Source organism: Streptomyces sp. NPDC050988, from assembly GCF_044456225.1.
Taxonomy (GTDB): domain Bacteria; phylum Actinomycetota; class Actinomycetes; order Streptomycetales; family Streptomycetaceae; genus Streptomyces.
Map to the genome: position 1 here is coordinate 1 of NZ_JBITFQ010000039.1, position 99,820 is coordinate 99,820.

Annotated in this window: 101 protein-coding genes, 1 tRNA gene and 4 pseudogenes; 49 read left to right on the top strand and 57 right to left on the bottom strand. The window is 69.0% G+C overall.

Going from position 1 to position 99,820, the window contains the following annotated elements; translation table 11 throughout:
* Positions 1-114: 114 nt before the first annotated feature.
* Positions 115-1,629 carry a glycosyltransferase family 87 protein gene (locus tag ACIBEI_RS43965; protein ID WP_398896632.1) on the top strand — a complete coding sequence of 505 codons (1,515 nt, stop codon included), beginning with the start codon at positions 115-117 and terminating at the stop codon, positions 1,627-1,629.
* A 93-nt stretch (positions 1,630-1,722) separates the two neighbouring features.
* Here the strand turns inward: ACIBEI_RS43965 and ACIBEI_RS43970 are convergent, their stop codons facing one another.
* The 3 genes from ACIBEI_RS43970 to ACIBEI_RS43980 all read right to left on the bottom strand — a co-directional run bounded on the left by ACIBEI_RS43970 (position 1,723) and on the right by ACIBEI_RS43980 (position 4,477).
* A complete protein-coding gene (locus ACIBEI_RS43970; RefSeq protein ID WP_398896633.1) occupies positions 1,723-2,754 on the bottom strand; it encodes an alanine racemase in 1,032 nt (343 codons plus the stop codon).
* A 65-nt stretch (positions 2,755-2,819) separates the two neighbouring features.
* Positions 2,820-3,941: a peptidoglycan bridge formation glycyltransferase FemX gene (femX, locus tag ACIBEI_RS43975; RefSeq protein WP_398896635.1), complete on the bottom strand. Its 1,122-nt coding sequence runs from the start codon at positions 3,939-3,941 to the stop codon at positions 2,820-2,822.
* A 215-nt stretch (positions 3,942-4,156) separates the two neighbouring features.
* Entirely contained in the window at positions 4,157-4,477 is a 321-nt protein-coding gene (locus ACIBEI_RS43980; protein ID WP_307523065.1) for a hypothetical protein, read from the bottom strand.
* A 276-nt stretch (positions 4,478-4,753) separates the two neighbouring features.
* Between ACIBEI_RS43980 and rpsF the strand changes: the two genes are divergently transcribed.
* The 4 genes from rpsF to rplI all read left to right on the top strand — a co-directional run bounded on the left by rpsF (position 4,754) and on the right by rplI (position 6,495).
* Positions 4,754-5,044 (top strand): 30S ribosomal protein S6, encoded by a 291-nt coding sequence (gene rpsF, locus ACIBEI_RS43985; RefSeq protein ID WP_055610618.1) that lies wholly within the window; start codon positions 4,754-4,756, stop codon positions 5,042-5,044.
* Positions 5,045-5,124: 80 nt separating this feature from the next.
* Positions 5,125-5,736 carry a single-stranded DNA-binding protein gene (locus ACIBEI_RS43990; RefSeq protein WP_398896636.1) on the top strand — a complete coding sequence of 204 codons (612 nt, stop codon included), beginning with the start codon at positions 5,125-5,127 and terminating at the stop codon, positions 5,734-5,736.
* Positions 5,737-5,793: 57 nt separating this feature from the next.
* Positions 5,794-6,030, top strand: a complete 237-nt coding sequence (gene rpsR / locus ACIBEI_RS43995) for a 30S ribosomal protein S18 (protein ID WP_003949403.1) — start codon at positions 5,794-5,796, stop codon at positions 6,028-6,030.
* Positions 6,031-6,048: 18 nt separating this feature from the next.
* Positions 6,049-6,495, top strand: coding sequence for a 50S ribosomal protein L9 (gene rplI, locus ACIBEI_RS44000; protein ID WP_055610620.1), 447 nt, complete (start codon positions 6,049-6,051; stop codon positions 6,493-6,495).
* Positions 6,496-6,716: 221 nt separating this feature from the next.
* On the opposite strand, the gene ACIBEI_RS44005 is transcribed toward rplI, so the two are convergent.
* Positions 6,717-8,054, bottom strand: a complete 1,338-nt coding sequence (locus ACIBEI_RS44005) for an MATE family efflux transporter (RefSeq protein WP_398896638.1) — start codon at positions 8,052-8,054, stop codon at positions 6,717-6,719.
* Positions 8,055-8,513: 459 nt separating this feature from the next.
* Between ACIBEI_RS44005 and dnaB the strand changes: the two genes are divergently transcribed.
* Positions 8,514-9,989 (top strand): replicative DNA helicase, encoded by a 1,476-nt coding sequence (dnaB, locus tag ACIBEI_RS44010; protein ID WP_269647072.1) that lies wholly within the window; start codon positions 8,514-8,516, stop codon positions 9,987-9,989.
* Positions 9,990-10,079: 90 nt separating this feature from the next.
* Here the strand turns inward: dnaB and ACIBEI_RS44015 are convergent.
* Together ACIBEI_RS44015 and ACIBEI_RS44020 are read right to left on the bottom strand one after the other, a co-directional pair.
* Positions 10,080-10,204 (bottom strand): annotated as a pseudogene (locus tag ACIBEI_RS44015) (dihydrofolate reductase); the annotation flags it as partial.
* Between the two features lie 140 nt (positions 10,205-10,344).
* On the bottom strand, positions 10,345-10,929 hold the full coding sequence (locus ACIBEI_RS44020) for a helix-turn-helix domain-containing protein (protein ID WP_398896640.1): 585 nt from the start codon (positions 10,927-10,929) through the stop codon (positions 10,345-10,347).
* 148 nt (positions 10,930-11,077) lie between these two features.
* Between ACIBEI_RS44020 and ACIBEI_RS44025 the strand changes: the two genes are divergently transcribed.
* Together ACIBEI_RS44025 and ACIBEI_RS44030 are read left to right on the top strand one after the other, a co-directional pair.
* A complete protein-coding gene (locus ACIBEI_RS44025; RefSeq protein ID WP_398896759.1) occupies positions 11,078-11,680 on the top strand; it encodes a class I SAM-dependent methyltransferase in 603 nt (200 codons plus the stop codon).
* Between the two features lie 143 nt (positions 11,681-11,823).
* Positions 11,824-13,209: a serine hydrolase domain-containing protein gene (locus tag ACIBEI_RS44030; protein ID WP_398896642.1), complete on the top strand. Its 1,386-nt coding sequence runs from the start codon at positions 11,824-11,826 to the stop codon at positions 13,207-13,209.
* 110 nt (positions 13,210-13,319) lie between these two features.
* Here the strand turns inward: ACIBEI_RS44030 and ACIBEI_RS44035 are convergent, their stop codons facing one another.
* Both ACIBEI_RS44035 and ACIBEI_RS44040 read right to left on the bottom strand, forming a co-directional pair.
* A complete protein-coding gene (locus tag ACIBEI_RS44035; RefSeq protein WP_398896644.1) occupies positions 13,320-13,772 on the bottom strand; it encodes a GNAT family N-acetyltransferase in 453 nt (150 codons plus the stop codon).
* 97 nt (positions 13,773-13,869) lie between these two features.
* On the bottom strand, positions 13,870-14,334 hold the full coding sequence (locus ACIBEI_RS44040; RefSeq protein WP_398896645.1) for a MarR family winged helix-turn-helix transcriptional regulator: 465 nt from the start codon (positions 14,332-14,334) through the stop codon (positions 13,870-13,872).
* A 139-nt stretch (positions 14,335-14,473) separates the two neighbouring features.
* Here ACIBEI_RS44040 and ACIBEI_RS44045 point away from each other — a divergent pair, with 139 nt between their 5' ends.
* Both ACIBEI_RS44045 and ACIBEI_RS44050 read left to right on the top strand, forming a co-directional pair.
* Complete coding sequence (locus ACIBEI_RS44045) at positions 14,474-15,703, top strand: MFS transporter (protein ID WP_398896647.1); 1,230 nt, start codon at positions 14,474-14,476, stop codon at positions 15,701-15,703.
* Positions 15,704-15,901: 198 nt separating this feature from the next.
* Entirely contained in the window at positions 15,902-16,426 is a 525-nt protein-coding gene (locus ACIBEI_RS44050; protein WP_398896648.1) for a hypothetical protein, read from the top strand.
* Positions 16,427-16,981: 555 nt separating this feature from the next.
* Here the strand turns inward: ACIBEI_RS44050 and ACIBEI_RS44055 are convergent.
* A pseudogene (locus tag ACIBEI_RS44055) lies at positions 16,982-17,179 on the bottom strand (4a-hydroxytetrahydrobiopterin dehydratase); the annotation flags it as partial.
* 265 nt (positions 17,180-17,444) lie between these two features.
* On the opposite strand from ACIBEI_RS44055, the gene ACIBEI_RS44060 reads away from it, so the two are divergent.
* Positions 17,445-18,479 (top strand): hypothetical protein, encoded by a 1,035-nt coding sequence (locus ACIBEI_RS44060; protein ID WP_398896649.1) that lies wholly within the window; start codon positions 17,445-17,447, stop codon positions 18,477-18,479.
* A gap of 406 nt (positions 18,480-18,885) precedes the next feature.
* Here the strand turns inward: ACIBEI_RS44060 and ACIBEI_RS44065 are convergent, their stop codons facing one another.
* Both ACIBEI_RS44065 and ACIBEI_RS44070 read right to left on the bottom strand, forming a co-directional pair.
* On the bottom strand, positions 18,886-19,386 hold the full coding sequence (locus ACIBEI_RS44065; RefSeq protein ID WP_398896651.1) for an NUDIX domain-containing protein: 501 nt from the start codon (positions 19,384-19,386) through the stop codon (positions 18,886-18,888).
* Positions 19,387-19,422: 36 nt separating this feature from the next.
* Positions 19,423-20,778, bottom strand: coding sequence for a tetratricopeptide repeat protein (locus ACIBEI_RS44070; protein ID WP_398896652.1), 1,356 nt, complete (start codon positions 20,776-20,778; stop codon positions 19,423-19,425).
* A 222-nt stretch (positions 20,779-21,000) separates the two neighbouring features.
* On the opposite strand from ACIBEI_RS44070, the gene ACIBEI_RS44075 reads away from it, so the two are divergent.
* The 4 genes from ACIBEI_RS44075 (at position 21,001) to ACIBEI_RS44090 (ending at position 24,038) form a co-directional block, all read left to right on the top strand.
* Positions 21,001-21,750 (top strand): hypothetical protein, encoded by a 750-nt coding sequence (locus ACIBEI_RS44075; RefSeq protein ID WP_398896654.1) that lies wholly within the window; start codon positions 21,001-21,003, stop codon positions 21,748-21,750.
* 74 nt (positions 21,751-21,824) lie between these two features.
* Positions 21,825-22,736, top strand: coding sequence for an aminoglycoside phosphotransferase family protein (locus ACIBEI_RS44080; protein ID WP_398896656.1), 912 nt, complete (start codon positions 21,825-21,827; stop codon positions 22,734-22,736).
* Positions 22,737-23,429, top strand: a complete 693-nt coding sequence (locus ACIBEI_RS44085) for a class I SAM-dependent methyltransferase (protein WP_398896657.1) — start codon at positions 22,737-22,739, stop codon at positions 23,427-23,429.
* A 30-nt stretch (positions 23,430-23,459) separates the two neighbouring features.
* A complete protein-coding gene (locus ACIBEI_RS44090; protein WP_398896659.1) occupies positions 23,460-24,038 on the top strand; it encodes an HAD domain-containing protein in 579 nt (192 codons plus the stop codon).
* 121 nt (positions 24,039-24,159) lie between these two features.
* Here the strand turns inward: ACIBEI_RS44090 and ACIBEI_RS44095 are convergent.
* Positions 24,160-24,235: transfer RNA gene (locus tag ACIBEI_RS44095), tRNA-Thr, on the bottom strand.
* Between the two features lie 204 nt (positions 24,236-24,439).
* On the opposite strand from ACIBEI_RS44095, the gene ACIBEI_RS44100 reads away from it, so the two are divergent.
* The 4 genes from ACIBEI_RS44100 to ACIBEI_RS44115 all read left to right on the top strand — a co-directional run bounded on the left by ACIBEI_RS44100 (position 24,440) and on the right by ACIBEI_RS44115 (position 28,937).
* Positions 24,440-25,810: an RNA-guided endonuclease InsQ/TnpB family protein gene (locus ACIBEI_RS44100; RefSeq protein ID WP_398896661.1), complete on the top strand. Its 1,371-nt coding sequence runs from the start codon at positions 24,440-24,442 to the stop codon at positions 25,808-25,810.
* A 391-nt stretch (positions 25,811-26,201) separates the two neighbouring features.
* Positions 26,202-27,338: an ABC transporter ATP-binding protein gene (locus ACIBEI_RS44105; RefSeq protein WP_398896663.1), complete on the top strand. Its 1,137-nt coding sequence runs from the start codon at positions 26,202-26,204 to the stop codon at positions 27,336-27,338.
* A gap of 252 nt (positions 27,339-27,590) precedes the next feature.
* Complete coding sequence (locus tag ACIBEI_RS44110) at positions 27,591-28,073, top strand: hypothetical protein (RefSeq protein ID WP_269652150.1); 483 nt, start codon at positions 27,591-27,593, stop codon at positions 28,071-28,073.
* A 132-nt stretch (positions 28,074-28,205) separates the two neighbouring features.
* Entirely contained in the window at positions 28,206-28,937 is a 732-nt protein-coding gene (locus ACIBEI_RS44115; protein WP_143639575.1) for a nucleotidyltransferase family protein, read from the top strand.
* A 157-nt stretch (positions 28,938-29,094) separates the two neighbouring features.
* Here ACIBEI_RS44115 and ACIBEI_RS44120 read toward each other — a convergent pair whose 3' ends face one another.
* From ACIBEI_RS44120 to ACIBEI_RS44145, 6 genes are all read right to left on the bottom strand, one after another.
* Positions 29,095-30,759 (bottom strand): DoxX family membrane protein, encoded by a 1,665-nt coding sequence (locus tag ACIBEI_RS44120; RefSeq protein WP_398896664.1) that lies wholly within the window; start codon positions 30,757-30,759, stop codon positions 29,095-29,097.
* A gap of 193 nt (positions 30,760-30,952) precedes the next feature.
* Entirely contained in the window at positions 30,953-31,909 is a 957-nt protein-coding gene (gene rlmB, locus ACIBEI_RS44125; protein WP_362086809.1) for a 23S rRNA (guanosine(2251)-2'-O)-methyltransferase RlmB, read from the bottom strand.
* Between the two features lie 122 nt (positions 31,910-32,031).
* Positions 32,032-33,429 (bottom strand): cysteine--tRNA ligase, encoded by a 1,398-nt coding sequence (cysS, locus tag ACIBEI_RS44130; protein ID WP_398896665.1) that lies wholly within the window; start codon positions 33,427-33,429, stop codon positions 32,032-32,034.
* 340 nt (positions 33,430-33,769) lie between these two features.
* Positions 33,770-34,309 (bottom strand): 2-C-methyl-D-erythritol 2,4-cyclodiphosphate synthase, encoded by a 540-nt coding sequence (ispF, locus tag ACIBEI_RS44135; RefSeq protein WP_398896666.1) that lies wholly within the window; start codon positions 34,307-34,309, stop codon positions 33,770-33,772.
* Positions 34,299-35,051, bottom strand: coding sequence for a 2-C-methyl-D-erythritol 4-phosphate cytidylyltransferase (ispD, locus tag ACIBEI_RS44140; RefSeq protein ID WP_398896668.1), 753 nt, complete (start codon positions 35,049-35,051; stop codon positions 34,299-34,301). The genes ispF and ispD overlap by 11 nt, the downstream gene beginning before the upstream one ends.
* A 344-nt stretch (positions 35,052-35,395) precedes the next feature.
* Positions 35,396-35,878: a CarD family transcriptional regulator gene (locus ACIBEI_RS44145; protein ID WP_003953493.1), complete on the bottom strand. Its 483-nt coding sequence runs from the start codon at positions 35,876-35,878 to the stop codon at positions 35,396-35,398.
* A 711-nt stretch (positions 35,879-36,589) separates the two neighbouring features.
* On the opposite strand from ACIBEI_RS44145, the gene ACIBEI_RS44150 reads away from it, so the two are divergent.
* On the top strand, positions 36,590-37,285 hold the full coding sequence (locus ACIBEI_RS44150; RefSeq protein WP_398896670.1) for a DUF461 domain-containing protein: 696 nt from the start codon (positions 36,590-36,592) through the stop codon (positions 37,283-37,285).
* A 268-nt stretch (positions 37,286-37,553) separates the two neighbouring features.
* On the opposite strand, the gene ACIBEI_RS44155 is transcribed toward ACIBEI_RS44150, so the two are convergent.
* Complete coding sequence (locus tag ACIBEI_RS44155; protein ID WP_033322296.1) at positions 37,554-38,234, bottom strand: response regulator transcription factor; 681 nt, start codon at positions 38,232-38,234, stop codon at positions 37,554-37,556.
* Positions 38,231-39,508: a sensor histidine kinase gene (locus ACIBEI_RS44160; RefSeq protein WP_398896672.1), complete on the bottom strand. Its 1,278-nt coding sequence runs from the start codon at positions 39,506-39,508 to the stop codon at positions 38,231-38,233. The genes ACIBEI_RS44155 and ACIBEI_RS44160 overlap by 4 nt, the downstream gene beginning before the upstream one ends.
* A 366-nt stretch (positions 39,509-39,874) precedes the next feature.
* On the opposite strand from ACIBEI_RS44160, the gene phoU reads away from it, so the two are divergent.
* The 8 genes from phoU to ACIBEI_RS44200 all read left to right on the top strand — a co-directional run bounded on the left by phoU (position 39,875) and on the right by ACIBEI_RS44200 (position 44,418).
* A complete protein-coding gene (phoU, locus tag ACIBEI_RS44165; RefSeq protein ID WP_361058373.1) occupies positions 39,875-40,552 on the top strand; it encodes a phosphate signaling complex protein PhoU in 678 nt (225 codons plus the stop codon).
* Positions 40,553-40,772: 220 nt separating this feature from the next.
* A complete protein-coding gene (locus ACIBEI_RS44170; RefSeq protein ID WP_165450230.1) occupies positions 40,773-40,925 on the top strand; it encodes a hypothetical protein in 153 nt (50 codons plus the stop codon).
* 148 nt (positions 40,926-41,073) lie between these two features.
* Positions 41,074-41,259, top strand: coding sequence for a hypothetical protein (locus ACIBEI_RS44175; RefSeq protein WP_398896674.1), 186 nt, complete (start codon positions 41,074-41,076; stop codon positions 41,257-41,259).
* Between the two features lie 247 nt (positions 41,260-41,506).
* Positions 41,507-42,061 (top strand): DUF6082 family protein, encoded by a 555-nt coding sequence (locus ACIBEI_RS44180; RefSeq protein WP_398896676.1) that lies wholly within the window; start codon positions 41,507-41,509, stop codon positions 42,059-42,061.
* A 163-nt stretch (positions 42,062-42,224) separates the two neighbouring features.
* On the top strand, positions 42,225-42,461 hold the full coding sequence (locus tag ACIBEI_RS44185; RefSeq protein ID WP_398896760.1) for a hypothetical protein: 237 nt from the start codon (positions 42,225-42,227) through the stop codon (positions 42,459-42,461).
* A gap of 170 nt (positions 42,462-42,631) precedes the next feature.
* A complete protein-coding gene (locus tag ACIBEI_RS44190) occupies positions 42,632-43,114 on the top strand; it encodes an SLATT domain-containing protein (RefSeq protein WP_398896678.1) in 483 nt (160 codons plus the stop codon).
* Between the two features lie 92 nt (positions 43,115-43,206).
* The gene (locus tag ACIBEI_RS44195) at positions 43,207-43,674 is read left to right on the top strand and encodes a hypothetical protein (RefSeq protein ID WP_398896680.1); all 468 of its coding nucleotides are present in this window, start codon (positions 43,207-43,209) and stop codon (positions 43,672-43,674) included.
* 294 nt (positions 43,675-43,968) lie between these two features.
* The gene (locus ACIBEI_RS44200; RefSeq protein WP_398896681.1) at positions 43,969-44,418 is read left to right on the top strand and encodes a hypothetical protein; all 450 of its coding nucleotides are present in this window, start codon (positions 43,969-43,971) and stop codon (positions 44,416-44,418) included.
* Between the two features lie 656 nt (positions 44,419-45,074).
* On the opposite strand, the gene ACIBEI_RS44205 is transcribed toward ACIBEI_RS44200, so the two are convergent.
* From ACIBEI_RS44205 to ACIBEI_RS44215, 3 genes are all read right to left on the bottom strand, one after another.
* Complete coding sequence (locus ACIBEI_RS44205) at positions 45,075-45,536, bottom strand: hypothetical protein (protein ID WP_398896683.1); 462 nt, start codon at positions 45,534-45,536, stop codon at positions 45,075-45,077.
* Positions 45,533-45,901 (bottom strand): hypothetical protein, encoded by a 369-nt coding sequence (locus ACIBEI_RS44210; RefSeq protein ID WP_398896685.1) that lies wholly within the window; start codon positions 45,899-45,901, stop codon positions 45,533-45,535. Before ACIBEI_RS44210 ends, ACIBEI_RS44205 begins: the two co-directional genes overlap by 4 nt.
* Before the next feature lie 179 nt (positions 45,902-46,080).
* On the bottom strand, positions 46,081-46,881 hold the full coding sequence (locus ACIBEI_RS44215) for a TIGR04255 family protein (RefSeq protein ID WP_398896687.1): 801 nt from the start codon (positions 46,879-46,881) through the stop codon (positions 46,081-46,083).
* A 196-nt stretch (positions 46,882-47,077) separates the two neighbouring features.
* Here ACIBEI_RS44215 and ACIBEI_RS44220 point away from each other — a divergent pair.
* Together ACIBEI_RS44220 and ACIBEI_RS44225 are read left to right on the top strand one after the other, a co-directional pair.
* Positions 47,078-47,614, top strand: a pseudogene (locus tag ACIBEI_RS44220) (hypothetical protein); the annotation flags it as partial.
* Between the two features lie 176 nt (positions 47,615-47,790).
* A pseudogene (locus tag ACIBEI_RS44225) lies at positions 47,791-48,550 on the top strand (tyrosine-type recombinase/integrase); the annotation flags it as partial.
* A gap of 52 nt (positions 48,551-48,602) precedes the next feature.
* Here the strand turns inward: ACIBEI_RS44225 and ACIBEI_RS44230 are convergent.
* Positions 48,603-49,364 carry a phosphoglyceromutase gene (locus ACIBEI_RS44230; RefSeq protein ID WP_398896688.1) on the bottom strand — a complete coding sequence of 254 codons (762 nt, stop codon included), beginning with the start codon at positions 49,362-49,364 and terminating at the stop codon, positions 48,603-48,605.
* Between the two features lie 174 nt (positions 49,365-49,538).
* Here ACIBEI_RS44230 and ACIBEI_RS44235 point away from each other — a divergent pair, with 174 nt between their 5' ends.
* Positions 49,539-50,798 (top strand): MDR family MFS transporter, encoded by a 1,260-nt coding sequence (locus tag ACIBEI_RS44235; RefSeq protein ID WP_398896690.1) that lies wholly within the window; start codon positions 49,539-49,541, stop codon positions 50,796-50,798.
* A 32-nt stretch (positions 50,799-50,830) separates the two neighbouring features.
* Here the strand turns inward: ACIBEI_RS44235 and ACIBEI_RS44240 are convergent, their stop codons facing one another.
* Complete coding sequence (locus ACIBEI_RS44240; RefSeq protein WP_398896691.1) at positions 50,831-51,331, bottom strand: DUF2000 family protein; 501 nt, start codon at positions 51,329-51,331, stop codon at positions 50,831-50,833.
* 49 nt (positions 51,332-51,380) lie between these two features.
* On the opposite strand from ACIBEI_RS44240, the gene ACIBEI_RS44245 reads away from it, so the two are divergent.
* On the top strand, positions 51,381-52,181 hold the full coding sequence (locus ACIBEI_RS44245) for an AraC family transcriptional regulator (RefSeq protein WP_398896693.1): 801 nt from the start codon (positions 51,381-51,383) through the stop codon (positions 52,179-52,181).
* On the opposite strand, the gene ACIBEI_RS44250 is transcribed toward ACIBEI_RS44245, so the two are convergent.
* The 3 genes from ACIBEI_RS44250 to mshA all read right to left on the bottom strand — a co-directional run bounded on the left by ACIBEI_RS44250 (position 52,168) and on the right by mshA (position 55,914).
* On the bottom strand, positions 52,168-53,925 hold the full coding sequence (locus tag ACIBEI_RS44250) for a glycosyl hydrolase family 28-related protein (protein ID WP_398896695.1): 1,758 nt from the start codon (positions 53,923-53,925) through the stop codon (positions 52,168-52,170). The genes ACIBEI_RS44245 and ACIBEI_RS44250 overlap by 14 nt on opposite strands.
* 158 nt (positions 53,926-54,083) lie before the next feature.
* A complete protein-coding gene (locus ACIBEI_RS44255; RefSeq protein ID WP_189836774.1) occupies positions 54,084-54,584 on the bottom strand; it encodes a YbjN domain-containing protein in 501 nt (166 codons plus the stop codon).
* Positions 54,577-55,914, bottom strand: a complete 1,338-nt coding sequence (gene mshA, locus ACIBEI_RS44260; RefSeq protein WP_398896696.1) for a D-inositol-3-phosphate glycosyltransferase — start codon at positions 55,912-55,914, stop codon at positions 54,577-54,579. Before mshA ends, ACIBEI_RS44255 begins: the two co-directional genes overlap by 8 nt.
* A gap of 560 nt (positions 55,915-56,474) precedes the next feature.
* Between mshA and ACIBEI_RS44265 the strand changes: the two genes are divergently transcribed.
* The 3 genes from ACIBEI_RS44265 to ACIBEI_RS44275 all read left to right on the top strand — a co-directional run bounded on the left by ACIBEI_RS44265 (position 56,475) and on the right by ACIBEI_RS44275 (position 60,670).
* A complete protein-coding gene (locus tag ACIBEI_RS44265) occupies positions 56,475-57,284 on the top strand; it encodes a class I SAM-dependent methyltransferase (RefSeq protein ID WP_398896697.1) in 810 nt (269 codons plus the stop codon).
* A gap of 235 nt (positions 57,285-57,519) precedes the next feature.
* The gene (locus ACIBEI_RS44270; RefSeq protein ID WP_398896698.1) at positions 57,520-58,611 is read left to right on the top strand and encodes an NlpC/P60 family protein; all 1,092 of its coding nucleotides are present in this window, start codon (positions 57,520-57,522) and stop codon (positions 58,609-58,611) included.
* Between the two features lie 607 nt (positions 58,612-59,218).
* Positions 59,219-60,670, top strand: coding sequence for a PP2C family protein-serine/threonine phosphatase (locus ACIBEI_RS44275; RefSeq protein WP_398896699.1), 1,452 nt, complete (start codon positions 59,219-59,221; stop codon positions 60,668-60,670).
* A 128-nt stretch (positions 60,671-60,798) separates the two neighbouring features.
* Here ACIBEI_RS44275 and ACIBEI_RS44280 read toward each other — a convergent pair whose 3' ends face one another.
* From ACIBEI_RS44280 to ACIBEI_RS44290, 3 genes are all read right to left on the bottom strand, one after another.
* The gene (locus tag ACIBEI_RS44280; RefSeq protein ID WP_361058399.1) at positions 60,799-61,137 is read right to left on the bottom strand and encodes a DUF2516 family protein; all 339 of its coding nucleotides are present in this window, start codon (positions 61,135-61,137) and stop codon (positions 60,799-60,801) included.
* A 141-nt stretch (positions 61,138-61,278) separates the two neighbouring features.
* Positions 61,279-61,869 (bottom strand): hypothetical protein, encoded by a 591-nt coding sequence (locus ACIBEI_RS44285; protein WP_398896700.1) that lies wholly within the window; start codon positions 61,867-61,869, stop codon positions 61,279-61,281.
* Between the two features lie 138 nt (positions 61,870-62,007).
* Entirely contained in the window at positions 62,008-62,634 is a 627-nt protein-coding gene (locus tag ACIBEI_RS44290; RefSeq protein ID WP_398896701.1) for a helix-turn-helix domain-containing protein, read from the bottom strand.
* A 107-nt stretch (positions 62,635-62,741) separates the two neighbouring features.
* Between ACIBEI_RS44290 and ACIBEI_RS44295 the strand changes: the two genes are divergently transcribed.
* Positions 62,742-63,245 (top strand): NUDIX domain-containing protein, encoded by a 504-nt coding sequence (locus ACIBEI_RS44295; protein WP_398896702.1) that lies wholly within the window; start codon positions 62,742-62,744, stop codon positions 63,243-63,245.
* Between the two features lie 449 nt (positions 63,246-63,694).
* On the opposite strand, the gene ACIBEI_RS44300 is transcribed toward ACIBEI_RS44295, so the two are convergent.
* Positions 63,695-64,315 carry a VanZ family protein gene (locus ACIBEI_RS44300; protein ID WP_398896703.1) on the bottom strand — a complete coding sequence of 207 codons (621 nt, stop codon included), beginning with the start codon at positions 64,313-64,315 and terminating at the stop codon, positions 63,695-63,697.
* A 36-nt stretch (positions 64,316-64,351) separates the two neighbouring features.
* Between ACIBEI_RS44300 and ACIBEI_RS44305 the strand changes: the two genes are divergently transcribed.
* Together ACIBEI_RS44305 and ACIBEI_RS44310 are read left to right on the top strand one after the other, a co-directional pair.
* On the top strand, positions 64,352-65,650 hold the full coding sequence (locus ACIBEI_RS44305) for a sensor histidine kinase (protein ID WP_398896704.1): 1,299 nt from the start codon (positions 64,352-64,354) through the stop codon (positions 65,648-65,650).
* Complete coding sequence (locus tag ACIBEI_RS44310; RefSeq protein WP_398896706.1) at positions 65,647-66,300, top strand: response regulator; 654 nt, start codon at positions 65,647-65,649, stop codon at positions 66,298-66,300. The genes ACIBEI_RS44305 and ACIBEI_RS44310 overlap by 4 nt, the downstream gene beginning before the upstream one ends.
* A gap of 118 nt (positions 66,301-66,418) precedes the next feature.
* Here the strand turns inward: ACIBEI_RS44310 and gap are convergent, their stop codons facing one another.
* The 3 genes from gap to ACIBEI_RS44325 form a co-directional block, all read right to left on the bottom strand.
* A complete protein-coding gene (gap, locus tag ACIBEI_RS44315) occupies positions 66,419-67,417 on the bottom strand; it encodes a type I glyceraldehyde-3-phosphate dehydrogenase (protein WP_398896708.1) in 999 nt (332 codons plus the stop codon).
* Positions 67,418-67,592: 175 nt separating this feature from the next.
* Positions 67,593-68,549: a GlxA family transcriptional regulator gene (locus ACIBEI_RS44320; protein WP_398896710.1), complete on the bottom strand. Its 957-nt coding sequence runs from the start codon at positions 68,547-68,549 to the stop codon at positions 67,593-67,595.
* A gap of 179 nt (positions 68,550-68,728) precedes the next feature.
* Complete coding sequence (locus tag ACIBEI_RS44325) at positions 68,729-69,292, bottom strand: isochorismatase family protein (protein WP_398896712.1); 564 nt, start codon at positions 69,290-69,292, stop codon at positions 68,729-68,731.
* Positions 69,293-69,615: 323 nt separating this feature from the next.
* Between ACIBEI_RS44325 and ACIBEI_RS44330 the strand changes: the two genes are divergently transcribed.
* The 3 genes from ACIBEI_RS44330 to ACIBEI_RS44340 all read left to right on the top strand — a co-directional run bounded on the left by ACIBEI_RS44330 (position 69,616) and on the right by ACIBEI_RS44340 (position 71,723).
* A complete protein-coding gene (locus tag ACIBEI_RS44330; protein ID WP_398896714.1) occupies positions 69,616-70,155 on the top strand; it encodes an ATP-binding protein in 540 nt (179 codons plus the stop codon).
* Positions 70,156-70,368: 213 nt separating this feature from the next.
* Positions 70,369-71,241, top strand: coding sequence for a GNAT family N-acetyltransferase (locus tag ACIBEI_RS44335; RefSeq protein ID WP_398896716.1), 873 nt, complete (start codon positions 70,369-70,371; stop codon positions 71,239-71,241).
* A 65-nt stretch (positions 71,242-71,306) separates the two neighbouring features.
* Positions 71,307-71,723: a VOC family protein gene (locus ACIBEI_RS44340; protein ID WP_398896717.1), complete on the top strand. Its 417-nt coding sequence runs from the start codon at positions 71,307-71,309 to the stop codon at positions 71,721-71,723.
* Positions 71,724-71,865: 142 nt separating this feature from the next.
* Here the strand turns inward: ACIBEI_RS44340 and ACIBEI_RS44345 are convergent, their stop codons facing one another.
* The gene (locus ACIBEI_RS44345) at positions 71,866-72,261 is read right to left on the bottom strand and encodes a hypothetical protein (RefSeq protein WP_398896719.1); all 396 of its coding nucleotides are present in this window, start codon (positions 72,259-72,261) and stop codon (positions 71,866-71,868) included.
* 643 nt (positions 72,262-72,904) lie between these two features.
* Here ACIBEI_RS44345 and ACIBEI_RS44350 point away from each other — a divergent pair.
* Complete coding sequence (locus ACIBEI_RS44350; protein WP_398896720.1) at positions 72,905-73,762, top strand: nitroreductase/quinone reductase family protein; 858 nt, start codon at positions 72,905-72,907, stop codon at positions 73,760-73,762.
* Positions 73,763-74,325: 563 nt separating this feature from the next.
* Here the strand turns inward: ACIBEI_RS44350 and ACIBEI_RS44355 are convergent.
* Together ACIBEI_RS44355 and ACIBEI_RS44360 are read right to left on the bottom strand one after the other, a co-directional pair.
* Positions 74,326-76,491 (bottom strand): HelD family protein, encoded by a 2,166-nt coding sequence (locus ACIBEI_RS44355; RefSeq protein ID WP_398896722.1) that lies wholly within the window; start codon positions 76,489-76,491, stop codon positions 74,326-74,328.
* Positions 76,492-76,575: 84 nt separating this feature from the next.
* A complete protein-coding gene (locus tag ACIBEI_RS44360; RefSeq protein WP_398896762.1) occupies positions 76,576-77,190 on the bottom strand; it encodes a TetR/AcrR family transcriptional regulator in 615 nt (204 codons plus the stop codon).
* Positions 77,191-77,493: 303 nt separating this feature from the next.
* On the opposite strand from ACIBEI_RS44360, the gene ACIBEI_RS44365 reads away from it, so the two are divergent.
* On the top strand, positions 77,494-78,465 hold the full coding sequence (locus ACIBEI_RS44365) for a zinc-binding dehydrogenase (RefSeq protein WP_398896724.1): 972 nt from the start codon (positions 77,494-77,496) through the stop codon (positions 78,463-78,465).
* A gap of 10 nt (positions 78,466-78,475) precedes the next feature.
* Here the strand turns inward: ACIBEI_RS44365 and ACIBEI_RS44370 are convergent, their stop codons facing one another.
* Together ACIBEI_RS44370 and ACIBEI_RS44375 are read right to left on the bottom strand one after the other, a co-directional pair.
* The gene (locus ACIBEI_RS44370) at positions 78,476-80,734 is read right to left on the bottom strand and encodes an aminoglycoside phosphotransferase family protein (RefSeq protein WP_398896726.1); all 2,259 of its coding nucleotides are present in this window, start codon (positions 80,732-80,734) and stop codon (positions 78,476-78,478) included.
* Positions 80,735-80,809: 75 nt separating this feature from the next.
* Positions 80,810-81,853, bottom strand: coding sequence for a phosphotransferase family protein (locus ACIBEI_RS44375; protein ID WP_398896727.1), 1,044 nt, complete (start codon positions 81,851-81,853; stop codon positions 80,810-80,812).
* 289 nt (positions 81,854-82,142) lie between these two features.
* Between ACIBEI_RS44375 and ACIBEI_RS44380 the strand changes: the two genes are divergently transcribed.
* Positions 82,143-82,916: an HAD family hydrolase gene (locus ACIBEI_RS44380; protein ID WP_398896729.1), complete on the top strand. Its 774-nt coding sequence runs from the start codon at positions 82,143-82,145 to the stop codon at positions 82,914-82,916.
* Here ACIBEI_RS44380 and ACIBEI_RS44385 read toward each other — a convergent pair.
* A complete protein-coding gene (locus ACIBEI_RS44385; RefSeq protein ID WP_398896730.1) occupies positions 82,877-83,752 on the bottom strand; it encodes a winged helix-turn-helix domain-containing protein in 876 nt (291 codons plus the stop codon). The genes ACIBEI_RS44380 and ACIBEI_RS44385 overlap by 40 nt on opposite strands.
* Before the next feature lie 162 nt (positions 83,753-83,914).
* Here ACIBEI_RS44385 and ACIBEI_RS44390 point away from each other — a divergent pair, with 162 nt between their 5' ends.
* Complete coding sequence (locus ACIBEI_RS44390) at positions 83,915-84,112, top strand: hypothetical protein (RefSeq protein ID WP_398896731.1); 198 nt, start codon at positions 83,915-83,917, stop codon at positions 84,110-84,112.
* On the opposite strand, the gene ACIBEI_RS44395 is transcribed toward ACIBEI_RS44390, so the two are convergent.
* Positions 84,109-84,891 carry an HAD family hydrolase gene (locus ACIBEI_RS44395; protein WP_398896733.1) on the bottom strand — a complete coding sequence of 261 codons (783 nt, stop codon included), beginning with the start codon at positions 84,889-84,891 and terminating at the stop codon, positions 84,109-84,111. The two genes, ACIBEI_RS44390 and ACIBEI_RS44395, sit on opposite strands and share 4 nt — an antisense overlap.
* Positions 84,840-85,718 carry a GntR family transcriptional regulator gene (locus tag ACIBEI_RS44400; RefSeq protein ID WP_398896735.1) on the bottom strand — a complete coding sequence of 293 codons (879 nt, stop codon included), beginning with the start codon at positions 85,716-85,718 and terminating at the stop codon, positions 84,840-84,842. Before ACIBEI_RS44400 ends, ACIBEI_RS44395 begins: the two co-directional genes overlap by 52 nt.
* Before the next feature lie 216 nt (positions 85,719-85,934).
* On the opposite strand from ACIBEI_RS44400, the gene ACIBEI_RS44405 reads away from it, so the two are divergent.
* Positions 85,935-86,123 carry a hypothetical protein gene (locus ACIBEI_RS44405; RefSeq protein WP_055618439.1) on the top strand — a complete coding sequence of 63 codons (189 nt, stop codon included), beginning with the start codon at positions 85,935-85,937 and terminating at the stop codon, positions 86,121-86,123.
* 115 nt (positions 86,124-86,238) lie between these two features.
* On the opposite strand, the gene ACIBEI_RS44410 is transcribed toward ACIBEI_RS44405, so the two are convergent.
* On the bottom strand, positions 86,239-87,147 hold the full coding sequence (locus tag ACIBEI_RS44410; protein ID WP_269649921.1) for a winged helix-turn-helix domain-containing protein: 909 nt from the start codon (positions 87,145-87,147) through the stop codon (positions 86,239-86,241).
* Positions 87,148-87,351: 204 nt separating this feature from the next.
* Between ACIBEI_RS44410 and ACIBEI_RS44415 the strand changes: the two genes are divergently transcribed.
* Positions 87,352-87,537, top strand: a complete 186-nt coding sequence (locus ACIBEI_RS44415; RefSeq protein WP_189836753.1) for a hypothetical protein — start codon at positions 87,352-87,354, stop codon at positions 87,535-87,537.
* Positions 87,538-87,794: 257 nt separating this feature from the next.
* On the opposite strand, the gene ACIBEI_RS44420 is transcribed toward ACIBEI_RS44415, so the two are convergent.
* Both ACIBEI_RS44420 and ACIBEI_RS44425 read right to left on the bottom strand, forming a co-directional pair.
* Positions 87,795-89,051: a GNAT family N-acetyltransferase gene (locus ACIBEI_RS44420; RefSeq protein ID WP_398896737.1), complete on the bottom strand. Its 1,257-nt coding sequence runs from the start codon at positions 89,049-89,051 to the stop codon at positions 87,795-87,797.
* A gap of 591 nt (positions 89,052-89,642) precedes the next feature.
* Positions 89,643-90,371 carry a hypothetical protein gene (locus ACIBEI_RS44425; RefSeq protein WP_398896739.1) on the bottom strand — a complete coding sequence of 243 codons (729 nt, stop codon included), beginning with the start codon at positions 90,369-90,371 and terminating at the stop codon, positions 89,643-89,645.
* Positions 90,372-90,554: 183 nt separating this feature from the next.
* On the opposite strand from ACIBEI_RS44425, the gene dtd reads away from it, so the two are divergent.
* Entirely contained in the window at positions 90,555-90,980 is a 426-nt protein-coding gene (dtd, locus tag ACIBEI_RS44430) for a D-aminoacyl-tRNA deacylase (RefSeq protein WP_398896741.1), read from the top strand.
* Between the two features lie 46 nt (positions 90,981-91,026).
* Here dtd and ACIBEI_RS44435 read toward each other — a convergent pair whose 3' ends face one another.
* The 6 genes from ACIBEI_RS44435 to ACIBEI_RS44460 all read right to left on the bottom strand — a co-directional run bounded on the left by ACIBEI_RS44435 (position 91,027) and on the right by ACIBEI_RS44460 (position 95,904).
* Positions 91,027-92,001: a YgfZ/GcvT domain-containing protein gene (locus tag ACIBEI_RS44435; protein ID WP_398896743.1), complete on the bottom strand. Its 975-nt coding sequence runs from the start codon at positions 91,999-92,001 to the stop codon at positions 91,027-91,029.
* 85 nt (positions 92,002-92,086) lie between these two features.
* On the bottom strand, positions 92,087-92,548 hold the full coding sequence (locus ACIBEI_RS44440) for a Fur family transcriptional regulator (RefSeq protein ID WP_398896745.1): 462 nt from the start codon (positions 92,546-92,548) through the stop codon (positions 92,087-92,089).
* A gap of 30 nt (positions 92,549-92,578) precedes the next feature.
* Positions 92,579-93,154: an FABP family protein gene (locus ACIBEI_RS44445; RefSeq protein WP_398896746.1), complete on the bottom strand. Its 576-nt coding sequence runs from the start codon at positions 93,152-93,154 to the stop codon at positions 92,579-92,581.
* 223 nt (positions 93,155-93,377) lie between these two features.
* A complete protein-coding gene (locus ACIBEI_RS44450; RefSeq protein ID WP_398896748.1) occupies positions 93,378-94,220 on the bottom strand; it encodes a hypothetical protein in 843 nt (280 codons plus the stop codon).
* Positions 94,217-95,095, bottom strand: coding sequence for a hypothetical protein (locus tag ACIBEI_RS44455; protein WP_398896750.1), 879 nt, complete (start codon positions 95,093-95,095; stop codon positions 94,217-94,219). Before ACIBEI_RS44455 ends, ACIBEI_RS44450 begins: the two co-directional genes overlap by 4 nt.
* A complete protein-coding gene (locus ACIBEI_RS44460; protein ID WP_398896751.1) occupies positions 95,092-95,904 on the bottom strand; it encodes a hypothetical protein in 813 nt (270 codons plus the stop codon). Before ACIBEI_RS44460 ends, ACIBEI_RS44455 begins: the two co-directional genes overlap by 4 nt.
* A 101-nt stretch (positions 95,905-96,005) precedes the next feature.
* Between ACIBEI_RS44460 and ACIBEI_RS44465 the strand changes: the two genes are divergently transcribed.
* Positions 96,006-96,368, top strand: coding sequence for a DsrE family protein (locus ACIBEI_RS44465; RefSeq protein ID WP_055617547.1), 363 nt, complete (start codon positions 96,006-96,008; stop codon positions 96,366-96,368).
* Between the two features lie 22 nt (positions 96,369-96,390).
* Here the strand turns inward: ACIBEI_RS44465 and ACIBEI_RS44470 are convergent, their stop codons facing one another.
* The 5 genes from ACIBEI_RS44470 to ACIBEI_RS44490 form a co-directional block, all read right to left on the bottom strand.
* Positions 96,391-96,651, bottom strand: a complete 261-nt coding sequence (locus ACIBEI_RS44470) for a DUF3099 domain-containing protein (RefSeq protein ID WP_398896754.1) — start codon at positions 96,649-96,651, stop codon at positions 96,391-96,393.
* A gap of 464 nt (positions 96,652-97,115) precedes the next feature.
* Positions 97,116-97,403 (bottom strand): DUF1416 domain-containing protein, encoded by a 288-nt coding sequence (locus ACIBEI_RS44475; protein ID WP_033324392.1) that lies wholly within the window; start codon positions 97,401-97,403, stop codon positions 97,116-97,118.
* 36 nt (positions 97,404-97,439) lie between these two features.
* Complete coding sequence (locus ACIBEI_RS44480; RefSeq protein WP_055617550.1) at positions 97,440-98,279, bottom strand: sulfurtransferase; 840 nt, start codon at positions 98,277-98,279, stop codon at positions 97,440-97,442.
* A gap of 156 nt (positions 98,280-98,435) precedes the next feature.
* Positions 98,436-98,543, bottom strand: coding sequence for a putative leader peptide (locus ACIBEI_RS44485; protein ID WP_362082748.1), 108 nt, complete (start codon positions 98,541-98,543; stop codon positions 98,436-98,438).
* A 291-nt stretch (positions 98,544-98,834) separates the two neighbouring features.
* A complete protein-coding gene (locus tag ACIBEI_RS44490) occupies positions 98,835-99,602 on the bottom strand; it encodes a DUF2993 domain-containing protein (protein WP_398896757.1) in 768 nt (255 codons plus the stop codon).
* Positions 99,603-99,820 lie beyond the last annotated feature (218 nt).

Genomic DNA, 99,820 nt, shown 5'->3' on the forward strand with positions numbered 1-99,820 from the left:
AGGGTTGAGATCAGCTCGGTGAACCGCCGGATGCGAGGCCCGCATGTCCGGTGGTGTGAGAGGAGGGCCGGGCGACCCGGCCCTCCTACTCGATTCCTAGGCGCGTACGGCAGGATGTGCGGCATGCCCAGTGCAGAAACGACGCGCGCGAGCGTGCACGAGCCAGATCTGGTGCGGCCGACCAAGGAGGACCCGGTCGCCGCGACCGGCAGTGAACTGTTCGGTGGTCCTCTCGGGCGGCGTGCGCTGCTCGGGACGTCCTGGTGGACTCCCGTGCGGGTCATCGCGCTCGTCGCGATCGGCATGTTCGCCCTCGGCATGGTGCAGAAGCTGCCCTGTTACGACGGCGCCTGGTTCTTCGGGGCCAGCTCGCAGTACACGCATGCCTGCTACTCGGACATCCCGCACCTCTACCAGGGGCGGGGCTTCGCCGACGGGCTGGTGCCGTACTTCGACAAGCTCGAAGGCGACATGGAGTACCTCGAATACCCGGTGCTGACCGGTGTGTTCATGGAGGTCGCCTCCTGGCTGACGCCGAGCGGCGGCAGCATCCAGGACCAGGAGCAGGTCTACTGGATGGTCAACGCCGGGATGCTGATGGCGTGCGCGGCCGTCATCGCCGTCTGCGTGACCCGTACCCACCGGCGGCGCCCCTGGGACGGCCTGCTGGTCGCTCTGGCGCCTGCTTTCGCGCTGACCGCCACCATCAACTGGGACCTGCTGGCCGTCGCTCTGACGGCCGCTGCGATGCTGATGTGGGCGCGGAGCCGTCCCCTTGCCTTCGGGGTCCTGCTGGGGCTAGCCACGGCCGCCAAGCTGTATCCCGCGCTGCTGCTCGGGCCGCTGCTCGTGCTGTGCTGGCGCGCGGGCAGGTGGCGGGAGTTCGGTACGGCGCTGCTCGGTGCCGTCGGCTCCTGGCTGGTCGTGAACCTTCCGGTCATGCTGCTCGCACCCGAGGGCTGGTCGAAGTTCTACACGTTCAGCCAGGAACGCGGCGTCGACTTCGGCTCCTTCTGGCTGATCCTGTCCCAGCGCATGGAGACCCCGCTCGACACCGACACGGTCAACACGTTCGCGACGGTGCTGATGCTGATCTCCTGTGTGGGTGTCGCGGCTCTCGCGCTGACCGCTCCGCGCCGGCCGCGCTTCGCCCAGCTGGCGTTCCTGATCGTCGCGGCCTTCATCCTCACCAACAAGGTCTACTCGCCGCAGTACGTGCTGTGGCTGGTGCCCCTCGCCGTGCTGGCCCGTCCGAAGTGGCGGGACTTCCTGATCTGGCAGGCGTGCGAGGTGGCGTACTTCCTCGGCATCTGGATGTACCTCGCGTACACGACCAGCGGAGACGCCCACAAGGGGCTGCCTCAAGAGGGGTACCAACTGGCCATCGCCGTACACCTGTTGGGGACGCTGTATCTGTGCGCGGTGATCGTGCGGGACATCTTCATGCCGGAGCGGGACGTGGTGCGCCGGTCCGGTGACGACGACCCGTCCGGCGGGGTGCTCGACGGCGCTCAGGACGCCTTCGTCCTCGGCGCCGCGGCCCACCCGCCGCGGCACGCGGCACACTTCGACGGGCCGTACGTGGAGTGGGGCACCGACGACGAACCGGCGAGGCGGCGTTCGCCCTGAGCGAACAGGGCTCGGGCGAGTCACGTAAAAGGCCGTACACGGGCTCCGTGTACGGCCTTTCGTCTGTGCGCGGGGCTTGGTGAGCCCCTGCTGTCAGCGTTCGACGATGCGGTCGAACTGCGTGGTGGTGTGCCGCAGATGGGCCACCAGCTCCTCGCCGACCTTCGGCTCCGGGGCGTCCGAGGGAACGAAGAGGATCGAGACCTGCATGTGCGGGGGCTCCGCGAACCAGCGCTGCTTGGCGCCCCAGACGAACGGTGAGAGGTTCCGGTTGACCGTGGCGAGGCCGGCCCTGGCGACGCCCTTGGCGCGCGGCATGACGCCGTGCAGGGCCTTCGGGGCCTCCAGACCCACTCCGTGCGACGTACCGCCCGCCACGACCACCAGCCAGCCGTCCGAGGCGACCTTCTGCTGGCGGTAGCCGAAACGGTCGCCCTTGGAGACGGGCGTGACGTCCAGCACGGCTCCGCGGTACTCGGTGGCCTCGTGGTCCCCCAGCCACAGCCGCGTGCCGATGCGGGCGCGGAAGCGGGTCTGCGGGAACTGCTGCTGCAGCCGGGCGAGTTCCTCCGCCTTGAGGTGGCTGACGAACATGGTGTGCAGCGGCAGCCGGGCCGCGCGCAGCCGGTCCATCCAGCCGATGACCTCCTCGACGGCGTCCGAGCCGTCGGTGCGGTCCAGCGGCAGGTGGATCGCGAAGCCCTCCAGGCGCACGTTCTCTATGGCGGCGTGGAGCTGGGACAGGTCCTGCTCGCTCACACCGTGCCGCTTCATGGAGGACATGACCTCGATGACGACACGGGCGCCCACGAGGCCGTAGACGCCGTCGACCGACGACACGGAGCGGATGACCCGGTCGGGCAGCGGTACGGGCTCCTCGCCCCGTCTGAACGGCGTCAGCACGAGCAGGTCGCCGCCGAACCAGTCCTTGATCCGTGCGGCCTCGTACGTCGTGCCCACGGCCAGGACGTCGGAGCCCATACGAGTGGCCTCGTCCGCGAGCCGCTCGTGGCCGAAGCCGTAGCCGTTGCCCTTGCAGACCGGGACGAGCCCCGGGAACTGCTCGGACACGTGCTTGTGGTGCGCCCGCCAGCGTGCGGTGTCGACGTAGAGCGTGAGCGCCATGGCCGGACCTGGAACCTTTCTCGTGGCAGCGGTGTATCAGAGGTATGAAGGCGAATTCTGGTACGTCAGCGGCGCGACATGTAGATGTCGAGCGCCTTGTGGAGCAGTTTGTTGAGCGGGAAGTCCCACTCACCGAGGTATTCGGCGGCCTGCCCACCGGTGCCCACCTTGAACTGGATGAGGCCGAAGAGGTGATCGGTCTCGTCCAGCGAGTCGGAGATGCCGCGCAGGTCGTAGACGGTGGCGCCGAGCGCGTAGGCGTCGCGCAGCATCCGCCACTGCATCGCGTTCGAGGGCCGGACCTCACGCCCGATGTTGTCGGAGGCCCCGTACGAGTACCAGACGTGCCCGCCGACGACCAGCATCGTCGCGGCGGACAGGTTCACACCCTCGTGCCGGGCGAAGTACAGCCGCATGCGGTTGGGGTCCTCGGTGTTGAGAGCCGTCCACATGCGCTGGAAGTACGAGAGCGGTCGGGGCCGGAAATGGTCGCGCAGGGCCGTGATCTCGTAGAGGCGCTGCCACTCCTCCAGGTCCTGATAGCCGCCCTGGACGACCTCGACGCCGGCCTTCTCGGCCTTCTTGATGTTGCGTCGCCAGAGCTGGTTGAAGCCCTTGTGGACGTCCTCCAGCGACCGGTTGGCCAACGGCACCTGGTAGACGTAGCGGGGCTGCACGTCGCCGAAGCCAGCCCCGCCGTCCTCACCCTGCTGCCAGCCCATGCGCCGCAGCTTGTCGGCGACCTCGAAGGCGCGCGGCTCGATGAAGTCCGCCTCGATGTCGCGCAGGCGCTTCACGTCCGGGTCCTGGATGCCCTTCTTGATCGAAGTGGCTTCCCAGCGCCGGATGATCACCGGCGGGCCCATCTTCACGGAGAAGGCGCCCTGCTGCTTGAGGTGCGCGAGCATCGGATCCAGCCAGTCGGTCAGATTCGGCGCGAACCAGTTGATGACCGGGCCCTCGGGCAGATAGGCGAGGTAGCGCTTGATCTTGGGCAGCTGGCGGTACAGGACGAGACCCGCTCCGACCATCTCGCCGGACCTGTTGTCGAACCATCCGAGGCTCTCGGAGCGCCACTCGGCCTTTACGTCTGCCCAGGCCGGGACCTGCATGTGGCTAGCCGCGGGCAGATTCTGGATGTACGCCAGATGCTGCTCTCGGCTGATGGTCCTCAGGGTCAGGCTCATTCGGGGCGCTCCTCGGGCTGGTGTGTCCCCATGGGTACAAGGGCTCCGGCTCTCGCGCCGAAGCCTACTGCGCCCTGCGAGCGCCTCGTCTGGCCGTATGGAACCTGTGCCCCGACCAATACGCGGCCGGGGCACCCGGAGGTGTTGTCCGGCCGTGGGGCCGGGGGTTGGGAGGACCGCGGGCCGGCGGCTCCCGAGGGACGGGGCGGCTGCGGTCAGCCGATGACGCCGCCGAAGAGGCCGCCGTGCGCCATGCCGAGGAAGAAGCCGACGGCGGAGGCACCGAGACCCAGGATCAGCCCGAAGCGCTCCCGGGTCGTCTCGGAGACGAACTGTCCGGCCGCCCCGGTCAGGATGCCCACCAGTCCCGTCCACGAGCTGAGCAGATGGAGGCTGTGGAACATCGCGGTGACGAAGGCCGTCACTCCGAGGACGAGCGTCACCGCGAGAAGGGTGTCCTGGAGCGGATGGGGCTTGTGGTCGGTGGCGAAGAGGGAACCGACGGTCTTGGAGTTGGGTCGCAATGCCTGTGCCATGTGGCACCTCCTGCGGAAGGCGGCGCATCGTAGCGCCATACACACCCGATGTGTACAGATTGACGGTCTCGGGCCCCGGATTTCAACCGCAAGCCGGTGTGCAGGTAGTCTGTACCGTCTGCACCGGTGTCTGCCCAGGCCATGACACGATCCCCCGCTCAGTTCGCTGATCGGTGGGCCCGATTGTCAGTGGTGGCCGATACCGTTGCGTACGCATCACAACCCTCCTGCCACGGAACGACCGTGGCCGTTGAGTCCAAAGGAGGTGGGTTCCACATGCGTCACTACGAAATGATGGTCATCCTCGACCCCGATCTCGAGGAGCGCGCTGTCGCCCCCCTGATCGAGAACTTCCTCTCCGTCGTCCGTGAGGGCAACGGAAAGGTCGAGAAGGTCGACACCTGGGGCCGTCGTCGTCTCTCGTACGAGATCAAGAAGAAGCCCGAGGGCATCTACTCGGTCATCGATCTGCAGGCCGAGCCTGCGGTCGTCAAGGAGCTCGACCGCCAGATGAACCTGAACGAGTCGGTCCTCCGGACCAAGGTCCTCCGTCCCGAGACCCACTGAGCTCTCCAGCTCAGCTGATCTCGGACAACGAGTAGCAGCACCAAAAGCAGCCAGCAGCAAACCCGCCGAGAGGTTCCCCCATGGCAGGCGAGACCGTCATCACGGTCGTCGGCAATCTTGTCGACGACCCCGAGCTGCGCTTCACCCCGTCCGGTGCGGCGGTCGCGAAGTTCCGTGTCGCGTCCACTCCCCGCACCTTCGACCGTCAGACCAACGAGTGGAAGGACGGCGAAAGCCTGTTCCTGACCTGCTCGGTCTGGCGTCAGGCGGCGGAGAACGTCGCCGAGTCGCTCCAGCGAGGCATGCGCGTCATCGTGCAGGGCCGGCTGAAGCAGCGGTCCTACGAGGACCGTGAGGGCGTCAAGCGCACGGTCTACGAGCTGGACGTCGAGGAAGTCGGCGCCAGCCTGAAGAACGCCACGGCCAAGGTCACCAAGACCACCGGTCGAGGCGGCCAGGGCGGTTACAGCGGCGGCGGTGGCGGCGGTCAGCAGGGCGGCGGCTGGGGCGGAGGCTCCGGTGGCGGTCAGCCGCAGGGCGGCGGCGCTCCCGCCGACGACCCCTGGGCGACCAGCGCTCCTGCGGGCGGCGGCCAGCAGGGCGGCGGCGGTGGCGGCGGCTGGGGCGGAAGCTCCGGCGGCGGCGCTGCCGGCGGCTCCGGCGGCGGCTACTCGGACGAGCCCCCCTTCTAGCCCACGGGCTGAGGGTGGGCCGTACCCACACTTCTTGATCACACAGGAGAAACATCCATGGCGAAGCCGCCTGTGCGCAAGCCTAAGAAGAAGGTCTGCGCATTCTGCAAGGACAAGGTCACGTACGTGGACTACAAGGACACGAACATGCTGCGGAAGTTCATTTCCGACCGCGGCAAGATCCGTGCCCGCCGCGTGACCGGCAACTGCACGCAGCACCAGCGTGACGTCGCCACGGCTGTGAAGAACAGCCGTGAGATGGCGCTGCTGCCCTACACCTCCACCGCGCGATAAGGGAAGGGTGACCGAATAATGAAGATCATCCTCACCCACGAGGTCTCCGGCCTCGGCGCCGCGGGCGACGTCGTCGACGTCAAGGACGGTTACGCTCGCAACTACCTGATCCCGCGGAACTTTGCGATCCGCTGGACCAAGGGTGGCGAGAAGGACGTCGAGCAGATCCGTCGTGCTCGCAAGATCCACGAGATCCAGACCATCGAGCAGGCCAACGAGATCAAGGCCCGCCTCGAAGGCGTGAAGGTCCGTCTGGCCGTCCGCTCCGGCGACGCCGGTCGTCTCTTCGGTTCTGTCACCCCGGCTGACGTCGCCTCGGCGATCAAGGCTTCCGGTGGCCCCGACGTCGACAAGCGCCGCATCGAGCTGGGCTCGCCGATCAAGACGCTGGGCGCTCACGAGACGTCCGTGCGTCTGCACCCCGAGGTTGCCGCCAAGGTCAACATCGAGGTCGTCGCCGCGTAAGCGGTGCACTAGCAGTACGTGTGAGGGCCGCACCCCAAGGGTGCGGCCCTCACTGTTTGTCTGGGCTTCCGGGAAGGGGGCGCCTCAGGCGTGACTCTCAGGCGACGGGTGTTTCACGTGAAACAACGCCAGTCCGTTGTCGGGGAACGGGGCGGAATGCTCGTTGTTTCACGTGAAACCGAGCGACCTCACGCACCTCCGCGACGCTGGAGCGGGTTTGCTCAGCGCGTGGCGCCTGTGACGATCCAGCGACCCGAGCGGGTGCGCAGCCACAGAGTCAGCATCCGCACGGTCATCATGAGGGTCATCGCTCCCCAGACCGCGGTGAGCCCGCCGCCGAATACGGGCACGAGCAGTGCCACTGGAGCGAAGACGGCCAGGGTGAGGATCATGGCCCATGCGAGATACGGGCCGTCCCCCGCTCCCATCAGTACGCCGTCCAGGACGAAGACGATCCCGCAGATCGGCTGAGAGAGCGCCACCATGAGCAGGGCGGGCAGTGCGGTGTCGTGGACGACCGAGTCGCTGGTGAAGAGCGGCAGGAACAGCGGGCGGCTGACGATCACCAGCCCGCCGAGTACAACGCCGACGGCGATGCCCCACTCCACCATGCGGCGGCAGGCTTCACGGGCTCCCCGGGCGTCTCCCGCGCCGAGATAGCGGCCGATGATGGCCTGACCCGCGATGGCGATGGCGTCGAGTGCGAAGGCGAGCAGGCTCCACAGCGACAGGATGATCTGGTGCGCGGCGACATCGGCGTCTCCGAGGCGGGCGGCAACGGCGGTGGCGATCATCAGGATCGCGCGCAGCGAGAGGGTGCGGACCAGCAGCGGTGCGCCGGCCTGGGCGCAGGCACGTATCCCGGCGGCGTCGGGGCGTAGCGATGCGCCGTGCTTCCGTGCTCCACGGACCACCACGAGGAGATACACGGCGGCCATGCCGTACTGGGCGATGACGGTTCCCCATGCAGAGCCGGCGATGCCGAGGTCCGCGCCGTAGACGAGGCCCGCGTTGAGGGCGCCGTTGGCGACGAAGCCCGCGATGGCGACGTAGAGGGGTGTCTTGGTGTCCTGTAGGCCGCGGAGGACACCGGTGGCGGCGAGGACGACGAGCATCGCGGGGATGCCGAGGGCCGAGATGCGCAAATAGGTGGTGGCGTAGGGAGCGGCGGTGTCCGAGGCGCCGAAGAGCTCTACCAGGGCGGGCGCGGTGGGCAGGACGACGGCGATGACGGCGGCGCCGAGCAGCAGGGCCAGCCAGATGCCGTCCATGCCCTGGCGTATCGCGGCCTGGAGATCGCCCGCCCCGACCCGTCGGGCGACGGCGGCCGTGGTCGCGTAGGCGAGGAAGACGAAGATGCTCACGGCTGTGACGAGGAGAGCCGAGGCGATGCCGAGACCGGCGAGTTGCGCGGTGCCGAGATGGCCGACGATCGCGGTGTCCACCATGAGGAAGAGAGGCTCGGCTATGAGTGCGCCGAAGGCCGGAACGGCCAGCGCGACGATCTCTCGGTCGTGCCGTCGCCGGGCGGCCTTGGGTGCCGCGGGAGCCTGTGTCATGAGCATCAATCTAATCTTCCACAGGTAAGAGATGCAAGTGAACAATGACCCTTACCTTCAATCTCGTGAGATGCGCTGCCCGGCGCCATTCGCGTCGATCTTGATCCCACCGGGAAAGTTTTTCTTCTGCACAGCCGGTGGATGGGATATTCGCAGGTCAGGTTAGGTGTGGAAATGATGCTGAGTGCTTGTTCACAGGCCTGTCCACCGGGTCGTGCACAGGTTTTGCCGGGTTCTCCACAGCATCGGGGCCGTCGTCCACATGGCCTGTGGATAACCAGATTGGCTGACGGTGCCCGCGGGCCTACCGTGGTGCGGCACCCACTCGCTTCTCCGTCCTCGGAAACCTCACAAAACCGACGCGTCAGAACCGGAGTTGGGCATCTCATTTGTCAGTGTCGTGCCGTAGGAATGAGGGGCACGGCGAGGTCCGCTCGGCGGACGGGAGGAGGTGGCCCGGTGAGTATTTCCGAGCCCTTGGACGATCCGTGGGCCGACAGCGGTCCCAGCGATCGTCTGCCCGCCTCCCGCCAGCGCCGCGACGGTGGCCGGGGCAGAGACGACCAGCACGACCGCGGTCCGGACAACGGAGCCTGGGACGGCGGAGGTTCGGCATTCGAGCGCGTGCCGCCGCAGGACCTGGACGCCGAACAGTCCGTTCTTGGCGGCATGCTGCTCTCGAAGGACGCCATCGCCGATGTCGTCGAGGTGCTCAAGGGCCACGACTTCTACCGGCCCGCGCACGAGACCATCTACGGCTCGATCCTCGACCTCTACGCGAAGGGCGAGCCGGCCGACCCGATCACGGTCGCTGCCGAACTCACCAAGCGCGGCGAGATCACCAAGGTCGGCGGCGCCTCGTATCTGCACACCCTGGTCCAGACGGTCCCGACGGCGGCGAACGCCGAGTACTACGCGGAGATCGTCCACGAGCGGGCCGTGCTGCGCCGCCTGGTCGAGGCCGGTACACGCATCACGCAGATGGGGTACGCGGCCGACGGCGACGTGGACGAGATCGTCAACAGCGCCCAGGCGGAGATCTACGCGGTCACCGAGCAGCGCACCACCGAGGACTATCTGCCACTCGGCGACATCATGGAGGGCGCGCTCGACGAGATCGAGGCGATCGGTTCGCGGTCGGGGGAGATGACCGGTGTGCCGACGGGCTTCACCGATCTCGACCAGCTCACCAACGGTCTCCACCCGGGCCAGATGATCATCATCGCCGCCCGTCCCGCCATGGGTAAGTCGACGCTGGCGCTGGACTTCGCACGGGCCTGCTCGATCAAGCACAACATGCCGAGTGTGATCTTCTCGCTCGAAATGGGCCGCAACGAGATCGCGATGCGCCTGCTGTCCGCCGAGGCGCGTGTGGCCCTGCACCACATGCGTTCCGGGACGATGACCGACGAGGACTGGACCCGGCTCGCGCGCCGGATGCCGGATGTCTCGGCCGCTCCCCTCTACATCGACGACTCTCCGAACCTGTCGATGATGGAGATCCGCGCCAAGTGCCGTCGCCTCAAGCAGCGGGCGGATCTGAAGCTCGTGGTCATCGACTATCTGCAGCTGATGCAGTCGGGCGGCAAACGGTCCGAGAGCCGACAGCAGGAGGTCTCCGACATGTCGCGAAACCTCAAGCTCCTTGCCAAGGAGCTTGAGCTGCCGGTGATCGCGCTGTCGCAGCTGAACCGTGGTCCCGAGCAGCGCACGGACAAGAAGCCCATGGTCTCCGACCTGCGTGAATCCGGATCGATCGAGCAGGACGCGGACATGGTGATCCTGCTGCACCGCGAGGACGCGTACGAGAAGGAGTCGCCGCGCGCCGGCGAGGCGGACATCATCGTGGGCAAGCACCGTAACGGCCCGACGGCCACGATCACGGTCGCCTTCCAGGGCCACTACTCGCGCTTCGTGGACATGGCGCAGACCTGATCGTCGTCTGTGGGTCTCAGATCTCGCGGCACAGCGGTCGCGTTCACGTTCGCGTGGACCCGGCAGGCGGTCGAGTCGTGTGACGGGTGCTCAGCGCCTCGTCTCGTACCTGGCCAGGATCACGCCGCAGGGAAGCGTCCGCGTCTCCACCAGGTTCAGGTTCACCCAGTTGTCCAGCGCGGTGAAGAACGGTGTCCGCCGCCCACCAGGACCGGCGCGGCGCGGGAAACTCATCGGCGCGCGATCTGAGCCCGCATGTGGTCCTCGTGCTCGGTGGCTCAGCCGCAGACTCATCATGTCTTCGGCGGCGAGAGACCCTACACGTCCGTCCGGACAGTGATGAGGGTGCGGCCGGTCAGTCGCGTCGGTAGCGGGCCCTGATGTGGAAGCGTTCGCCCTGGGGGCCGAGGATGCTCAGGAACTCCACCGGCCGTTCGTCGGCGTTGCCGAACCAGTGCGGGAGGTGGGTGTCGAATTCGGCGACCTCGCCCGTGGTGAGGACGAGGTCCTGGTCGGCGAGTACGAGGCGCAGTCGTCCGCTGAGGACGTACAGCCAGTGGTACCCCTCGTGTGAGCGGGAATCGGGTTCGCGGTCGGTCGGGCCCGCGGGGAGGATCTGCTTGAACGCCTGCAGCCCGCCGGGTTTGCGGGTCAGCGGGATGACGGTCATGCCGTTGCGGGTGAACGGCTGCGGGTACACCCGGGGGTCGAGGCCGGGCGGGGAGCCGACGAGTTCGTCGAGCGGCATCTGATAGGCCTTGGCCAGGGGCAGCAGCAGTTCCAGGCCTGGCTTGCGGTGCCCGGACTCCAACCGGGACAGGGTGCTGACCGGAATGCCGGTGGTCTCCGACAGGGCGGTCAGGGTGGCCCCGCTGCGGCGCCGCAATTCGCGCAGCCGTGGCCCGACCGCGGCCAGCACGGTGTCGAACTCGTCACTCATGCGTTCACTGTGCCCACGCCTTTGCAGTTCTCGCAAAGAACTTTGTCGGTTCGTCATGGGCGGGGACAGGGTGATGGCAGGGCCATGAGCGACCGGCGCCATGGCGGCCGACCCATGATGCGAGGCGCAGGCGATGGACGTACAGGCGATGGACGCGCAGTTCTGGGACGAGATGTACCGCAGCCGCGACCAGGTCTTCAGCGGTGACCCCAACGGGGTGCTCGTCACCGAAGCAACCGACCTGCCGCCGGGACGGGCGCTCGACGTCGGATGCGGTGAAGGTGCCGACGCCTTCTGGCTGGCCCGACACGGCTGGCAGGTCACCGCGGTCGACATCTCGGCGACCGCCCTGCAGCGCGCGGCGGCCGCCGCCGTGGACATCGAGGGCCGTGTGGCCTGGACACGGGCCGACCTCAACATCACGCCACCCCCGGCCGACGCGTTCGACCTGGTGTCCGTCCAGTACTTCCCGCTCTCAATCCAGCCGGATCACACCGCCCTGCGCGGCCTGCTGAACGCCGTCGCGCCCGGCGGCACCCTGCTCTTCGCCAGCCACGACCTCGCCGACCTGTCCCCATGCCCGGAGCAGGGCTTCGACCCCGGCGACTACTACCAGCCGGACGACATCGCCAAGCTCCTCGACCACGACTGGACGGTCCTGATCAACGAAACCCGCCCACGAACCGCTCCCGCACCCGTCGGCACCCACCACACCCACGACACCGTCCTGCGCGCGCAACGCTCGCTGTGAGCTGTGAGCTGTGAGCTGTGAGCTGTGAGCTGTGAGCCGTGAGCCGTGAGCCGTGGGCCGTGAGCCGTGGGCCGTGGGCCAGAGATCCCGCGGCGGGCTCAAATACGCTCGACGCGGGACGCCGGGGCAGGTGGACTTGAGCCATGACGACACCTGTGGAAGAACTGCTTCCCGCCACGCGCCGGGCCCTGCTGCACCGAATCGCCACCGCTCAGGCCGAAGGACGGACGCCGTCGCTGGTTGCGGCGGTCGTTCGGGGTGGAGAGACGGTGTGGCACGGTTCCCGCACCTCGGTGGACGGGCACGGGCCGGACGAGAACGTGCAGTACAGGATCGGTTCGATCACCAAGACGTTCACCGCTGTCCTGGTGCTGCGGCTGCGCGACGAAGGCGTCCTGGACCTGAGTGATCCGCTGGAGAAGCACCTTCCGGGCACCGGCGCGGGGGAGGCGACGATCGCCGAACTCCTCGCGCACACAAGCGGATTGGCAGCCGAATCGCCCGCCCCCTGGTGGGAGCGCACCCCCGGATCGCTGCGTCCCGAACTGGCCGACGTACTGGGCGAACAGCCGCAGCGGCATCCCGTCGGACGACGGTTCCACTACTCGAACCCCGGCTATACGTTGCTGGGCGCGCTGGTGGAGGAGCTGAGGGGCGTCCCGTGGGAGGAGGCACTACGGAACGAGGTGCTCGAACCGCTGGGACTGCGTCGCACTGCTGCGGAGGCTCAAGCACCACACGCGGGCGGCTGGGCCGTGCATCCCTGGGCGGACGTGATGCTGCCCGAGCCCGTCGAGGACCTGGGCCGGATGGCACCGGCGGGCCAACTCTGGTCGACCACAGGTGACTTGGCGCGCTTTGCAGCCTTCCTGATCAAGGGTGACGACCGGGTGCTGAGTGAGGCGGCCGTACGGGAGATGCGTACGCCCGCCGCGCCCGCCGAAGCCGAAGAGGTGGCAGGCGGGAGCGCGTACGGCCTCGGCATGCAGGTCCAGTACCGGGACGGCCGGATGCTCGCGGGGCACTCCGGTTCCCTCCCCGGCTTTCTCGCCGGTCTCATGATCAGTGTCGAGGACGACCTGGCTGCCGTAGTGCTCGCCAACTGCACCTCCGGCCCGCCGGTGTTCGCGGTCGCCGCCGATCTCGTACGTATCGTCGCCGAGGCCGAGCCGCGGATCCCCGAGCCGTGGCGGCCGCTGCCGGAGGTCGACCGGTCCGTACTGGAGTTGGCCGGACCGTGGTACTGGGGAACGCAGTGCTTCGCGCTGCGCCTCACGGCCGACGGGGGTGTCTCGCTCGGGCCGCTGTCGGGCAACGGCCGGCGTTCGCGTTTCAGGGCCAATGGAGACGGGACCTGGACGGGACTGGACGGCTACTACGCGGGCGAGGCCCTGAGGGTCGTACAGCGTCCCGACGGATCGGTGGACCACCTGGACCTCGGGTCGTTCGTGTTCACGCGGCAGCCGTACGAGGAGGGGGCTTCCGTGCCGGGTGGTGTGGATCCTGACGGGTGGCGCGGAATCCGCTAGCCGCCCTGCGACGACTGAACGGCAGGCGAGGGGAGTGATGTTTCACGTGAAACATCACTCCCCTCGCCGCGGGGTGGACCCGCGCACCGACTCGGCGGCCGGGATTCGCCTCAGAGTTGGAGCTTGAACCCGACGTGGGATGCCGTGAAGCCGAGCCGTTCGTAGAAACGGTGGGCGTCGGTGCGACTGACGTCGGAGGTCAGCTGCACCAACTGGCAGCCCTCGCTCCGGGAACGGTCGACCGCCCACTCGACGAAGCGGCTGCCCAGGCCGCTGCCGCGCTCGTCGGCATGGACGCGTACGCCTTCGATGATCGAGCGGGTCGCGCCCTTGCGGGACAGCCCCGGAATGATCGTGAGTTGGAGCGTGCCGACGACACGGCCCTCGCGCACGGCGACAACCAGATGCTGGTTCGGATCGCTTCTCAGACGCTCCAGGGCGGCCAGATAGGGGCTCAGGTCGTCCGGTGACTCGCGCTGCGCTCCCAGAGGGTCGTCGGCGAGCATCGCGACGATGGCAGGGACGTCGTCCGGGACGGCCGGTCGTATCTCAAGATCTCCCATGGCTGCACCCTACGCAGACGGGTCCCTACGCAAACGTGCCCGAGAATGACCCGCCCGAGCAGGACGCGTTCCAGTGCGCGCAGGGTGGCCGCGCTCGCTACGCGGAGGCCGGCACGCTCGCCGACTCGACGACGCGGACCAGTGGAGCCAGTTCGGGGTTCGTGGCCGCTGCGTCGAGTGCCTCGCGCAGGGCCGCGTCATTGGTGGGCCGGGCTTCGTCGAGCAGCTTGAGGCCCGCCTCGCTGACGTTCGTGTAGATGCCACGCCGATCGGTCGGGCACAGGTAGCGCAAGAGCAGCCCGCGGTCCTCGAGGCGGGTCACCAGTCGCGTGGTGGCGCTCTGGCTGAGGACGACCGCGTCGGCGACCTGCTTCATCTGGAGGTGGCCGCCGTCGCCGTCGTGCTGACGGCTGAGGACGTCGAGCAGTGAGTACTCGCGCACGCTCAGGTCGTGCTTGGTCTGCAGGGCCCGTTCGATGTGCGCCTCGATCCTTCCGTGGAGCAGGGAGAGGGCGCACCAGCCCTGGGCGAGGGCGGTGAGCGCGGGGTCCGTCGCTGTCATGGCGTTCTCCTCCGTACCGGAGCGGCTGACACCAGGATAGAGCACTTCCGCAATAGTCCGCGCTTGCATTTAGTCGGCGTCTGCAAGTATTGTCGACGCACGTAAAGCGCTCCTGCAATCGTCTGGGAAGGTTCTCCCCATGCCTCTCGCGCTTCTTGCCCTCGCGATCGGGGCCTTCGGAATCGGAACCACCGAGTTCGTGATCATGGGCTTGCTGCCCGAGGTCGCTGGTGACTTCGGTGTCTCGATCCCCACCGCGGGCTTCCTTGTGACCGGCTACGCGCTCGGCGTCATGTTCGGCGCGCCGCTCATGACGGTCCTCGGCACCAAGGTTTCCCGTAAGCGGATGTTGATGCTCCTTATGGGGCTCTTCGTCGTCGGCAACCTGCTCTCCGCCGTCGCTCCCAACTTCACCGTGATGCTGATCGGCCGTGTGGTCGCCTCGCTCGCGCACGGTGCCTTCTTCGGCATCGGCTCGGTCGTCGCCGCGGACCTCGTCGCGCCCGACAAGAAGGCCGGCGCCATCTCGATGATGTTCACGGGCCTGACCGTCGCCAACGTCGTCGGCGTGCCGCTGGGCACCCTCATCGGCCAGTCCGTCGGCTGGCGCGTGACGTTCACGATCGTCGCGGCCCTGGGCGTCCTCGGCCTGGCGGGCATCGCCAAGCTCGTCCCCGAGATGGCCAAGCCGGAAGGCGTGCGCCTGCGCCATGAGCTGGCCGCGTTCAAGAACGTCCAGGTGCTGCTCGCGATGGCGATGACGGTCCTCGGCTTCGGCGGAGTCTTCGCGGCGATCACCTACATCGCGCCGATGATGACGCACGTGGGCGGCTTCGCCGACGGCTCCGTCACCTGGCTGCTCGTCCTCTTCGGCATCGGCATGGTCGGCGGCAACCTCGTCGGCGGCAGGTTCGCCGACCGCGCCCTGATGCCGATGCTGTATGTCTCCCTGGGCGCCCTCGCGGTCGTACTTGCGCTCTTCACGCTCACCGCGCACAACAAGATCGCGGCGGCCGTGACCATCGCGCTGATCGGTGCCCTCGGGTTCGCCACCGTGCCGCCGCTCCAGAAGCGGGTGCTCGACCAGGCGCACGGCGCCCCGACACTCGCCTCCGCCGTGAACATCGGCGCCTTCAACCTCGGCAACGCCCTCTCCGCCTGGCTCGGCGGGCTGGTCATCGCGGCCGGCCTCGGCTACACCGCCCCCAACTGGGTCGGCGCAGTCCTCGCTGCAGCCGCCCTCGTGCTGGCCTTCCTCTCGGCCGCTCTGGAGCGCCGGGCCGACGCCTCCAACACCGCCGACGGCCTGATCGTCACCGGGGCAGCGTCGGCGGAGTCCGGGCAGCAGAAGGCCGCTGTTCACCACTGACCCGCTGCCTGGGCGGTCGTATCCGCCCTGGCGTGGGGGGGGGGGGGGGGGGGGGGGGGGGGGGGGGGGGCCCGCGCCCCCCCCCCCCCCCCCCCCCCCCCCACGTCAGTGTTCTAGGTGGCCAGCCCGCCGCCGACTCACATCACTGCCCACACGGCTCGGAATGCGAGGACGCGCTGGTCGACGCACGCTGAAGGCATGAACAGCCGGACCCCTCCAGGCCCTCCGGACGGGCCACTGCAACCCCCGAACCGCGGCGACAGGACCCAGTCGGCGCCACGTCCAGCGCGCTCCCGCTGGAGGATCCTTACCCATGCGAGCGCGGCTCTCGTCGGACTCTTCGTCGGTGTGCTGATCGGCGTCACGAGCAACTCCAGCACCAACAAGGCAGCGCCTTCAGCCACGGTCACCACGACAGCGACCACCACGCGCATGGCCACCGACATCGCTCCGTCAGCAGTCGGCAAGGTCTCCTCGGGCGGGTTCCCCGGCGATGGCACGTACGTCGTCGGCAACGACATCAAGCCCGGCACCTACCGCAGTGCGGGCCCGCAGGGCGGCCTCATCACCAGTTGCTACTGGGCCAGGCTCTCCAGCACCTCCGGCGAGGTGAAGGACATCATCGCCAACGGCGCCACCAGCGGCCCGACGACCGTCACGATCGCCGCCACCGACAAGGCGTTCAACACCACGGGCTGCAAAGCCTGGAGGAAGATCAGCTAGAGCAGTGTCGAGTATCGCATGCCGAGATCACCAGGCTCCGGCTTCTATTGGCTGCCCTCCGCGTGCCAGACAAGTCCAATGGCGGAGGTGCTGGAACGACCCAGGCACGAACCGCACCGGGCGTGGGCGGATCTGGACCGGATAGCACGCCACATTTTGAAGCGGAGGCACGCGAGCCGGAACCCATTGCCTCACTTGCTGCCAGCTAGGCGCTCTGACCGGGCACCTCGGGCAAGCTGGCAATGCTCGAAGCACCGAAGTGCGATCTCCCTACAACCCACGCCCTAAGGGGCTCAATTTGTTGAGGAGATCAATCCATGGATCCGTTTGCGCTTCTGCTGATCGCCATCATCTTCATGATTGTGCGCGAGAGGTCATAAGCCCGGATGAGAGGTGCTTAGAGCACCGCCGAGGGCCCTTTCGGGGGTCCTCGGTCATATAGCCGGTCTGACGACTACTGAGGCCGACCAACCGCGCCGCGCGGCGACCGCTCGCGGGTACGTCTCCCGTGTTAGATCCCCCGGCCCGATCCCGAGGCCGGTGAGCACCGCACGGTCAGGCATCCAGCGGCTCCGCGCCGTGCGCCTGCGCGATGGCGTCGATACGGCGCGCGAGGTCGAAGTCCGCCTCGGTCAGCTTGTGCCCAGCATCGTGCGTGGCGATCCCGAACCACAACCGCCCCCGCCGCAAATCGATGTCCGCATGATGGCTGATGAGCCGCTCGACATCGGCGACGTGCACGATCATCGCCACACGGTGTCCAGTGTAAAGCCCACGGCCAGCCATCGCCCCCCTCCTCAGACGAACGTCCCTCGCGTCGTAACGCCCAGTGGTAGCCTCGTCGTGGCCTTCAGGGGGCCTGTCCTGACGCTGAGTTGCCCCAATGCAGCGTCATCTACGGGATGAAGAAGCCTTAGCTTCACCGGGTTCGATTCGTGTGTCAGATTGCACCCTTACCGGGTGCGCCGATCAGTTATCGGGCGCTTCGGGGCAGCAGCGTTCGAGGACGGATCGTGCCATGTCTGCTGGCGGACGCCTCGCTACCCTTGTTCGGACTCGGATCACCTACACCGGTGAGCCGTATCAATTTGCTCTGGAAGCCTTCAAGAACGCGCGCACTCCCACGCCTTTGCCGGACTCCACCGGTGATCAGGCGCTGCTTGAGTCGCAGGTCTTGTCAAAACTCGGCGACGGCGGATCCTGGTCTGCTCACCCCACGGGTATCGCTGGCGTACGCCTGAGCCCAGGCAGGCCCATCGTGGTCTATCTCGACAGCCACGTTGAGCTTTCCCAAGGCGGGAGCTATCCCGTGGCATGGCACGCCCTCGATCGCCTCTTTTCATACACCGCAGCTGACATCCAAGTGAATGGCGTCCTAGGGCTGCGCATCGCCGCAATCCATGGGAGCGACCTACACCTCACTCTGGCGGAGACCGAGAGCCGCCTCATCATCCGCGGCGTCCCCGGCACCACATGGGAGGACTACCTCGACGAACGATGGGATGACCTGGTCAGGCTCCGCGCCGCGCCCTTGTGGCGATCCCCCTCATTCAGCGATCTCGAACGGCAGGATGAGCAGTCGCACCCACTAGTCCGGGGCGCAGAAAAGGACATTGCATGGGCAGGTGCGGGTTTGCTGCGCAGGATCGCACTGTTCCACACGTCCAGCTCTGCCTACTCCACACGGTCGTGGATATCCGGCAGCGAGTGGATCTTCGAACTGGACACGCGCCATGATATTCGTCTCGATCACGACACCCTGCTTGCTAGGCTCACCGACCCCGTTTGGGGGATGCCACTCCGCGTCGTCAAGCATCACTGCACCTGTGACGACCCACCTTTGGAGCACGACTGGTACATGCGGCAGTGCACTTACGAACTGGCGCACAGCGACGGCCCGAGATGCGGGCTCCAGTTCCGATTCCGGTGGGGCCACGCCGCATACGGAAAAGACGCCAGGAAACAACTTGAAAGGCTCGGCGCCGACGCCGGCTGGCTCGATCGTGTACTTCCGGGGGATGCGCAAGGCTCTCGTGGGGAGGCGGCCCCGTGAACTGGGACACCATCACGCTTTACGTTTTGGCCAGCTTCGGCGTCATTCTTCTCGCTCTAGGTCAGCTCCGCGAACTCCTGGGAAAGGTCGCTGAAGTTGTCAGCGCATGGCACGAACTTCGGAGCAGCATGCGCCGGAGTCCCGAGCCCCAGCGCGCGCCGTCTACCGCGCGGCAGAGCCTCAATGATGAGTGATTCCCACATCCCTGGACCTGTACATCGACCGGCCGGCTATGTGTTTGATGGCAGCGTTCGCGGACAGACCCTGGCCCTAGGCCAGGGTGAGGTCCGGGCTAACGACCGGGCTTGGGTGCCTGAACCAGCGATGTAGTGGATGAACATGTGCCTGGGACTGAGGACGTGGACGGCTTCCATGCCGTCCGGGCATCGTGACGCCACACTCGTCCCTATGTCCATCCGTCCAGCGACACCTGGGGCCCATGGGTGAGATACCGGTGGAGCGCGCTCGCGGTGGTGTCCACGAACTCCTCAGGGATGGCATCGGCATCAACCCAGCAGACCTTGGCGTGCTTGCGTGGCTCACGGTTCTCTGGTTCGCCGGTCCACTCGTGAGCGGCGAAGACGACAGTGAGGAAGCCGTTGGGGGCTTCGACGCCCCAGGCGCCGTGGATGATGTGGGCGACCTTCAGGGACTCCGGCTTCACGGTCAGGCCGGTCTCCTCGTACAGCTCCCGCACGGCGGTCTCGGTGACGGGCTCGCCGGGTTCGCTCTTGCCGACGGGGATGTCCCACATACCTTGGGCGAACTTGGCGTTCTCGCTGCGCTGGAGGAGCACAACCCGGTTGGTGGTCTTGTCGTGGACGATGACGGCGGCGACCAGCAGGGTCATGGATTCGAGGGCGGGCGGTAGGGCTTTGGGCTGGTCGTCGGTTGTCCGCTGATCCACGGCTGGTGTCCCTTCGTCGGCCGTTTGGTGGGCAGCTTAGGCCAGTGCTTCGCGTGTGCGGCGGGCGAGTTCGGCTGCTCCGGGCACTTTGCGGCGCTGGTAGATGGAGAGGGTGGAGCGGAGCGAGGTGATCGCTTTGCGGGTGCGGTCAGAGGTCATGCCCTCCATGAGAGTCAGGGCTTGGGACCAGGCGGCGACGGCTTCGTCGGCGCGGGCCTGGGCAGCGAGGCTGTCGCCGAGGTCGGCGTAGGTGAGGACATGTACGCGCTTGTATTTCTCGGGGTCCCAGCGGATCAGCGCGTCTCGGTGCTGCTGTTCCGTGCCGACATGGTCCGCTAGATCGGTGAGCGTGCGGGCGGTGTGGCTGGCGACGGTGCCGGCGGCGGGGCCACTGACTCGGGAGTAGCTGGGCTGAGGAACGTCGTCGCGCAGGAGAGCGTCTTCGGCGGCAAGCAGAGCGCGGGCCGCTGCCGGCCTCTCACCGACGGCAGCGAAGGCGCGGGCGTGGGTGATGTGGAGGAGCGCTTCGGTCTGGCCGTCGACGTGACCGAGACCGCGGGTGAGGGCGCCTTCGACGAGGTCGACGCAGTGGTGGGGCTGCTTGAGGCTGAGCGCCTGGTGGGCGAGGGCCCGCATCATCCAGGCGGCGTGGCCGTACGGGTCGGCCTCCCAGGCGAGCTGGTAGCCGACTTGGTAGTAGCGCTGGGCGGCGCCTTCCTGGCCGAGGTCGTGGTGCTTCCACCCTGCCAGGTAGGCGAGTTCGGCCACAGCGCCGAAGGCTGCCCGTCGTAAGGCTTCGCTCGGGTAGCGGCCCCGGAGCATGGGGGCGGCGGTGTCGGCGAGGTAGGCGGTGACCGTGGTCAGGCCGTGGCCGCCGCCGAGGCGTTCGTCGGCCGCGCTGAAGGCAGCGGTGATCTGCCGTACGACGTCCACATCCTCCGTCCCGACCACGGACGTGCCGGTGCGGGCGCGGAGCATGCGGGCGGTGGCCTCGTGGTCGTGGGCGAGTGGCATGGCGACGCCGGCCGTGGTGAAGGCGGCCACCGCGAGGAAGCGGCGGCGCTCAACGTCGGCACGGCCGAGGTTAGTTGCGGCCAGAACGGGATCCCCTTCGGCCGACTCCTCGCCATCAGGTGCGTGTAGACCGATCTCGCTGTGGGTGATGATGCGGCCCGTGCGGCGGGACAGAGCTTCGGCGAGGTACTGGCCGGTCCGTCCGGTCGGCTGGCGTGCGCCGTTGGCCCAGTGGGAGACGGCCGACTTGTTGGTCTGGAGGATCTCGCCGTTCTCGGCCGCGATGCGCCGGACGTCTCTCGCCAGGGCCTCGTAAGTGCACCCGGTCGCGTTGATGGTGTCGCGCAGCCGGGAGTTGGGTCTTCTCTCCGCTGCCACGCTCGCCTCCGTCCGGGGTTGTAAACCGCGTATACCGCTTCGCCTGCCTCTCACCGTACCCACTGTGCGTGACGGAGGGTTCACTAATCATCAGCCGCCCGGCCCGGTCCGACACCGTGACCAGGCTCCCCCTTCGGCCGGGCGGCCCCCGAAGTTCCGTACGCCTACACCGCGTTCGGGCATTCCTGTGCCCGGACCCGGCCGATCAGAGACGGAGACACGGTGACCACCATCGACACCGCGGCCATCACGGTCGTACTGCCCGAAGCGTTCGACGAGCGCTGGAGCCGCCTGCCCGGCATCCAGATCGACGGCCGACGCATCACCATCGACCCGGCCGAGTACTTCTTCCGCTTCGAGTCCAGCACCTGGCTCGTCGCCGACTGGGGGCTGGTCAAGTCCCAGCTCATGGAGGCGGAGGAGACGACCGAGAGCACGGTCGAGCAGCTCGCGCTGCAGTTCATCAAGGACCACGCCGAACCCACCTCGGACGCCGTCCAGGTGCTCGCCACCGCCTACGAGGTGTACGCGTACCTCTTCCGCGACGAGCACCTCGCCGGCCTCGGCCTGCCGCAGTTCACCGCCGACCACCTGCGGATGCTGCGCGAGGCGGCCACGCTGATGGCGCTGAACAAGGTCGAGTTGGACGGGCACATCTCCAACGTCGGCCCGTGCTGGTTCTTCCCCGCCGCCACCTCCGTGGTCTTCGACCTGGACGACGAGACGGGCGGCATGCTCGACGAGGTCTACCACGGCGGCTGGTTCAACGAGCACCGCCGCATCGAGTCCATCAAGGCCCACGCCGCCCTCGGCGGACGGCTCGTGCACGGCTGCCAGTCGGTACCGGACCAGTCCGGTGGCGTCGTGGCGCCCTACGGTGCCTCGATGACCGCCTTCCGCGACGACCTCGCGGCCTTCAAATCCGGCTGGATCGAGCAGGTCTACGCCCACCGCGCGGCACCGGCCGCGTAGCACCACCGCCCTGGCTCCGGGGCTGGCCGACACCTCGCCCGCCCCGGACGCCACCAACCCCCTGGAGCCCCCTCGTGACCGCGAACCCCAGCACCGAACTCCTCGACAACCTGCTCACCCTGGTCGGCCGGACCACCGCCGTTCGCGAGGAGGTGCGCGTGTGGTCCATGTCCGGCGTCGAGCGCCTGACCCTCCCCGACGGCACCACCGCCATCTTCAAGTACGCCAAGAGGCCCTTCGACAGCGAAGACCAAGCCCTCCGGCTGGCACACACCCTCGGTGTCCCGGTGCCCGCCGTTCACACCTCCGCAGTGCTGGACGGCTGGCTCGGCATGCTGCTGGAAGACCTCGGTGCTCCGATTCGCGAGGCCGACGACCTCGACGGCGCTACCGCAGCCGTCGTCCTGCACGCCACCCGCACCGCCTCCGCCCTGCCCGTCCTCGACCAGGAGCAGCTGCGCACCCTGCCGAGCCGGGCCCTGGAACACCTCGGCCGACTCCGCAAAGCCGAGCGGTGGCAGGACACGGACGACGTGGAGGATGCGCTCGACCGGATCGCACAGGCCGCCGGAGAACGCTCGGCCGACGCGACCGTGGCTCCGTTCGGCTGGGCGCACTCCGAGTTCCACCCCACCAGCCTCCACATCGGCCGGCACGGCTGGCGGCTGCTGGACTTCGCCCGCGCCTTCACCGGCCCCGGTCTGCTCGACCTCGCCAGCTGGCACGGCACCCTCGACACCCCCGACCCCGTGCGCCTGCGCGTCTTTTTGGACACCTACGTCACCGAAGGCGGCACCCCCGACGCCCTCGCCGAACGCGGCGGCCTCCCCGCCGAGAAATGGGCGCTGGGCTGGCACCGCATGTGGGCCGTCGAATGGTTCATGGAGCAGTCCATCCGCTGGATCAACGACCCGGCCACCGACCCCGCCTACATCAAGGCCGTACACCGCCACCTCACCGATGTCCTCCGCTTCCTGGAGGTCTAGGTGCTCGCCCACGCTTCCCCCTGGAACGTCCACGCCCTCCAACGCACCACGGCCAGCCCAGCCGAGCCGCTGACCGTGCCCGCACGGATGGAGTGGACCACAAGTCCCGGCAGCGGACCCGGCGCCGAGATCCTCGGCCCGGACCTGCGCCGCAAGCGCGTGGCGGAGCTCGGCTGCGGCCCCGGCCACAACGCCGCCCACCTCGCCACCCGCTACGGCGCCCACGTCACCGGCGTCGACCTTGTCGGCCTCCAGGTCCGCCGAGCCCGCTCGCACTACGGGCGGCTGAACAACCTCACCTTCGTCGCCGGCCACGCCCTGCACTACCTGCAAGCCTCCGACGAACACTTCGACGCCCTCTACTCCGTCTTCGGAGCCATCGGACTCGTCGCCCCCGAGATCCTGCTCCCGGCCATCGCCCACCATCTCAAACCAGGGTGCACCCTCGCTTTCTCCGTCCCTCACCCTCAACGCGGCGGCCTACGCCCCGCTGCCGACGACCAGCCCCGCCGCGACTACGTCACCCTGCCCGACCGCACCCAACTACCCATCGTCCGCTGGGACTTCGACGCCGCCCGCTGGGAGGAACACCTCGACCGTGTCGGCCTCTGGCTCACCTCGGCCCAGGAGTTCCATGACGCCCGCCACGGCCGCTGGCCCACCACCCTGCTGATCACCGCGCGCAAGCTCTGACCCCCACCCCTGCTCCTCTGGGAGAAACCGATGCGCCCGCCCTACCTGCTCCTCGACGTCGACGGCGTCCTCATCCCCTTCCCGGACGAGGCGGGGGCCAGCCCGGCCACCCACGTCCGCCACGACGTCGTGCCCACTGGTCGCGCCGCCGACGACCCGGTCACCATCTGGCTCAACCCTGCGCACGGCCCCCTGCTCATGCAGGTGCTCCGGACCGGCCTGGTCAGCCCCGTCTGGTGCACCAGCTGGCGCCAGGACGCCAGCACGATCATCGGTCCGCTCCTCAGCCTCCCGCCCATGCCGTATGTCGACCTGCCACGTCCGCAGATCATCACCAGCCACCCCAACGGCTATCTCTGGAAACGCGACCATGTCGACGCCTGGCTCGGCGACGCGCCCGTCATCTGGATCGACGACGACTTCACCAACCTGGACCACGAATGGGCTGTAGAACGCACCGGCCGCGGCCAGGCGACCGCGCTTGTCCAGCCTGATCCCCACGTTGGGCTGCTGGCCGAGCACCTGGTCGAGGTCCTGGCGTGGGCCGCGCTGCTGCCGGTCGCGCAGGCTGATGTCCCAGGAGTTCCACTTGAAGCCGAAGCCGCGTAGCGGAGACAAGCCGCACGCATCGCTCACGCAAGTCACCTCGCGGCACCACGACCGCGTGACACGTCATGCCCCGAACAACACAAAAGGCCAGGTCACGGGCTATGTGACCTGGCCTTTTCGGAGCCCCCTGTCGGATTCGAACCGACGACCTGCTGTTTACAAGACAGCCGCTCTGGGCCGGACTGAGCTAAGGAGGCATCGCGCACTACAACGCCGTGCACGAAGGCGGCTCCACTGTACACAGACCCCACAGCCCCGATCCACGAAGTTGTCCTGGCAGGGGACCTCGAAACCGATGCGTAACCACTCGCGCACCCGTTCGTTGAACGGACTGACGTGCTGTTCCGAATATCGGACTCCGAGGGGGGCTCGTGGAGGGGTCGGCGGGGAAGCCGAAAGCGGTGAAGGGTGTCCAGGCCAAGCGCATCAAGCATGAAGAGCTCGGCATCGAGGACCGCCGCAAGCACAAGGACCGCAAGGCAACTCCCCTCAAGAGCCATGCCAAGGAGACCGGCGCCCACCATCGCGTCTACCGGTTCCGCTTCTATCCGACGGAGGCGCAGGCCGAGCAGTTGGGGAAGACGTTCGGTGCCTGCCGGTGGGTCTACAACGAGGGGCTGAGCCTGCGGTCGGGAGCCTGGGAGCAGCACCGGGTCAACGTGGGTTTCGCGGAGACGTGTCGGGCGCTGACGGGTTGGAAGCGGGCCGAGGAGAGGGCGTGGCTCAAGGAGGTGTCCTCGACGGTGCTGCAGCAGGCCCTGCGGCATCTCGATCAGGCGTTCACGCGGTTCTTCAAGGGGTTGGCGAAGTATCCGAAGCGGAGGAAGAAGCAGCGGTCGCGGGATGCGGCGACGTATGTGCGTACGGGGTTCAGATGGGTCGAGGATCCCGAGCGGCCGGGAACGGGCCTGATCACGCTTGCCAAGCAGTCCGAGCCGTTGGACGTCCGCTGGTCCCGGGCGCTTCCTGCGGGGGCGGTTCCGGTCCGGTTGTCGGTGACACGGGACCGGGCCGGTCGGTATTTCGTGTCCGTGCTCGTGGAGGAGCGTATGACGGCCCTGCCTGCCCTCTTCCTCCCGGATTCGCGGGAGCCGAAGGCGGTCGGGCTGGACCTGGGGCTGGCGTCCTTGGCGACGCTGGATGACGGTACGAAGCTGGATCATCCGCGGCTGTTGAAGCGGTACGCGGAGAAGTTGGCGCGGTTGCAGCGGGAGCTGCACAAGAAGGTGAAGGGATCGAAGAACCGGGAGAAGGCCAGGCAGAAGATCGGGCGGCTGTACGCCCTCATCGGTGACGTACGCAGGGACATGCTGGACCAGTTCACGACCCGCCTCGTGCGCGAGAACCAAGTGCTCGTGGTGGAGGACCTGTCCATCGTGCCCCTGTTGCGTCCGGCTCGCGGCAAGGGTCGTCGGCGGAAGGCGAAGCTGAGTCGGGCGATCATCGATGCCGGGCGGGGTGAGCTGTTGCGGCAGCTGCGGTACAAGAGCGAGTGGTACGGCCGGACATTGGTGGTCGTCGACCGCTTCTTCCCCTCCACTCGCAGATGCTCGGCCTGTCACGTGAAAGGCCCGAAGCTGGATGTCTCCGTCCGGGAGTGGACGTGTGCGGAGTGCGGTGTGGTGCACGACCGGGACGTGAACGCGGCGGCGAATCTGCGGGATGAGGGGATGCGCCTGTACTGGCTGGTTGCGTCCGCACTGCCTCCGGACCGGAAACCGCCGACCGTGATCAAGGCTTCGGAGTTGGAGGAGTGTCTGCTGGCCGCGTAGTCGGGCCGGTGTGCGGTACGGACCGACGGGCCGTCGGCCGGAATGCCGGTGGAGCCTGTGTAAGACCGTACGTGACGGCGGGGTAGCCCGTTGTCCGTCGGCAGCGGGCTGTGAAGCGGGAAGCCCTGGCAAGGTCAAAAGTGCGTTGCTCTGGCTCGCGGGTTGATTCCGAGGCGAGTATCAGAATCGGAAGGGTCTGGCTTCACCCTGTCGAAAATTTCCTCGAACTTCATCGCCCGCGGAGTACTGACAGAACGTGTGAACGCGAGGTAGCGTCCTGAACCAGTCCGCTCATGTGGACTACACCACTACGGACCGTTCCGTAGCGGTCACACCACCTTTACAACGGATCGTCCGGCACGTTCCTGCCGGTGAAGGGGGCCTACGACCCATGGCCACTGTCTCGTTCAACAAGGCGACCCGCATTTACCCGGGTGGCGACAAGCCCGCCGTCGACCAGCTCGAGCTCGACGTCGCGGATGGCGAGTTCCTCGTCCTCGTCGGCCCCTCCGGCTGCGGAAAGTCCACCTCCCTGCGGATGCTCGCGGGTCTCGAGGACGTCAACGCCGGCTCGATCCACATCGGTGACCGCGACGTCACGCACCTGCCGCCCAAGGACCGGGACATCGCCATGGTGTTCCAGAACTACGCGCTGTACCCGCACATGACGGTCGCCGACAACATGGGCTTCGCGCTCAAGATCGCCGGCATCAACAAGGCCGAGATCCGCCAGAAGGTCGAGGATGCGGCGAAGATCCTCGACCTCACGGACTACCTGGCCCGCAAGCCGAAGGCCCTCTCCGGTGGTCAGCGCCAGCGTGTCGCGATGGGGCGCGCCATCGTGCGTGAGCCCCAGGTCTTCCTCATGGACGAGCCGCTGTCGAACCTCGACGCCAAGCTCCGCGTCTCGACCCGTACACAGATCGCGTCGCTCCAGCGCCGCCTCGGCATCACCACCGTGTACGTCACCCACGACCAGGTCGAGGCCATGACGATGGGCGACCGCGTGGCCGTACTGAAGGACGGTCTGCTCCAGCAGGTCGACTCGCCGCGCAACATGTACGACCGCCCGGCGAACCTCTTCGTCGCCGGCTTCATCGGCTCCCCGGCGATGAACCTCGTCGAGGTCCCGATCACCGACGGTGGCGTGAAGTTCGGCAACAGCGTGGTGCCCGTCAACCGCGAGGCCCTCAAGACCGCCGCCGACAAGGGTGACACCACGGTCACCGTCGGCGTCCGTCCGGAGCACTTCGACATCGTCGAGCACAACGGCGCCGCCGCCTCCTCCCTGTCGAAGGACACCGAGGACGCCCCGGCGGGCCTCGCCGTAACGGTGAACGTCGTCGAGGAACTCGGCGCCGACGGCTACGTCTACGGCAGCGCCAAGGTCGGCGACGACCTCAAGGACCTGGTCGTCCGCGTCAGCGGCCGCGCGGTCCCGGAGAAGGGCGCCACCCTGCACGTCGTGCCGCGTCCGGGCGAGACCCACGTGTTCTCGACGTCCACGGGCGAGCGTCTCTCCGACTGACGGCTGGCGGCTGGCGGCTGACGACCGGGTCGGCCGGGTCCGACCCGGCCGATCCACGGAGATTTCACCCAGGTTGACGAAGAAGGCCCCGCAGACCGCTGCGGGGCCTTCTTCGTTGTCGACAAATACCCCGGCAGAACAGGCATTTCGATACCCGTACGTCAACATCAAACTCGAAAACGACGGTTTACCCGTCCCCCGAATTGATTACTAAATGTCGCCAAATCATCACCCCGCGCTACCCTCACTCGCGTGAAGCACTCCACTAACCACTCGACGCGACACGGCCGTGGTCCCGCCGGCCGACCGACACGGCACGGCCGCGGTCCGGCCCGCCGGATCGGCCGTACTCTCGCCCTCGTTCTGCCCGTCGTCCTGGTGCTCTCCGGGACGCTCGCGGTCACCCGAGTCAACTGGTCGGGAAACAGCTCCTCGACATCGGTGCTCGCCGCATCCGCCGAGGACGTCTCCCGACGCGCCCCGTCCCGCGCCCCGCAGGACGTGCTGCGCGACAAGCTCCTCCTCGAACTCCAGGAGAAGAACCCAGGCGTGGCCCTCACCCACCTCCAGGAGGCGGTGAACGGCCGTCCGTCGCTCGCCAAGCACTGCGCGTCCATCGCCCGCGCCCTGGGCCGCGCCGCCGTCCGCGCCTACGGCCCGACCCGAGCCCAGTCGTTCGCCCGCCCGGTCTGCGACACATCCTTCGCCACGGGCGTGGCAGCCCAGCACACCTGAGCCCCGCACGGGGCCCCGTAAGGGGCGCGGGGAACTGCGCGACCAGCCCCCACCGGCCCGCAGATCCCCACCCCGCGCACCCCGCACAAGCCCACCCGCAAAACCCGCGGGGCGCCACGTACAGTTCGGGTCATGACCGATCCGAACGCCGCGTCGCGCCCCGTTCAAGCCGTCGTCCTGGCCGGCGGCCAGGGCTCCCGGCTGCGTCCCTACACCGACGACCGTCCCAAGCCGATGGTCGAGATTCCCGGCACCGGGACCCCGATCATCGGCCACCAGCTGGCCTGGCTCGCCGAGGAGGGCGTCACCGACGTCGTCGTCTCGTGCGGCCATCTCGCCGAGGTGCTCCAGCAGTGGCTGGACTCGGCCGAACTGCCCGTCTCCGTAACCACCGTGGTCGAGACGGAGCCCCTGGGCCGCGGCGGCGGCCTCAAGTTCGCCGCCAAGCACCTGCCCCACCCGGACCGCCCCTGGTATGCGACGAACGGCGACATCTGGACCCGTTTCTCGCTGCGTGAGATGGCGGACTTCCACACCGAGCGCGACGCGGTGGCCACCCTCGCGCTGGCCCGCCCCCGCATCCCGTGGGGCGCCGTCGAGACCGACGACTTCGGCCACATCACGGACTTCATCGAGTCCCCGCCGACCGCGTACGGCATCAACGCGGGTGTGTACGTCTTCTCCCCCGAATTCGCCGCCCTGCTGCCCGACCTCGGCGACCACGAGCGGTCCACGTTCCCCCGCCTGGCCCGCGAACGCCGCCTGGCCGGCTACCCGATCCCGCAGGGCGCCTACTGGCGCGCCATCGACACCGCGAAGGACCTCACCGAGGCCGCCAAGGAGCTGGCGGCGCTGGGGCGTTGAGCAACTTGTTCCGACCCGCAGAAGCGGCATGTACGACGATGGGGCCCGGCACCTGAGTGGTGCGGGCCCCATCGTCGTACGGTCTGCGCCGCCGTACCGGCTGTACGGTCCTGGGCCGCCGTACCGGCTTGGCCGTGCCGCCCTGTCGGCGGGCGGGTCAGCCCAGCAGGCCGCCCACGAGTCCGGAGCCGCCGGAGCCGGAGCCGCCGCTGCCGCCGCCCGTGCTCCCGCCGGAGCCGGAGCCGCCGCCACTGCCCGAGCCGCCGCCCGAGCCCGTACCGCCGGTGGTGCCGCCCGAGGAGGACGGACCGGCGCTGGTGCTGGGGGCCTGCGGCGGGGCCGACTGCTGGGGCGGGGCCTGACCGGAGCCCTGCGTCTGGCTGGGCTGCCCGGCACCGGCGCCCGCGGTCTCGCGAGCCGCGCCCGGTGTGGTCGCGGCACCCGAGGGGCTCGCGGAAGTGGCGCCCTGGGTGGGCGAGTTGGCCGCCGAGGGGCTCTCCTTCTGGCGGCGCTGGCCGGGCTCCTCCGGGAGCGGGGAGCCGGGCAGTTCGTTGCGCGGAGCCTCGCCGGGTCCGGGGACGACCACGCGGTCGGCGTCACGGACGGCGCCGCCGAGCAACGAGCCGATGAGCAGGGTGAGTCCGACGACGATGGTCGTGACGAGCGCGCCCCGGCGCAGGACGCGGCTGCGCAGTTCCCAGATGTCGGCGCGCGGTCCGAGCGTGCGCCAGGCCTCGCCGGCGAGGCGGCCGTCGATGGAGTAGACGGGGGCGCCCGCGATGATCAGCGGGGACCAGGCGGCGAGGTAGATGATGTCCGGTGCGTCGTAGGCGGGGACGGACTTCCAGCTGACGGTGAGGAGCAGCGCCGCCGACAGCAGCGCGCCGACGACCGCGGCGACCCGCTGCCACAGGCCGAGCACGGTGAGGACGCCGACGATGACCTGGAAGAAGGCGATGAGGAGTCCGGCGCCGACGGGGTGTTCGAGGGCGAACTGGCGCAGTGGCTCGGCGAGTTCCCAGGGGTGCAGGGAGTTGAGCCACTTGACCATGGAGCCGCGCTTGCCGCCGTCGAAGTAGACGGGGTCGCACAGCTTGCCCATGCCGGCGTAGATGGAGATGAAGCCGAGGAAGACGCGCAGCGGGAGCAGGACGACGCCGAGGTTCATCCGGCGGCCGGGGTAGTACCCGTGGCGCACGGGGGCGGCGCCGTGCCGCTTGAGCGCGCCGCCGTCCTCGTCCCGGTACTCGCCGGCGTCGTACGAGTCGTCGTCCTCGAACTCGCCCTCCGCGTACGGGCGTTCGCCGAGCTCCTCGTACGCGCTGCCCGCGCTGCGCATCTGCGGCAGGAGGCGGGTCTCGGGGCCGCGGACGGTCGGTGTCTCGACGGTGGCGTCGACGTCGAACCCGGGGGGTCCGCCCTCGCCGACGCGCGGGATGACCTGGGTCGCACCGCCGTCGCCGGCGGGCGCCTCGGCGCCGTGCGGCAGACTCGTGCTCCGCACCGCCTGCAACAGCCGGGTGGCGCCGGTGTCGTCGGGGGCGGACTTCCCGCTCCAGACGACGGGCGCGCGGCGGCGGGTGCCTGCGGTGGTTCCGACGACGGGGATGCGCGCGGTGTCCTCGCCCGAGCTCAAGTGCCGCGCGGCGCGCGGGGACTGGGCCCGCGGGGCGGCGTTCAGCTGCACGCGGAAGCTCGCATGATTGACGATGACCTGCGCCGGATCGCTCGGCACCTTCACCATGCTCAGCGCGGGAGCGTCGTCGAATCCCAACGAGCGGTCCCCCGTGGGTGTGCGGGGTGTTCTGGTGTCCACACTCATCTAACCGAGTGACGTGTGTTTAGGACACTGCTTTGACCGGCCCGATCTGTCCGGACCCCGTCAAGATCAACCACCGGCCCTCAGGGGGCGCCCCGTAGGGGCGCGGGGAACTGCGCGACCAGCCCCCACGCACCCGCGGATCACCACAACCCGGCGCCGCCCAAGCCCGCACCAGGCCCGGGCTCAGCCCGGGCTAGGCCCGCTTCCGCGAAGCCTCGTACAGCACAACTCCCGCAGCCACACCCGCGTTCAACGACTCCGTGCCACCCGGCATAGGGATCCGCACCCTGAAGTCACAGGTCTCACCGACGAGTCGGGAGAGCCCCTTGCCCTCACTGCCGACGACGATGACAACGGGCCCGCCGAGGGCCTCAAGGTCACCGACCTCGGCCTCCCCGTCCGCGGCAAGACCGACCACGATGAGGCCGGCCTTCTTGTAGGCCTCAAGGGCCCGCGTCAGGTTGGACGCACGGGCGACCGGCGTACGGGCGGCGGCGCCCGCGGACGTCTTCCACGCACCGGCGGTCATCCCGGCCGCCCGGCGCTCGGGCACGACGACCCCGTGACCGCCGAACGCGGAGACGGACCGGACGACGGCACCGAGGTTGCGCGGGTCGGTCACCCCGTCGAGCGCGACGATCAGCGGGTCCACGCCCTCGTCGTACGCGGCGGCCGCGAGGTCCTCCGGGTGCGCGTACTCGTACGGCGGGACCTGGAGGACGAGCCCCTGGTGGTTGAGGCCGTTGGTCATGCGGTCCAGCTCGGGACGCGGGGCCTCCATGAGGTGGATGCCGCCGCGGTCCGCGGCGAGCTGGAGCGCCTCGCGCACCCGCTCGTCGTTGTCGATGAACTGCTGGACGTAGAGCATCGACGCCGGGACGCCCTCGCGCAGCGCCTCGACGACGGAGTTGCGCCCGACGACCATCTCGGACGTGCCCTTGCCGCCCCGGCCGCCGCGCGGCGACGGGCGGCGCACGGTCTGCTTCGCGTTGGCCTTGGCGACGGCGCCTGCAATGCGGTTCTTCTTGTGACCCTTGCGCGCTTCGGCGGGCGGGGTCGGGCCCTTGCCTTCCAGGCCCCGGCGTCGCTGGCCGCCACTGCCGACCTGCGCGCCCTTCTTGCCGGACATGCGGCGGTTGTTAGCGGCCATGACCTACCTGTCTGTGTGAAGGCGTACGTGCGTACGTCCGTGGTGTACGTGTCTGTGAAATGTCGTGCGTCTACGAGTGTGCCGCCCGGACACCCGAGCGGCACAATCGATCAAGGAAACGGTCAGCGCGGGCCGAGCGTCCAGCGGGGTCCCTGGGGGCCGTCCTCGATCACGAGCCCGGACTGGTTGAGCTGGTCACGGATGGCGTCGGCGGTGGCCCAGTCCTTGCGGGTGCGGGCGGACTCGCGCTGCTGCAGCACCAGCCGTACGAGCGTGTCGACGACTCCGTGCAGATCCTCGCCGCGGTCGCTCTCGCCCGCCCAGTGCGGGTCGAGCGGGTCGAGTCCGAGGACGCCGAGCATGGCGCGGACCTCGGCGAGCCGTGCGACCGCGGCCTCCTTGTCGTCGGCGGCCAGTGCGCTGTTGCCCTGGCGGACCGTGGTGTGCACGACGGCGAGGGCCCCCGGGACGCCCAGGTCGTCGTCCATCGCCTCGGCGAAGGCCGGCGGGACCTCGGCCGCGGGCTCGACGGCTCCGGCCTTCTCCACCACCCGCTGCACGAAGCCCTCGATCCGCGCGAACGCGGACTCGGCCTCGCGCAGTGCTTCCTCGCTGTACTCGATGGTGGAGCGGTAGTGCGGGGTGCCGAGGTAGTAGCGCAGCACGATGGGCCGCCACGCCTTGAGCATCTCGCTGACGAGTACGGAGTTGCCGAGCGACTTGGACATCTTGTCGCCGCTCATCGTGACCCACGAGTTGTGCACCCAGTAGTGCGCGAACTCGTCGCCGAAGCCCCTGGCCTGGGCGATCTCGTTCTCGTGGTGCGGGAAGATCAGGTCGATGCCGCCGCCGTGGATGTCGAATGCGGGGCCCAGGTACTTGTGGGCCATGGCGCTGCACTCCAGGTGCCAGCCGGGTCGGCCCCGGCCCCACGGCGTCTCCCAGCTCGGCTCGCCGGGCTTGACGGCCTTCCACATCGCGAAGTCCCGCGGGTCCCGCTTCCCGGTCTCGCCCTCCCCGGCGGGCTGGCGCAGCTCGTCCAGGTCCTGGTTGGACAGCGACAGATAGCCGGGCAGGGAGCGCACGTCGAAGTACACGTTCCCCTCGGCCTCGTACGCGTGCCCGCGCTCGATGAGCGTGCGCATCATCTCGACCATCTCGGTGATGTGGCCCGTCGCGCGCGGCTCGTACGTCGGCGGGAGGCAGCCCAGGGCCGTGTAGCCGTCGTTGAACGCCCGCTCGTTCTCGTAACCGATCGACCACCACGGCCTGTTCTGCTCGGCGGCCTTCCAGATGATCTTGTCGTCGATGTCGGTGACGTTCCGGATGAACGTCACGTCGTAGCCGCGGTGCTCGAACCAGCGGCGCATGATGTCGAAGTTGAGGCCGGACCGGATGTGCCCGATGTGCGGGGCCGCCTGCACGGTGGCGCCACAGAGGTAGATCGAGACACAACCCGGCGTGATCGGGGTGAAGTCACGGATCTGCCGGGCGCTGGTGTCGTACAGGCGAATAGTCACCCCTCCAGGGTAGTGGGCGACGACCAGTGCCCCGAGACCCTTCCGACACATGGCTCACGATTCGTGACATCCGCTGCACGGGCGGCCGACCCGGCCTTTTCTCGCCCCCGCCGCCCTTACCCGTCCCATCCTTCCGGGGCTCCGCCCCGGACCCCGTTGTCGGGTGCGGGGCGGTGGGGGCTGGTCGCGCAGTTCCCCGCGCCCCTGGAAGGCGGGGCTGCGCCCCTACTTCCAGCCCGTCCGGCGTTTGAGGACGAGCGCGTCAGCGCGATGCGGGGGTCTGGGGGCGGCAGCCCCCAGGGACGGGACGGGTAGGGGCGGCAGGGGCGAAGAAAACCCCTCACCCCACCCGCGCCACCAACGCCGTGGCCACCGCCATCAACCCCTCGCCCCGCCCGGGAAACCCGAGCCCGTCCGTGGTCGCGCCGGACACCGAGACCGGCGCCCCCACGGCCTCGGAAAGGATCTTCTGCGCCTCGTCACGGCGCTTGCCGATCTTGGGGCGAGGACCGACGACCTGGACGGCCACGTTCCCGATGGTGAACCCCCCGGCGCGAACGATCCGCGCCGCCTCCGTCAACAGCACAACCCCCGAAGCCCCGGCCCACTCGGCCCGCCCCGTACCGAAGTGCTGCCCGAGATCCCCCATCCCGGCCGCGGAGAAGAGCGCGTTGCAGGCGGCATGCGCGACGACATCGGCGTCGGAGTGCCCGGCCAGCCCCGGCCCTTCCCCCTCCCACTTCAACCCCGCGCACCACAACTCACGCCCTTCCTCGAAGGCGTGAATATCGGTACCGATCCCCACGAGCGGCAGCACGGGCCCCCCGGAAGCCCCCGAACCCTCAGACCCCTCAGACCCCTCTGACCTCTCAGAAGCCATCGTTCAACCTCCGCCGTGCCAGAACGGCCTCCGCCAGCACCAGATCCAGGGGACGCGTCACCTTGAACGCCTCCTCGTGCCCAGGCACGACGACCACCCGAAGCCCGAGCTGCTCGACCATGCTCGCGTCGTCCGTGACGTTCTCGGTGACGGTCTCGTGCGCACGCACGAGCGTGTCCCGGTCGAACCCCTGCGGAGTCTGCACGGCCCGAAGCCGCGCCCGCTCCGGCGTGGCGACCACGGGCTCGGGCTCCCCGGGTGCTCCCGCGGGCTCGACCTGCTTGACGGTGTCCGCGAGCGGCAGCGCGGGCACGACGGCGGGAGCCCCCTCCCGTACGGCCTCGATCACGGCATCGACCGTGTCGACGGGCACCAGCGGACGCGCCGCGTCGTGCACGAGCACGATGTCGATCCCGGGCGGCAGCGCGTCGAGCCCTATCCGTACGGACTCCTGCCGGCTGTCTCCCCCGGGTACGACGAGGAACTCGGTCCGCTCGGGCAGGGCGTGCGCGTCGAGCAGGGTCTTCACCTCGGCGGCTCCGTCGGGCGGGGCCACGACGACGACGAGGGAGACGGCACGGGACGCGGCCATGGCGCGTACCGCGTGGATGAGCATGGGTGTGCCATTCAGCGCGCGTAGCGCTTTGGGGGCGCCCGGACCAAGGCGTACGCCCCGGCCGGCGGCCGGAATCACGGCCGCCGTACGGGCCCCGGAAGACGAAGGGCGCGAATCGTCAGACATCGGTTCCTGTCAGGTTTGTATGCTCGGCCGACGTGGGTATGGCCTGGGCGTGGTACCCCCGACCGAAGGTTGGGGGAGTGCCGGGCGCGACGCCTTGACCGGACCCTTCCGTGACATTCGGTCGAGCCGCTGCCCGGGCCCGGCACGCCAAGTATCGGTCCCGTGAATGTTCACCGAGAAATGATCGGCATGAATGTTCGTGGGCACCGAGAGCAAGGTATCCGGGTACGAACATGCCGCAGCGCCCGGCGACAATGGATACGTCATCGGGCACCGCGGCATTTCATTGCGCCGAACCGCTCGTTTCACCTCTGGTCAGAAAGCGATCAGAGCGCAGACGGGCGTCAGGACGCGAGGACCTCGTCGAGCAGTGCCTCGGCCTTGTCCTCGTTCGTGTTCTCCGCGAGGGCGAGCTCGCTCACCAGGATCTGGCGGGCCTTGGCGAGCATGCGCTTCTCGCCGGCGGAGAGTCCACGCTCGCGCTCACGACGCCACAGGTCACGGACGACTTCCGCGACCTTGATGACATCGCCGGAGGCGAGCTTCTCGAGATTTGCCTTGTAACGACGCGACCAGTTCGTGGGCTCCTCGGCATACGGCGCGCGCAGTACCTCGAAGACCCGGTCCAGTCCGTCCTGACCGACCACATCACGCACGCCGACGAACTCCGCATTGTCCGCTGGCACACGCACCGTCAGGTCGCCCTGGGCGACCTTCAGCACCAAGTAGGTCTTGTCCACGCCTTTGATCTGGCGAGTTTCGATGGCCTCGATCAGCGCGGCCCCGTGATGGGGATAGACCACGGTGTCGCCAACCTTGAACGTCATGTGACAGGTACCCCTTCCGTGGCTATCCAGGGTAACACGGAAACCGCGTGTTCTGAATGGCGTTTTCGCAGGTCAGGGCATATCTCGGGGCTTGACAATCGCGACATGAACGTGCTGCGGAGGGGTAGCGGAGGACGGTATTCGCAGGTCGGAGCGGCTCTCCACGCGAAGGGAAACGCGCACGTTACAACACCCCGAGACCCCGCTCACGTGCCTGAACGTCCAGATTTGTCGGGTTCCGAGAGCCCACGTTCCGCTACTCCGTTCGGTGAGCGGAGTCGCGTACGAGAGGAATCCGGAATTGATCACGGCGGCCGTAGGCGCGTCGAAGATCGGCCCGAGAGCCGAGCCGAGATCGACAGAAGATCTACAGAAGATCAACCGGGCATCGGCCGAAGATCGATTTCCGGGATCGCCATGCATTCCTTACGTGATTTCCGCAAGAGCCGGACGGGGGGCTTACCGATGCTTCTTATGTGAATGGCAGACCAATGTGCGCCCAATGGAACCGCCGAGTGTGTTGAGCGGCCAGTGACGGGCCCAGTGACAAGGGAGGCTGACCGGGCCGGAGCGCACCCACCGGCCGCTAGAGGCGGGTCGGGTGCGGTGGCGCGGGAACGGCTCGGTAACCTGAGGCCGCTGACAGACCCTTAGGGCGGCTTTATGCAGGAGCCGCTCTGCTTCGCCCACGTTCAAGGAGTTGCCGCCGCCGTGAGCAGCAGCCTTCGACGCGGCGGACTCGCCGCCGCCGCCATCGCGTTCTCGGTCGCCTCGCTCGCCGCGTGCGGTGCCGGCAACAAGGCCCAGACGCTGGAGATCAAGCCGGACAACGCCGCCACCAGCGTCGGTGACATCAAGATCCAGAGTGCCGTCGTCGTCACCCAGCCCGAGCTGGAGTCGACCGGCCCCGCCGTCGTCTCCGCGACCCTCTTCAACGAGGGCCCAACCGCCCAGACGCTCGACTCCATCGCCGTGGAGGGCATCTCCAAGCCCGCCACGATCAAGCCCGCCAAGGGTTCGGGGGCGCTGACCATCCCGGCCGGCGGTTCGGTGATCCTCGGCGGCAAGGGCAACGCCTCCGCCGTACTGGAGAGCAGCCGTGAGGCCTTCGACGACGGCGACGCGCAGCCGGTCACCTTCACCTTCAGCAAGACCGGTGACGTGACGCTGAAGGCGTTCGTCGTGCCCGCCGAGAGCTACTTCTCCAAGTGGGGCCCGACCGAGATCCCGACGACGCCGTCCTCGAAGCCCTCCGCCTCGGGCTCGCCGTCCGGCTCGGCGAGCGGGTCGCCCTCGGGCTCCCCGTCCGGGTCCGCGTCGGGCGCGACCGGCGAGGCGGGCTCCGAGCCCTCCGACACCGCCGCCTCGTCGAGCGCCACGGCTTCGGAGTCGGCCGCGGGCCACTGACACCGGCACGACAAGACGAAAGGGCGGGCCCCCTCCACAGGGGGCCCGCCCTTTCGCCGTACTCGAACTCTCCGTGGTGCCGGTCTCCCGACCTCTCCTGAGCGGTTTACGGCTCGAATTTGTAGCCCAGCCCTCGGACCGTGACCAGGTAGCGCGGCGCACCCGGGTCCGGCTCGAGCACCATCCCCGACGCGCCCCTCGCACCGCTGCGCGGGCTTCGGAGCGCTGCGCCGGGCTCCGCCCGACGATCCACCGCCGGGCCTGCTCTCTACGGCTCGAACTTGTACCCGAGGCCGCGGACCGTGACCAGGTAGCGAGGCGCACCGGGGTCCGGCTCGATCTTGGCGCGGAGGCGCTTGACGTGGACGTCGAGGGTCTTGGTGTCGCCCACGTAGTCGGCGCCCCAGACGCGGTCGATGAGCTGCATGCGGGTCAGTACGCGGCCCGCGTTGCGCAGCAGCATCTCCAGGAGGTCGAACTCCTTGAGAGGCAGGTCGACCTTGGAGCCGGAGACGGTGACCACGTGGCGGTCCACGTCCATACGGACCGGACCGGCCTCCAGGGCCGCCGGGGTGACCTCCTCGGGCTCGCCGCGGCGGCGCAGGACGGCCCGGATACGGGCCACCAGCTCGCGGGACGAGAAGGGCTTGGTGACATAGTCATCGGCTCCTATTTCGAGCCCCACGACCTTGTCGATCTCGCTGTCCTTGGCGGTGACCATGATCACCGGGACGTTCGATCGGCTGCGCAGCTGGCGGCACACCTCGGTGCCGGGCAGTCCGGGCAGCATCAGGTCGAGGAGGACGAGGTCGGCGCCGTTGCGCTCGAACTCGTCGAGTCCGTCGGGCCCGGTGGTCGCGATGGCGACCTCGAAGCCCTCCTTGCGGAGCATGTAGGACAGAGCGTCGCTGAAGGACTCCTCGTCCTCGACGACGAGCACTCGGGTCACGGAAGGACCTCCGGGGCAGAAAACGATTCGTACGGGGATGAGACGGTGGTCGTCCCGTCGGTCTGACCGGTCTCGTCGTCTTCGTCGAGTCCGGGTGTCTGGTCGTCGGTCGCGCGGTCGCGGGCCGCGCCCGCCTCCGGCAGCCTCAGGGTGAAGGTGGAGCCCTGACCCTCGGAGCTCCACACCGTGACCTCCCCGCTGTGCGAGGCCGCCACGTGCTTGACGATCGCGAGCCCCAGCCCCGTACCGCCGGTTGCGCGGGAGCGGGCCGGGTCGACGCGGTAGAAGCGCTCGAAGATGCGCTCCTTGTCCTTGTCGGAGATGCCGATGCCCTGGTCGGTCACGGCGATCTCGATGAGGTCTCCGCCGGGCGCGGTCACCCTGCGCGCGGCTATGCCGACCCGGGTGCGGGCGGGCGAGTAGTTGACGGCGTTCTCGACGAGGTTGCCGAGGGCGGCGGCCAGCTGGCCCCGGTTGCCCCAGAGCCTCAGGTCGGCTGTGCCGCCGGCGGCCATGGTGATCTGCTTCGCGCCGGCCTGGTGGCGGCAGCGGTCGATCGCCTCGGCGACCAGCTCGTCGATGCGGACGGGCTCGGCGTCCTCCAGCGGGTCGTCGTTCTGGACCCGGGAGAGGTCGATGAGTTCCTGGACGAGGTTGGTGAGGCGGGTCGCCTCTATCTGCATCCGCCCGGCGAAGCGTTCGACCGCCTCCGGCTCTTCGGAGGCGCCCATGACCGCCTCGGAGAGCAGCGAGAGCGCGCCGACGGGGGTCTTGAGCTCATGGCTGACGTTGGCGACGAAGTCGCGTCGTACGGCCTCGATGCGGCGGGCCTCGGTGAGGTCCTCGACGAGGAGCAGTACGAGCCGGGAGCCGAGCGGCGCCACCCGGGCGGACACGGCGAGTGCCTCGCCGCGGCCGGTGCCGCGCCGGGGCAGGTCCAGCTCGACCTGCCGTATCTCCCCGTCCCTGCGGGTGTCCCGGGCCATCTGGAGCATCGGCTCGACGGCCAGTTTTCCGCCCCGGACAAGACCGAGGGCGTACGCCGCCGAGCTGGCCTTGACCACGGCGTCGGCCTCGTCGAGGACGACCGCGGAGGAGCGGAGCACGGACAGGACCGTGTCCACGCCCGGCGGAAGGACCGGGTCCGTGTGCAGGGAGGTGCGGGTGGGGCGTTTCTGTTCCCGCTCGCTCCAGCGGAACGCCAGCATGGCGATGACACCGGTGAGTACACCGGCGATCGCTGCCGCTGCGGCGACCGCCGCGTTCACGTCCATGGCTCCAGGTTAGGCACGCTGTACGCCCGGGTCACAGCCGTCCGAGGGTCGACTCGAACACTCGTCGCCCAGAGTTCACTCTGGAGACCATGCCGGTTCACTTCGTACGAGCGGGATGCGCGAGCCTTCCACCAGGGAGAAGAGGCGGTGTCGCCCAGAGTTCACCTTGGGGCCAGTGATGGTTCATTTGAGGGGGCGGAAACCGACGCGTTCAGGCCGGACCGTGGGAGCGTGGGGTTCGAGGGCCTGTGTCGAAAGTGACGGCGTCCACCCGAAGGGCGGGTCGGGCGACGGCCGGCAGACGACGCTTTCGACAGGTCCTAGCCCCCTGAACCCCCGAATGCAGACGTAGAGAGGGACATCCTGATGCGGGACGCGTACCACGAGGAACTTGACTCGATCGGCGAGGGCCTGGTCGAGATGGCCCGTCTCGTCGGCTCGGCGATCGGTCGCGCGACGACGGCGATCCTCGACTCCGACCTGAAGCTGGCGGAGAGCGTGATCGCCGGCGACCAGAAGGTCGACGATCTCCAGCACGACCTCGAGGCACGGGCGATAGCCCTGCTGGCCCGGCAGCAGCCCGTGGCCACGGACCTGCGGATCGTCGTCACCTCGCTCCGTATGTCCGCCGACCTGGAGCGCTCCGGCGACCTCGCCCAGCATGTGGCGAAGCTGGCGCGGCTGCGCTTCCCGGAGCGCGCGATCCCGCACGATCTGCACGCCACGATCCTGGAGATGGGCCAGCTCGCGCAGCGCCTGATGGCGAAGGCCGCGGAGGTCATCATCACCAAGGACGTCGACCTGGCGCTGCAGCTGGAGCAGGACGACGACGCGATGGACCTCCTCCACCGCACGCTCTTCCAGCACCTGCTGGACGACCGGTGGAAGCACGGCATCGAGACGGCCGTGGACGTGACGCTCCTCGGCCGTTACTACGAGCGGTTCGCCGACCACGCGGTGTCCGTGGCCAACCGGGTGGTGTACCTGGTGACGGGCGAGCACGTGGACGAGATCCAGGGCACGCCGCAGGTGGAAGGGGCGTAGGCCTCCGGCGGTGGAGCGGGCAACTATGGGGGCGGGGCGGATGAGGTGCGTGGGCGGGGGTGCGGGTTGACCGTGGCTTGTCGCGCAGTTCCCCGCGCCCCTGGGGGCGCGCTGGGCGCATCGAATCGGTGCGGGGGCGCGCGAGCCTCTGTGCGCCGTTGATGCGCCCGACCGGGTGGGCATGCAATGGGTGTAGGCACAAGCCTTCGAGGAGGGACCCATGGCCGAATCCCCCACCACGCCCGACCCGACCCAGGACCGCGAGACCGAGCAGCCCGCCGAGATAAAGAGCCTGCCGCTCTTCGGCGCCTGCGGCTGCGGCTCGGGCTGCGGATGCGGGTGCCAGTCCGGCAATCCGTGCCAGTGCGGCTGACCGCGCCGGGGCGCCCGATGCTCCGGAGCGGGTGAACTGTCGCGCGGGTGATGCGCCGACCCGGTCGACACACCGGCACCGCTGACCGCGTACGACGCATGACGTATGACGACGTATGACGTGTGACTGCGAACGGGCCCCACTTCAGGTGCGGGGCCCTTTCGTACGTACCCGCACCGACGACGAGCGGGGGTACGTCCTGCTGTGCGCGTACTCCGCGGTCAGCAGCGGCTTCGGCTCCTTCCGCGGCATCGGCTCCTTCCGCGGTTTCGGCGCGAGGGTCGTCGTGGTGGATGGGCCGTGGCTCCACCGTCACGGTTCCCCCCGGCGCTGACGGCCGACCGAATGCGGCCGTACCGAGCGCCGTCAAGGGCTGGGGCCTGCCCACCGGCGCTTCATGGCGGCGCTCGGGAGCACAGTGAAAGCACGAAAGCGGGGCTTGTGGCGGAGCACTACCTCCGTGCGCCGCTTGTCCGCACTGCCGCCGGGTGAGTCGAGCAGGCAGCCTGGGACGTGTGCCGGTAGGCGCCGTGTCCATCGGACGGCCTGCGCGGCTCGGCAGCACCGGAGCGGGGAAACACATGGTCACACGCAAGGTTGGAGGGCGGAATCGAAGCGCCGCATCGACGGAGCACGTCGTGGCGGCCGCACGCGTCGCCGGCGTGCTTGTCATGGCGTTCCGCGTCCACGTCTCGCTGCGGCGGCTCGAAGCCCTCGCTCAGGAGAGGCAGCGACGGGAAACGCTGACCGAGTACCGACGAGACCACCACCGGCTGATCAGGCGGGCCACCGAGGATCCGTCGCTCCTTCCGGTGCTCGACGCGTACGAAGGAGATCTGCACCCGGACACCCAGCGTCGGCATCTGTTCGCGAACGACCTCTATCAGCACGCCTACCAGGGGTACCAGCTCGGCGTACTCAGCCGGGCCGAGCTGCGTGGCCACCTCCGCTACATGTTCCAGAGCCAGGCCATGCGCAGCTATTGGAGGGTCACCCGGCACCACAGAGCGAGCCTCGTGGAGGACTCGGAAGAAGCCGAGATCGGCAGAATGGTCGACGCTCTCGTGGCGGCCATCGAGGACGCGGAAGCGGACGGGGACGCCTGGTGGGTGGTCGGAGACCCACCTGAGAATTGACAAGCTGAGCCATCAGAGTTGAACAACTTGCGCCATAGAGGATGCATATATGCATCTTTCGGGTGAAATATGCGCGCCGGATTTCGCCGAGTCACAACTGCCTTGCCACAGAGGTAACTTGGGCGCCTACCGTCACTTCGATCATGGCAAGGACCGAACCATTTTGAAGATCGTTCGCCGCGTCGGGGCATCCCCAGTCGAGAGAGGAAGCGTTGGAGGCCAGGCGTGCCCCGACATCTTCGAACTCTCCGACGGCAGCTTCGCCGTCATCGGAACCGACAAGACCGACCTGCTCGACAGCCGCCTCCCCGCCGATGTCTCACGTGGCGGCCACGAGAGGATCGTGGTGATCACCCGCGACACGTTGCTCCGTGCCAAGGCGGACATCCCCGACGCCTGAAACGCCCGCACCGAGGGTCCCGGGCCCTCCGGAGATCGAGCCCTCCGCGTCACCCGCCTTTCGCAGTCCGGGCGGGTGACGGGCCACGACTCGCCTCGCACGGTGTGTGCCCCTGGCACTTCGACCGGCAACGTGTTCCCTACAGGTCCTCGTGAGGACACCATGGAGCCATGCGCCGACGGACACCTGACACCAACGCCTGGCTGGATTCTCCGGACCCCGTACTCGCCCTGGCTCAGGGTGATCTGACCTTCTACGAGACGACGCGGGACTCGGCCCGTCGCTGGTATCGCCTGAGCGAGCTGGGCGCGCTCGTCACATCGTCGTCCACCGTGGTGGCAGCGGGACTCGGCGCCCCGGCATGGCTCACGGCTCTCATCGCCGGTGGGGCCCTGTTCTTCACCGGCTTTCGCCAGGTGTTCGCGCACGGCCCCCGCTATGTACTGGCGGCACAGTCGCGTGAGGTCCTTCGGCGAGCCATCAACCGCTACCAGTTGCTGCCTGAATCCGACCGCGACGAAAGGGCCCGGCAGGAGCTGCTCGCAGCGGTCGAGCGGGTCGGCGACGAGGAGCTGCGTCAGTGGGTCGAGCAACGACACCAGACTTCCGTGGGCCGCAGCGAGCCATCGAGCAGTCCCGCTCCCTTGACCTGATCACCACCACAGGCCCCGGCCTCTCGCTCCGGGAGGCCGCGACCATCAACTCCCTTTCCCCCAAGGGGAGATGCCACTTGTAGAGTCGCCGGGTGGACTGGGCTGCCCCTGTAAGTGCGCTGATCGGTGGCGGCATCGCCGTTGTCTCCGGCTGGACGGTGGAGCGAGGCCGGTGGAAGCGCGAGGAACGACGGCACGAGCGGGACCGACGCACCACTCTGTACGCCGACTACCTCGCGGCCGTCCTCTCCGCGAGGGAGCAGATGTGGCACGCGAGCCGGTGGCACGAGCTGCCCCGGGACGAACGCATCGCCATGGCCAGAGACGCCCTGCGCGACTTCCAGGTCTATCCCGTCCGCCATCGCATCTCTCTCGTGGCGCCCACGGACGTGGACGAGTCGGCGTACCAGATCATCAAACGCCTGACCGACTACAGGGACGCCGTCGTCGAAGGAGCGACCGACGGCGACGCCGAATTCGAGCGCGTCCTGCACGCCTTCAACGACGCCCGCCAGAAACTCAGGGACAGGATGCGAGCGGATTTGGACGCGCTGCGATAGGCCTTTGCGCGGGGCCGTCCTGACCACATCGGTGGCTGTTTCAGACCACATCGGTGGCTGTTTCGCGGCGCCGACGGAGCGTCCGCGCCGTTTCGTGGCGCCGACGGAGCGTCCGAAGGGTCGTCGCCGATCGTCGTCGGCCACTGCTGAGCAGCCGTAGCTCGAGATCGACGAAGTCGCGCCCCCTCTTCGGAATGCCGACCCAGTGACACCGTGCCACGCTGAGATCGGGGATCGAGCCGGTCCGGGTGCTCGGAGCTGGACCGGATGGCTCTGCGACCCGAGGAGGCCGGTATGGCCAGTTATGCCACCCAGCCCACATCGGCCGGCGCGGCCGACCCACACCCCTGGCACGGGCCCACATCCGGTACCACCGTCTTCGCGGCAGTGCTGATGATGTTCGGTGGAGCGATGGCGATCTTCGAGGGAATCGCGGCCCTCGCCGAGGACGACCTGTTCATCTCGACACGCAGCTACGTGTTCGAGTTCAGCCTGACGGGCTGGGGCTGGGTCCACCTCATCCTGGGAATCGTCATCGTCTTCGCGGGTTGCGCCGTACTCACCGGAGCACTCTGGGCACGCTTCTTCGGTGTGTTCGTGGCCGGCCTGGGCGCACTCGCCAACTTCCTGTGGGTGCCGTACTACCCCCTGTGGGCCCTCGCCCTGGTCGCCGTCAACATCTTCGTCGTCTGGGCGCTGTGCACGGGCATGCACCGAGAGGCCGATGACGGCCGGGGGACCTGACGCGGCCGTACGCGCCTGACCGGCGGGGATCCTCCCCATGCCAAAAGCCCCCGCCCCGCGAGGAAATCGCGGGGCGGGGGCTTTCAGCTGTGTGCTTACTTCTTCTTGCCCTGGGTCTGGCGGGCCCGATATTCGCCCCTGATCAGCGCGGCGCACGTCCCAACTGACCTGCGGTCAGGCGGTCGTTAGTGGTCGTTGCCTGCCGTCGTGGGTCGTCCTCGGAGGGCCCAGAGAGGGCCCGGCGCTGTCGCCCCGAACCCTCATTCACAAAGAGGAGCAGCCTCTCACCCGGCCCGCTGGAAGACGCGAGTGGCATCGGATCTCTCCGGGATCCCTTGCCTGTTTGCCCTCGGCAGGATTCGAACCTGCAGCCTTCTGTTCCGTAGGCGGGTGCAGCCAGACCTCAGTTCTCGCCGACCAGGGGCATACAGGTATTCCACCCACTTACCGGCCCAGCTAGATCGTGCGCTTGTGCCCCGACGTCCACGATCGTTGATGTCACGCACTGATGTCAGAGCCAGGAACGGAGTGCATCACCTAGACGGTGCTACGACTCCCTGACGCAGGACCCAGGGCGAACGGCGGGGTCTAAGCACCCTGTCGGCGAGGAACTGCCGAAGCCTCGGAAGTTCCGATCGAACACTGAACTACGTTGATCATTTCTCAGGATGATGAACGCACGAAGCTAGTCGCGCCAGATCTCTTGCTTTCCTACCGACTTGCTTCTGCGAAAGCCCTTGCCACCCCACTATGAGCGCATGCGCCGCATGACGCGCGTGTTCCGAATCTGGCACACCGGGCGGCCACGGATCAGGCACTACTTCGAGCTCCTGATCGCGCACGGTCTTGGCTTCTAACTCCCAGATGGAGTCATGAGGATTCTCGGAGACGCCGGCCGGTTCAACACAACGCTCATCAAGAATTCTACGGACATAAACGGAGGTGCCATCCTTATGGGGCTTGAATGCCGCACTAGATGGACCTAGTTCCTCATCCGTGTCACTGTCGCGGCGCATCATGTTGGGCTGTTTTACGTTAACCCTCCGCAAGAGTAAATCCCCGTCCAGAATCTCTTGCTCTCCACTCATCCCCACCCCCGATATTGCAAACTGCATCACCTCGCGGAAGATCTTCCCGCCTGCGTGGAAAAGCGCATCAGGATTCTACGGAACTCGGCAAGCTCATCCCGCAGAATTGGGATGCCGAATTCCATTTCGGCCTCCTCCCCTCCGTCCGCGAGTGCACATCCAGAGTGACCATCAGCAGCGACCTCGATCTCGATGGAGCTGCCACTTACATGCCATTCAACCTGAATTCCACCACTCGCAAGGGGGAAAAGTTGAGGCTGCAGGCTGCGCCGTTCCATTACAGAGAACAGAACGCTCAGCATCGCAATGCCAGCCTCAATAGTGACTGGCTCTGCGCGGTGTCCGTCCCATCCTTTAGGCAAGGCCAGCAATTTGTTGATCTTCTCGACGGCCAAGCCCAAGTCTGGCACCCCGGCGCCAACTCCTTGGACGTCGATGGTGACCGATGGGGCCACCCGCCGAGGCCTGCCGCGACGGCTTGTTGCGGTGTCGCCGGGCAAGCTACTTGGCGCTGACCTTCTCGTGGTGGTAAGCCCCGTGACCACATCACTCATCGTGTCCAGCGCAATAGCAGTCATGAGCGTCTCCCCCAGCGTTCATGTGCCGTTTCCGTTGTGATCTCGGCGAAGCTCCGCACTAGATGATCGTGAGCTTCATCGATCGATTCCAGAGCGGCCTCAGCGGAAATTCCTGAGGGCCTACCTTGAGCAGTCATAGTGAGGAAGGTCCCCGGTGTTTCATCGTTCACTTCACCCGGCTCGATGGACGCACGCAGGAAGAAATCCCTGCCAGTGCGAGCCGACTCGATCGGAAAGTCAAAAGTCATCTGCGAGTTCGCAGGTCGACCTAGGTGGTGGGTGGCAAAGTCAGGCCACGTATGAAACAGCTCACCTAGATCCCACTTGTCAGATCCCCTTGCACGCAAAGAGTTCACATAACTCAATTCAACGTGCAGGATCTCAAGCTTAGATCGGAAATTTTCTTCGATGAATCTTGAAAGGTCAGCAACACGTCGAGACAGATTATTTAGGACATACTCAAAGCGCGGGTAGTCTTCACCATTGCCGCAACTGCGCCAGTTAACGATGAGTCGATCCGGCTGCAGTTGAACCAAGTCGCTACCGCTCTCGCTTTGAAACCAATAGCGAGTTTGCCGCAGCGAAGGAAAGTCCACAAGAATCTTAGGGCTCGAACCCGCAGGACCAGCTTCGATAGATGGAAGCGTTGGCTGCTCATCAATTACGGGTAGCTCAGATTTCCACATCTCATAAAGTGGAGCAATCCGGAGTCCATGCAGTTCCGGCACCTTGCGAAATTTCACGCCGCAGGCCACTTCTACCACCGGCGGCCGAGCGAAGTCTGGCAGTCCCGTCACCACAACCTCCTAGGTACGCTGCCCGGCTTCACACACGTCCTGTAGATCATGCTCCCCGCTCCCCGCGTAGACACCTGCCTACGTGATAACGAGCATAAGAGCATCGAGCCTCACTGTCGATGGGAAAGTGTGACTTCAGTCACCCTTTGTAGTGAAGCTGTTGCGCATGTTCACCCAGGTGCGCACCTGTTGCCATAGTTTGACCAATCTGTCCCACATGACGCCAGACCTGTCCGACGCCGTGGGCCGCATCGTCACCGGAGCCGAGGACGAGAAGCGGGCCCTGGCCACCGACTAGGACGTGTTCCGCGGATCTGCGGACGGCGGACTTCGCCCACCTGTGCGCGCAGCTCGACGGTGCCACCGGTCTGGGAGCGCTCAGCGCCTACCGGGCCAGTCTCGACGATCTGAACGACGAAGTGATCGAGGGCGACCTGTTGGCGCAGACCGTCATTGAGCACGCGGCCGGCATGGAGGCGGGCACGGAAGAGCGGATGACGTCCACACAGTGGCTGCTGCACTGTCTCAGCCGCCTCTACGCCGGTGACGAACTGCGCGCGCGGCCCAAGGGGTGGCCGACCACGGGCAAAGTCCTCTCCGACGGTCTCGAGCGTCGTCAGCCCACCCTCGCAGTCGAGGTGTGCTCATCGACTCCGGCCGCACCAAAGAAGGCAGCTACATCGAGATCACTCCACTCGCTCCGCCCTCGCACGAGCAGGAACGGGCGTTCTGACCGCGCCACCGCGAACAGCAAGAGGAGCACCCCGCCCGGTGTGCTCCTCTTGCTGTTCGCTGCGTGCGGCGCCCCAAGGACGTGCCGCGAAGCGGCCCCTTCTTCACTCTCTGAGCTGCACCGCACCACCACAGTCAGCCCCTCTTTTTTTCCGAAGTAGGGGAAGGCTGCGTCGCCGGAACCCCTGCCACTCGCGCACGGTGACACTGCCCGCGATGGGCGCGCGCCGTGTCATTCCGTGGGAACCAGAACGCGTTTTGCGATGCGCGCCGCCATGGTTGAACGCTTCCGGCCCATGGTCGACGTGGGCGCCGGATGCGGTATGCGGCAAGGCGAAATCCTTGGTCTGTCCGTTGATGACGTGGACTTCGAAACAGCACTGTGCACGTGGTGCAGCAACTCAAGCTCAGCTTGAGCAAAGCCGTATTCGCACCCCCCGAAGGGCGGCAAGCTCCGTGATGTGCCGCTGCCCGATCCCGTGGCGGACGCGCTCAAAGAACGCATGGGAGCGCTTCCCACCGGTAGAGATCACGCTCCCGTGGATGCGTGCCAACGGTCAGCCGGTGACCAAGCAGCTCATCTTCACGGGCCCCCAACGGGGGGGCATGTCTGGCGCACATTCCTGAATGAGGACCACTGGAAGCCCGCCCTGGCGAAGGCCTGCGTCATTCCGAAGGCCAAAAGCCGCGTGCACGCCGCCGCTCGCGAGCACGGCATGCACGCCCTGCGGCACTTCTACGCGTCCGTGCTTCTGGACGCCGGAGAGAGCATCAAGGCCCTTGCCGAGTACCTCGGACACTCCGTAATCCGGGCCTGACCTTGAAGGTGTACGCGCACCTCATGCCGAGCAGCCGGAACCGGGCCCGCAAGGCTCTCGGCTGCTCTCCGCCCACACGGGTCGGAGAGCTGAGGGCCCAGAGTGGTCCCAGGCCGTGAAAATGCCTCCCGTCCGCGCCATGAGCGCAGATGGGAGGCATGATCACAAAACCTACTTCTTCTTTCCCTGGTTTTTCACAGCCTCGATCGCCGCCGCGGCCGCGTCCGGGTCCAGGTAGGTGCCGCCCGGGTTCACGGGCTTGAAGTCGGCGTCGAGTTCGTACGCGAGGGGGATGCCCGTGGGGATGTTCAGGCCTGCGATGTCCGCGTCCGAGATGCCGTCCAGGTGCTTGACCAGGGCGCGGAGGCTGTTGCCGTGGGCCGCCACCAGGACCGTGCGGCCCGCCAGGAGGTCGGGGACGATGCCGTCGTACCAGTACGGGAGCATGCGGACGACGACGTCCTTCAGGCACTCCGTGCGGGGGCGGAGCTCCGGCGGGATCGTCGCGTAGCGCGGGTCGTCCGACTGGGAGAACTCCGTGCCGTCCTCAAGGGGCGGGGGCGGGGTGTCGTAGGAGCGGCGCCACAGCATGAACTGCTCCTCGCCGAACTCCGCGAGGGTCTGCGCCTTGTCCTTGCCCTGCAGCGCACCGTAGTGGCGCTCGTTCAGGCGCCAGGAACGGTGGACCGGGATCCAGTGGCGGTCCGCCGACTCCAGCGACAGCTGGGCGGTGCGGATCGCGCGCTTCTGGAGGGACGTGTGGACCACGTCGGGGAGGAGGTCGGCGTCCTTCAGGAGTTCGCCACCGCGGACCGCCTCCTTCTCGCCCTTCTCGTTCAGGTTGACGTCCACCCAGCCGGTGAACAGGTTCTTCGCGTTCCATTCGCTCTCGCCGTGGCGGAGGAGGATCAGCTTGTACGGTGCGTCGGCCATGCGCACGAGCGTAATCCAAGGCTTTGATCCGTTGCGCGCCCGCCCGGCAGCCGGACACGCATCCGCTCGGTACCCGGACAGTTGACGGGATCTGTTAAATGACTGGCCCTCCCCCGCGATGGATTCGTAATGTGTGCCCACCGCTCCAGCCGCTTACATCCGTGGGGGATCCGCATGACCGCCGCCGCCCTGAGACGTGCCGCCCGTGAGACCGTCTCGGGGCTCCCCCGCGAGTTCTGGTGGCTCTGGACCAGCACACTCGTGAACCGGCTCGGCGCGTTCGTCGCCACCTTCATGGCGCTCTATCTCACCCTCGACCGCGGCTACTCCGCCTCGTACGCCGGACTGGTCGCCGCGCTCCACGGGCTCGGCGGGGTCATCTCCTCCCTCGGCGCGGGTGTCATGACGGACCGGCTCGGACGGCGGCCCACCCTCCTCGTCGCCCAGTCGTCGACCGCCGTCTCCGTCGCACTGCTCGGCTTCGTGCACCACCCGATCGCGATCGCCGCCGTCGCCTTCCTGGTGGGCATGGCCAGCAACGCCTCCCGGCCCGCCGTGCAGGCGATGATGGCCGACATCGTCCGGCCCGAGGACCGCGTCCGGGCCTTCTCCCTCAACTACTGGGCGATCAACCTGGGGTTCGCCGTCTCCGCCATGGCCGCCGGGTTCATCGCCGAGTACAGCTACCTCGCCGGCTTCCTCATCGAGGCCGGGATGACACTGGTCTGCGCGATCCTCGTCTTCGCGAAGCTGCCCGAGTCCCGGCCCGAGCGGGTATCCAAGGGGGTCGACGAACCCGAGGTCGGGCTCGGGACCGTGCTGCGCGACGGGCGCTTCATGAGCGTCGTCGGGCTGTCCTTCCTCGTCGCGCTCGTCTTCCAGCAGGGGTATCTGGGTCTGCCCGTCGCGATGGGCGAGGCCGGGTTCACGCCCGCCGACTACGGCATGGCGATCGCGGTCAACGGCGTCCTCATCGTCGTCCTCCAGATCCCCGTCACCCGCTTCATCCAGCACCGGGACCCGAGGCGGCTCCTCGTCCTCTCGTCCCTCCTCGCCGGGTACGGGTTCGGGCTCACCGCCTTCGCCGGCTCGGTCGGCGTCTTCGCGCTGACGGTCTGCGTCTGGACCCTCGCCGAGATCGTCAACGCGCCCACCCAGACCAGCCTCGTCGTCCGCCTCTCCCCCGCCCACGGCCGCGGCCGCTACCAGGGCATGTACACCATGTCCTGGTCCGTCGCCGCCCTCGTCGCCCCCCTGATGTCCGGTTTCGTCATCGACCGGTACGGGGCGGAGTGGCTGTGGGGCGCGTGCGCGGTCATCGGCACGGTGGCCGGGGGCGGGTACTGGGCCCTGATGCGCCACCTGCCGACGCACGACCCGGAGGCGGCCGGGCCCCCTCTTCCCGCCTCCAAGCCCGAGGTCAGCGCGGCGTGAGCCGGCCCCGGCCCACGGATCCCCCGTACGCCTCACGGATGCATCCGCGCCCCCTTGAGCACCTTGTCCACCGCGTTGCGCGGCCCGTACACCGCCAGCCCCACCAGATCCAGCTCCGCCGTCGGCACGGCCCGCACCGCCGCCCGGTTGTCGCGGTCGTTGCCCGTGGTGAACAGGTCGGAGGTGAAGAGCGCGCGGGGCAGGGCCCTGGACAGCACGCGCGCGTGGGCCGCCGTCAGCGTCTCCTTCGTGCCCTGGAACACCAGGACCGGCTGGCGGAACATCGGCAGATAGCCGGTCCCGTCGGCGTCCTCGTACGGCTCGCCGATCACCTCGGGCACGGACGCCCCGATCCCGCTCACAAGGAACGCGGTCACGTTCAGCCGCTGCCACGGCTCCAGGTCCTCCCGCAGCAGGACGGCGATCTTGGTGTCGAAGCGGACGGGTTCGGCGCGGGCGGGTTCGGCGTGGACGGGTTCGGCGCGGGCGGGTTCCGCGGGAAAGGATTCCGTGGGAAGGGGTTCAGCGTTCATGCAATGAGACTGCCGAGCCGCGTACGTCCCCGTCTTGTACGTTCTTTGCATGGTCGCCCAGCGTGAGGTCTCCGCGTGGCGCCCGCGCGTACCGGGTGTCGTGGAGGTGTTCCACGCCCATTTCACGGAGTACGCGTATCCGATGCACGTCCATGAGGCCTGGACGCTGCTGATCGTCGACGCGGGGGCCGTGCGGTACGACCTCGACCGGCACGAGCACGGCACCCCGCACGACACGGTCTCGCTGCTCCCGCCGCACGTCCCGCACAACGGCTCGCCGGTCACGCCGTCCGGGTTCCGCAAGCGGGTGCTGTATCTGGACCTCAGCCGGCTCGACGAGACCTACATCGGCCCGGCGGTGGACACCCCGGACCTCGTCGATCCCGTACTGCGCCGGCGTGTCGGTCAGTTGCACACGGCCCTCGCCCACCCCGGCGACGAGCTGGAGGCGGAGAGCAGGCTGACCCTGATCGGCGAGCGGCTGCGCGGCCATCTGCGCCCGCGGGCAGGGGAGGACCTGCCACCTCGGCCCGACCACCCCCTCGCCCACGACCTGCGCGAACTCCTCGACGAGCGGCTCGTCCAGGGGGTGAACCTGGAGGAGGCCGCGAGCCTGGTGCACGCCCACCCCGCCCACCTGGTGCGGGCGTTCAGCGGTGCCTTCGGGATCGCCCCGCACCAGTACCTGATGTCCCGCCGCGTCGACCGTGCCCGCCGTCTCCTGCTCGATGGCCGTACGCCGGGCGAGGTGGCGGCGGAGACCGGCTTCTACGACCAGTCGCACCTGACCCGGCACTTCAAGCGGCTGGTCGGGGTGGCTCCGGGTCGCTACCGCCTCAGCGCGCGCTGAGGCGGTAGCCGAGGCGATCGCCGAGGCCCAGCTCGCGCTGAGCCTCGTACAGGTTCCGCGGTCGTACCGTCCCCGAGGTCCCGTAGAGCTCCAGGCGGGAGTGCAGGTCTCCGGAGAAGTCGGGTACGTCGATCTGGTCGAACTCCGTCACCTCGTTGATGCCGACGGTGGCGCTGTAGGGGGCGAGGCCGTCGATCCTCATCAGGCCGGCGCGGGCGTTGGTGACGCGGATGTTCCAGTGAGCGAACCGGGCGCCGAAGAGCGGTCCTGCGACGGCATCGCCGCCGTGGCGGCCGTTGTTGGTGACCGTGATGTCGGTACGGACGTTCGCGAAGGGCATGCCCCGATGGGAGTCGAACGTGCCCATGCGCATGTCACCGCGCGACCAGACGTTGTACGAGGACAGCCCCTCCACGTTGATGCCGTGGAGCTGGGTGCCCGCGGGGGCCGGTGTGGTGCGCTCCTCGATGACGAAGTCCTCGACCAGGTTGTCGTGCGAGCCCTCGCGGCAGAAGTACGGGTGGTGCGTACCCCGGCCCGCGACCCGGGTGTCGCGCAGGGTGCAGGCGGAGGCGGACACCAGGCCGAAGCCGTTGTCCATGTGGCGTACGACGATGTCGTCGGCCCAGCAGTCGTACGCGCACTGGAAGGTGACGCCGTTGTGGCCCCGGTCGAGGAGGTGCGGGGCCTGCGGGGTCTCGACGGCTTCGAGGGTGAGGCCCTCGACGCCCGAGCCGGTGAGCGCCTCCACGTGGGTGGTGAGACGCGGGTCCCATTCGGGGCGGGTGTCGAGCGGGAGCGGTCGTTCCAGGGTGACTTTTCTGCCCCGCACGCGCGCGATGCGCACGGGCCACTCGTACGGAACGTAGCTGGTCAATTTTGTCTTGTCGTCCCAGAGGTACGCCTCCGGGCCGGGGCCGTCGCCCGCCATGTGTTCCAGGAGGGTGTGCCCCGCGTCGTCGGCGAGGCGGAGGAGGACGAGCCGGCCGGGCCTGAGTCGTCGCGGGTCCGCGACCGTCACCGTCCAGGAGCCCCGGCGGGCGGGCTCGACCTGCGTCAGGGTCTCCCACTCGTCCCGCTTGTTGCCGGTCCAGCCCTCGAAGGGCCAGGCCTTCGCCCGGATGGCGCTCGTCAGGGTGGCGAAACGGTTCGCCGGACAGAACCAAATGAGGCCACCCGCCCATGACCAGGACGACTTGTCACCGCCGTAGCGCGAACCGTAGGCGCCGATCAGCTCGGTGAGACTTTGGGTCGCGTACAGCTTCGTACGGGCGCTGCCGGCGCCGCGCAGGACGACGTTCGAGTGTCCGACGTGGATCAGGCCGTCGAGACGGTAGGTGCCGGGCGGAATGAGGACCGTGCCGCCGCCGGCCCTTCCGGCGGCGGCGACGGCACGGTTGATCGCGGGCGCGGAGTCGGCCGAGCCGTCCGCCGTGGCGCCGTACTCGCGGACATCGGCGACGACGGGGCGGCGGGGGAAGTGCGCCGCACCGGCGCGCTGTCCGGCCCTGCCGATGTACGGGATCTGCGGGTGCGTGAAGGGGGTGCGGGTGAACTCGCGCCAGAGGGCGGGCACTTGCCCGGTGAGGCCCTCGGCGAGGCCCTCGGTGGCGCCCCCGGTGGCGCCCCGTGTGACGGCTGCCGCCCGGCCGCCGATGACGGTGCTGGTCACAGCGCCGGCCGCCACCGCTGTCGCGCTGCCGAGCAGGGCCCGTCTGGTGGGGCCTTCCCAACGGTCACTCATGCCCGAACCGCCTTCCAGGGATGGGGATTTCCATGGATGTGAACGACGTTCAGATGTGCGTTGGCGGCGAGCATGACACGCAACCCCTGCACGGGAAAAGGGTCGTGCAACGGTTGATTGACGGACGCGCTGATGGAGGGTTAGTACGGACCAGTTGGTCAGTCAGTCGAACGTCGAGTCAGATGACTGAACGCATCGAGGTTGCGCGTGGACTCGCCGCGCGACACCCGCCAGGCGTACTCCTTGCGGATCGCGGAGGCGAAACCGAGCTCCAGGAGGGTGTTGAAGCTGCCGTCGGCGGCCTCCAGGACGGAGCCGAGCAGCCGGTCGATCTCGTCGGCGGTGACCGCGGCGAGCGGGAGCTTGCCCGCCACATAGATGTCGCCGAGGGGGTCGACCGCGTAACTCACGCCGTAGAGCTTGAGGTTGCGCTCCAGGAGCCAGCGGTGCACGCCTGGCTCGTTCTCGTCCGGGTGCCGGATGACGAAGGCGTTGAGCGACAGGGAGTGCCTGCCGACGATCAGCGAGACGGTCGTCGACAGCTTGCGGGTGCCGGGCAGCTTCACCACGAAGTGGCCGGGCTCCGGGCTCTCCCACTCGATCTCGGCGTCCTTCAGGACCTCCTCGATGGTCCCCGCCGCGCTCTCCACATCAGCCATGGTGGGAGCGTACGTGACGCCTGTGCTCGTGCATCGCCGCCGTGTAGACGTCCGCCGTGGCGGCGGCGGAGGTGTCCCAGCCGAAGGACTTGGCGTGCCAGGCGGCGGCCGCGCCCATCCGGTCCGGGAGTGCCCGGTTGTCGGCGAAATCGCGCAGCACGCGCGCGTAGTCGACGGGATTGTGGCCCGGGACCAGAAAGCCCGTCTCCTTGTGGCGCACCGCGACGGGCAGGCCCCCCACCGCGGCCGCGAGCACCGGTGTCCCCGCCGCCTGCGCCTCTATGGCGACGAGCCCGAACGACTCACTGTAGGAGGGCATCACGAGGACGGACGCGGCCCGGAACCAGTCGGCGAGCTGCTCCTGTCCGACCGGCGGCCGGAACCGTACGACGTCGGCGATGCCGAGCCGGGCGGCGAGTTTCTGCAGGCCCTCGGGCTTGGCGAGGCCGCTGCCGCTCGGGCCGCCCACGATGGGCACCACGATGTTCGAGCGCAGCTCGGGCCGCTCCTCCAGGAGGACGGCGACCGCGCGCAACAGCACGTCGGGCGCCTTCAGGGGCTGGATGCGGCCGGCGAAGAGCGGTATCAGGGCGTCCTGCGGCAGGCCGAGCCGGTCGCGCGCGGCGGCGCGCCCGTCGGCCGGGCGGAACCGGTCGAGGTTCACGCCGGGGTGGACGACCGCGACCTTGCCGGGCTCGGCCTCGTAGTGCCGTACCAGCTCGTCGGCCTCTTCTGCGGTGTTGGCGATGAGACGGTCGGCGGCGCGCACGATCTGCGTCTCGCCGATGACCCGGGCGGCCGGCTCGGGGGTGTCGCCGTCGGCCAGGGCGGCGTTCTTGACCTTCGCCATGGTGTGCATCGCGTGCACCAGGGGGGCGCCCCAGCGTTCGGCGGCCAGCCAGCCGACGTGGCCGGAGAGCCAGTAGTGCGAGTGCACCAGGTCGTAGTACCCGGGCCGGTGACCGGCCCAGGCCTGCATCACCCCGTGCGTGAAGGCACAGAGCTGGGAGGGCAGATCCTCCTTGGCGAGCCCCTCGTACGGGCCCGCGTCCACATGCCGTACGAGGACTCCGGGCGCGAGTTCCACCTTGGGCGGCAGGGCCCCGGTCGTCGCGCGCGTGAAGATCTCGACCTCGATGTTGATCGCGGCGAGGCGCTGGGCCAGCTCCACGATGTAGACGTTCATGCCGCCCGCGTCGCCGGTGCCCGGCTGGTGCAGTGGTGAGGTGTGCACGGAGAGCATCGCGACGCGGCGGGGCCGGCGGTGCAGCCTCAGCCTCGAAGGGGCCGCCGGGGAGCGGCGCCCGAGCCTGCTCACGTACTGGCTCACGTGGCGTTCCTCCTTGCTGCGGACTTGCTCTGGCCGTGGTGCGGGCATGCCTGACGGAGGACGTGAAGCGCCCTCCAGCTCCTTGAACGCCGGAGCACTCTGCTCCATTTCCTCTTTGCCTAATCATTACTGGGGGTCGCTCAACCGTTCGATGGTGTGTTGCGTGGGGTATGCGGGCGGGCGCTGCTTTTCCTCGCCCCCGCCGCCCCTACCCATTCCCGTCCCTTACTCAGGGGCTCCGCCCCCGAACCCCCGTGCGCAGTTCCCCCCGCCCCCGCGCGGGGGCCCCCCCCCCCCCCCCCGGGGGCGCCCCCCCCCCCCCCCCGTCGGGGGGGGGGGCACCCCCGCGACCAGCCACGACGAACCCGCACGTACGTCTCAGCCCACGCCACCGCCGTCTTCAGGGGCGCGGGGAACTGCGCGACCAGCCACGACGAACCCGCACGTACGTCTCAGCCCGCGCCACCGCCGTCTTCAGGGGCGCGGGGAACTGCGCGACCAGCCCTCACCGAACCCGCACCCGACAACACCCCACGCCTCCCCCGCATACCCTTGCCCCCATGGCAGCCCGCGCAGCGACCCCCGTCGGGACGGTGACGCGCGGTACCACCAACCCCAACCGCCTCCGCCGCATGGACCGCTGGATCGCGACGACCCACGGGGCCGAACTGCGCAGGTCGGACGCCCCCGTGGCCGTGGATCTCGGATACGGCGCGGCCCCCTGGACGGCGGTGGAACTCCTCCAACGCCTCCGCACCGCCGCCCCCCGCACCCGCGTGGTCGGCGTGGAGATCGATCCGGCCCGGGTCGCGGCCGCGAAGCCGTACGAACGCGAGGGGCTGGAGTTCCGGCACGGCGGCTTCGAGGTCCCCCTGCCAGGTCGGCCGTCGCTGATCCGCGCGGCGAACGTGCTGCGGCAGTACGAGGAGGCGGAGGTCGCCGAGGTCTGGGCGCGGCTGTGCGCCCGCCTCGCTCCGGTGGGCACCGACTCACGGGGCGGGCTCCTCGTCGAGGGCACGTGCGACGAGATCGGCCGCCGGCACGTGTGGGTCGCGCTCGGCCCCGAGGGCCCGCGGACCGTCACGTTCGCCACCCGCCTCGGCTCCCTGGACCGCCCGTCCGACCTGGCCGAACGCCTCCCCAAGGCCCTCATCCACCGCAACGTCCCGGGCGAACCGGTGCACGCCTTCCTCCGCGATTTCGACCGGGCCTGGGCGGCCGCGGCGCCGTACGCCTCGTACGGCGCCCGACAGCGCTGGATCCGGGCCGTACGCGATCTGACGGCGGACTGGCCGGTCACGGACGGGGCGGCGCGCTGGCGGCAGGGCGAAGTGACCGTGCGCTGGGAGGCGTTGGCGCCTCGCGCGTAGACCGGCCGAGCCGACGGAGCCGTGGGGCGGCGCGGCGGGAACGATCTCGGTGAGTCGTTCGTCACATTGGCGGGGAACGCGCGGGAGATCATCGCCGAGTGGGCAGTGAGGGGTGGGGAACGGGCGGTGTGCGGCAGGGAGTTCCTGCCCGCCTCTGTCACATTGCGCGCCGACATGGCACGATCCCCGAGGCCTTCGTAAGTTACTGACGGTAAATCAACTTGGGGGTTGGTCCATGGGAACCGGCAAGCGGAGCCTGACCACTACGGCCATGGCCCTGGCCTGCGCGGCAACCATCCTGTCCGCGCCGGGAGTGGCCTTCGCGGCCCCGACTCCGACCCCCACGCCGACTCCGACTCCGACTCCGACTCAGAGTTCAACGCCTGCGAGCACCAAGGACCTTGAAGCGGTCCGCAAGAAGCTGGACACGCTCTACCACGACGCGGCGGTCGCCACGGACGCGTACAACCTCGCGGAGGAGCGGGCCGAGGAGCAGTCGACGCAGATCGTCGGGCTGGCCCGCTCGATCGTCGAGGGGCAGGCGCGGCTGGACCACCTGAAGGACCGCGCGGGCGCCGCGGCCCGCGCCCAGTACCGCAGCGGCGGACTGCCGGACGAGGCCAAGCTGATGCTCAGCGACGACCCGGCGCAGTTCCTGGACGGCGCGGGCCGGATCCGCGAGGGCGCCCAGGCGACCAAGGGCCTGCTCGCCGAAATGAAGCGCACCCAGGAGGACTTGGAGCAGTACGCGCGCGACGCGGCGGCCCAGTGGAAGAAGCTGGAGTCCAACCGCGAGGCGAAGGAGAAGGCCAAGAAGAAGGTCAAGAAGCAGATCGCCGCCGCCGAGAAGCTCGAGTCGCAGCTGGAGAAGGAAGAGAAGAAGCGCCTGGCGAAGCTGGAGCAGCAGGCCGCGTACAAGGCGCAGTCGGCCTGGCTGGGCTCCGGAGTCCTCGACGAGATCAGCGGCGAGGCATCGGCCCAGGGCAAGAAGGCCGTGGAGTACGCGACGAAGCAGATCGGCAAGGCGTACGAATGGGGCGCCGAGGGGCCCAACACCTTCGACTGCTCGGGGCTGACCTCACAGGCGTGGGCGGCCGCCGGGCAGGGCATCCCGCGCACGTCCCAGGAGCAGTGGAAGCAGCTCGACCGCGTCGCCGTCGAGGCCATGCGCCCCGGCGACCTCATCATCTACAACTCGGACGCCAGCCATGTCGCCCTCTACATAGGCGACGGCGCGATCATCCACGCCCCCCGCCCGGGACGTACGGTGACGATCGCGGGAGCGGGATCGATGCCGATACTCGGGGTCGTACGCCCCGAAGAGTGACGTCACCGGTCCGCGGGCGCGATGCCACCGGTCCGCGGGCGCGATGCCATCGGTCCGGCGGCGACACGGCCGGTCCGCCAGAGGCGCCGCCGGTCCGCCAGTGATGCCGCCGGTCCAGCGGTGATGCCATCGGTCCACCAGTGACATCACCGGTCCAGCGGTGACACCGCAGGTCCACCCGGGCCGGACGACCGGTCGGGGACGCTCACCGTCGCCCCGGACCGGGCACACGACGACCCGGAAGCCCACCCGTCGCCCCGGACCGGGCACACGACCCGACCCGGAACGCTCACCCACCCACCGGGGTCATACGTCATGACAAGTGGCACTTGGTCGCTTTGGTTCCGCCATCGGCGTGACCTGTCGCACGTGATGCGCGGCACGTTCAGGGCGGCCCGGCAACCCCCGGGGCGTGATGTACGTCATCCCGGAAAAGGGCGCATCCTGCCCAATTGCGGTACGGGATGCGGCATATGACGGTGGCTGTTTTGAACGTGCCAGGGCCTCCGCCATTCCTTTGTGGCGGCGGCTGACGCTATGGTCCCCGTCGGTGGACCGAGACCCCTCGATCCACCGTGCCCTCGGGGGGAGGGAAGGAACCCAGACGATGCCCGTACCCGTACCGCGGCAGAGAGCGATCCCCGCCGTGGAAGGTGGTCAGGCTCGCGCCGCGTCCTCAACCGGCGGACCGGCTCAGGCCGTGCCCGCACCCGGCGCCCTGTCCGGCCAGGCGCCGCCCTCGACGAGCCGCGACACCTGCGGCGACACCGACCACGGGAGCGACGCCCACCACGGCGGCCTCCACAACGGCAGTGCCCAGACCGGCACGGCCCCGCTGACGCTGCTCGTGATCGAGGACGACCCGGCCGGCTCGCTGAACGTGCCCACCCTCCTGGACTCGGCCGGCAAGCCCATACGTATCCGTACCGCCCGCAACCTCACCGAGGCCGAGCGGCTGCTGACCGACGACGTCCAGTGCATCCTGCTCGACCTCGCGCTGACGACCGGCGGCCGGACGGCCGCCGACGTCGGGCCGGAGGACGAGCTGGCCACGCTCAAGCACGTGCTGCGGCTCGCGCCGAGGCACGCCGTCCTCGCGCTCACCGCGTCCGAGGACGCCGAGCACGGCGCCGAGGCGGTGCGCGTCGGGGCCCAGGACTACCTCTTCCGCGACGAACTGGACAGCCGGCTGCTCAGCCGCGCGATCCGGTACGCGGTGGAACGGAAGCGTTCCGACACGGCCGAGCGGCGGCTCACCGAGTCCAAGCTGCGCGCTCAGGAGAACGCGCGTCTTGAGCGCGGCCTGCTGCCCACGCCCCTCCTCGAAGGCTCCTCGCTGCGGTTCGCCGCGCGCTACCGGCCCGGCCGCTCGCGCGCGCTGCTCGGCGGCGACTTCTACGACACCGTCCGCACCCCCGACGGCACCGTGCACGCCATGATCGGCGACGTCTGCGGCCACGGCCCCGACGAGGCCGCGCTCGGCGTGGAGCTGCGGATCGCCTGGCGCGCGCTGACACTGGCGGGCCTGTGCGGCGACGAGCTGCTCTCCACGCTCCAGCAGGTCCTGGAGCACGAGCGCGACAACGACGAGATCTTCGCGACGCTCTGCACGGTGGACATCGCACCGGACGGCCGCCGCGCGGGTCTGTGCCTGGCCGGTCACCCGGCTCCGCTCATCTCGCGCCCCGCCCGTTCGCGCGCCGCCATCGGCGCGGACGGAGCCGTGGAGCCGGCTCCTCCCGTCGCCGAGCTGCTGCCGTACGAGAACGGCGGCCCGGCGCTGGGTCTGCTGCCGAACGCCCGCTGGCCGCGCCGGCAGGTGGAGCTGGGCGGCGAGTGGAGTCTGATGCTCTACACGGACGGCCTGATCGAGGGCCGGACCGGCGAGGGCCGGGAGCGGCTCGGCCAGGACGGGATGGTGGACATGGTCCGCCGCCAGTTGGCGCAGGGGCTGCGGGGCGAGGAGCTGCTGCGGGCCGCTGTGAACGAGGTGCGGGACCTCAATGGCGGAGAGCTGACGGACGACGTGGCTGTGCTGCTGCTGGACCGGGTGGCTTAGCGGGCCGCTCCGCGGGGTCCCGCTGTTCCCTGGCTGCGGGCCGGCTGTGGCTGGGGCCGGCTGTGGCTGGTCGCGCAGTTCCCCGCGCCCCTGAAGGGGCGCGGGTGTGCGACTGGGGAGGGGCGGGCTCAGCGGCCGCCGTTGTACGGGCCGTACGGGCCGTCGCTGCTGCTTCCGCCTCGGCGGCCGCCTCCGCCACCCGAGACCTGCCTGAGCGCGGGCCGGACGTCGACGAAGAAGACGATCGTGGCGATGAGGCCGGCGATCTGCAGGAACACCATCGGGACCAGCAGATTCACGGCCACCGTGACGCCCAGGATGACCAGCCAGAACATCTTGCTCTGCTTGTTCGCGGCGCGGTACGCGTCGTCGCGCGCCAGGCCGGCCATCACCAGCGCCACCACCGCGAGCACCAGCATGCCGAGGAAGATCAGCGACATGAAGCCGCCGAACGCGGTCAACAGCACTTGGCCCACCTACCCGATTCGAGTCCTCGTCCCTACGCGGTCACCGTACCCGCAGAACGGGTCGGGGACTCCGATAGTGCCCGGAGTCCCCGACCCGTTCTCATAACGCCCCGCCGCCGTTGCCCGGCGGCGGCGCCGCGCCTACTTCGCGGGCGGCGTGGTCTTCTTCGCGGTGGTCTTGCGGGCGGCCGGGGCCTTCTTGGCCGCGGTCTTCTTCGCCGGGGCGGGCTCGGCCTTGGCCTCGGCGGGCTTCTCGTCCTTGACCTCGACCGGCTCCGGCTTCGGCTCGACGGCCACGGCCAGTTCCTCGATCTCCTCGGCGGCCTCGCCGCGCCAGGTCTTCACGGTCTGCTCGCCGCGCTCGGCGACCTTCTCGTACGTCTCGCGCGCCTTCACGGCGTACTCGGCGGCCACGCCGACGCTGCGGAGGGCGAAGTCCTGAGCCGTCTCACCGATCTTCTTCAGGTCGGTGTCCAGGGTGCCGATGAACTCGTTCACCTTGGTCTGAATGGTCTCCTGCGCCTCCTTGGCGCGGGCGGTGGCCTTCTCCTGGACCTCGTTCGGGTCGATGCCGCGTACGGCGTCGATGCGAGCGGGCGCCTCGGCACGAAGCTGCTCGACGATGCCGGGCACCTTCTTGGCCTGCTGGATGGCCAGGTCGGCGGTGCCGGCGGCGAAGTAGAGCGGGGTCGGGTCGCTGAAGGTCTTGCGCAGGTCGTCGGTGATGGCCATGGCGATGGTCCTCCCGGAATCGCTAGTGCTTGAAGCGTGAGGGTTTTGTGGTGCGGTACTCCGCCGCCGGCCGGGCCGTTCCATGCCGTGCCCGGTCGTGCCGTACCGGCCACGCCGTGCTCGTCATGACGTGCCCGTTCAGCTCGCGGAGGACTGCTGGTCTTGAGGGTCGTTCCTGTCCTGCGGGTCGTTCTTGTCCTGCGGGTCCTGCTGGTCGTACGGATCGTGCTCGTCGTACAGGTCGTGCGGGTCGTTCGCTCCGGCATCGCTGCCGTCGGCCGTGCGGGCCCTGTCAACGACGGTGTCCGGGCCATCCGTCACGTCCGTTACGCCGGCCGTGCCGGTCGCGTCCGGTGCGTCTGCCGCACCGGGGACGCCCAGAGCCTCCTCGACCGCCTTGATCCCGACCTCGATCTCGAACCCGTTCTCCTTGCGGAAGGACTCGTAGATCTGGAGCAGCACCTGCTTCTGCCGCTCGTTGAGCGTCGGGTCGGCGAGGATGACGGCACGCGTCTCCACCTCGTCCCGGTCCCGCTCGGCGTCGAGGATCCCGGCACGGACGTACAGCGTCTCGGCGGAGATCCGCAGGGCCTTGGCGACCTGCTGCAACACCTCCGCGCTCGGCTTGCGCAGCCCGCGCTCGATCTGGCTCAGATACGGATTGGACACCCCGGCGGCCTCGGCGAGCTGCCGCAGGGACAGCTGCGCGTTGCGCCGCTGTTCACGCAGATACTCACCGAGATTGCCGACGTTGAGCGATGCCATGCCCCCACCCTGCACCACGCCCGCTAACTATTGCAAGCACATGCTTGCAAAAGTGCGCCACGCCACTTTCGGCGGCGTTGTCAGTGGGCTCTGCCAGGGTGTGCGTCGTGGACGAACTGGTGGAGCGTGTTGACCATCAAGATCGCGTGCTGGGGGTGGTCGTCAGCCGTCGGCAGGCCGTCCGGGAGGGTTGGCTGCACCGGGTCGCCGTGACGGTGTGTCGTGACAGCCGTGGCCGGATCCTCGTTCACCGGCGGTCGGAGCGGCTGTCGCGCTTCCCCGGGCTCTACGAGGTCGTGGTCGGTGGCGCCGTGGATGTCGGCGAGTCCTATGAACAGGCCGCCGCGCGGGAGCTGGCCGAAGAGCTGGGCGTTCGTGTGCTGCCGCGCTTGCTGTTCACGTTCATCAACCGCAGCGGTTTGAGCCCTCACTGGCTCGGGGTGCACGAAGCCGTGGTGCCGGACACGGTGGCCGCCGATCCTGATGAGGTCGCCTGGCACGGCTGGCTGACCGAGCCGGAGCTGCGGTCGGCCCTGCTGGAGTGGCGCTTCACCCCCGACAGCCACGAAACCTTCAGCCGGTATCCCGCGTTCCGGACCGCGCGGTCCTGACCTTGCCCGCTTCTCGGGCTGGGGCGCTCGCTTGCGGCCAACTTGCCTGCAAAAAGCATGGAACACGTCAACAACGATGCGAATACGGCGACAGATCTCGTGCTCAGCGCTTCGAGTCTGGTCCGCTTCACCCGGCGTCTCAGACGATCTGGTCCACCGGGACTGTCAGCAGGCGTCGGATCCGGGCGGTTCCACAAGGTGCCCGTCGTGGGTTGTCTTGGCAGACCAGCCGTTCCACCGGGCTCCGCTTCCTGAGCCTGGCACTCGACCAGACTGGGGTCCCTTGCCACCAGCTCCGAAGCCGCAACTTCGTGGCCTGGGCCGTAGCTGTCGTCATGGGGGAACGCGATCCGCTGCTCTCGCGGCTGCGGGGCCTTTGGGCACCGACGCACACGTACGGCCGTACTTGAGGTCGCTCGCTTGAGGTCGCTCGATGTGGGCGTCGGCAGTCAGACGGCCCGGTCCGTTGCCGGGGTGGGCCGGGCTTCGGGGGTGGGGGAGGCGAAGGCGGTGCCCGGGAGAGCGAAGGTGCGGGTGAGATGGGAGAAAGCGGTGGAGCGGAGTGCGAGGCGGAGGAGGAGGCAGCCGAACGCGGCGCCGAGGGTGTTGGTGATGAGGTCGTCGACATCCGCCCCTCGGCCGTTGCTGAACAGGATGTACATGCCGAGTTGGGTGAGTTCGATCGAGGCGCTCACGGCCAGGGCACGAAGGGCGACCCGCCCCGGGCCGAGTTCCCGGCGGGTCATGAGAGGGAGCAGCATCCCGAAGGGGAGGAACAGGATCACATTGAGCGGGAACGAGACATCCATGCCGAGGAGGCCCGTGAGAGGGATCAGCTGGACCTGATTGGTCCAGGGGGAGAGGTTCTGGCCCCGGTCCACGATGATCGGGAACAGGGTGAAGTGCAGGGCACCCGCCGCGTACAGGACCGCCACGAGCCGGGTGAGCGCGGGCCTGCCGTGCCAGCCCGGCCGTTGACGGGTGGCACGAACGGCGAAGAGCACGGTGAAGGCGGCGAGGAGCGGCCCGAGCACCTCAATGGATTCGATGCGGAAGGTGATCCCGCTCATGACATGCTCCTTGGTGTGACGGATCGCGTAACCGGCTTGACCAAGTCGACTCTGCCCGGCGGTCCGGAGCGCCGGATCGGCCGAAAGCCAGATCTCGCGCCGCCCGCTACGACTTTCGGTGGAGCGGCGCGCGGCGTCCGGTGGTCCTGGGCGACATGGCTGGCATGGCTGGTGTGGGTGGTGTGGCTGGCGCTGGTGTTCCTGGTGTTGTGGTTCGACTACCTGGCGCTGGGCATCGACGACAGATTCGGCAACCGTTCCGCCAAGCCGGTCAGCGCCCTGCTGGCGGTGGTCGCCGTCGTCGGCACGCCGTGGCTCGGTGCGCGGGCCCTGCCCGTGGTCGGTGCTCTGGTGGGGGTGACGTCGCTGGCGGTATCGGTCCTGTTGCGCGCCGGTCCCGGCAGCGCTCCGGATCCCGTGGCCTCGGACGCGTACGGGTTCGCGGAGCCGGCGGCGCTGCTGTGGCTGATGCTGCTCGTCACGCTGCGCGGGCGGCGGGGCTGGGTGGCGTGGGCGGCACCTCCGCTGCTGTGGGCGGCGATCGTGCTGCGGCCGCTGGCGGTCGCGGTAGGGGAGAACAGCGTCATCGTGGCGCTGATCTTCGCCGTTGGGGCGACCGCGGTTCTGGGCGCCGGCGTCGCCTGGCGGCTGGTCGTGGCGGACCGGCGGCGGCGGGCGGCGGCGCTGCGCCTTGAGCAGCGGGCCGAGTTCGCCCGTGATCTGCATGACTTCGTCGCCCACCACGTGACCGGGATCGTGGTGCAGGCACAGGGCGCGCTGGCGATCGCGCAGCGGCGGCCGGAGCTGGTGCCACCGGCGCTGGAGCGGATCGAACACGCCGGGTCGGAGGCGCTGACGTCCATGCGGCAGATGGTCGGGATGCTGCGGAACGCCGACGGGGCACCGGCCCTCGCGCCGTTGGCCGGGATGGCAGAGGTGCGCTCGCTCGTCGAGGAGTTCTCGGCGGTCGGCGGCGCCTCGGCCCGGCTCGAACTGACGGGTCCGTTCGACGACCTGCCGGTGGAGGTGACCACCACCGCCCACCGGGTGGTGATGGAGGCGCTGACCAACGTACGCAAACACGCCCAGGGCTGCACCGAGGTGGAGGTGTACGCGGTCCGGCACGGCGACGGCCTCACGGTACGGGTCAATGACGACGGCCGGCCGCGCCGTACCTCCGGTGGTGGGTTCGGACTGCGAGGGCTGGCCGAACGGGTGAACCTGGTCGGCGGTGACCTCCGGACGGGCCCGGCCGCGGAGGGTGGCTGGAGCGTCGAAGCCACCCTTCCGGCCGCCCCGGCCCCGGTCCGCGTCCCGGGCGGAGGGACCCGTTGACCATCCGCGTACTGATCGCCGACGACCAGGCCATGGTCCGCGCCGGATTCACGATGATCCTGGGCGCCGAGGACGACATCGAGGTCGTGGCCGAAGCGGTGGACGGCCTTCAGGCGGTGGAACTCGCCGAGCGGTACCGCCCCGACGTGGTGCTGATGGACATCCGGATGCCCCGCCTCGACGGCCTCGACGCGCTGCGCCGGCTGAACCGCCCCGGCGCCGTCGACCCGCCGAAGGTTGTCGTGGCGACGACCTTCGACGACGACGAGTACGTCCACCGCGCGCTGCGCGACGGTGCCTGCGGTTTTCTGATCAAGGACTCCGGTCCGGCCCTGCTCGTCGAGGCCGTGCGGGCGGCGGCCTCGGGTGAAGCGCTGGTCAGCCCCTCCGTCACGGTGCGGCTGCTGCGCCGTCTGAACGCTCCGGCGCCCGGCCGTCAGGTGGCGCCGAGCCCCCTGTCCGCACGCGAGCTGGACCTCGTGCGCCTGGTGGCCCGGGGCTGTACCAACGCGGAGATCGCCGCCGCACTGACCATCACGGTGGGGACGGTGAAGACCCACTTGGGGAACGTGCAGGCCAAGCTGCACGCCCGGAACCGGGTGGAGATCGCCGCCTGGGCCTGGGAATCCGGCCTCGTCGGCCAGGAGTGAGACCGGGAACGACCGTCGTCCCGGCGACCGTCTCTCCTGCTGTGCCGAAGCCCTGCCCCGGTTCCGCCTTCCCCCCCATAAAAAGGCGCCGGAGGCGGCGTACCACCCCCGCGTCCCGTCAGCCGGTGGTGAGGAGTTCGAGTGTGTCGATCACGCGGTTCGAGAAGCCCCACTCGTTGTCGTACCAGGCGACGACCTTGACGTGGCGGCCGTCGACGCGGGTGAGGGCCGAGTCGAAGATCGACGAGGCGGGGTTGCCCACGATGTCGGACGACACCAGCGGGTCCTCCGAGTATTCGAGGACGCCTGCCAGCGGGCCCTCCGCCGCCGTGCGGTACGCCGCCAGCACGTCGTCGCGCGTCACGTCGCGGGCGACGGTCGTGTTGAGTTCGACGATCGAGCCCACCGGGACCGGTACGCGGATCGAGTCGCCCGACAGCTTGCCTTCGAGGTTCGGCAGCACCAGGCCGATCGCCTTGGCGGCGCCGGTCGTGGTCGGCACGATGTTGACGCCGGCGGCCCGGGCGCGACGGGCGTCGCGGTGCGGGCCGTCCTGGAGGTTCTGCTCCTGCGTGTAGGCGTGCACCGTCGTCATGAACCCGTGCTCGATACCGGCGAGGTCGTCGAGCACCTTGGCCAGTGGCGCGAGCGCGTTGGTCGTGCAGGAGGCGTTCGAGACGATCGTGTGCACGGCCGGGTCGTACGCGTCGGTGTTGACGCCGAACGCGAGCGTGATGTCGGCGCCGTCCGACGGCGCGCTGACGAGCACCTTGCGCGCGCCCGCGTCGAGGTGCGCCTGGGCGGCCTTGGCCGAGGTGAACCGGCCGGTGGCCTCCAGGACGATGTCGACGCCGAGTTCCGCCCACGGCAGCTGCGCCGGTTCGCGCTCGGCCAGCACCTTGATCCGACGGCCGTCGACGACGAGTACGTCCCCGTCGACGGTCACCGGCCGCCCGAGCCGGCCGGCCGTGCTGTCGAAGGCGAGCAGCCGGGCGAGAGTGGCGGGCTCCGTCAGGTCGTTGACGGCGACGACCTCCAGGGCGCTGTCGCGCTCCAGCAGTGCGCGCAGCACATTGCGTCCGATGCGGCCGAATCCGTTGATGGCGATGCGAGTCATGAGTGGTGTCCCTTCCATTCCAGACCGTTCGGGACCAGGCTCGCCCGCGTCCGGCGCCGCTGACAGTGGCGGGATCGCCATGGTTCAAAAGGATCCCGCCACGCCCCGGCAGCACGCCACCCACGCCCCCACCCATGCCCCCGCCCCGCCCTCCGCACGGTGCCTGGCGGCCGGGTCACTCGCCCCGCGTGAACGTGCGCCGGTACTCGCTCGGTGTCGTGCCGAGGATGCGCTGGAAGTGCAGGCGCAGGTTCGCGCCGGTCCCGAGCCCGATGTCGGCGGCGATCTGTTCGACGCTGCGCTGCGAGCGTTCGAGCAGTTCGCGGGCCAGGTCGATGCGGGCGCGCATCACCCACTGCATCGGCGTGTAGCCGGTCTCCTCGACGAAGCGCCGGGAGAACGTACGCGGCGAGACGCCCGCCTGCCGCGCCAGTACGTCGAGGGTGAGGGGCTCTCCGAGCCGGTGCAGCGCCCACTCGCGGGTGACGGCGAACCGCTCGCCGAGCGGCTCGGGGACGCTGCGCGGCACGTACTGGGCCTGGCCGCCGCTGCGGTAGGGGGCCGCGACCAGCCGCCGGGCCGCGTGGTTGGACGCGGCGACTCCGAGGTCGCCGCGCAGGATGTGCAGGCACAGGTCGATGCCGGAGGCGGCGCCGGCCGAGGTGAGCACGCTGCCCTCGTCGACGAACAGCACGTTCTCGTCGACCCGGACGAGCGGATGCCTGGCCGCCAGTGCCCGCGTGTAGTGCCAGTGCGTCGTGGCGCGCCTGCCGTCGAGCAGCCCGGTGGCGGCGAGCGCGAAGGCGCCCGTCGAGATGGCGGCGAGCCGCGCACCCCTGTCGTGGGCGGCGATCAGCGCCTCGACGACGGCCCGCGGCGGGTCCTCGCGGTCCGGGAACCGGTAGCCGGGTACGAAGACGATGTCGGCCCACGCGAGCGCGTCGAGGCCGTGGGCGACGGAGTACGCCAGGCCGTCGCCGCCGGTCACGAGACCGGGTGTCGCCCCGCACACCCGCACCTCGTACGGCATGCTCGCGCGGGTCGTGAACACCTGCGCGGGAATTCCGACATCGAGCGGCTTCGCACCCTCAAGTACAAGGACGGCGACGCGATGCAGGCGGGGTGCGGGCACAGGAAGAGGTTACGTGGGGAGGTGGGGCGTGACTCCGACGTGACTTCGACGTGACTCCGATACGCCCCCACCTCCCCGCGGGGCGCGCCCTCGATACGCCCCACCTCCCCGCGGGCGTGCCCTCGATACGCCCCACCAGCGCGCGGACGGGGCAGGCGCTCGCGCCGACCGGAGCGGATTCAGGCCGGGGCAGGAACCGGCGGGGCGGTGAAGTCCACCTCGGCCGCGGGCAGGACACGGATGCCGCGCGCCGGGAACCCGATGTGCCGGTAGATGGCGTTGTGGTGCATGACGGCACGATCGGACGCGACGAACCCGTCCACGTCCGGGCGGGCGGAGGTGGTGTGACCGTCGGCGACGAGCACGAGGTCGTACCCGCGGCTGAGTGCCTGCCGTGCGGTCGTGTCCACGCAGAACTCGGTGGCGAACCCGGTCACGACCACCTCGGTGACGCCGAGTTCTGTGAGCAACGGGCCGAGGTCGCTGTCCAGAAAGGCGTCGGCGGTGCCCTTCCTGACGACCTTCTCGCCCTCACCAGGGGCCAGTTCGGGCACGATCCGCCACGCTTCCGTGCCGGGCTCCAGCCCAGGACCGTCGTGCTGGACCGTGATGACGGGCACGCCGGCGCCACGAGCGCGTTCCTGGAGCAGGGCGATCGTGGCGACGGTCTCCTTCGGCCGGTGGGAGATGGCCACGGCGGCGTTCTGCATGTCGAGGACGAGGAGCGCGGGTGTATGGGGCATGAGGGCACCGTATTGGGGCGCGGATGGCCGGGGCGACGGTTTTCGCCGGAAGGTCGACACCCGCTTTTCACCCTTCCGGGCAGGGCTGCCACCGGCCACACCTGCCGGCGGAGCCCGAGAGCCGAACCCTCGAGACTGTTCCGGCGGAGGCCGCCGAAGCCGTACCGGAATTCCGCCGTGTTTTGGCTGCGGGGCGGTGGGGGCTTGTCGCGCAGTTCCCCGCGCCCCTGGAGGGCGCGCCGATGCCGGGGTCGGCCACGTACGAATAGCCCCGCTCTTCACGGGTTCCCGCGGCCCGCCGCGCGGCGATAGCGTCGGATCCCATGATCGTATGGCTCAACGGCACGCACGGCGCGGGCAAGACGACGACCGGCGCACTCGTACAGCGGCTCATCCCGGACTCGCGGGTGTTCGACGCCGAGAAGGTCGGCGAGACGCTCATGGACATCGCGCCGGCGCTGCCCGGGCCCGGGACGGACAACTTCCAGCACTGGCCGCCGTGGCGGCCGCTCGTGGTCGAGACCGCCCGACGCGTACTCGACTACGCGGGCGGCACCCTGGTGATGCCCATGACCGTCCTGGTCGAGCAGTACTGGCGCGAGATCAGCTCGGGCCTCGCCCAACACGCCATTCCGGTACGGCACTTCGTCCTCCACGCCGACCAGGACACCCTCCGCGGACGCATCGCGGGCGACACCGTTCTCGGCCCCGACTCCCCGTTCCGCCTCCGGTACCTGGAGCCCTACGCCGAGGCGGCCCGCACCTGGCTGCACGCCGAGGCCGAGGTCGTGGACACCACGCACCTCACGCCCGCCGAGGCCGCCCTGCAGATCGCGGAGCGGGTCGGGGGCAACGACGGTTAGCCCCCATTCCTGCCCCGAACCCGCAGGTCGTCGGGTATGCGGGCCCTGGCTCCGACGCGGGCTCGACGACCTCGCTGGCGATTTCAGGACAACGATCGCGGCGGCGGTCGCCGCGCTTCCGGCGGGGTGCCCCGAGCAACTGTGCGGAAGTCGGGCTGCCCCGCGCTGGCGGAAAAGCACGGGGCACACCGGCCGCCTGGGGAACCATGAGGCATGCGCCCAGATGAGTGGCACCTCACCGATGACGTCGACGAATTCCTCGCCCGCGCCGGAGACTTCCTGCGCTCGCGGCCCGGCCCGCATGTCATGCAGCTGACGTGGGCCGAGAGAGTGCGGAAGCGCGGGGCGGCCTCGTTCGGCTCCGAAGCCCCCGTCTTCGGCGTGCTGGAGCGAGCGGGTGAGGTCAGTGGCACCTTCTTCCGCCTCCGGCCCCGCGCTCTGGGCCTCTCCCCGCTCACGCCCGAGCAGGCGGACTCCCTCGCCGCCCGCCTGGCCGCCCTCGGGCACTCCCCGTCCCGTGTCAGCGCGGACCACAGCACCGCCACCGCCTTCGCCGAGGCCTGGCAGCGGCACACCGGCGCGACGCCGAAACTCCACGACACGCAGGTCCGTCTGTACGGCCTCGGCACCCTCACCCCACCGGATCCGCTACCGGCCGGCCGGGCCCGTGTCCTGGGCGAGCAGGACCTCGACGAGGCCGTTTTCTGGTGCGGCGAGTTCTCCAAGGCCGTCGGCGAAGACGTCACCATCAACGCCGACACCTGGGCCACAACCCGCTACGCCGACAAGCGCTACACGCTCTGGGAGACCCCGGACGGCACCCCCGTCTCCGTCGCCGGCATGAACCCGCTGATCGGCGGCCAGATCCAGGTGGACGTCGTCTACACCCCGGCCCACCTGCGCGGTCACGGCTACGCGGCCGCCGTGTCGGCGGAGGTGAGCCGGGCCGCGCTGGCCGCGGGCGCCAAGGACGTCGTCCTGTTCGCGGACGTGGCCAACCCGACCAGCAACGCCCTCTACCGGCGCCTCGGCTATCGCGCGATCACCGACTGGTCCGCGTACGACTTCTCAGCTGCCGGTCAGTAGGTCAGTAGGTCAGTAGGTCAGTAACGGAGAAGCCAAACCCGCCGCCGGTCACTAGCGTGATGGGCATGGATCTCAAGCTCGCACAGTGCTTCATCGCCGTCGACGACCACGACAAGGCACTCGACTTCTACCGCGACGTGCTCGGTCTCGAAGTGCGCAACGACGTCGGATTCGAGGGGATGCGCTGGGTGACCGTCGGCTCGCCCTCGCAGCCGGACGTGGAGATCGTCCTGGAGCCGCCGCTCGCGGACCCGAACGCCACGCCCGCCGACCGGCAGGCGGTCGCCGAGCTGATGGCCAAGGGGCTCCTGCGCGGCGTCATCTTCCGGACCGACGACTGCGACGCCCTGTTCGAGCGGATCCGCGCCGCGGGCGGCGACGTGCTGCAGGAACCGATGGACCAGCCGTACGGAGTACGCGACTGCGCCTTCCGCGACCCGGCGGGGAACCTCCTGCGGTTCCTCCAGCCGCGCAAGAAGTAGCGCGGCGCGCGGCAGGGGGCGTGACGAGTGGCTCGGCGACCACAGGGGAAGCGGTCGCCGAGCCACTGCCTGCTGCCCGCTGCCCGCTACCCGCTACCCGCTACCCGCTACCCGCTACCCGCTACCCGCTACCCGCTACCCGCTACCAGATGATGACCCCGCCACCGATCCCCAACGCCCGTCGAGCCGCGTTCACGATGTTGTCCAGGCGGCGGCTCACGTCGTCGGCGTGTTCGGCGTGGGACTTCCGCGCCCCGGTCCCCGGCTCCGCCCTCATGTGATCGGCGATCCGCGCCAGATGCGTACGGAGCAGATCGCACTCGGCGAGGAAGTCGGACACCTCGTCCGGCGCCACCGTCAGGTCCTCGGTGGCCAGCCGCGGGAAGAACCGCGCGCCGAGCGAACGGACCGGCTCCGACCCCCACACCTCCGTACGCCACCGCTCCCAGCCGGCCACGTCGGAGGACTCGGGCGGAACGTCCAGCACCTCGATGCCGCCCTCCGCTCTGGGCACGTACACATCGACCGACAGACTCATGGCAGGGAGTCGACCACGGACGGGCCCCGCCGGTCCACCACGCCCGGGCCAAGCTCCCGTCCTCTCCAGGGACCGGTGAGACGTCAACGGCCTCCGGAGTCGGCGTCCTTGTCATTCGGACGAGCCCTGAACAAGGCCTGAAATCACGCATTGCCCAACCGCACCCATTCCATTAACCTTTCCTCCGTGACTGCCGGGTCGGCCTTGGGCCAACAGCGAGTAGGGTTCCCGGCCTCCGAGTGAGGCCCGGGCGGGCCAGAGGGCCGCCCTTTCTGATTCAAGCGCGCCGAGCGCTCGTACGGAGTTTCCTGTACGAGTGCCATGCCGCGCCGCACGCGCCATGGCACGCCGCGCCGCGCCGTATGACAGCTTCCGCGTGCCGTTCCCGCGTACCGTTCCCGCGTACCGCGTGCCACCACGTATCCGCACGTCTCCCTGCCGGTGCCGCCGCAGGCGCATGCCCGGCGGACGTTCGCCGTGTCGACGTCCGCCATGTGCGCATCGCCCTGCCGGCGTTCGCCCTGCCGGGAATTCGCGCGCCTTCATCTCGTCATCACCGCACCACTACCACGGGCGTACTCGAATTCGCCCCGTGGCGATTCCCCATGCCCCGATCCAGTAATCACCGACAAGAAAGAAGAGAATGCCCAACGATTTCAACCAGCAGGTCATCGAAGAGTTCCGTGCCAACGCGGGCCAGGTCGGCGGCTATTTCGAAGGTGCCCGGCTGATCCTGCTGACCACCACCGGAGCGCGCTCGGGCGGGCGGCACACGACCCCGGTCGCCTACTACCCCGACGGCGGCGCGAGCGTGCTGGTCATCGCCTCGGCCGCCGGCGCCCCACAGCACCCCGACTGGTTCCACAACCTGCTCGCGCACCCTCAAGTCACCGTGGAGACAGGGGTGTTCACGTACGAGGCGACGGCGGAGGCGCTGGCGGGCGCCGAACGGGACAAGGCCTTCGCCCGTCTGGTCGAGGCCGAACCGGGCTGGGCGGACTACCAGGCGAAGACCACGCGGGTGATCCCGGTGGTCGCCCTCCACGAGATCCCCGCCGACGGCCCGCCGAACGTCAACGCCTCCTCGATGGGCCAGGGGCTCAAGGTCGTCCATGACGGGTTCCGCCGTGAACTCGCCCTGATACGAAAGGAGTTCACCACCGCCGGACCCACGCTCGGCGCCCAGCTCCGCGTCAACTGTCTGACACTCTGCGCGGGCCTTCACAACCACCACACAGGCGAGGAACTCGGCATCTTCCCGTTCCTGGCCGGCAGCCGCCCCGAACTCGCCCCGGCCCTGGACCGCCTGCGCGAGGAACACGAGCACATCGCAGCCCTGACCGCCGAGTTGAAGCGGATCATCGGCGACGACTCCGCGGATCCCCAGCACGCCCGCCGAGAGGTCGAACGCCTCACCGCCGAGCTGGAGACCCATCTGGCGTACGAGGAGGAGCAGCTGATCCCAGCACTGGACGCGCCGCCGACGGAGCCGGCCCGCTAGGTGTTCGGCCCGCGCGGCGACGGGCGGGGCGACCGGCTGGGGCAAACCGGCGGGGGCGACGGGCCGGGGCGACCGGCGGCCCGGCCCTCGGCACGCTGTTCGGCGGGCCGGCATCTGCGGGTGTTGATGGATGCGGGGCTGATGGGCACGGGGCTGATGGGCACGGGGCTGATGGGCACGGGGCTGGTGGACGCTGGGCCGGTGGACGCTGGGCCGGTGGACGCGGAGTCGGTGGACGCGGGGTCGGTGGACGCGGGGTCGGTGGACGCCGGTCGGTGGACGCGGGGTCGGTGGAGCGACGGCAGGCCGGGCAGTCGGAGCTGCATGTCCGGACGCCGGCCGGGGAGGTGCTGCTGGAGGCCTCGGGGGCCGGTGCGGGAGCCCGGGAGCCGGAACCGGGGATCCACTAGGCTCCCCCTGTCTGCCTGTCTGCCCGTCTGCCTGCCCGCCCATCCACCCGGCAGCCCATCCGCCCATCCGCCCATCGGTCCGGCCGCCCATCCGCCCGGCCGGCAGTCGTGGATGGGAGCGTGCCACGCCATCCACCTTTGCGGGCGGGGCCCTCACTCGAACGGCAACGGCCGCGCGTGCACCACGTCCAGCCGGGACACGGCCCGCGTGAGCACGACGTACAGCCGATGCAGTCCCCGGGTCTCCCCCTCCGCGATCGCCGCCGGCTCCACGGCGACGACATGGTCGTACTCCAGGCCCTTCGCGAGCCCGGCCCCCAACACCGTGACGCGCGCGCCGAGTTGGTCGACCCCGGCCGCCTCGATACCGGCGCCGCCGAGCGCCTCCCGGATCCGTACGACGTCGGAGTCGGCCGTGATGACGCCCACGGACCCCTCGTACGAGAGGGCGCGGCGCACGGCCCCGACGGTCTCGCCGAGTACGTCGTCCGTGTGGAGCATCCTCAACTCGCCGTCCCTACGCAGGGATTGGCCTGCGGGAACTCCGACGTCCAGCCTCGCCAGTACCCGGTTGGCCAGCTCGACCACCGCCTGCGGGACACGGAAGCCGGTGGTCAGCGGCACGACCACCGCCTCCGGTCTGCCCAGGTGGCCGAGGAGTTCGCCCCACTCCCGCGCGGCCCACGGTGTGGTCCCCTGCGCGAGATCGCCGAGGACGGTGAGCGACCCGTAGACCGCCCGCCGTCCGATCGCCCGGCACTCCATCGGGGACCGGTCCTGCGCCTCGTCGATCACCAAGTGCCCATAGCCTTCCGGGTGTTCGATGAGCCCGGCGACCTCGTCGAGGAGGACGAGATCGGCCGCCGACCACCGGGCGGACTTCCACGACCGGGGCGGCCGCGCCCAGAGCAGCGCCTTCTGTTCGTCCGCGTCCAGCACTCCGTCCGCCGCCCTGGCCAACACGGCCGGATCGGCTAGCAGTTCGGCGACAACCTCCTCCGGCCGCACCCTGGGCCACACGGCGTCGACGTACGCGCCGACGGGCCGCGCCCGTGAGATCTTCTGCACCCAGGCGTTGGACTGGGGCCCGGCACGCCGTTCGGCCCGCTCCCGCACGTACCGCACGATCCGCGTCCGGACCCGCTCGCGCCCGACGGCGTACGGCAGTTCCTCCGCCCGTACGCCCGCCACGATCCGCGCGAGCGCCTCACCGGGCACCCGCCACCGGTACGAACCGTCGGGCACCGCAAGGCCGTTGACCCCCTGCACTCCCTGCACTCCCTCCACCCCATCCGCCCCGACCCGGGCGTAGAGGGCTCGGCGCAGCACCTGCGCCATACGGGCGTCGTGCTTGACGACCGCGGTTGCCTCACCGTCCTCGCCCGTGACGGGGTGCCGCCCGATCTCCTCCCCGACCGTGGACTGCCGTACGCCGGTCTCGCCGAGCGCGGGCAGCACCTCCGAGATGTAGGAGAGGAAGGTGCGGTTCGGCCCCAGGATCAGCAGTCCGCCGCGCTGGACGCGCTGCGGGAACGTGTAGAGCAGATACGCGGCCCGGTGCAGCCCGACGGCCGTCTTCCCGGTGCCCGGCGCGCCCTGCACACAGACGGAGACGGTGAGGTCCGCCCGTACGAGTTCGTCCTGGTCGGGCTGGATGGTGGCGGCGATGTCGCGCATCGGGCCGACGCGGGGCCGCTCGATCTCGCTCGCGAGGATGCGGCTGCCGGCCGGGGCCCCGGTGCGGTGCCCGTCCGGCGCCCCGCCGAGGCACCCGTCCGCGAGGCGCTCGCCCCCCAGATACTCCCTCTCCAGGCACTCACCCCCCAGATACTCCCCCTCCAGGCGCTCGTCCTCCAGACCCGTGAGGTCGGCGGAGTCTCCGCGGCTCCCCGGCGCCCAGCCGAACCGCCGCCGCACCCGCACACCCTGTGGATCGCGGGCGCTCGCCTGGTAGAAGGCGCGCGACACGGGAGCCCGCCAGTCCACGACGAGGGGTGGCGCGGAGGGGTGCTCGGTGATCCTCCGCCGCCCGACGTGGTAGCTCTGCCCGGCGTGATCACCGGCGCCGCCGCGCTCGCCCCCGAAGTCCAACCGCCCGAAGAACAGAGGCCCTTCGGGCAGTTCCCGCATCTCCTTGGCCCGACTGCGGAGCCGGTACCCGAGCACTTCGGCGTCGGCACCGGACGCGGACACGTCCTCTCCGGTGACGACGTGTTCCTGAGCACCGTCGACCATCGCGGCGAGGGCGGCGCGGCAGGTGTCGTGGTAGGCGCGTTCCCGGGTGAGGGAGGTGATGAGAAGGGGGTCGGGTGAGGTCATTCGAGCAAGGCTAACGGAATAACGTAACCGAGTTAAACTTTTTACTTGGCCATGGAATGGGCGTCGCTCAGCACCCGCCGGGCGTCACACGCAACGCGGCAGCCCGGCCTCAAGTCGGGCGAACGCGCCCTCCGCAGCGACGACAGCGTCCCGCCGCACGTCCGCGACCGGCTCACCGCCCGCGATCCGCCGCCAGTTCTCCTGCGCGAGGATCCGCTGGACGGCGATGATCTGCCCGGCGGCGAGCCTGGCGTCGAGGCCACCGCCGAGTGCCCCGGTGAGGGCGTCCTCGGACCGCTCCAGATACTCGTACAGGCGCGCGACCAGCGAAGGGGTCCCGTAGAGCAGCCGGTGAAAGGCGAGGATGTGCGGGTCCCCGTTGACCCCGGTGATGGGGTCGCTCCGCTCGATCCCGGCCAGGAACTGCCGCCGCAGCGCATCGACGGCGGACTCCCCCGGCGCCCGCGCGGCGACCACCCGGGCGGCCTCGTCCTCGTGATCGGCGAACCGGTGCAGAACCAGGTCCTCCTTCGAGGAGAAGTACCGAAAGAGGGTCGGCTTCGAGATCTGGGCGGCGGCGGCCACCTCCGCGACGGAGACCCGCTCGAACCCCTTCTGGAGGAAGAGCGTGATGGCGACGTCCGAGACGTCCTGGTACATGCGCAGCTTCTTACGCTCGCGCAGCCCCATGGCACCCACCGCACCCGCGGCACCCGCAACACCTGCCACACCCACCGCACCCGCCTCACGCGGCGCGCCCACGGCGCTCGCCCCACTCACCGCACGCGTGACCCCGGTCGCGCCCGCAGCACCCCTCGCACCCGTCTCGCCCATGCACCGAGCCTACGCACTTTCCGGACTCCCGCCCTCCCCTTGGACACCACTTCCTCGGCCCCTTGGCTGGTTCCGCCCCCTCTGACCGGCTCCTCTTGACCTCAACCGAACTTGAGGTCAAAGACTGGACGCTCCACCCCCTCCCCTCCGACCCTCTGGAGATCCCCCGTGCGAGCAGCCCAGGTGACACGGTTCGGCGACCCGTCGGTCCTGATCACGACCGACCTCCCGGACCCGGTCCCCGCCTCCGGCGAAGTACTGATCGACGTCGCCTACGCGGACACGATCTTCGTGGAGACGCAGATACGGTCCGGCTGGGGCGGCGAGTACTTCCCGGTGACCCCTCCGTACGTCCCCGGGGGCGGCGTCGCGGGAGTCGTGAGCGCCCTGGGCCCGGACGTCCCCGCGCACTGGCTGGGCCGCCGGGTCACTTCGTTCGTGACGGGCGCGTACGCGGACCGGGCCGTGGCGGCGACCTCGGCACTCACACCCGTACCGGACTCCTTGGATCTGCTCCAGGCGGCGGCCCTGGTCCACGACGGAGTCACTGCGACGGGCCTCCTGGAACTCACCGGGGTGACCGAGACGGACCGGGTCCTGATCCTGGGTGCCTCGGGTGGCATGGGCACCCTCCTGGTCCAGCTGGCCCACGCGCGGGGCGCCCGGGTGGTGGGCGTGGCCCGAGGCGAGGCGAAGCTCGCCCTGGTACGAGACCTGGGCGCGGACGCGGTGGTCGACGCGGCGTCCCCCGACTGGCCGGCCCTGGCCCGCCGTGCCCTCGGCGGCTCCGACGGCGCGGCGGACGTGATCCTGGACGGCGTCGGCGGCCAACTCGGCGCGAAGGCCTTCCCCTTGACGGCAGCCGGCGGCCGCTTCTCGGCCCACGGCGCCCCGACCGGCGGCTTCGCCCCTCTGGACCCGACGGAGGCCAAACACCGCGGCATCACCCTCTTCGGCATCGGCGACGTCCAGTTCAGCCCGTCCGACCTCAACCGCCTGACGGCCCACGCCCTCGGGGAGGCCGCGGCGGGGCGGTTGCGGGCGGTCGTCGGGGAGGTGTTCTCGCTGGAGGAGGCGGGGGCGGCGCATGCGGCTGTGGAAGGGCGGGGGCTGGTGGGGAAGGTGGTGCTGAAGGTGTGAGGGCAGACCGTCACAGGTCCCCGGTCGGCCTGGGCTCCCGGGCGCCGCCATCGTCGCTGTCCGGCAACGCACGAGCAAGATAGGGGTTCGCCGTCAGCCGCGCGGGCAGCCCCAGGGCGGCGGTGGCGGCGTCAAGGGTCGACGCGTACGAATCCACGGCCCTGCGCACATTGGGCGCGTCGAGGTCGGCGCCGGCCACCAGCCGGTCCAGGTCCACGTAGGCGGATCGGACGTTTTCGATGCGCCGGTAGACGCGCCAGTCCTTCTGCCAGTCCTGGGTGCATTCGCGGGGGAGCAGGAGACTCCAACGGCGGAACATGCGGTCGCGGATCTCGGGCCGGGTGGGAGTGAGATGCATGTGCCGGACGAGGTCGTACAGCGGGTCGCCGACCATGGCCTTCTCCCAGTCGATGAGCGTGAGTGCGAGGGCGTCGTCGCGGCGTACCAGGTTCCACGGGTTCAGATCACCGTGCAGCAACGTCGGTCGCCGCGGTGTGACGCGGGGTTCGGCAAATATCTCGTGCAGCCGTTGGGCGTCGGGCAACCCCAGTTGCCGTGCCAGTTTCCGCGACGCGCTGGGCAGCTCCGCCACCAGCCGTACCAGCTCCTGGATCAGCCACGCGCAGAAGTCGAACTCCGCCCCCATCGGGTCGAGATGCCAGTGGTCGAGCCGCGTCAACGCGCAGAGCTGGTCGACGAGCCCGTCCGCTTCGTGCGGTCGCAGACCGTTCACGGGGTGGTCCGGGGGCTGTTCGCCGTCGAAAGGGCCGGCGTAGGTGTGGATGGCGAACGGGTCCGCCATCCCGATGCTGCTGTGGAGGCTCTCACCCAGTGCCAGCACCCGCGGTGCCGTCACGGCGAGCCCTGAACGTTCGACAGCTCTGAGTACCGCGTGCTCGCTGAGGAAGCACGGCTCGCTGCGCCGTGCGGACGCGAGCCTGCGACGCACGACGACCGGGAAGTCGACGCCCGGGACACGAACGACCGAGTTGAGATGGGCTGTGCCCTTCAACACCCGCTCCGCCGGAACAGCTCCCTCCGCGATCAACGCACCGAGCACTGCGGAACGGGGAAAATCGGGATGCTCGGGGATCCGCGAATCCGGCCTCCAGTGCATGGCCGGGGCCGGTTGCGGACCTCGTGTCCTGCCCGGGCGGCCCGCCCGCCACCGCAGCAGGGTCCGCTCGATCTCGGTCTCGTCAGGCACATGAGACAGCCTGAGCGGTTCCGCGGCGGCTTCCAGCGCGCCGCGGACCGCGGCTGTCGACGCGTCCAGACTCCGTTGATCGGGCTTTGCGGCCTCAAGAGACTTCGCCGCGCGCATCAGGTCGGGAAAGACGGACTGAGCCCGCTCGAAGGCGATGTAGTGGCGCAGATCCTTGGCCAGTCCGTTCAGGGCCGCGGGGCACAGGGCTTCCGTGTTCTCGGCCCACGCCTGGATGACCTCGTCCCACTGGAAGTCCGGATACCTCATGCGAACCAGGTGAGTGGCGAGATCGTGCAGGGGATCGCCGTAGGTCGCCAGCTCCCAGTCGACGCAGATCAGGGGAGGATCGCCGCTGTACGACACGATCACATTGCCACGATGCAGGTCCGCATGAAGCAGGCCGTACGGACGGCGTTCCATCCGGGGAACCCGCCGGGCCAGCTCGATCAGCGTGTCGTCGGATATGCCCAGCGCCGCGAACAGCCCACCGAACTCAGTCCAATTGGATTGGCGGATCTGCTGTTCCGCGAGCTCGGCGAGGGTCCGCAGAAACCCCTCGCTGTCCCCGGAGTGGGGCCAGTGGCCCGGCAGCGGCGGCAGGCACTCCTCACCCACCTGGGACGTCTGCGCGAGGAGTTCGGTCACCGCCTTGATGAGCAGCAGGTCGACCGGCTTGCCGTCCGGGCAGACGCGAGAGAGCGGTACACCCTCCACATAGCTGTGGAGGGCCGAACCCTCGCGTCGGGCCAGGCACACCGGCACCTGCGGCAGGACCCTGCTGACGGCGTCGAGAAGCACCGCCTCGTCGTCCCATGTTCTGATCACCACGGGCAGCGCTTCCGCCCGGCGGATCCGGACGGTCGCGGACGTACCTGCCCTGCGGCCGACCAGCCGGGCCAGCCGATCCGTCAGCGGCAGAACGTAGTTGCGGTTGTGGTAGCCGCCCTCCGCCACTCCGTGTTTCTGCGCCGCCTCGATGAACGCGTCGTAGGCAGCGTCGTCGTCGGAGTTCCAGGAAAGGGGGTGCCGGAAAGCGGGGTGTCGGGCGCCAGATACGTCCACTGGCCGCTCCTCAGTGAGCGAATCCGATATCCAGGAACACCTTAGGTACCACAACCGGCTATCACGGCGAGCACGTTATCGTGCACGCTCCGTACCGAGTCCCTCCCCGTGCTTCTGGTACCACCCAACGAGTGAGGCCGAAATCTCCGGCAGGCTCGGCACCCTCTCCAGCCCCAACGGCTCCGCCGCGGCTGCCAGTACCTTCTGTATCTTGCTGCCCGCGCGGTCCAGGAGGCTGCTGTCGGTACCCGGCCCCGCGCCCAGCGACAGGGACATCCGGATGACATCGGTGAACACCGACTGCGCCCGCTTGTAGTCGAGCAGTTTCGGCAGGTCGTCGTACCAGTCGGCCGAACTGCCGGGCGTGATGCCGTCGACGGCCTCGCACCACTGCTCCTTCATCCGGTCTTCCTGATCCTTCGGATACCGCATCAGATAGAGGTGCGTGGCCAGGTCGTACAACGGATCACCGAACATCGCCAGCTCCCAGTCGATGGTCCAGAGTCTCCCTCCGGCATCGACGACGAAGTTCTCGCGATGGAGATCGGCGTGCAGCAGGCAGAAAGGGCGCTCGGTCAACCCCGCCACATGCTTTCTGAGCTGCTTGAAGGAGTCACCGTCCACACCGAACGAGCCGAACAGATCCTCGAAGACAGCCAGGTTCTCCTGGTACACACGCTCCTCGGTGAAGCAGATGAGCCGCTCCAGGAAGTCCGAGGTGTCACCCTCGCGTGCACGATCCTGGGCTTTGCATCTCCTCTCCGCCGTGAGCGAACCGGAGCTGATGCCCGCCAACTGCCTGAACAGCGCGATGATTTGGACGAGGATGGCGTCGGGGACGGCACGACCGGACCCGCACTGCGAGCCCAGCGTCTCTCCCTCGATGAACCGCTGAAGACCGACCGGGCCCGCCTGGATGATGTCGGGGATGCCTCCGATGCTTCCCTGCAGAGCCCGGAGCAACTGCTCCTCCGAGGTGAAACAACGCCTGTCGAACCACAGCAGATTGGTGCGCGGCTCGCGGCACTTCAGGCGGACCGGCCGGGCCGCCTCCGCCTCGCCAGGCAGCGGAAAGACATAGGTTTCATGGTGGTAGCCCTGGAGTGGTCCTTCGACCACGCTCGCATTGCCACTCACCTCAACGGCTCGCTGCCGAGCCAAGGAAGCCGATTCGGGTGACATAGTCCGTTCTCTCGCGTGAGACCGCACCAATGGTGAAAGAGGGGAGAGAGTACTCCCCTGCGGTTGAGCATCGTGCCAGAAGCGATTCTTCCGATCGCGTCCGTGTCCCGCCTGAACGTATGGGCTTCCGCTCGTACGAAAGCGGACGCCCGGCCGAGCCACCTCGAGCGCGTGAGCAACACGAGTTGCCGTGCTTCACACTGTCCGGGTGACAATGATGTGGCCCTTGAGTGGCCGATCCAGCGGCCCGCGAGCCCTGCGACAACTTCTGCACGGCGTGGACGCGGTGTTCTTCGACTTCGACGGCCCCGTCTGCGACCTGTTCGGCAAGAAGCCGACCGCGCACATCGCCGAGGAGATCAAGGCCATGGCGCGGCTCGAATGGGGCGCTCTCGACCGTGATGTCGAGGACTGCCACGACTCGCACGGAATCCTCCACCGCCTCAGGGACATGCTCGACGGGACGCCGGCGCAGCGCTCCCGTGAGCCTCTGGACGAGGCGAACACCATCGTCACTCGATATGAATACGAGGCCGTGAATTCCGCCGTTCAGGCCCCGGACGTCGAGCCCCTGCTGGACGCACTGATCGGTCTCCGCAAACGACTGGTCGTCGTGAGCAACAACGCCGAGGATCCCGTCCTGCAGTACCTCAAAAGTTCGGACCTGCAGTCGAGGTTCGAAGCGGTCTGCGGTCGTGATCCGCGCGAGCCGCGGCGCATGAAGCCTCACCCCGACGCCGTACGCAGGGCCCTGACGGCCGTGGGCGACATGGACCCCGCCAAGGCCCTGCTGGTGGGCGACCAGCTCACCGATCTCCAGGCGGCCAGAGCGGCCGGGATCCGCTTCCTGGGATACACACAGGACAGGAGACGCCGACGGCGGATGATGCAGAACGGTGCGGACGGCGTGGTCGCGTCACACGCCTCGGTCCTCGTCGCGGCCCGGGCGCTCGCGGACGACTATTCCTCCGAGAGACGGCTCCAGACCGAGTCGAAATAGGCCTTCATGCTGTCCACGAAGTAGGTGCCCGGGGAGTCCGGGTCGGCGTCACTCTCGTAGTGCATGAGGCTGGCGCCGATGCCTTCGACGTCCACGGCGGTCAGCTCCTCCCCGTCGTCCAGCACGATCGGGCGCTCGACCACCTGGTACAGCCCGAACAGCGCCTCCGAGCCGTTCAGCAGATAGAACTTGAAGTTCGGGACCACCGGTGTGCGACGGATCCTCAGGTCGACCTCGGGCACCAGCTTCTCGACCCTCAGGGACTCGAGGGTGTGCCGCAGCGAGGAGGTGGACCGGCGCGCGATGGCCCACACACGCTCCACCGGGCGCCGGTCGGACGGATCGTCCTTGGACCGGGGGTAGGGCAGCTCGGCGTCCTCGGAAGGCACCAGAATCCGTACGGTGATGCTCCGCGGAGCGCCGTGGGAATCCGTGCGGATGCTCTCCGCCTGCAACCGGATGTGAGTGTCGAGGGATTCGCCGGTCAGCGTGAAGACGTCCAGGCTGACCTCCGGCTGTCCGAAGGCCTTGCTGATGATCGGGCCGAGAGCCATGGGGCGAGGCGTCGCACTCCGCAGCACCGCGGGTTGTATCCGCTGCGCCTTGACCACTTTCGATCCACTGCCCTGGCGGGACTCGATCCAGCGCTCCTCCGCCAGCGTCTTCAGCACTCTCTGCACGGTGTCCCGGGAGACCCCGAGCTCCTTGGCCAGGGTCCGCTGCGGCGGCAGGTAGCTTCCCAGCGCGTACTTCCCGGTGAGCATGCTGTTGCGCAGCTCCTCCAGGACACGCACGAACTCCTTGCCGCCTCCTTCGCTCGTCCGCTCTTCGTCCACATGCCGACCGTACCTCTTCCGGTCCACAAGCAAACCAGTTAGCAGTCAAGTTGGACTCCCAACCTGACTGCCGGTTAAGGGATCTCCCAGGAGGGGGAAACCAATTTCAAGACAACCAGTCCAATTGGACGGCAGGTTGATCGATCCGCTGAGGTGGACGGGGTGGGGAACATGGTCTTCTTCCAACTGGTGGGTGTGGGCGTCCAGTTCGCGATGACCCAGTTGGTCCAGTCGAGGTTCGGGGTGGCGGGTCTGATCCTGCTGGCCCTCATGTCGGTGGGAGTACGGGCGGGCCACCCGCGATTGGCCTGGTGGTCGGCCGGACTCTTCTTCCTGCTGACACTTCAGCTCCAGAGCTAGCCCCGGAGAACCCGCAGCACCGGCTCCAGCGACCCCACCACGTTCTCGGCTCCCGCGTCACGCAGCAACTTCTCCTTGTACCCGTTACGCGCATAGCCGAGAAACGCAACACCGGCCCGCTGGGCGGCTTCGAAGTCCGAAGGGGCGTCGCCGATCATGAGGGTGGACCCCGGTGCGGCACCGAGGGCGTTGATGGCCCGGTTGAGGCAGTGCGGGTGCGGCTTGAGGTGGTGCAGGTCCTGGGTGCGGCCGTAGATGTTCGGCGCGAAGCAGCCGGCGAGGCCTCGGCTCTCCAGGTAAGTGGTCGCGGTGCGAGGTGAGTTGTTGGTCGCCACGGCCAGCCGGGCGCCCACCGCGCTCCACGTTCGTATCAGTGGGTCCGCGAACTCGGTGGGCCAGGCGGAGGGGACCGCCTTGAGTTCCTGCTGGGTGAGGCGTTCCTCCAGCTCGACCACCAGATCGCTGCGGGGATGACGGCGGTTGACCGCGTACAGGACCGCCATCGGGTCCGCGTGGACGCGTTCCTCCTCGGTCAGCAGCCCGCGGAGGCCCTGGCGTTCGAGCCACTCGACCAGGTCCTTGGCCACGTCCTCCGCCGAGTGCCCCGCGAACAGCCGACAGATCGGCCCGTCGAAGTCGAAGAGGACAGAGCGGGCCTGCTTGATCACTTCCTGGAGGTTCGCTGTCTCTGCTGCCACCGGACCAGTCTGCTTCGTATCAGGAGTCACTAGGAGAGTGTCAGGTCCGTCGTGATGGTTTCCCAGAGGGCGTCGAACCACTTTTGGGACTGCTCGACGAAGGCGGCGTCGCGTTGGCCTGCCCTTTGCTCGAAGGAGAACAAGAGGGATGTGGAGCCCAGGGCGTCGTACATGTCGAGGGTGCCGCTGTCGCCGGCCTCCTCGCGCCTCGTGATCATGTAGTACGCGATCAGGGCCTCGACGCCGTTGAGCAGGTACAGCTTCACCGGCGGGGTGAACGGGAGAGCCCGGAAGGTCACGTTGACGTCGATGCCGTGGGACGAACGCAGCGCCTTGAGGTTGTGGCGCAGGACGTGGCCCTGGGCGTTGCGCATCTCCAGCCAGCGCTGGTGGACCGGGTCCTGGGCCCCCTGCGCGTCGACCGAGACGGGGAAGGCGAGGTTGATCTCCCGGGAGGGCAGCAGGATGCGGACGTCGATCGACTCGGGGCGGAGTCTGCCCTCGTGGATCAGGCGGACCGGTTCACCGAGGGCCAGCATCAGGGTCTCGGCGGTGAGGCACGCGGCGTCCACCCGGACGTGCGGCACGGCGAACGCCTCGACCAACTGCGGTGCCAACCCGACCATCGTCGGCTGAGGTTCGTCCCGCGCGGGGGTCACGTCCGCGATACGCGGGGGGCTGCCCTTGCTGACGTTGCTGAGCCGGCCCTCGTCCTGGAGTGCCCGCAGGGCCTGACGAATCGTGCCGCGCTCCACGCCGAACTCCTCGGCCAACTCGGCCTGGGTGGGCAGGCGGTCGCCGGAGCGCAGGTCACCCGCGCGGATGCGGTCCCGCAGGATGTCGGCGATCTCCTGCGGCGAGAGCTTTCTGCTGCCGTTCACTGCCACGTTCTCCTGGGTCACGACCAAACGCTACAACTCCGCTCCATCTTAAGGGAGTTGTTTGAAAGTTGTTTTGAAGTAGGAACCAACTGGGGATAACTTAGTCAGAGTTGGCAACCAACTCAACGAAGATGGCGGAAGGTTTGCCTCCTCTCGCAAGTAGTTGGCACATGGGAAGGCTCCGCGCCTCTCCAGCATCGTCCCGCACCACCGGCACCACAAAGACCCGAAGGAGGATCCACCATGCCCGTCATCGCCTTCCTCTCCGCCGTCTTCGTCGTCACCTTCGAGCAGCTCGTGCAGTGGCGGTACGGTCCCAGCGGTGTCGTGGGGCTGCTGCTGCTCACCATCGGCATCAAGGCGAAGAGCCCGACCTGCAGCTCGATCGGCGCCGTCGTCCTCGCCCTCATGGTCTCCGGGCCGGCCCTGTGACCCGTACGACCCGTATGGCTCGTACGGCCGGCATAGGTCGTACAACCCGTACGACCTGCGAGGAAGACCCATCCGAAGATCCGCCCGAAGATCAGGTACCCACCCGTGGGAGACCTCAGCCCGTGAGCACAAGCTCCGAGCTGATGGTCTCCCACAGTGCGTTGAACCACAGATGGGACTGCTCGACGAAGGTCGTGTCCCGCAGGCCGTCGCCCTGTTCGAAGGGGAACAGCATGGACTGGGTCCCCTCCGCGTCGTACATCTCCAGGTACTCGTGGTCGATCTCCTCGCCGCGCCGCGTCAGCGTGTAGTACGCGAAGAGCGCCTCCGCGCCGTTGAGCAGGTAGAGCTTCACGGGCGGGGTGAACGGCAGGGCGCGGAAGGTGATGTGTACGTCGATGCCGTGCGTGGCCCGTAACGCCAGCAGGTTGTGCTTGAGGACCTGGCCCTGCGCGTTGCGGTGGGCCAGCCAGCGGCGCTGCAGCCGGTCGTCGACCTTGTCGTCCACCGGTGCCGGGAAGGCGAGGTCGATGTCGCTGGACGGCAGGAGCACCCGGACGTCGATCCTGGCTGGTTTTATTCGCCCCTCGTGGATGAGACGCAATGGTTCACCCATCGCGAGAGTGAGGGAGACCGCCGTCAGGCACAGGGCGTCGATCTCCACATGAGGGGCCGAGAAGGCCGCCGTGATCCGTGACGCGAGCGCCACCATGGTGGGCTGCGGCGGGGCTCCGGGCCCGGTCAGGGCCGGTCCCACGTCCTGCGCGACGGTCGCCGGGCTCCCTTTGGACACGTTGGACAGCAGGTGTTCCGACTGGAGGATGCGCAGCGCCTGGCGTACGGCCCCGCGCTCGACACCGAACTCGTCGGCCAGCTGGGCCTGTGTGGGCATGCGCTGCCCGGGCCGCAGCTCACCGGACCTGATCCGGGTGCGCAGCTCGTCGGCCACCTCGCGGTGTGACCGCTGTGGCTGTTGTGACCTCTTCCGCCCATTGACGGCGACGTGTTCCGGGTCCACAACCAAACACTACAACTTCGCGCCATCTTTGGGCAGTTATTGAGAAGGTGGTTATGAGACGCGTCCAAGCGGAGATAAGTTCAGTGAAGTTGGTTACCAACTTGAGCAACATGGTCAAGCTTCCCAGGGGTTGGCCACCAGAGTCGCAACTGTCGACCAGGTGGACGGTCCCAGCGGGGGTCCGCCTCCCCGTCCCGAAGGAGGGACCGCATGCCGCTCATCGCCATCATCGTCGCCGCCCTCGCCATCGGTTTCGAGCAGTTGATCCAGGTGAAGTTCGGGGCGATGGGCGTCATCGCCTTCGTCGCCCTCGCCGTCGGAATCAAGGCCAAGAACTCCATGATCGGCGGCATCGGGGCCGTCATCCTCGTGATGCTGCTCGCCCAGTCCGGCTGATCGGACGCCACCGTCCGGCAGTCCGGCCGACCGTGCTCCCTTCCGGAGGGGAGCCGGGAGCCCGGTCGGTCCGCACCATCGCGGTTCGCTCCAAGATCCGCGGAACAACAACTGAACAGCTACGGATCACAACTGAACAGCCACACCGAACAACGGAGGAGAAGCCGCCGACGCGGACCACCGACAGGGAAGGGAGGCCGGAGACCCCGAAGGACAGAATGACCAGCCAGAACCAGGCAGGACCGGGAACAAGAGAATCAGAAGATGTCCGGGCACCACGGTCGCCGGGACGTTCGCAGCAGGGCGTCGGCCACGAGGGCGGCGCCCGCTCGTTCTTCCCGCACCCGCCCCAGCGCCGCGAGCCGCACCGCCGACTCGTCCCCGAGCCAGAGCGACCCCAACTCACCCACATCCAGCGTGAGTTCGGCGTCCTCCGTGGTCCGCGCACAGCTCGCGCCCGCCTCCGAGGCGTCCAGCCGGTACCGGCCCCCGCACAGCCCTCCCCGGTCGACGACCTCCAGGACGAGCGTCCCCGTCGCCCCGTACGTACGCGCCTCCAGTGCCGCCACGACATCCAGGACCCGCACCCACAGCAGGTCGGCCTGCGTCAGGATGCGTGCCGCGCGCGGATCCGGCAGCAGATGCGGCAGCAGGTCGTCCGGCGCCCGCCACCCCGTCCTGACCTTCGTGACCCAGTCCACCGAGCACACGTACCGCCACAGGGCGCGCTCCGCGGCCGGCGTCACCGCGATCATGTCCTTGACCTTCGCGGTCTCCAGCGGCTGCTTCACGTCCCCCCAGTGGTCGTCCACGGTGTACGTGAGCAGCCCCTCGACCTCTCCCTCCGCGTCGCGGTACACGGCGTGGAACGGCTCGGTCCACGAGGCCGGGTCGAGCACCAGCGCGCCCGTACGGACCTGCCACCACCTCTCGTCGCGGTCGACCACACCCGGCTGTACCCGCCTGAGCCGCTCGTGCAGCTCCGGGCCGATCTTCCGTACGTCGTCGCCGTCCACGAGGTCGATACGGCCGCCGTCCTCCGGGCCCGACCAGCGGGGGTCGAGGCCCGCCCTCGGCACGTCGATCGTCCACTCGGCGGCCGTCGTGGCCACGCCGAATCCGTACCGGCCGTAGATCGGGTACTCCGCGGCGATCAGCGTCGCCACGGTGTCGCCCCGCTCCTTCGCGGCCGCCAGGTCCTTGGCCATCATCCGGGTGAGGATGCCTCGGCGGCGGTGGGTCGCGGTGACGGTCACGTTCGAGATCGCGTCCGCCTGCACGGGGGAGCCGCCCACGGCTGTGATCTGCTGTGGGAACGAGCGGAACGTGCCTACGCATCTGGTGCCGTCGAATGCGCCCAGTGTTCGGGCGGGGACGATGTAGGTGCTGCGGTCCTTGACGTCTGCGTCCGAGACGGTCGGGGGTTGCTGGAATCCCGTGTGCAGGGCGCGGGTCCACTCTCGGATCTCGTCCTCGCGGATGGGGCGTATGTCTATGTCCTGGCGCGGGCTCATGTGGCCACGCTAGGCATACGTGGTGAGGGGTGTCGCGGAGTTTTCCTCTCCCCCGACCCACCCCTTCCCGAAACCGGGGCTCCGCCCCGGACCCCGCGGGGCCAGACCGTATACGGGTGCGGGCCGCCTTGGGCTGATCGCGCAGTTCCCCGCGCCCCTAAAAGCACCGGTGGCCCAGGCCGGATCGCCACGTGACGGCCCGTCCTGGTTGCTCGCGCAGTTCCCCGCGCCCCTAAAAGCACCGGTGGCTGAGGTCGGTTCGCCGCGTGACGGTCGTCTTGAGTTGCTCGCGCAGTTCCCCGCGCCCCCAAAGGGGCGCCGCCCCACGTTCCCCGCGCCCCCAAAGGGGCGCCGCCCGACGGTCCCCGCGCCCCGGCGGGGCACCGGCCGAAGGGGGCGTGGCGGGATGTGTGGCCGCAGCTTACGACGACGCGAGCAGGCGGTGACCTTGGCAATCGGGCCTTGGCTGGTCCGCTGCGGGCGGACATCCCGGTGCGGCCCCGCACCTGGCCGACGAGCCGCGACCCCCACGCACCCCAGGGGCGCGGGGAACTGCGCGACCAGCCCCCACCCACCCGCAGACAAAAAGCGTCACATCAGCAAGTCGTCCACCTGCGCCTCGCCCTCGCGATAGCGACGGGCGATCTCCGCGCTGCAGTCGTCAGCCGTCCGCTGCAACTCCTGCCGCCGCCGAGAAACCTGCTGCTCGTACCGCACGAGCCGCCCCATCGCCGCGTTCAGCTCCAGATCCGTACGCGCGTCGAGATCGGACAGCTCGACCTCGGCGAGCATGTCCGAGGCCAGCCGCCGGAACTCCTCGCTGTGGGGCGTACCCACGGTCACGTGCCGCGCCGACGACCGCTGCCGCGCCGGCGCATCCGTCAGGATCTCCGACAGCCGCTCGACGACGGACGCCGAAGCCGCGATCCGCGCCTCGCGCCCCCGCCGTGGCGCACCCCGCCGCCCCAACTCGGCCCGCAGGATGTCGATCCGCCCCTGCAGCAGCCGCCGCACATAGCTCAGATCGGCCTCGTCCCGCTGCGCGTCCCTCCGCAGGGTGCGCAGTTCGGGCAGCCGCAGGACGCTCAGCCCAGGCTCCAGCTCGGGCTCGGGCTCGGGCTCCGGCTCGGGCGCCGACTCAGACATGGGGCTGTCCGTACGCTGGGTGGGCGGACGCGCCACGACCGGGCGCGCTGACGACGACGGCGAAGACTGCGGCAAAGACGCTTCCGGCGATGGCGATGACGCCGGCGATGACGGCGGCTCCCCCCGAATCAGCGATACGACCCCGGGTGACTGCCCTGTACTCGATGTGCTCATGTGCCTCAACCGTCCCCTCGACCGGCGCGTATGAGCATCGTGCCACCCCAAGTGGCCGCTATGTGACCGAGTGCCCCCGATCGGCCCCAGATGGGGGGTTAAGGATCAATAAGAAAGCCCCCGTACGGAGTCGGCACCAAGGTCGACGCCGACGTCAATCCGACGCACGGCATGATGGTCCGTATGCGTGCGGTGGTGCAGAGAGTGGACGGCGCGAGCGTCGTCGTCGAGGGTGAGACCGTCGGGGAGATCGACGGCGAGGGCCTGTGCGTCCTGGTCGGGGTGACCCACGAGGACACCAAGGAGAAGGCGGCCCAACTGGCCCGCAAACTCTGGTCGATCCGGATGCTGGCCGACGAGAGGTCGTGCTCGGACATCGACGCCCCGCTGCTCGTGATCAGCCAGTTCACGCTCTACGGGGACGCCCGCAAGGGCCGGCGCCCCACCTGGAACGCGGCCGCCCCCGGCGACGTCGCGGAGCCCCTCGTGGACGAGGTCGTGGCCCAGCTGCGCTCGCTGGGAGCGACGGTGGCGACGGGCCGCTTCGGCGCGCAGATGCGCGTCTCCCTGACGAACGACGGCCCGTTCACCGTCCTGCTGGAGATGTAGCCGTCAGCCGGGCAGCAGGCACTCCAAGATCCGGCCGGGCGGCGCCCTACGGCTCGACCACGACCTCCTGCGCCGCGGCCGTCGTGTCGGCCACCAGCCGCGCGTCCAGCGGTACGTTCCGCTTGACGAGCCCCAGGGCGATCGGCCCGAGCTCGTGGTGCCGTACGGCCGTCGTCACGAAACCGATCTTGCGCCCGTCGGGCCCGTCGTCCGCGAGCCGCAGCTCCGCGCCGTGCGGCGGCAGATGGACCTCGCTGCCGTCCAGGTGCAGGAAGACGAGCCGACGCGGGGGCTTGCCCAGGTTCTGGACGCGGGCGACGGTCTCCTGCCCGCGGTAGCAGCCCTTCTGCAGATGGACCGCGCTGCCGATCCAGCCCAGCTCGTGCGGGATGGTCCGGTGGTCGGTCTCGAAACCGATCCGCGGCTGGTGGTGCTCGACGCGCAGCGCCTCGTACGCGAGCAGCCCGACCGCCGGACCGTGCTGGTCGACGTCCGAGGCGTACGACTCCAGGTCCGTACGCGGCAGGAACAGATCACGCCCGTACGGCGTCTCTCGGACGACGACGCCCTCGGGGACGTCGGCGATGGAGCCGGCGGGCAGATGGACGACCGCGAACTCGTCCGTGCGGTCGGCGACTTCGACGCGGTAGAAGAACTTCATCGACTCCAGGTACGCGATCAGCGCGTCCTGGCTGTCGGGCTCCACGTGCGCCCAGGTGGTCGTGCCGTCGTCGACGAGATACAGCGCGTGCTCGATGTGGCCGTGCGCGGAGAGGATCAGCGCCTCGGTGGCGCGGCCCGCCGGGAGGTCACTGACGTGCTGGGTGAGCAGCAGGTGCAGCCAGCTGAGCCGGTCGTCACCGGTGACGGTGACCACTCCGCGGTGCGAGAGGTCCACGAAACCGGTGCCGCCGGCGAAGGCACGCTGTTCTCGGAACAGGTCCCCGTAGTGGGCGGCGACACCTTCGTCCACGCCCTCGGCGGGCACGGCACCGGGCAGGGACAGCAGAGGGCTCTTCATATCCACACAGCCTACGACCGAGTAGGCGCGCTTTTTATTTCCGGAGGAGTGCCGCTCCCCACTTGCCATAGGGCCGCTCCGCCGCCTACTCCGCCTCCGCGGCCTTCTTCGCCGCCCTCGCCGTGCAGTCCTCGCACCGGCCGAAGATCGCGAAGTGCTTCATGTCGGTGGAGAAGCCGAACGTCTCGCGGAGCTTGGCGGTGAAGTCGGCGGCGATCTCGACGTCCGCCTCGATGACGTTCGTGCAGTCGCGGCAGACCAGGTGGAGATGGTGGTGCCGGTCCGCGAGGTGGTACGTGGGCGCCCCGTGCCCGAGATGCGCGTGCGAGACGAGCCCGAGCTCCTCCAGGAGCTCCAGGGTCCGGTACACCGTGGAAATGTTGACCCCCGACGCGGTCTTCCTCACCTCGATGAGGATGTCGTCGGGGGTCGCGTGCTCCAGGGTGTCCACGGCTTCGAGCACGAGTTGCCGCTGCGGCGTCAGCCGGTAGCCGCGCTGCCGCAGATCGCTCTTCCAGTCAGTGCCTTCGGTGCTTCCAGTGCTCACCACACCGAAAGTCTAGAACTACTTGTAGAACTACTTGAAGAAAGCGATCCCGTCGTCCGGCATGTCGTCCGGCAGGGCCTTGGCCCAGCGCTCGACGTCCTCCGGGCTGACGACCTTCTTGAGCTGGGCCGACATGTACGGGCGGAGCGGAACCTCGGGGGTCTGCTTCTCGCCGACCCACATCAGATCGCTCTTCACATAGCCGTACAGACGCTTGCCGCCGCTGTACGGGCCCGAGGCGGCCGTACGGGCGACCGCGTCCGTGACCAGGTCGATCTGGGGCTTCTTGTCGGCCATCTCGCCGTACCAGATCTCGACGACGCCGTCGTCACGGACCATCACGACCTCGACCTTGCGGTTCTGGTCGATCCGCCAGAAGCCGGACTCGGACTCCAGCGCGCGCACCTTGTTGCCCTCGGCGTCGAGGACCCAGGTGTGCGAGTGGTACTCCAGGAAGTCCCGCCCGTCGTGGGTGAAGCTGACTTCCTGGCCGAAGTTGCACTTCTCGTCGCCGGGGAAGTCGTGGACGCCCGCGCCGGTCCAGTTGCCAAGCAGGAAGGCAAGGGGGACGAGGTCCTTGTGCAGGTCGGACGGGATCTCGATCATGAGGTCGGCAGTTCCTTGATGGGGGTCAGCGCTGGCCCTGGTACAGCTTCTTCACGGCCAGCCCGGTGAAGGCGAGAACGCCGACACAGACCAGGACCAGCAGGGCTTCGAAGAAGTACTCAAGCACGGGGTGCTCCTCGGGGGTGACGCGGTGGTGGGCAGTACAGAGCCGCTCCCCACTCTAGTGGGGGTGGGGAGCGGCTCTCTCTCCGAGGTCCGCCGGTCAGCTCAGGAGCTGGCTCTGCAGGACCACGGTCTGCTGGAAGGGCACCGCCTCGGCGGTCCCCCTGCGGGACTGCACGATCAGGGCGACGGTGTCACCCGCCCCCAGGTACGCGTGCCGGACCTGCTCGGCGCCGTACGGCTTCGCCTCGTTGCCGAGGACGCGTACGACGCCGTCGACCTGGGAGGACGCCGGGAACTGCTCGTCGTCGGCGACCTCTTCGGTCCCGCGCAGGTGGTACCGCGGGTTGTCGAAGGCGGTGAGTTTGCCGGCGAGCAAGTCGTCCACGACGGCTGCCGTGGCAAAGCGCAGCAGGTAGATCCGCGTGCGCGTGCCGTCCCGCATGGTCCAGCCGTGGGCGGCGATGTGCCGAAGGCCGTAGTCGGTGAGCATCTGCTCGATGGTCTCCCGGTCGTCCGTCGAGGCGTACTCCGCCAGGAAGGTCTTCACCCCGAGCCAGCCGTCCTCGCCACGCAGCGCGGTGTCGACCTTCGCGCCCTTCGGGGCGGGCAGTACGAGCGCGCGCAGGTCGGCGTGGTGGGCGGCGGCCTTGTTGGCCTCGGCGAAGGGGGCCGGGCTGCCGGACGGCAGCGGCGGCCTGACGATCTCCGGGTAGTCCCAGCGCCCGTCGGACTCGGTCGCGAGTCCCGGCAGGTCGGTGCGCTCCGGCCGCGTGATGCCGTACGCGGCAGCCGTACCGACCGCCGCGAACACCACCGCGACGGCGGTCCACCGCAACACGGCACGCAGGACCCGACGGTCCTTCCCCACCTCGGGCGGCGGGGAAGACACAAGAGCCTGCCGCTCCTCGGTCTGCTCGGTCTGCTCGGTCTGCTCGGTCATATCGCCTCCCCCGGGTCGGTGATGCGGTCGAGCTGGGTGCGCAGCAGCAACGCGACTCCCTCGGTGTTCAGTGGCCCGATCCCGGACGCGGTGGCGCTGACCAGCACGTCTCCCTCGTACGCGGAGCAGAACATCGCCTCGATGTCCTCGCCTGCGGTCTTCGGCTGCAGAAAGCACTCGGCGTTCTTGTGGCCCTTGATGGCGGGGCCCGCGCGGAAGACGTCCATGGCGTCGAGGAACTCGCTCTGGAACGTGGCGATGTCCCGGACGGCCGCCTTGTTCTCCATCCGGGACAGCACGACGCTCACCGTGAAAGCCGTCTTCGGGTCGGCGTAGGAGTTGCCCGCAGTGCTGATGTAGCTGCGCATCGCCATGCCCTGGACGCGCTGCTTGTCGATCTCCTTCTCCAGCCGCAGTCGCTGGGAGCGGGGCAGGTCACGCAGCGACTCCTTGCGCAGGGCGGCGGCCTGGGCACCGCTGAGCCGGGCGTCGTGGCCGTACTCGTTGAGGTCGGGGCCGCGGCCCCAGTCGTCCTCCCCGTACGGCACGAGCAGACCGGCGAGCCCGGTGGCGGCGGCAGGCTGCTTGTCGTCCGTCTTCTCCCTAGGGAAGTCCCAGACGGGCGCGCCCGCGTCCCGGTCGGCGTCGTTCACGGTCACGACGGTGTAGCCGGTACCTGCGACGACGGCGGCGACGAGAAGGCCGGCACCGACGAGGGCGGCGATCCGGCCACGGCGTACGGGCTTCTTCGCGTCCGGCGCCACGGGCTCGGCCGACAGCGTGGCGGCGTCCACCGGCTCTTCCGGCTCGACCGGCCCGGCCAGCCCGACCGGCCCGGTTTCCTCCGCGGGGGCACTGCTCCGGTTGTCGCTCACAGCCGCTCCATCTGCCGCTCGGCAAGGTCCATGATCTTCGCCTTGGCGACCGGCCTGGTGTCGTACACGAAGATCTGCAAGGCGATGTCGCCCCGCCAGGCATGCGCCTCGGCCGTGTACATCGGGAGGTAACCGGCCTTGTTCACGGGCTGCTTCCGTACGTACGCCATGCCGTCGCCGGTGCCGGGGACGGACCAGCTGTCCGTGTCGTACTCCGCCTCCCCGTACTGCTCATCGGCCACGCGTTCACTGGCGGCCAGGCCCTCCTCCTGGCGGTACTGCACGAGCCGGATCACGACCGACTGCGTGCTGCCCGTCCGCCAGGCGGTGACGGCCACGCGCCGGAACTCCTGGTCGATGAGGGTGCTGTAGGCCGTCGCCGGCTCGTCGTATCCCTCCGCGTACGCGTCGAGACCCAGCCAGCCGTCGACGCCTTCGGTGGAGGTGATGTCCCGCGTCCCGCTCGGCCGCTCGACGAGCAGCTTGCGCAGGTCACCGTCGGTCTTCACCCGTCGGTCCTGCGCGGCCGACAGGGGCTGGGGCGCCTTGCCCCCGGCCTGCGGAAGCGACGGCTGCGAGAGGGACGGCAGCTCGGTGGGCTCACGGTCGGCCTGGATCAGATATCCCACGCAGGTACCGGCGACCACCCCCAGCACGGCGGCCGTGGCGATCAGGAGCGTCGTACGCCCCTGCCGGCGCACACGCGGCACGGCCTGCTGCTCCGGGGCCGCCGGAGCCTCCGGGGCCGCCGGGACTTCGGAGGTCTCCTGGACCTCAGGTGGCGCTTCGGGTATTTCCGTGACTTCCAAGACGTCCCCCACAGAACGCGAAGCGCGGATTCCGTATCCGCGCGCACAGGAGACCCATGATCAGCACGTGGGGTTGCAAGGGAGTTGATTACGATTCGAGCATGGCGAAGAAGCTCGTGATCAAGGTGACGGCGGGGGCCGATGCTCCCGAACGCTGTTCGCAGGCGTTCACGGTGGCGGCGGTCGCCGTGGCCAGTGGGGTGGACGTGTCGCTGTGGCTGACGGGCGAGTCCGCGTGGTTCGCGCTGCCGGGCCGGGCCGCCGAGTTCGAGCTGCCGCACGCGGCGCCGCTCCCCGACCTGCTCGACTCGATCCTGGCCGGCGGCCGACTCACCCTCTGCACGCAGTGCGCCGCCCGGCGGGACATCACGGAGAAGGACGTCATCGAGGGCGTACGCATCGCGGGCGCCCAGGTCTTCGTCCAGGAGGCCCTGGCCGACGAGACCCAGGCGCTCGTCTACTGACCGGAATACCGACCGGGACGGGTCACTGCCGGCGCTTCTTGCCGTCCAGCTCGTCCCACCAGTCGTCGGACTTGGGGTCGCCGGACGGGTCGTCCCACCAGCGGTCGTCGGGGCCGCGCCGGTTGGCCACCATCGCCGCGAGCGGCGGAATCACCATGGCCACGACGCACATCCCGACGGCCACAGGCACCGACCAGAGCCGCACGACTCCCCAGGCCAACACAAACAGCCCGATGCACGTCCCCATCATGGCGAAATAGACGTGACGCCTTCTCGCGTACATATGTCCAGCGTAGAACGCCTCGACGCAAGGCTCACCCCGCGAGGCAGGGACGATGCCACGTCCCGACGGACGGAGTCCGGCGCAGCGCCTCGAAGCCTGCGAAGCAGTGCGAGAGACGCGTCAAGGAGAGGTCGTGACGCCTTCTCGCGTACATATGTCCAGCGTAGAACGCCCCGACGCAAAGGCTCACCCCGCGAGGCAGGGACGCTGCCACGACCCGACGGACGGAGTCCGGCGCAGCGCCTCGAAGCCTGCGAAGCAGTGCGAGAGACGCGTCAAGGAGAGGTCGTGACGCCTTCTCGCGTACATACATCCAGCGTAGATCCGGGCCGAGCCGAATGGTCGGTCCGTGGGCAAGCCGAAGGGCCGCACCCCATTACCGGAAAGCGTCCAACCCCCCGGGGGTGCGGCCCTTCGGCCGTTTATACGGTGTCTGCCGTCAGGTGGTTCAGACGGAGACGGGTTCAGACGGCGATGGCCACCTCGGCCAGGCCGCCGGTCTGGGCGACGACCGTGCGGTCGGCCGTGCCGCCGGGAACGAGGGCGCGGACGGTCCAGGTGCCCTCGGCCGCGTAGAAGCGGAACTGTCCGGTCGCCGAGGTCGGGACCTCGGCGGTGAACTCGCCGGTCGAGTCCAGGAGGCGGACATAGCCCACCACCGGCTCGCCGTCCTTGGTCACCTGACCCTGGATGGTGGTCTCACCGGGCTTGATCGTCGAGGCGTCGGGGCCGCCGGCCTTCGCTCCACACATGTTTCGTTTCCGTCCTTCAGGCCTTGTCGTCGAGGATTACTTGTTGGCGCCGAGCTCGATCGGGACGCCGACCAGGGAGCCGTACTCGGTCCACGAGCCGTCGTAGTTCTTGACGTTCTCGACGCCGAGCAGCTCGTGCAGCACGAACCAGGTGAGCGCGGAACGCTCACCGATGCGGCAGTACGCGATGGTGTCCTTGGCGAGGTCGACCTGCTCCTCGGCGTAGAGCTCCTTGAGCTCGTCGTCCGACTTGAAGGTGCCGTCGTCGTTGGCGTTCTTCGACCACGGGATGTTGCGCGCGGACGGGACGTGGCCCGGACGCTGCGACTGCTCCTGCGGCAGGTGGGCCGGCGCGAGCAGTTTGCCGCTGAACTCGTCGGGCGACCGCACGTCGACCAGGTTCTGCGAACCGATGGCCGCCACGACGTCGTCGCGGAAGGCGCGGATCGCGGTGTTCTGGGCCTTGGCCTTGTAGTCGGTCGTGGCGCGGGTGGGCACCTCGGCGACCAGGTCGCGGGAGTCGAGCTCCCACTTCTTGCGGCCGCCGTCGAGGAGCTTCACGTTCTCGTGGCCGTACAGCTTGAAGTACCAGTAGGCGTAGGAAGCGAACCAGTTGTTGTTGCCGCCGTAGAGGACGACCAGGGTGTCGTTGCCGATGCCCTTCTCCGACAGGAGCTTCTCGAAGCCGGCCTGGTCGACGAAGTCACGGCGGACCGGGTCCTGGAGGTCCTTGGTCCAGTCGATCCGGATCGCGTTCCGGATGTGGTTCTTCTCGTACGCGGACGTGTCCTCGTCGACCTCGACGATGGCCACGCTGGGGTCGTCCAGGTGGTCCTGGACCCAGTCGGCGTCTACCAGGACGTCGCTGCGGCTCATGCTCGTTCTCCTCCGGGGCAGTTGCGGCGGGGCGTTGCGTCAGAAAGGGGTGCGGGACGCGCTCGACGATCACGGCTGCGATGGCGTACGCGGCGCAAGGATGGCCCCGACGAGAGAGGTCGAAGGGCCCGGCTCGCGGAAGTACGGCGCTTCCGCTCAGAAAGTGCGACAGAGCATGGCGGCGACGCGGCACAGGTCTACTGCCCGCCGCTTCGTGAGATCCGCCTGTCCCCGCGGCCGGAGGACGCTCAATTTGCACTGCATGGTGTCGATCGTAGGGACGGACGGGCGGGCATGTCACCGGTGTGTCGTATTCTGAGACGCGATCGTCCGGGATGTGGGATGAGGAGGGTGTCCGGCCCGTTTTCTCCCGGCCCCGGAGGGGCTGTCGCCGTCGTCACATCTCTCGCACATCTGCTGTGCGGACGAGGGTGTCTCGCCTTTCGGACGGACAGGGGCGGACGGGAGCGGACACGGACGGTGATCCGAGCGGGCCGATGCCCTGACGACGCCCTGCCCTCACCGCCTGCCCGGCCCACCACCGACCTACCCGACCTACCCGACCAGGCTGACGTCCGAACCCTTCACCGTGATGTCCACGCCCTTCGGCGCCGCTTCGACCTTGTCGAGCTTGATGCCGCCGGGCAGGCCGTCGATCTTCTGCCGGAAGTCCGTGATCAGGCGGACCCGGTCCTCGGCGAGCTGGACACCCAGGTTGGGGAGGGAGTCGGCGTGCACCTCGACGGTGTCGCCCTTGACGCTGACCGAGCTGAGCACGGAGACCGGGCGCGGGAGCTTGGTGCCGAGCACCGTGGCCTCCACCTCGACCTTGATCTTGCCGTTGCCGCCGTCGGAGAGGCCGACGACCTCGGCGGTGACCCCGTTCGTGACGTCCACGGGTTCGGCCTTCGCCGCCTTGAGGAGTTCGTCGTACGAGATCGTCGCCGTGCCGGTCGCCGAGGCGGCCTTCGCGGAGCTGTAGTCGCCGGAGAACGCGACGCCTCGCATCTGGGCAGTGAGGTCGTCGATACGGATCTTGTCCGGGGCGGTGCCGTTGGCGGTGCCCGTGCCGGCGGTGGTGCCGCTGGTGTCGGCCTCGTAGTTCTTGATGCCGACCTCGACCTCGTCGAGTTCGCCGCCGACCACCTGGGTGAGGAAGGGGAAGCCCTTGATCGAGACGCTGGGGGTGGTGGCCAGGCCCTCGTTGGTCTTCAGCCTGTCCGCCGCCTCGTCCTCGGCGAAGCCGACGGCTACGCGGTCGGCGATGATGAAGAGGCCGCCGAGGATGACGGTCACGATCAGAAGTATTCGTAGTGCTCGCATAGTTTCCGTGTTCCCCCACCTTGGCGGTCTTCTGGCGCGAGGGTAACCCTGCCGGGGCCTCCGGCCGGTTGGACGGGGGGAGTTGTCGATCAGCTGTGACAGGGGTGGGCGTGGGACCAGGGCTTTTCTTCGCCCCCGCCGCCCCTACCCATTCCCGTCACTAACTCAGGGGCTCCGCCCCCGAACCCCCAAAAGATTGCGCAGTTCCCCGCGCCCCT

What these genes read in the sequence shown, in the direction of transcription:
- ACIBEI_RS43965 (WP_398896632.1), top strand. Translation starts at nt 115, where the DNA reads ATGTGCGGCATGCCCAGTGCAGAAACGACGCGCGCGAGCGTGCACGAG.
- ACIBEI_RS43970 (WP_398896633.1), bottom strand. Translation starts at nt 2,754, where the DNA reads ATGGCGCTCACGCTCTACGTCGACACCGCACGCTGGCGGGCGCACCAC.
- femX (WP_398896635.1), bottom strand. Translation starts at nt 3,941, where the DNA reads ATGAGCCTGACCCTGAGGACCATCAGCCGAGAGCAGCATCTGGCGTAC.
- ACIBEI_RS43980 (WP_307523065.1), bottom strand. Translation starts at nt 4,477, where the DNA reads ATGGCACAGGCATTGCGACCCAACTCCAAGACCGTCGGTTCCCTCTTC.
- rpsF (WP_055610618.1), top strand. Translation starts at nt 4,754, where the DNA reads ATGCGTCACTACGAAATGATGGTCATCCTCGACCCCGATCTCGAGGAG.
- ACIBEI_RS43990 (WP_398896636.1), top strand. Translation starts at nt 5,125, where the DNA reads ATGGCAGGCGAGACCGTCATCACGGTCGTCGGCAATCTTGTCGACGAC.
- rpsR (WP_003949403.1), top strand. Translation starts at nt 5,794, where the DNA reads ATGGCGAAGCCGCCTGTGCGCAAGCCTAAGAAGAAGGTCTGCGCATTC.
- rplI (WP_055610620.1), top strand. Translation starts at nt 6,049, where the DNA reads ATGAAGATCATCCTCACCCACGAGGTCTCCGGCCTCGGCGCCGCGGGC.
- ACIBEI_RS44005 (WP_398896638.1), bottom strand. Translation starts at nt 8,054, where the DNA reads ATGACACAGGCTCCCGCGGCACCCAAGGCCGCCCGGCGACGGCACGAC.
- ACIBEI_RS44020 (WP_398896640.1), bottom strand. Translation starts at nt 10,929, where the DNA reads ATGAGTGACGAGTTCGACACCGTGCTGGCCGCGGTCGGGCCACGGCTG.
- ACIBEI_RS44025 (WP_398896759.1), top strand. Translation starts at nt 11,078, where the DNA reads ATGGACGCGCAGTTCTGGGACGAGATGTACCGCAGCCGCGACCAGGTC.
- ACIBEI_RS44030 (WP_398896642.1), top strand. Translation starts at nt 11,824, where the DNA reads ATGACGACACCTGTGGAAGAACTGCTTCCCGCCACGCGCCGGGCCCTG.
- ACIBEI_RS44035 (WP_398896644.1), bottom strand. Translation starts at nt 13,772, where the DNA reads ATGGGAGATCTTGAGATACGACCGGCCGTCCCGGACGACGTCCCTGCC.
- ACIBEI_RS44040 (WP_398896645.1), bottom strand. Translation starts at nt 14,334, where the DNA reads ATGACAGCGACGGACCCCGCGCTCACCGCCCTCGCCCAGGGCTGGTGC.
- ACIBEI_RS44045 (WP_398896647.1), top strand. Translation starts at nt 14,474, where the DNA reads ATGCCTCTCGCGCTTCTTGCCCTCGCGATCGGGGCCTTCGGAATCGGA.
- ACIBEI_RS44050 (WP_398896648.1), top strand. Translation starts at nt 15,902, where the DNA reads ATGAACAGCCGGACCCCTCCAGGCCCTCCGGACGGGCCACTGCAACCC.
- ACIBEI_RS44060 (WP_398896649.1), top strand. Translation starts at nt 17,445, where the DNA reads ATGTCTGCTGGCGGACGCCTCGCTACCCTTGTTCGGACTCGGATCACC.
- ACIBEI_RS44090 (WP_398896659.1), top strand. Translation starts at nt 23,460, where the DNA reads ATGCGCCCGCCCTACCTGCTCCTCGACGTCGACGGCGTCCTCATCCCC.
- ACIBEI_RS44105 (WP_398896663.1), top strand. Translation starts at nt 26,202, where the DNA reads ATGGCCACTGTCTCGTTCAACAAGGCGACCCGCATTTACCCGGGTGGC.
- ACIBEI_RS44115 (WP_143639575.1), top strand. Translation starts at nt 28,206, where the DNA reads ATGACCGATCCGAACGCCGCGTCGCGCCCCGTTCAAGCCGTCGTCCTG.
- ACIBEI_RS44120 (WP_398896664.1), bottom strand. Translation starts at nt 30,759, where the DNA reads ATGAGTGTGGACACCAGAACACCCCGCACACCCACGGGGGACCGCTCG.
- rlmB (WP_362086809.1), bottom strand. Translation starts at nt 31,909, where the DNA reads ATGGCCGCTAACAACCGCCGCATGTCCGGCAAGAAGGGCGCGCAGGTC.
- ispF (WP_398896666.1), bottom strand. Translation starts at nt 34,309, where the DNA reads ATGGCTTCTGAGAGGTCAGAGGGGTCTGAGGGGTCTGAGGGTTCGGGG.
- ispD (WP_398896668.1), bottom strand. Translation starts at nt 35,051, where the DNA reads ATGTCTGACGATTCGCGCCCTTCGTCTTCCGGGGCCCGTACGGCGGCC.
- ACIBEI_RS44145 (WP_003953493.1), bottom strand. Translation starts at nt 35,878, where the DNA reads ATGACGTTCAAGGTTGGCGACACCGTGGTCTATCCCCATCACGGGGCC.
- ACIBEI_RS44160 (WP_398896672.1), bottom strand. Translation starts at nt 39,508, where the DNA reads ATGGACGTGAACGCGGCGGTCGCCGCAGCGGCAGCGATCGCCGGTGTA.
- phoU (WP_361058373.1), top strand. Translation starts at nt 39,875, where the DNA reads ATGCGGGACGCGTACCACGAGGAACTTGACTCGATCGGCGAGGGCCTG.
- ACIBEI_RS44170 (WP_165450230.1), top strand. Translation starts at nt 40,773, where the DNA reads ATGGCCGAATCCCCCACCACGCCCGACCCGACCCAGGACCGCGAGACC.
- ACIBEI_RS44180 (WP_398896676.1), top strand. Translation starts at nt 41,507, where the DNA reads ATGGTCACACGCAAGGTTGGAGGGCGGAATCGAAGCGCCGCATCGACG.
- ACIBEI_RS44190 (WP_398896678.1), top strand. Translation starts at nt 42,632, where the DNA reads ATGCGCCGACGGACACCTGACACCAACGCCTGGCTGGATTCTCCGGAC.
- ACIBEI_RS44200 (WP_398896681.1), top strand. Translation starts at nt 43,969, where the DNA reads ATGGCCAGTTATGCCACCCAGCCCACATCGGCCGGCGCGGCCGACCCA.
- ACIBEI_RS44230 (WP_398896688.1), bottom strand. Translation starts at nt 49,364, where the DNA reads ATGGCCGACGCACCGTACAAGCTGATCCTCCTCCGCCACGGCGAGAGC.
- ACIBEI_RS44235 (WP_398896690.1), top strand. Translation starts at nt 49,539, where the DNA reads ATGACCGCCGCCGCCCTGAGACGTGCCGCCCGTGAGACCGTCTCGGGG.
- ACIBEI_RS44240 (WP_398896691.1), bottom strand. Translation starts at nt 51,331, where the DNA reads ATGAACGCTGAACCCCTTCCCACGGAATCCTTTCCCGCGGAACCCGCC.
- ACIBEI_RS44245 (WP_398896693.1), top strand. Translation starts at nt 51,381, where the DNA reads ATGGTCGCCCAGCGTGAGGTCTCCGCGTGGCGCCCGCGCGTACCGGGT.
- ACIBEI_RS44250 (WP_398896695.1), bottom strand. Translation starts at nt 53,925, where the DNA reads ATGAGTGACCGTTGGGAAGGCCCCACCAGACGGGCCCTGCTCGGCAGC.
- ACIBEI_RS44255 (WP_189836774.1), bottom strand. Translation starts at nt 54,584, where the DNA reads ATGGCTGATGTGGAGAGCGCGGCGGGGACCATCGAGGAGGTCCTGAAG.
- ACIBEI_RS44265 (WP_398896697.1), top strand. Translation starts at nt 56,475, where the DNA reads ATGGCAGCCCGCGCAGCGACCCCCGTCGGGACGGTGACGCGCGGTACC.
- ACIBEI_RS44270 (WP_398896698.1), top strand. Translation starts at nt 57,520, where the DNA reads ATGGGAACCGGCAAGCGGAGCCTGACCACTACGGCCATGGCCCTGGCC.
- ACIBEI_RS44275 (WP_398896699.1), top strand. Translation starts at nt 59,219, where the DNA reads ATGCCCGTACCCGTACCGCGGCAGAGAGCGATCCCCGCCGTGGAAGGT.
- ACIBEI_RS44285 (WP_398896700.1), bottom strand. Translation starts at nt 61,869, where the DNA reads ATGGCCATCACCGACGACCTGCGCAAGACCTTCAGCGACCCGACCCCG.
- ACIBEI_RS44290 (WP_398896701.1), bottom strand. Translation starts at nt 62,634, where the DNA reads ATGGCATCGCTCAACGTCGGCAATCTCGGTGAGTATCTGCGTGAACAG.
- ACIBEI_RS44300 (WP_398896703.1), bottom strand. Translation starts at nt 64,315, where the DNA reads ATGAGCGGGATCACCTTCCGCATCGAATCCATTGAGGTGCTCGGGCCG.
- gap (WP_398896708.1), bottom strand. Translation starts at nt 67,417, where the DNA reads ATGACTCGCATCGCCATCAACGGATTCGGCCGCATCGGACGCAATGTG.
- ACIBEI_RS44325 (WP_398896712.1), bottom strand. Translation starts at nt 69,292, where the DNA reads ATGCCCCATACACCCGCGCTCCTCGTCCTCGACATGCAGAACGCCGCC.
- ACIBEI_RS44330 (WP_398896714.1), top strand. Translation starts at nt 69,616, where the DNA reads ATGATCGTATGGCTCAACGGCACGCACGGCGCGGGCAAGACGACGACC.
- ACIBEI_RS44335 (WP_398896716.1), top strand. Translation starts at nt 70,369, where the DNA reads ATGCGCCCAGATGAGTGGCACCTCACCGATGACGTCGACGAATTCCTC.
- ACIBEI_RS44340 (WP_398896717.1), top strand. Translation starts at nt 71,307, where the DNA reads ATGGATCTCAAGCTCGCACAGTGCTTCATCGCCGTCGACGACCACGAC.
- ACIBEI_RS44345 (WP_398896719.1), bottom strand. Translation starts at nt 72,261, where the DNA reads ATGAGTCTGTCGGTCGATGTGTACGTGCCCAGAGCGGAGGGCGGCATC.
- ACIBEI_RS44350 (WP_398896720.1), top strand. Translation starts at nt 72,905, where the DNA reads ATGCCCAACGATTTCAACCAGCAGGTCATCGAAGAGTTCCGTGCCAAC.
- ACIBEI_RS44355 (WP_398896722.1), bottom strand. Translation starts at nt 76,491, where the DNA reads ATGACCTCACCCGACCCCCTTCTCATCACCTCCCTCACCCGGGAACGC.
- ACIBEI_RS44405 (WP_055618439.1), top strand. Translation starts at nt 85,935, where the DNA reads ATGCCCGTCATCGCCTTCCTCTCCGCCGTCTTCGTCGTCACCTTCGAG.
- ACIBEI_RS44415 (WP_189836753.1), top strand. Translation starts at nt 87,352, where the DNA reads ATGCCGCTCATCGCCATCATCGTCGCCGCCCTCGCCATCGGTTTCGAG.
- ACIBEI_RS44420 (WP_398896737.1), bottom strand. Translation starts at nt 89,051, where the DNA reads ATGAGCCCGCGCCAGGACATAGACATACGCCCCATCCGCGAGGACGAG.
- ACIBEI_RS44425 (WP_398896739.1), bottom strand. Translation starts at nt 90,371, where the DNA reads ATGAGCACATCGAGTACAGGGCAGTCACCCGGGGTCGTATCGCTGATT.
- dtd (WP_398896741.1), top strand. Translation starts at nt 90,555, where the DNA reads ATGCGTGCGGTGGTGCAGAGAGTGGACGGCGCGAGCGTCGTCGTCGAG.
- ACIBEI_RS44435 (WP_398896743.1), bottom strand. Translation starts at nt 92,001, where the DNA reads ATGAAGAGCCCTCTGCTGTCCCTGCCCGGTGCCGTGCCCGCCGAGGGC.
- ACIBEI_RS44445 (WP_398896746.1), bottom strand. Translation starts at nt 93,154, where the DNA reads ATGATCGAGATCCCGTCCGACCTGCACAAGGACCTCGTCCCCCTTGCC.
- ACIBEI_RS44450 (WP_398896748.1), bottom strand. Translation starts at nt 94,220, where the DNA reads ATGACCGAGCAGACCGAGCAGACCGAGCAGACCGAGGAGCGGCAGGCT.
- ACIBEI_RS44465 (WP_055617547.1), top strand. Translation starts at nt 96,006, where the DNA reads ATGGCGAAGAAGCTCGTGATCAAGGTGACGGCGGGGGCCGATGCTCCC.
- ACIBEI_RS44470 (WP_398896754.1), bottom strand. Translation starts at nt 96,651, where the DNA reads ATGTACGCGAGAAGGCGTCACGTCTATTTCGCCATGATGGGGACGTGC.
- ACIBEI_RS44475 (WP_033324392.1), bottom strand. Translation starts at nt 97,403, where the DNA reads ATGTGTGGAGCGAAGGCCGGCGGCCCCGACGCCTCGACGATCAAGCCC.
- ACIBEI_RS44480 (WP_055617550.1), bottom strand. Translation starts at nt 98,279, where the DNA reads ATGAGCCGCAGCGACGTCCTGGTAGACGCCGACTGGGTCCAGGACCAC.
- ACIBEI_RS44485 (WP_362082748.1), bottom strand. Translation starts at nt 98,543, where the DNA reads ATGCAGTGCAAATTGAGCGTCCTCCGGCCGCGGGGACAGGCGGATCTC.
- ACIBEI_RS44490 (WP_398896757.1), bottom strand. Translation starts at nt 99,602, where the DNA reads ATGCGAGCACTACGAATACTTCTGATCGTGACCGTCATCCTCGGCGGC.